Origin of the sequence: Shewanella marisflavi (genome assembly GCF_023283925.1) — a bacterium.
Classification (GTDB): Bacteria; Pseudomonadota; Gammaproteobacteria; order Enterobacterales; family Shewanellaceae; genus Shewanella; species Shewanella marisflavi.
In genome coordinates this window covers 173,015-288,357 of sequence record NZ_JAKIKX010000002.1, presented here as the reverse complement: position 1 = coordinate 288,357, position 115,343 = coordinate 173,015, and the positions used below count along the sequence as shown (strand labels likewise).

At 46.9% G+C, this 115,343-nt stretch carries 105 protein-coding genes and 9 tRNA genes (2 of these 114 running past the window's edge); 51 read left to right on the top strand and 63 right to left on the bottom strand.

The genetic code is table 11. From position 1 onward, the window contains the following. A protein-coding gene (gene uvrB, locus L2712_RS06160; RefSeq protein ID WP_248977214.1) for an excinuclease ABC subunit UvrB crosses the window boundary here: on the top strand, positions 1-1,102 show its 3' portion. 917 nt of this gene lie to the left of the window's left edge; 1,102 of the gene's 2,019 nt are visible here — the last part of the coding sequence; its start codon lies beyond the left edge, outside the window; the stop codon is at positions 1,100-1,102. Positions 1,103-1,244: 142 nt separating this feature from the next. Here uvrB and rrtA read toward each other — a convergent pair whose 3' ends face one another. Both rrtA and queC read right to left on the bottom strand, forming a co-directional pair. Then, on the bottom strand, positions 1,245-1,829 hold the full coding sequence (rrtA, locus tag L2712_RS06155; protein ID WP_248977213.1) for a rhombosortase: 585 nt from the start codon (positions 1,827-1,829) through the stop codon (positions 1,245-1,247). Continuing rightward, positions 1,823-2,506 (bottom strand): 7-cyano-7-deazaguanine synthase QueC, encoded by a 684-nt coding sequence (gene queC / locus L2712_RS06150; RefSeq protein WP_248977212.1) that lies wholly within the window; start codon positions 2,504-2,506, stop codon positions 1,823-1,825. The genes rrtA and queC overlap by 7 nt, the downstream gene beginning before the upstream one ends. Positions 2,507-2,689: 183 nt before the next feature. On the opposite strand from queC, the gene queE reads away from it, so the two are divergent. Next, positions 2,690-3,358, top strand: coding sequence for a 7-carboxy-7-deazaguanine synthase QueE (queE, locus tag L2712_RS06145; protein WP_033538121.1), 669 nt, complete (start codon positions 2,690-2,692; stop codon positions 3,356-3,358). A gap of 84 nt (positions 3,359-3,442) precedes the next feature. Here the strand turns inward: queE and L2712_RS06140 are convergent, their stop codons facing one another. The 4 genes from L2712_RS06140 to L2712_RS06125 all read right to left on the bottom strand — a co-directional run bounded on the left by L2712_RS06140 (position 3,443) and on the right by L2712_RS06125 (position 5,014). Beyond that, positions 3,443-4,504, bottom strand: coding sequence for a PLP-dependent cysteine synthase family protein (locus L2712_RS06140; RefSeq protein WP_248977211.1), 1,062 nt, complete (start codon positions 4,502-4,504; stop codon positions 3,443-3,445). A gap of 184 nt (positions 4,505-4,688) precedes the next feature. After that, positions 4,689-4,773, bottom strand: a tRNA-Tyr gene (locus L2712_RS06135). Between the two features lie 40 nt (positions 4,774-4,813). After that, positions 4,814-4,898 (bottom strand) — tRNA-Tyr (locus L2712_RS06130). Between the two features lie 31 nt (positions 4,899-4,929). Continuing rightward, positions 4,930-5,014, bottom strand: a tRNA-Tyr gene (locus L2712_RS06125). 125 nt (positions 5,015-5,139) lie between these two features. Between L2712_RS06125 and L2712_RS06120 the strand changes: the two genes are divergently transcribed. The 3 genes from L2712_RS06120 (at position 5,140) to L2712_RS06110 (ending at position 8,320) form a co-directional block, all read left to right on the top strand. After that, entirely contained in the window at positions 5,140-5,628 is a 489-nt protein-coding gene (locus L2712_RS06120) for a VC2046/SO_2500 family protein (RefSeq protein ID WP_248977210.1), read from the top strand. A 91-nt stretch (positions 5,629-5,719) separates the two neighbouring features. Continuing rightward, positions 5,720-6,007 (top strand): DUF406 family protein, encoded by a 288-nt coding sequence (locus tag L2712_RS06115; protein WP_088904577.1) that lies wholly within the window; start codon positions 5,720-5,722, stop codon positions 6,005-6,007. Between the two features lie 150 nt (positions 6,008-6,157). Next, positions 6,158-8,320 carry a putative bifunctional diguanylate cyclase/phosphodiesterase gene (locus L2712_RS06110; RefSeq protein WP_248977209.1) on the top strand — a complete coding sequence of 721 codons (2,163 nt, stop codon included), beginning with the start codon at positions 6,158-6,160 and terminating at the stop codon, positions 8,318-8,320. Between the two features lie 24 nt (positions 8,321-8,344). On the opposite strand, the gene L2712_RS06105 is transcribed toward L2712_RS06110, so the two are convergent. Further along, positions 8,345-8,824, bottom strand: coding sequence for a YchJ family protein (locus L2712_RS06105; RefSeq protein WP_248977208.1), 480 nt, complete (start codon positions 8,822-8,824; stop codon positions 8,345-8,347). Further along, the gene (locus L2712_RS06100; protein ID WP_033538126.1) at positions 8,817-9,383 is read right to left on the bottom strand and encodes a YybH family protein; all 567 of its coding nucleotides are present in this window, start codon (positions 9,381-9,383) and stop codon (positions 8,817-8,819) included. The genes L2712_RS06105 and L2712_RS06100 overlap by 8 nt, the downstream gene beginning before the upstream one ends. Before the next feature lie 336 nt (positions 9,384-9,719). Between L2712_RS06100 and smrA the strand changes: the two genes are divergently transcribed. Then, complete coding sequence (gene smrA, locus L2712_RS06095) at positions 9,720-10,310, top strand: DNA endonuclease SmrA (RefSeq protein WP_248977207.1); 591 nt, start codon at positions 9,720-9,722, stop codon at positions 10,308-10,310. Between the two features lie 100 nt (positions 10,311-10,410). Here the strand turns inward: smrA and L2712_RS06090 are convergent, their stop codons facing one another. Further along, positions 10,411-12,282, bottom strand: a complete 1,872-nt coding sequence (locus tag L2712_RS06090; protein ID WP_248977206.1) for a M2 family metallopeptidase — start codon at positions 12,280-12,282, stop codon at positions 10,411-10,413. A 196-nt stretch (positions 12,283-12,478) separates the two neighbouring features. Between L2712_RS06090 and psrA the strand changes: the two genes are divergently transcribed. Beyond that, a complete protein-coding gene (gene psrA, locus L2712_RS06085; protein WP_033538129.1) occupies positions 12,479-13,117 on the top strand; it encodes a TetR family transcriptional repressor PsrA in 639 nt (212 codons plus the stop codon). 8 nt (positions 13,118-13,125) lie between these two features. Beyond that, positions 13,126-15,402 (top strand): acyl-CoA dehydrogenase, encoded by a 2,277-nt coding sequence (locus tag L2712_RS06080; protein ID WP_248977205.1) that lies wholly within the window; start codon positions 13,126-13,128, stop codon positions 15,400-15,402. Positions 15,403-15,467: 65 nt separating this feature from the next. Here L2712_RS06080 and pyk read toward each other — a convergent pair whose 3' ends face one another. Together pyk and L2712_RS06070 are read right to left on the bottom strand one after the other, a co-directional pair. Then, positions 15,468-16,907 carry a pyruvate kinase gene (gene pyk / locus L2712_RS06075; RefSeq protein ID WP_248977204.1) on the bottom strand — a complete coding sequence of 480 codons (1,440 nt, stop codon included), beginning with the start codon at positions 16,905-16,907 and terminating at the stop codon, positions 15,468-15,470. A 182-nt stretch (positions 16,908-17,089) separates the two neighbouring features. Further along, positions 17,090-17,944, bottom strand: coding sequence for a MurR/RpiR family transcriptional regulator (locus L2712_RS06070; RefSeq protein WP_033538132.1), 855 nt, complete (start codon positions 17,942-17,944; stop codon positions 17,090-17,092). 309 nt (positions 17,945-18,253) lie between these two features. On the opposite strand from L2712_RS06070, the gene zwf reads away from it, so the two are divergent. Genes zwf through L2712_RS06050 form a run of 4 tightly spaced genes read left to right on the top strand, consistent with a single transcriptional unit; the run spans position 18,254 to position 22,936 of the window. Next, on the top strand, positions 18,254-19,726 hold the full coding sequence (gene zwf, locus L2712_RS06065) for a glucose-6-phosphate dehydrogenase (RefSeq protein ID WP_033538133.1): 1,473 nt from the start codon (positions 18,254-18,256) through the stop codon (positions 19,724-19,726). A 12-nt stretch (positions 19,727-19,738) separates the two neighbouring features. Further along, positions 19,739-20,437 (top strand): 6-phosphogluconolactonase, encoded by a 699-nt coding sequence (gene pgl, locus L2712_RS06060; RefSeq protein WP_248977203.1) that lies wholly within the window; start codon positions 19,739-19,741, stop codon positions 20,435-20,437. A gap of 9 nt (positions 20,438-20,446) precedes the next feature. After that, the gene (gene edd, locus L2712_RS06055; RefSeq protein ID WP_248977202.1) at positions 20,447-22,273 is read left to right on the top strand and encodes a phosphogluconate dehydratase; all 1,827 of its coding nucleotides are present in this window, start codon (positions 20,447-20,449) and stop codon (positions 22,271-22,273) included. A gap of 21 nt (positions 22,274-22,294) precedes the next feature. Beyond that, positions 22,295-22,936 carry a bifunctional 4-hydroxy-2-oxoglutarate aldolase/2-dehydro-3-deoxy-phosphogluconate aldolase gene (locus tag L2712_RS06050; protein ID WP_033538136.1) on the top strand — a complete coding sequence of 214 codons (642 nt, stop codon included), beginning with the start codon at positions 22,295-22,297 and terminating at the stop codon, positions 22,934-22,936. A gap of 86 nt (positions 22,937-23,022) precedes the next feature. Here L2712_RS06050 and eco read toward each other — a convergent pair whose 3' ends face one another. Continuing rightward, positions 23,023-23,589 (bottom strand): serine protease inhibitor ecotin, encoded by a 567-nt coding sequence (gene eco / locus L2712_RS06045; RefSeq protein ID WP_248977201.1) that lies wholly within the window; start codon positions 23,587-23,589, stop codon positions 23,023-23,025. A gap of 332 nt (positions 23,590-23,921) precedes the next feature. Here eco and L2712_RS06040 point away from each other — a divergent pair, with 332 nt between their 5' ends. The 4 genes from L2712_RS06040 to L2712_RS06025 all read left to right on the top strand — a co-directional run bounded on the left by L2712_RS06040 (position 23,922) and on the right by L2712_RS06025 (position 28,538). Beyond that, positions 23,922-24,971, top strand: a complete 1,050-nt coding sequence (locus L2712_RS06040; protein WP_248977200.1) for a cation diffusion facilitator family transporter — start codon at positions 23,922-23,924, stop codon at positions 24,969-24,971. Positions 24,972-25,009: 38 nt separating this feature from the next. Then, positions 25,010-25,426 carry a MarR family winged helix-turn-helix transcriptional regulator gene (locus L2712_RS06035; protein WP_248977199.1) on the top strand — a complete coding sequence of 139 codons (417 nt, stop codon included), beginning with the start codon at positions 25,010-25,012 and terminating at the stop codon, positions 25,424-25,426. Between the two features lie 310 nt (positions 25,427-25,736). Continuing rightward, on the top strand, positions 25,737-27,365 hold the full coding sequence (locus tag L2712_RS06030; RefSeq protein ID WP_248977198.1) for a phosphoethanolamine transferase: 1,629 nt from the start codon (positions 25,737-25,739) through the stop codon (positions 27,363-27,365). A gap of 144 nt (positions 27,366-27,509) precedes the next feature. Beyond that, positions 27,510-28,538 carry a GGDEF domain-containing protein gene (locus L2712_RS06025; protein WP_248977197.1) on the top strand — a complete coding sequence of 343 codons (1,029 nt, stop codon included), beginning with the start codon at positions 27,510-27,512 and terminating at the stop codon, positions 28,536-28,538. Between the two features lie 6 nt (positions 28,539-28,544). Here L2712_RS06025 and L2712_RS06020 read toward each other — a convergent pair whose 3' ends face one another. After that, the gene (locus L2712_RS06020) at positions 28,545-31,247 is read right to left on the bottom strand and encodes a bifunctional acetate--CoA ligase family protein/GNAT family N-acetyltransferase (protein WP_033538141.1); all 2,703 of its coding nucleotides are present in this window, start codon (positions 31,245-31,247) and stop codon (positions 28,545-28,547) included. 292 nt (positions 31,248-31,539) lie between these two features. Here L2712_RS06020 and L2712_RS06015 point away from each other — a divergent pair, with 292 nt between their 5' ends. Beyond that, positions 31,540-31,923: a DUF3718 domain-containing protein gene (locus L2712_RS06015; RefSeq protein ID WP_248977196.1), complete on the top strand. Its 384-nt coding sequence runs from the start codon at positions 31,540-31,542 to the stop codon at positions 31,921-31,923. Positions 31,924-31,985: 62 nt separating this feature from the next. On the opposite strand, the gene L2712_RS06010 is transcribed toward L2712_RS06015, so the two are convergent. The 3 genes from L2712_RS06010 to L2712_RS06000 all read right to left on the bottom strand — a co-directional run bounded on the left by L2712_RS06010 (position 31,986) and on the right by L2712_RS06000 (position 33,748). Further along, positions 31,986-32,062: transfer RNA gene (locus L2712_RS06010), tRNA-Val, on the bottom strand. Positions 32,063-32,082: 20 nt separating this feature from the next. Next, positions 32,083-32,159: transfer RNA gene (locus tag L2712_RS06005), tRNA-Val, on the bottom strand. Between the two features lie 224 nt (positions 32,160-32,383). Then, positions 32,384-33,748 (bottom strand): MATE family efflux transporter, encoded by a 1,365-nt coding sequence (locus L2712_RS06000; protein ID WP_248977195.1) that lies wholly within the window; start codon positions 33,746-33,748, stop codon positions 32,384-32,386. 27 nt (positions 33,749-33,775) lie between these two features. Between L2712_RS06000 and L2712_RS05995 the strand changes: the two genes are divergently transcribed. After that, complete coding sequence (locus tag L2712_RS05995) at positions 33,776-34,387, top strand: riboflavin synthase subunit alpha (RefSeq protein WP_248977194.1); 612 nt, start codon at positions 33,776-33,778, stop codon at positions 34,385-34,387. 170 nt (positions 34,388-34,557) lie between these two features. On the opposite strand, the gene L2712_RS05990 is transcribed toward L2712_RS05995, so the two are convergent. From L2712_RS05990 to L2712_RS05980, 3 genes are all read right to left on the bottom strand, one after another. Then, entirely contained in the window at positions 34,558-34,758 is a 201-nt protein-coding gene (locus L2712_RS05990) for a CPXCG motif-containing cysteine-rich protein (RefSeq protein WP_033538159.1), read from the bottom strand. Then, a complete protein-coding gene (locus tag L2712_RS05985; protein ID WP_088904593.1) occupies positions 34,755-35,498 on the bottom strand; it encodes an SDR family oxidoreductase in 744 nt (247 codons plus the stop codon). Before L2712_RS05985 ends, L2712_RS05990 begins: the two co-directional genes overlap by 4 nt. 115 nt (positions 35,499-35,613) lie before the next feature. Next, entirely contained in the window at positions 35,614-35,868 is a 255-nt protein-coding gene (locus L2712_RS05980; protein ID WP_088904594.1) for a hypothetical protein, read from the bottom strand. 302 nt (positions 35,869-36,170) lie between these two features. Between L2712_RS05980 and thrS the strand changes: the two genes are divergently transcribed. From thrS to rplT, 4 genes are all read left to right on the top strand, one after another. Beyond that, positions 36,171-38,099: a threonine--tRNA ligase gene (gene thrS, locus L2712_RS05975; RefSeq protein ID WP_088904595.1), complete on the top strand. Its 1,929-nt coding sequence runs from the start codon at positions 36,171-36,173 to the stop codon at positions 38,097-38,099. Between the two features lie 3 nt (positions 38,100-38,102). Beyond that, a complete protein-coding gene (infC, locus tag L2712_RS05970) occupies positions 38,103-38,645 on the top strand; it encodes a translation initiation factor IF-3 (protein ID WP_033538163.1) in 543 nt (180 codons plus the stop codon). Between the two features lie 87 nt (positions 38,646-38,732). Further along, a complete protein-coding gene (rpmI, locus tag L2712_RS05965) occupies positions 38,733-38,927 on the top strand; it encodes a 50S ribosomal protein L35 (protein WP_011865828.1) in 195 nt (64 codons plus the stop codon). Between the two features lie 18 nt (positions 38,928-38,945). Further along, positions 38,946-39,305 carry a 50S ribosomal protein L20 gene (gene rplT / locus L2712_RS05960; protein ID WP_011865827.1) on the top strand — a complete coding sequence of 120 codons (360 nt, stop codon included), beginning with the start codon at positions 38,946-38,948 and terminating at the stop codon, positions 39,303-39,305. Positions 39,306-39,607: 302 nt separating this feature from the next. On the opposite strand, the gene trxB is transcribed toward rplT, so the two are convergent. Beyond that, a complete protein-coding gene (gene trxB / locus L2712_RS05955) occupies positions 39,608-40,558 on the bottom strand; it encodes a thioredoxin-disulfide reductase (protein WP_088904596.1) in 951 nt (316 codons plus the stop codon). Positions 40,559-40,689: 131 nt separating this feature from the next. Beyond that, positions 40,690-41,805: an alanine dehydrogenase gene (gene ald, locus L2712_RS05950; RefSeq protein ID WP_033538165.1), complete on the bottom strand. Its 1,116-nt coding sequence runs from the start codon at positions 41,803-41,805 to the stop codon at positions 40,690-40,692. Positions 41,806-41,984: 179 nt separating this feature from the next. Here ald and lrp point away from each other — a divergent pair, with 179 nt between their 5' ends. The 6 genes from lrp to serS all read left to right on the top strand — a co-directional run bounded on the left by lrp (position 41,985) and on the right by serS (position 48,867). Beyond that, positions 41,985-42,488, top strand: a complete 504-nt coding sequence (gene lrp / locus L2712_RS05945) for a leucine-responsive transcriptional regulator Lrp (protein ID WP_011865823.1) — start codon at positions 41,985-41,987, stop codon at positions 42,486-42,488. Between the two features lie 183 nt (positions 42,489-42,671). Beyond that, entirely contained in the window at positions 42,672-45,182 is a 2,511-nt protein-coding gene (locus L2712_RS05940; protein WP_248977193.1) for a DNA translocase FtsK, read from the top strand. A 45-nt stretch (positions 45,183-45,227) separates the two neighbouring features. Next, on the top strand, positions 45,228-45,854 hold the full coding sequence (lolA, locus tag L2712_RS05935; RefSeq protein WP_052125495.1) for an outer membrane lipoprotein periplasmic chaperone LolA: 627 nt from the start codon (positions 45,228-45,230) through the stop codon (positions 45,852-45,854). 8 nt (positions 45,855-45,862) lie between these two features. After that, positions 45,863-47,194, top strand: a complete 1,332-nt coding sequence (locus L2712_RS05930) for a replication-associated recombination protein A (protein ID WP_248977192.1) — start codon at positions 45,863-45,865, stop codon at positions 47,192-47,194. After that, a complete protein-coding gene (gene crcB / locus L2712_RS05925) occupies positions 47,187-47,561 on the top strand; it encodes a fluoride efflux transporter CrcB (RefSeq protein WP_011865819.1) in 375 nt (124 codons plus the stop codon). Before L2712_RS05930 ends, crcB begins: the two co-directional genes overlap by 8 nt. 19 nt (positions 47,562-47,580) lie before the next feature. Further along, positions 47,581-48,867 carry a serine--tRNA ligase gene (gene serS / locus L2712_RS05920; protein ID WP_248977191.1) on the top strand — a complete coding sequence of 429 codons (1,287 nt, stop codon included), beginning with the start codon at positions 47,581-47,583 and terminating at the stop codon, positions 48,865-48,867. A gap of 216 nt (positions 48,868-49,083) precedes the next feature. Here the strand turns inward: serS and L2712_RS05915 are convergent, their stop codons facing one another. The 6 genes from L2712_RS05915 to punR form a co-directional block, all read right to left on the bottom strand. Then, positions 49,084-49,422, bottom strand: a complete 339-nt coding sequence (locus L2712_RS05915) for a TusE/DsrC/DsvC family sulfur relay protein (protein WP_248977190.1) — start codon at positions 49,420-49,422, stop codon at positions 49,084-49,086. Beyond that, on the bottom strand, positions 49,416-49,697 hold the full coding sequence (gene tusB, locus L2712_RS05910) for a sulfurtransferase complex subunit TusB (RefSeq protein WP_248977189.1): 282 nt from the start codon (positions 49,695-49,697) through the stop codon (positions 49,416-49,418). Before tusB ends, L2712_RS05915 begins: the two co-directional genes overlap by 7 nt. Then, entirely contained in the window at positions 49,697-50,053 is a 357-nt protein-coding gene (gene tusC, locus L2712_RS05905; RefSeq protein WP_248977188.1) for a sulfurtransferase complex subunit TusC, read from the bottom strand. The genes tusB and tusC overlap by 1 nt, the downstream gene beginning before the upstream one ends. An 8-nt stretch (positions 50,054-50,061) precedes the next feature. Further along, positions 50,062-50,451 carry a sulfurtransferase complex subunit TusD gene (gene tusD, locus L2712_RS05900; protein ID WP_248977187.1) on the bottom strand — a complete coding sequence of 130 codons (390 nt, stop codon included), beginning with the start codon at positions 50,449-50,451 and terminating at the stop codon, positions 50,062-50,064. Positions 50,452-50,627: 176 nt separating this feature from the next. Continuing rightward, positions 50,628-51,287, bottom strand: a complete 660-nt coding sequence (locus L2712_RS05895) for a Bax inhibitor-1/YccA family protein (RefSeq protein ID WP_033538173.1) — start codon at positions 51,285-51,287, stop codon at positions 50,628-50,630. A gap of 155 nt (positions 51,288-51,442) precedes the next feature. Continuing rightward, positions 51,443-52,345 carry a DNA-binding transcriptional activator PunR gene (gene punR, locus L2712_RS05890; RefSeq protein WP_248977186.1) on the bottom strand — a complete coding sequence of 301 codons (903 nt, stop codon included), beginning with the start codon at positions 52,343-52,345 and terminating at the stop codon, positions 51,443-51,445. Between the two features lie 120 nt (positions 52,346-52,465). On the opposite strand from punR, the gene punC reads away from it, so the two are divergent. Both punC and L2712_RS05880 read left to right on the top strand, forming a co-directional pair. Continuing rightward, a complete protein-coding gene (punC, locus tag L2712_RS05885) occupies positions 52,466-53,728 on the top strand; it encodes a purine nucleoside transporter PunC (RefSeq protein WP_248977185.1) in 1,263 nt (420 codons plus the stop codon). 80 nt (positions 53,729-53,808) lie between these two features. Then, positions 53,809-53,899, top strand: a tRNA-Ser gene (locus L2712_RS05880). Positions 53,900-54,041: 142 nt separating this feature from the next. Here L2712_RS05880 and L2712_RS05875 read toward each other — a convergent pair. The 3 genes from L2712_RS05875 to L2712_RS05865 form a co-directional block, all read right to left on the bottom strand. After that, entirely contained in the window at positions 54,042-57,224 is a 3,183-nt protein-coding gene (locus L2712_RS05875; protein WP_248977184.1) for an efflux RND transporter permease subunit, read from the bottom strand. Between the two features lie 5 nt (positions 57,225-57,229). After that, on the bottom strand, positions 57,230-58,417 hold the full coding sequence (locus tag L2712_RS05870) for an efflux RND transporter periplasmic adaptor subunit (protein WP_248977183.1): 1,188 nt from the start codon (positions 58,415-58,417) through the stop codon (positions 57,230-57,232). A gap of 475 nt (positions 58,418-58,892) precedes the next feature. Then, complete coding sequence (locus L2712_RS05865; RefSeq protein WP_248977182.1) at positions 58,893-59,912, bottom strand: ecdysteroid 22-kinase family protein; 1,020 nt, start codon at positions 59,910-59,912, stop codon at positions 58,893-58,895. 222 nt (positions 59,913-60,134) lie between these two features. Here L2712_RS05865 and L2712_RS05860 point away from each other — a divergent pair, with 222 nt between their 5' ends. Then, entirely contained in the window at positions 60,135-60,830 is a 696-nt protein-coding gene (locus tag L2712_RS05860) for an SDR family oxidoreductase (protein WP_033538179.1), read from the top strand. A gap of 3 nt (positions 60,831-60,833) precedes the next feature. Here L2712_RS05860 and L2712_RS05855 read toward each other — a convergent pair whose 3' ends face one another. Further along, positions 60,834-61,880 (bottom strand): hypothetical protein, encoded by a 1,047-nt coding sequence (locus tag L2712_RS05855; protein WP_248977181.1) that lies wholly within the window; start codon positions 61,878-61,880, stop codon positions 60,834-60,836. 125 nt (positions 61,881-62,005) lie between these two features. Between L2712_RS05855 and L2712_RS05850 the strand changes: the two genes are divergently transcribed. The 4 genes from L2712_RS05850 (at position 62,006) to L2712_RS05835 (ending at position 64,825) form a co-directional block, all read left to right on the top strand. Continuing rightward, the gene (locus L2712_RS05850) at positions 62,006-62,572 is read left to right on the top strand and encodes a GNAT family N-acetyltransferase (RefSeq protein WP_248977180.1); all 567 of its coding nucleotides are present in this window, start codon (positions 62,006-62,008) and stop codon (positions 62,570-62,572) included. Positions 62,573-62,638: 66 nt separating this feature from the next. After that, complete coding sequence (locus L2712_RS05845) at positions 62,639-63,970, top strand: NAD(P)/FAD-dependent oxidoreductase (RefSeq protein ID WP_248977179.1); 1,332 nt, start codon at positions 62,639-62,641, stop codon at positions 63,968-63,970. A gap of 114 nt (positions 63,971-64,084) precedes the next feature. Next, complete coding sequence (locus tag L2712_RS05840) at positions 64,085-64,360, top strand: hypothetical protein (RefSeq protein ID WP_033538183.1); 276 nt, start codon at positions 64,085-64,087, stop codon at positions 64,358-64,360. A gap of 294 nt (positions 64,361-64,654) precedes the next feature. Further along, positions 64,655-64,825, top strand: coding sequence for a hypothetical protein (locus tag L2712_RS05835; RefSeq protein WP_248977178.1), 171 nt, complete (start codon positions 64,655-64,657; stop codon positions 64,823-64,825). A gap of 56 nt (positions 64,826-64,881) precedes the next feature. Here L2712_RS05835 and gap read toward each other — a convergent pair whose 3' ends face one another. Both gap and L2712_RS05825 read right to left on the bottom strand, forming a co-directional pair. Beyond that, complete coding sequence (gap, locus tag L2712_RS05830) at positions 64,882-65,892, bottom strand: type I glyceraldehyde-3-phosphate dehydrogenase (protein ID WP_248977177.1); 1,011 nt, start codon at positions 65,890-65,892, stop codon at positions 64,882-64,884. A gap of 213 nt (positions 65,893-66,105) precedes the next feature. Further along, positions 66,106-66,945, bottom strand: a complete 840-nt coding sequence (locus tag L2712_RS05825; RefSeq protein ID WP_248977176.1) for a DUF2989 domain-containing protein — start codon at positions 66,943-66,945, stop codon at positions 66,106-66,108. Positions 66,946-67,149: 204 nt separating this feature from the next. Here L2712_RS05825 and L2712_RS05820 point away from each other — a divergent pair, with 204 nt between their 5' ends. The 5 genes from L2712_RS05820 (at position 67,150) to L2712_RS05800 (ending at position 70,660) form a co-directional block, all read left to right on the top strand. Continuing rightward, the gene (locus L2712_RS05820) at positions 67,150-68,586 is read left to right on the top strand and encodes a glyceraldehyde-3-phosphate dehydrogenase (protein WP_248977175.1); all 1,437 of its coding nucleotides are present in this window, start codon (positions 67,150-67,152) and stop codon (positions 68,584-68,586) included. 232 nt (positions 68,587-68,818) lie between these two features. Then, positions 68,819-68,894 (top strand) — tRNA-Gly (locus L2712_RS05815). A gap of 34 nt (positions 68,895-68,928) precedes the next feature. Then, positions 68,929-69,002 (top strand) — tRNA-Cys (locus L2712_RS05810). Positions 69,003-69,041: 39 nt separating this feature from the next. Beyond that, positions 69,042-69,128: transfer RNA gene (locus tag L2712_RS05805), tRNA-Leu, on the top strand. A 338-nt stretch (positions 69,129-69,466) separates the two neighbouring features. Then, positions 69,467-70,660, top strand: a complete 1,194-nt coding sequence (locus L2712_RS05800) for an amino acid aminotransferase (protein WP_248977174.1) — start codon at positions 69,467-69,469, stop codon at positions 70,658-70,660. Positions 70,661-70,760: 100 nt separating this feature from the next. Here L2712_RS05800 and yvcK read toward each other — a convergent pair whose 3' ends face one another. Beyond that, complete coding sequence (gene yvcK, locus L2712_RS05795) at positions 70,761-71,672, bottom strand: uridine diphosphate-N-acetylglucosamine-binding protein YvcK (RefSeq protein WP_248977173.1); 912 nt, start codon at positions 71,670-71,672, stop codon at positions 70,761-70,763. Positions 71,673-71,806: 134 nt separating this feature from the next. Here yvcK and L2712_RS05790 point away from each other — a divergent pair, with 134 nt between their 5' ends. Beyond that, positions 71,807-72,634 (top strand): glucosaminidase domain-containing protein, encoded by an 828-nt coding sequence (locus tag L2712_RS05790; protein ID WP_198387146.1) that lies wholly within the window; start codon positions 71,807-71,809, stop codon positions 72,632-72,634. Beyond that, positions 72,612-73,232 carry a DUF2987 domain-containing protein gene (locus tag L2712_RS05785; RefSeq protein ID WP_248977172.1) on the top strand — a complete coding sequence of 207 codons (621 nt, stop codon included), beginning with the start codon at positions 72,612-72,614 and terminating at the stop codon, positions 73,230-73,232. Before L2712_RS05790 ends, L2712_RS05785 begins: the two co-directional genes overlap by 23 nt. 69 nt (positions 73,233-73,301) lie before the next feature. Here the strand turns inward: L2712_RS05785 and ttcA are convergent, their stop codons facing one another. The 11 genes from ttcA to ccoN all read right to left on the bottom strand — a co-directional run bounded on the left by ttcA (position 73,302) and on the right by ccoN (position 83,239). Next, entirely contained in the window at positions 73,302-74,255 is a 954-nt protein-coding gene (gene ttcA / locus L2712_RS05780) for a tRNA 2-thiocytidine(32) synthetase TtcA (protein ID WP_248977171.1), read from the bottom strand. A gap of 84 nt (positions 74,256-74,339) precedes the next feature. After that, complete coding sequence (gene uspE, locus L2712_RS05775) at positions 74,340-75,272, bottom strand: universal stress protein UspE (protein WP_248977170.1); 933 nt, start codon at positions 75,270-75,272, stop codon at positions 74,340-74,342. A gap of 95 nt (positions 75,273-75,367) precedes the next feature. Further along, positions 75,368-76,117, bottom strand: coding sequence for an electron transport transcriptional regulator EtrA (etrA, locus tag L2712_RS05770; RefSeq protein WP_033538193.1), 750 nt, complete (start codon positions 76,115-76,117; stop codon positions 75,368-75,370). Positions 76,118-76,172: 55 nt separating this feature from the next. Next, positions 76,173-76,865, bottom strand: a complete 693-nt coding sequence (locus tag L2712_RS05765) for a sulfite exporter TauE/SafE family protein (protein WP_248977169.1) — start codon at positions 76,863-76,865, stop codon at positions 76,173-76,175. After that, positions 76,862-77,047 carry a cbb3-type cytochrome oxidase assembly protein CcoS gene (gene ccoS, locus L2712_RS05760; RefSeq protein WP_033538195.1) on the bottom strand — a complete coding sequence of 62 codons (186 nt, stop codon included), beginning with the start codon at positions 77,045-77,047 and terminating at the stop codon, positions 76,862-76,864. The genes L2712_RS05765 and ccoS overlap by 4 nt, the downstream gene beginning before the upstream one ends. Further along, positions 77,044-79,443, bottom strand: a complete 2,400-nt coding sequence (locus L2712_RS05755; RefSeq protein ID WP_248977168.1) for a heavy metal translocating P-type ATPase — start codon at positions 79,441-79,443, stop codon at positions 77,044-77,046. Before L2712_RS05755 ends, ccoS begins: the two co-directional genes overlap by 4 nt. A 6-nt stretch (positions 79,444-79,449) precedes the next feature. Next, complete coding sequence (locus tag L2712_RS05750; protein WP_033538197.1) at positions 79,450-79,929, bottom strand: FixH family protein; 480 nt, start codon at positions 79,927-79,929, stop codon at positions 79,450-79,452. 110 nt (positions 79,930-80,039) lie between these two features. Next, entirely contained in the window at positions 80,040-81,008 is a 969-nt protein-coding gene (gene ccoP / locus L2712_RS05745; RefSeq protein WP_248977395.1) for a cytochrome-c oxidase, cbb3-type subunit III, read from the bottom strand. Positions 81,009-81,010: 2 nt separating this feature from the next. After that, positions 81,011-81,178 carry a CcoQ/FixQ family Cbb3-type cytochrome c oxidase assembly chaperone gene (locus tag L2712_RS05740; protein ID WP_033538198.1) on the bottom strand — a complete coding sequence of 56 codons (168 nt, stop codon included), beginning with the start codon at positions 81,176-81,178 and terminating at the stop codon, positions 81,011-81,013. 15 nt (positions 81,179-81,193) lie between these two features. Further along, positions 81,194-81,799 carry a cytochrome-c oxidase, cbb3-type subunit II gene (gene ccoO / locus L2712_RS05735; RefSeq protein ID WP_248977167.1) on the bottom strand — a complete coding sequence of 202 codons (606 nt, stop codon included), beginning with the start codon at positions 81,797-81,799 and terminating at the stop codon, positions 81,194-81,196. 12 nt (positions 81,800-81,811) lie between these two features. Next, positions 81,812-83,239, bottom strand: coding sequence for a cytochrome-c oxidase, cbb3-type subunit I (gene ccoN / locus L2712_RS05730; protein ID WP_033538200.1), 1,428 nt, complete (start codon positions 83,237-83,239; stop codon positions 81,812-81,814). A gap of 264 nt (positions 83,240-83,503) precedes the next feature. Between ccoN and L2712_RS05725 the strand changes: the two genes are divergently transcribed. Further along, a complete protein-coding gene (locus L2712_RS05725; RefSeq protein ID WP_248977166.1) occupies positions 83,504-83,986 on the top strand; it encodes a hypothetical protein in 483 nt (160 codons plus the stop codon). Positions 83,987-84,040: 54 nt separating this feature from the next. On the opposite strand, the gene L2712_RS05720 is transcribed toward L2712_RS05725, so the two are convergent. Continuing rightward, positions 84,041-85,612 carry a DUF3369 domain-containing protein gene (locus L2712_RS05720; protein WP_088904622.1) on the bottom strand — a complete coding sequence of 524 codons (1,572 nt, stop codon included), beginning with the start codon at positions 85,610-85,612 and terminating at the stop codon, positions 84,041-84,043. Between the two features lie 337 nt (positions 85,613-85,949). Here L2712_RS05720 and L2712_RS05715 point away from each other — a divergent pair, with 337 nt between their 5' ends. Next, the gene (locus tag L2712_RS05715; RefSeq protein WP_283104765.1) at positions 85,950-87,221 is read left to right on the top strand and encodes a tyrosine-type recombinase/integrase; all 1,272 of its coding nucleotides are present in this window, start codon (positions 85,950-85,952) and stop codon (positions 87,219-87,221) included. A 1,027-nt stretch (positions 87,222-88,248) separates the two neighbouring features. On the opposite strand, the gene L2712_RS05710 is transcribed toward L2712_RS05715, so the two are convergent. Further along, complete coding sequence (locus L2712_RS05710; protein ID WP_248977165.1) at positions 88,249-89,184, bottom strand: GGDEF domain-containing protein; 936 nt, start codon at positions 89,182-89,184, stop codon at positions 88,249-88,251. A gap of 327 nt (positions 89,185-89,511) precedes the next feature. On the opposite strand from L2712_RS05710, the gene L2712_RS05705 reads away from it, so the two are divergent. Next, a complete protein-coding gene (locus tag L2712_RS05705) occupies positions 89,512-91,914 on the top strand; it encodes a Lon protease family protein (protein ID WP_248977164.1) in 2,403 nt (800 codons plus the stop codon). A gap of 65 nt (positions 91,915-91,979) precedes the next feature. Here the strand turns inward: L2712_RS05705 and L2712_RS05700 are convergent, their stop codons facing one another. From L2712_RS05700 to L2712_RS05685, 4 genes are all read right to left on the bottom strand, one after another. Beyond that, positions 91,980-92,900 carry a manganese-dependent inorganic pyrophosphatase gene (locus L2712_RS05700; protein WP_033540499.1) on the bottom strand — a complete coding sequence of 307 codons (921 nt, stop codon included), beginning with the start codon at positions 92,898-92,900 and terminating at the stop codon, positions 91,980-91,982. Positions 92,901-93,039: 139 nt separating this feature from the next. Then, on the bottom strand, positions 93,040-93,606 hold the full coding sequence (locus tag L2712_RS05695; RefSeq protein WP_248977163.1) for a GNAT family N-acetyltransferase: 567 nt from the start codon (positions 93,604-93,606) through the stop codon (positions 93,040-93,042). Between the two features lie 164 nt (positions 93,607-93,770). Next, positions 93,771-94,811: a porin gene (locus L2712_RS05690; RefSeq protein ID WP_346347561.1), complete on the bottom strand. Its 1,041-nt coding sequence runs from the start codon at positions 94,809-94,811 to the stop codon at positions 93,771-93,773. 29 nt (positions 94,812-94,840) lie between these two features. Beyond that, positions 94,841-96,193, bottom strand: a complete 1,353-nt coding sequence (locus tag L2712_RS05685; protein ID WP_033540502.1) for an FMN-binding protein — start codon at positions 96,191-96,193, stop codon at positions 94,841-94,843. A 193-nt stretch (positions 96,194-96,386) separates the two neighbouring features. Between L2712_RS05685 and L2712_RS05680 the strand changes: the two genes are divergently transcribed. From L2712_RS05680 to L2712_RS05665, 4 genes are all read left to right on the top strand, one after another. After that, positions 96,387-97,559 carry an FAD:protein FMN transferase gene (locus L2712_RS05680; RefSeq protein ID WP_248977161.1) on the top strand — a complete coding sequence of 391 codons (1,173 nt, stop codon included), beginning with the start codon at positions 96,387-96,389 and terminating at the stop codon, positions 97,557-97,559. A 262-nt stretch (positions 97,560-97,821) separates the two neighbouring features. Then, positions 97,822-99,678: a sensor histidine kinase gene (locus tag L2712_RS05675; RefSeq protein WP_248977160.1), complete on the top strand. Its 1,857-nt coding sequence runs from the start codon at positions 97,822-97,824 to the stop codon at positions 99,676-99,678. Continuing rightward, positions 99,660-100,259 (top strand): response regulator transcription factor, encoded by a 600-nt coding sequence (locus tag L2712_RS05670; RefSeq protein WP_248977159.1) that lies wholly within the window; start codon positions 99,660-99,662, stop codon positions 100,257-100,259. Before L2712_RS05675 ends, L2712_RS05670 begins: the two co-directional genes overlap by 19 nt. A gap of 260 nt (positions 100,260-100,519) precedes the next feature. Continuing rightward, positions 100,520-101,605 carry a serine hydrolase domain-containing protein gene (locus L2712_RS05665; protein ID WP_346347560.1) on the top strand — a complete coding sequence of 362 codons (1,086 nt, stop codon included), beginning with the start codon at positions 100,520-100,522 and terminating at the stop codon, positions 101,603-101,605. A gap of 110 nt (positions 101,606-101,715) precedes the next feature. On the opposite strand, the gene L2712_RS05660 is transcribed toward L2712_RS05665, so the two are convergent. The 4 genes from L2712_RS05660 to L2712_RS05645 all read right to left on the bottom strand — a co-directional run bounded on the left by L2712_RS05660 (position 101,716) and on the right by L2712_RS05645 (position 106,115). Further along, positions 101,716-103,149 (bottom strand): sulfotransferase, encoded by a 1,434-nt coding sequence (locus tag L2712_RS05660; protein ID WP_248977157.1) that lies wholly within the window; start codon positions 103,147-103,149, stop codon positions 101,716-101,718. A gap of 414 nt (positions 103,150-103,563) precedes the next feature. After that, the gene (locus L2712_RS05655) at positions 103,564-104,322 is read right to left on the bottom strand and encodes a tRNA-uridine aminocarboxypropyltransferase (RefSeq protein ID WP_248977156.1); all 759 of its coding nucleotides are present in this window, start codon (positions 104,320-104,322) and stop codon (positions 103,564-103,566) included. 135 nt (positions 104,323-104,457) lie between these two features. Continuing rightward, on the bottom strand, positions 104,458-105,771 hold the full coding sequence (gene pssA / locus L2712_RS05650; protein WP_033540509.1) for a CDP-diacylglycerol--serine O-phosphatidyltransferase: 1,314 nt from the start codon (positions 105,769-105,771) through the stop codon (positions 104,458-104,460). A gap of 11 nt (positions 105,772-105,782) precedes the next feature. Further along, entirely contained in the window at positions 105,783-106,115 is a 333-nt protein-coding gene (locus L2712_RS05645; RefSeq protein WP_033540510.1) for a DUF1904 domain-containing protein, read from the bottom strand. Positions 106,116-106,343: 228 nt separating this feature from the next. Between L2712_RS05645 and L2712_RS05640 the strand changes: the two genes are divergently transcribed. Next, positions 106,344-106,520, top strand: coding sequence for a hypothetical protein (locus L2712_RS05640; protein ID WP_088904636.1), 177 nt, complete (start codon positions 106,344-106,346; stop codon positions 106,518-106,520). 48 nt (positions 106,521-106,568) lie between these two features. Then, the gene (dacB, locus tag L2712_RS05635) at positions 106,569-108,059 is read left to right on the top strand and encodes a D-alanyl-D-alanine carboxypeptidase/D-alanyl-D-alanine endopeptidase (protein ID WP_248977155.1); all 1,491 of its coding nucleotides are present in this window, start codon (positions 106,569-106,571) and stop codon (positions 108,057-108,059) included. Between the two features lie 59 nt (positions 108,060-108,118). On the opposite strand, the gene L2712_RS05630 is transcribed toward dacB, so the two are convergent. The 8 genes from L2712_RS05630 to rpsA all read right to left on the bottom strand — a co-directional run. Then, positions 108,119-109,870 carry an acyl-CoA dehydrogenase gene (locus L2712_RS05630; RefSeq protein WP_033540512.1) on the bottom strand — a complete coding sequence of 584 codons (1,752 nt, stop codon included), beginning with the start codon at positions 109,868-109,870 and terminating at the stop codon, positions 108,119-108,121. A 146-nt stretch (positions 109,871-110,016) separates the two neighbouring features. Then, complete coding sequence (locus tag L2712_RS05625) at positions 110,017-110,559, bottom strand: DUF2058 domain-containing protein (RefSeq protein ID WP_248977154.1); 543 nt, start codon at positions 110,557-110,559, stop codon at positions 110,017-110,019. A 43-nt stretch (positions 110,560-110,602) separates the two neighbouring features. Continuing rightward, positions 110,603-111,412, bottom strand: a complete 810-nt coding sequence (locus L2712_RS05620; RefSeq protein WP_248977153.1) for an SDR family oxidoreductase — start codon at positions 111,410-111,412, stop codon at positions 110,603-110,605. A gap of 65 nt (positions 111,413-111,477) precedes the next feature. Continuing rightward, positions 111,478-112,173: an orotidine-5'-phosphate decarboxylase gene (gene pyrF, locus L2712_RS05615; RefSeq protein ID WP_033540515.1), complete on the bottom strand. Its 696-nt coding sequence runs from the start codon at positions 112,171-112,173 to the stop codon at positions 111,478-111,480. A 35-nt stretch (positions 112,174-112,208) separates the two neighbouring features. Further along, the gene (gene lapB, locus L2712_RS05610; protein WP_248977152.1) at positions 112,209-113,369 is read right to left on the bottom strand and encodes a lipopolysaccharide assembly protein LapB; all 1,161 of its coding nucleotides are present in this window, start codon (positions 113,367-113,369) and stop codon (positions 112,209-112,211) included. A gap of 1 nt (position 113,370) precedes the next feature. Next, complete coding sequence (locus tag L2712_RS05605; protein ID WP_033540517.1) at positions 113,371-113,688, bottom strand: LapA family protein; 318 nt, start codon at positions 113,686-113,688, stop codon at positions 113,371-113,373. Positions 113,689-113,810: 122 nt separating this feature from the next. Next, entirely contained in the window at positions 113,811-114,098 is a 288-nt protein-coding gene (ihfB, locus tag L2712_RS05600; protein ID WP_033540518.1) for an integration host factor subunit beta, read from the bottom strand. A gap of 72 nt (positions 114,099-114,170) precedes the next feature. Next, positions 114,171-115,343, bottom strand: the 3' portion of a protein-coding gene (gene rpsA / locus L2712_RS05595) for a 30S ribosomal protein S1 (protein WP_033540519.1). Its footprint extends 495 nt past the window's final position; 1,173 of the gene's 1,668 nt are visible here — the last part of the coding sequence; the start codon falls outside the window, past its right edge; its stop codon occupies positions 114,171-114,173.

Genomic DNA, 115,343 nt, shown 5'->3' with positions numbered 1-115,343 from the left:
CATCGAAAACTACTCACGTTACCTGTCGGGTCGCCGTCCAGGCGAGGGGCCACCAACCCTGCTTGATTATCTGCCGGCAGATGGTTTGCTGATCCTGGATGAGTCTCATGTGACTGTGCCTCAGATTGGCGCCATGTATAAAGGCGACAGGTCGCGCAAGATGAACCTGGTGGAATATGGTTTTCGTTTACCCTCGGCATTAGACAATCGCCCGCTTAAGTTTGAAGAGTTCGAGTCGTTAATGCCCCAGACTATTTTTGTGTCGGCGACGCCGGCGCAATATGAACTCGATAAGAGTGAAGGGGAGATCGCCGAGCAGGTGGTCCGTCCTACCGGGCTGCTGGATCCAGAGATTGAAGTGAGGCCTGTGGCGATTCAGGTTGACGATCTCTTGTCTGAGGCAAATAAACGTGTGGCCGTTAACGAGAGGGTGTTGGTGACGACTTTGACCAAACGTATGGCCGAGGATCTCACCGAGTACCTGGACGAACATGGGGTTAAGGTACGCTATCTGCATTCAGATATAGATACTGTAGAGCGGGTCGAGATCATTCGCGATCTGCGTCTTGGGGTATTTGATGTGCTTGTGGGGATTAACCTACTCAGGGAAGGTTTGGATATGCCAGAAGTGTCGTTGGTGTGCATATTGGACGCCGACAAAGAGGGCTTCCTGCGCTCTGAACGTTCATTGATTCAGACCATTGGCCGAGCGGCGCGTAACGTTAACGGTAAGGTTATCCTCTACGGTGATAAGGTGACTAAGTCGATGGCCAAGGCGATAGGGGAAACCGAGCGGCGTAGAGAGAAGCAGCATAAATTCAATCAGGCCAATGGTATAACGCCTAAAGGGGTATCGAAAAAGATCGCCGATGTGATGGATCTTGGTGGTCATAACGAGCATACGGCTAAGGTGCTGCCGAAATATCATAGAGTGGCCGAGTCACGCACGACCTATGCTAAGCAAGATGCCGCGAGCCTCAGTCACCAGATCGATGAGCTGGAAAAACGTATGCATCAACACGCCAGAGATCTTGAGTTTGAGCAGGCGGCGGCGCTGCGAGACGAAGTGTTGGCGTTGCGCGAAGCTCTGATTAAGGCTTAAGCGGTTAAGGTTTAGGCCTCCAAGGTTTGAGTCCTTGAGGTTTACGGGCTTAAAGCACGTCGGAGATGAAAAAGGCTAACCTCAGGTTAGCCTTTTTCATCGCCCTTATTGAGGCCATGTCCAGCGAGATCTGTCCGTAGGATTATCGGGCGAAACGCCTTAATTGGCGCAATAGCAGGAATAGTAAGATACCGCTGACCACGCCTACCAGGTGCGCCTCGGTGGCGACCCTAGCGTCGATCAATTTGGTGATCTGATCGGTCGCGCCATAGTACTGTTCATAGGCTACCTTGGCACAGACCCCGGCAAATAATAGATAACCAGAGCGGATCTTCATCTGGATATCTTTCAGTGCGCCATAAGCAAACAGACCGTGCAACATGCCACTTAGCCCGACATAGCCGCTAAGGGTTGGGTAAAACCAATAGAGTCCCAGCCCCTGTAACAGGCAGAGCAGGCAAAATAATAAAGTGAAGTTACCGGCGCGGTAATGATTTTCGTGCAGGAAACTGATCACCCAGAGGCCACCAAGATTCATCAGCAGGTGCCAATGATTGGTGTGTAGCAGGTTGCCCGTTAACAGGCGCCACCACTCGCCATGGGCGATAGCGGCGCGGCGAAAGGCCAGTGTGGCGTCCAGTTGCAGAAAATAGAGCAGGGCACACAGTATGCTTATGGCCAGCACCACACCATAGGGCGTGGCGCGTGACGTCAGGCGAGCTAACATGATGCGTCCAACTGCGCCATGACAGTCTCTTTATCGTCGAGATAATCTTGCAGCCCTTTGGCTCTCAAGAGGCAGGCTGGGCAGGTACCGCAACCGCTGCCCAGAATACCGTTATAGCAGGTCAGCGTTTGGTCGCGCACCAGCTCAAGCTGATGATACTTGTCGGCCAGTGCCCATGTTTGGGCCTTATTGAGCCACATCAAGGGGGTGACCAACTTAAGCTCTCTATCCATGCCCAGTTCAAGCGCCGATTGCATCGCCTTGATAAATTGATCGCGGCAGTCTGGATAACCAGAGAAATCGGTTTCACAAACACCAGTAATGACACTCTCGGCACCAAGCTGATAGGCGTAGATCCCGGCGAGCGTTAGAAACAGGATATTACGACCCGGCACGAAAGTGTTGGGTAAACCATTATCCATCAGCTCATTAGATACCGGAATCGCACCTCGTGTCAGGGCCGAGATAGCCAATTCATTCAGTACAGTGACATCAAGTATCTTGTGACTGGCGACATTAAGCTGCTGCCCCAATTGTTTGGCTGTTTCTATCTCTTGACTGTGCCGCTGGCCATAATCGAAGGTCACGGCATGCACCTCATCATATTGGCTGAGTGCTTGGATTAAACAGGTGGTGGAATCTTGCCCGCCACTAAATACAACAACGGCTTTAGACATTTTATGGGTCCGATAAAAAATTTTCCGATAGTTTAACTGACCCGTAAGGTCATGCAAATCTTCTTGGCTGGTTCGTTGGTATTTAGCGGTAAATTCAGGAATCCTCGATGAATTAATGGGGTTATACTTGCTTGTAGGGGCAAAATCTTCTATAAAAGCCGCCCCAAAGCGATGAGGTTAAAGATGAAGTATCCGGTCAATGAAGTTTTCGAAACCATACAAGGTGAAGGGGTTTACACCGGGGTGCCGGCGATATTTGTGCGCCTGCAAGGTTGCCCTGTGGGGTGCTCCTGGTGTGATACCAAACATACCTGGGAAACCTTGGCTGAAAACCGAGTCTCTTCTGAACAGGTGATTCAGGTAGACGGTACCATAGGCCGCTGGGCCGAACTGGATGCCAGAGAGTTACTGATGCACTTTAAGGTGCAGGGCTTTAGTGCAAAGCATGTGGTGATCACCGGCGGCGAGCCTTGTATCTATGATCTCACCGCTCTCACGCAATCTTTGGCAGATGCGGGGCTGCAATGTCAAATCGAGACCAGTGGTACTTTCGATGTGCTGGTTGATCCCAGAGCCTGGGTGACGGTTTCTCCTAAGGTCAATATGAAAGGGGGCTTCAAGGTCCTTGAGCAGGCGTTAGAGCGTGCCGATGAGATCAAACACCCTGTGGCTAAGGCATCGCATATTGAAGAGCTTGATGAGCTATTAAAGGGGGTCGATACCTTGGGTAAGACTATCTGCCTGCAGCCCATTAGCCAGAAGCCGCGCGCCACTGAGTTGGCGATGAAAGTGTGTATCGAGCGAAATTGGCGTTTATCGATACAGACTCATAAGTATCTCAATATCGATTAACCTCATCAAGATTGACGGTGGTGTGCACCGTCAATCTCTTACCCGCCAACTTTTCTATTCAAATCATTGTCTAGCGACAGCCGATTAATCAAGTCGACCCGTGTGGTTAAACTCGGCGAGCTTGTCCTCATAGTATTTGATATCGCCTATGTGGCTTGAGACCCACTCGCTGTCGTAGTAAGTGTCCAGGTAGCGCTCGCCCGCATCACACAACAGGGTCACTATAGACCCGCTTTGACCTTGGCTATGCATCTCACTGGCAAGTTGCAAGGCGCCATAAAGATTAGTCCCTGTAGAGGGGCCAGCTTTGCGACCAATCAAGCGTTCTAGCCAATAGATGGTGGCGATCGAGGCACTATCATCAATCTTGACCATGTGATCCACCACCCCGGGAATGAACGATGGCTCTGCTCTGGGGCGGCCTATGCCTTCGATACGGCTGGCGTTGGCGCAACTAATGCTGGCGTCGCCGCTATGGAAATAGTCATAGAATACCGAGTTTTCTGGATCGACGACACAGAGCTTAGTGTCGGCGCGCTGATAACGAATGTAGCGGCCTATCGTCGCCGACGTTCCGCCAGTGCCTGGGCTCATCACAATCCAATTGGGTACCGGGTGGGGCTCCCTTTGCATCTGCTCGAAGATAGAGTTTGCAATATTATTGTTGCCGCGCCAATCGGTAGCACGCTCGGCGTAGGTGAATTGGTCCATATAGTGACCAGATAGCTCGTCTGCCAGACGCTGGGATTCGGCATAAATTTGACTGGAATGTCCGACAAAATGACACCGGCCGCCGTAAAACTCGATCTGCTGAATCTTTTTCTTGGCCGTGGAGGCGGGCATAACGGCAATAAATGGCAGTCCCAGCAGGCGAGCAAAATATGCTTCTGAGACAGCAGTGCTTCCCGATGACGACTCTATGATGGGGGTATCTTTGGTGATCCAACCGTTACATAGGGCATAGAGAAACAGAGATCTGGCCAGACGATGCTTTAAGCTGCCTGTCGGGTGGGTACTTTCATCTTTTAGGTAGATGTCGATGCCCGGCAACATAGGCAGATCTAACTTGATGAGATGAGTGTCTGCGCTACGCTGGTAGTCGGCCTCGATTTTAGCGATGGCCTGATTGACCCAATTTTGTTCCATTCTTGCTCCAGAGGTTTTTGAGCGGTTAGTCGTTATAGCTTAACGAAATAAATTATAACGAAAAGGGGAATCGAATAGAAATGCGACCAGGTACATCAGATCTATTATGGCTTACTGTAATCGATGCAATTAGCTTTGGAATTTGATAAAAATTTGATTTTTGAATCAACAGGAAAGGAGAAAATGGTGGAGGGAGAAGGATTCGAACCTTCGAAGGCTGAGCCGTCAGATTTACAGTCTGATCCCTTTGGCCACTCGGGAACCCCTCCACAGATAACGCAGAATCACAATTTAATAAGAAGATAAAGATGGTGGAGGGAGAAGGATTCGAACCTTCGAAGGCTGAGCCGTCAGATTTACAGTCTGATCCCTTTGGCCACTCGGGAACCCCTCCACGAATATCTCTTTATTACATTGTAGGCAAATGGTGGAGGGAGAAGGATTCGAACCTTCGAAGGCTGAGCCGTCAGATTTACAGTCTGATCCCTTTGGCCACTCGGGAACCCCTCCTCAATTGCGGCGGCAATAGTAGTCAGAAACGCCGCCGCTGTAAAGTCCCTATTTGAAATAATTGCTAAAGTTATGTCGCAAGCGGTCGATTAAATAGCAACGAGCTGTTTTATTGATGTTTTTTTATGCGAACTAGTCAGTTGTTAATCAACGAAAATCATTTAGGGTCACGTCTTAATCAGGCGGTGAACGAGCATCGCCGTGGTGAGTTTGGCCTGCTTCTGGCGATGTTGTCGAGCGACGCTAGAGATCTGGCACAGTTTCATCTTGATGGGATGCACTTAGACAGCGAGGCAAAGTTAAAACGTCAATTTGATCTTCCAGAGCCACAAGCGTTAACGAGTGAGTTGCATAAAGGAATTGATTGCGACAATAGCGGCGCATTTCATCAGGCTGGTTTAAGCGGTTTTCATCTGCAACAATATTTGTCTCCTGAACCTTTAGTACACCGTGGTCGTGATCCGCTGGCGATGCAAGAGGTGTTGGCCAATTGTGATCCTATTACGGCTGCGCGTTTTCATGGCGAGCTAACGGTTGATGCGCATCTGCTTGAGTTACCGCATTTTACTGAGCAGATTGTGAAGCAACGTGCGTTAGGTGACATTTTGGCATAGTCTTAAGTGCAGACGACTTGCTTTTGCTATATCGTGCGTTGTCATGTTTAGCATTAAGCATTTTTCCATAATTTAATAGGTAGAAGTCAGCATGAAAAAGATTCAAGAAGGACAATCGGAATTGGTGAACGATACATGTACCGATTGCGGCAGTTACGCCGACATCGGCGCGGTGATCGATGAGTTTGACACTGTACTGACATTAGACCGTCAAGGAGAGAATGCCCAGGCAGAATTACAGAAGCTTGCCGACGCTGCTAAAGCACGTTTTGATGGTGTGGTAAGTGAAATGACGACGCTAGATGATGGTCAGCAACTGACGCTTACGTTTGGCTACAGCGCAGAGAAAATGATTTTTCAGCTAGAACATGGGTTGTAAGAGAATTTGCTGATTTTGGCTTGCTAGTGAGTAACTTGTTCGTGTAATGTTCACAGAATATTCTTATTAAAAATAACAACAATGTTTGTATTTGTGCTGCTCAGGGCAGTTTTTTTACCTCGATAACCTTGTTATCGGCTGTAGGATGTTATGATCAAACGCCAATTTCAGCATTTGCTCGAAATCATAGTCAATTCGACCGAAAAGCAAGAAGGTCAGTTTAAAGAGACGGCCGAGTTAGCTTGTCGTCTCTTAAGTCAATCGCTAGCGGTTGAACGTGTTGGCGTATGTTTATTTGATGTCGATAACGACACCACACAACTCATCGCGCAAGGCGATCAAAGTCTATCTGCCCTACGTCCTGTCCCCAGTCACTGCACTGCCTATCTCAATGAATTAAAGCTGCGTCGCATCATAGATGTCGTCGATGTCAATCGCGACAGCCGCGTCGATGAACTTAACCGCTATTTCTTCGATAATGAATTGGTTTCTCATCTTGATGTGGCTATTCGTATCAATGGCCATTTAGAGGGCGTTCTGTTTCTTGAGTCTAGTACTGCTCACCATTGGCAAGACAGTCAAATCCATGTCGCTTCACAAGTGGCTGATCAACTCGCCTTGACCCTAGCGACTCAAAGAGCCTACGAGACTGATGAACGCCTCAGTCTTTTTGTTAAGGCGATTGAACAGTCTGAACAGATCAGCATGGTGGTTAATCTTGCCACTAATAAAATTGAATATGTTAATGAAGCCTATCAATCTATTTCGGGTGAGCTGAAACAACAGATATTGGGCAAGCCAATATCCTCGCTGGACTTCTTTAAGCAATCACCGACTCAAGCTGAGACGGTATTAGCCCAAGTAAAACAGGGGAAGATCACTAAAGGTAACACTCAGTTGGTTCGTCGTGATGGTGAAAGCTATTGGTTGCGTTATCGGGTACGCCCCTTTACCACGCCCAGAGGCAATCACTATGCCTTGGTAACTGCCGAAGATTGTACAGAAGAGCTACAACAACAAAATGAGCTCGAACGCTTGGCCTGGCGATGTGCTTTAACCGGTCTTTATAATCGTAGTTATTTCAATAGAGCACTGGAAAGAGTCCAACACGGCCATCTGATGCTGATCGATCTTAGGGGATTTAAGCGGTTTAACGATACCTATGGTCACAAAAAAGGCGACAGTTTGCTGATAGAGATCGGTAGACGAATCAAACACTTCGGTAGTGTGAAAAAGGCTGAACTCATGGCAAGGGTAGGCAGCGATGAGTTTGCTTTGGTGGTCGAGGGCATTGAAGACGAGCAGAGTCTTGATTACGCCATCAAGCGCCTTTATCACCAACTTAGCTTACCGGTACAGGTTGGGGTAGAGTCTTTTGAGGCTAAACCTGCGTTGTCCGTGGTTGACATAGATGCCTTAGAGGCGGGTTTCTCGGCGCTTACTTGCGCCGATATTGCCGTACAGTACGCGAAGAAGAAACAGGGCAACGCAGTACAGATCTTTAATCACGCCTTGCTCAACACCTTCAAAGAAGACGCCCAAATTGAGCGAGAACTTCAAGCAGCTCTTAAAAATAGAGAGTTTGAACTTTATTATCAACCTCTTAAAGATCTTGGTCGTCAAGCTTATATAGGTGCAGAGGCCTTGATCCGCTGGCATCATCCCAAGAAAGGGGTGTTGTATCCTGGTGCTTTTATCGATATTGCCGAGCAAACGGGAATGATCGCTGCGATAGGCGAATGGGTGCTCGAAGCCGCCTGCCGTCAACTTAACCTATGGCAGCATCACAACATTAATATTTCAATGCACGTTAATGTTTCCGCTCGACAGTTTTTCAGCACTCAACTCTATGATCAGGTGTGGGAGTTGGTGACACGTTATCGCATTCGACCCAACAGCTTGATCCTGGAGATCACCGAAACAGAATTAATGGACGATGTCGTGTACGCCACTCATCTGTGCAAAGAATTGGCAGAGCTTGGGGTTGGCTTGGCTATCGATGATTTTGGGACGGGTTATAGCTCTATGCGCTACCTTAAACAGTTCCCGATCTCTAAGTTGAAGATAGATAGATCTTTTATTTCAGATTTGAGTGTGAGCCGTGAAAGTCGTGAAATCGTTAGTGCCATCATAGCCATGGCTAAAGCATTAAATATTTCACTCACCGCTGAAGGGGTTGAGACGGCGGAGCAGGAAACCTTCTTGTCGGCGTTAAGTTGTCATCAAGCCCAAGGATTCCTCTACAGTCCGGCGCTAAGAGAAGCTGAGTTCAGTCAATTTTTGAAACGTAACGCTGCGACTGAGTACCACTAGGGCTTAATAGGCGCCAAAGCGTTTTTAACCTCGGCAACACTGCTTAAACTTTTTACCACTATTGCAGATACAAGGGTCATTACGTCCCGGGTATATGGGGGCGAATTGCTTTCCTTGGGTGTACCACCAACGTCCCGACTGTTTGACAAAAGAGGAGCGTTCGTGAATGGCATCTATACCTTCCTCGGTTTGATACCAGGCTTGAAACTCTACTAGACCACTGTCTTGTTCAACACGACTTTTAGCCACGCTCAACCCCAACCATTTTGTATGATTATCCTCATCTAAGATCTGCACACTTAAACCATTAAGGTGATCGGGATGGTGAGTGTCGATCAGGTACTGATGCTGTTTTAACACAAAAGCGCTATAGCGACTGCGCATCAGGCTTTCTGGATCGGGTACTAATTGACCTTGGTGGTATGGCAAACAGCATTCTTGATAGCTTAAAAAGCGTTCAGTCAGTTTCCTGCCGCAAGGACAAGGGAGTGAAGGATCAATCATGTTTGCTGTCTTGCTCGGTTAAAGTCGAAAATTGGCGACCATAGTAGAGGTTTGGCAAAGGCTTGGCACTGTAATAGAAAGAGGGCTCTGAACGATTGTTGGTATCAACGGTAAGATACCATTTGCCATCTTCTTTTTTCTTAGAAACGATCACGAACTTACCGGCAAACTCGCTGACTGGCTCTTCGGTCTCTTTGGGCGGGTAGAAACGGATCAAATAATAGCCGACATCCGTGGCCTGCTCTTGTGCTAACTGCCGTTCGATAACGCGAAAATCCACCTCGATATGAGCGTTCTTATGCTTAATTTTACCGAAGAATCGCTTGTACAGGGCTATGATGTTATCTCGCCCCATGGTGATCTCTTTATTTTGTTGTTCAGGAATATAGCAAGCATTTTCGGCGTAGATATCTTGGATCACCTCGACATCGAGCTGTTCAAAAGCCATGCTGAACTGCTTATAAAAGTGATTTAACGCGTCGTTGTCGTTATTTTGGGCGAGAGTGTTGAAATTGATAACACACAGACCAACGACAAGGACAAATTTGAGGAGTTTCATTTAGCTACACGCTTCTGCTAATACTAGGCTCACTATAATCTAAGCCCTAATGATGCGAAAGTTTTAGTTCTTAACAAATTGTGTATCTACTACTCAATGCTTTTTTTTTCAACATAAAGCGTCAGTTAGCTGCTTTAAATGTGTATTGGTCTTGATGTAAAAGATCTTGTAGCCGCGAGTTTTCGGCATAAACAGAGGCTAAATTTGAAGCATTCAGAATCTGTAAGTGCTGTCTGGCTTGAGTTTTGGAATCAGTATACGGATACTTTCTGATGTAATAGCGTATGTGAGAGTCAACTGGGCACTGGTCACATAGATGAAGTGGGGGAATAGGGTATGAGTGAAGATGATAGCGCACTTTTTCTCGCTTCGATGCAAGGGGTTAAGCCATTAAAGTCGAGCCAAGTAGCGACGCTGCATGGTGCAAATAATCAGCACAGCGATCAACTACGCCATCAGGCGGCACAGCGCCGTTTGGCCTTAGATAAGTTGTCGCTCGATCTGGCTGAGATCACGCCCATCGCGCCGGATGCCGTCGTAAGCGTTAAAAAGGAAGGCGTCCAGGGCCAGGTGTTTAAGTTATTTCGCCAGGGTAAATATGAGGTGCAGGCCGACCTAGACCTTAAAGGGATAGCTCTGCCTAGAGCACGCGAACTCTTGTATGATTTTGTGGTGAATAGCCAACAGGCAGGGTTTCGTAACCTCATAGTGATCCATGGTACTGGTGTGAATAACCAGCCATTTCCGGCGAAACTCAAGTCTTGTGTTACTGCCTGGCTTGAAGAGATCAAAGGGGTGCAGGCTTTTCATTCAGCGCCTAAAATCTGGGGCGGTGCTGGGGCCATGATGGTGATGTTGGCCAAATCTAGTCAAGATAAGCTAGAAACGGCCGAGCAGCATCAAAAAGGTCAACATAGATGGGCTTGATGGCATAAAAAAATCACCTTAAAAAAGGTGATTTTTTTATTGTACAGGGACTAATTAAGCCCCTTGCGGGGCTATTCTTTTTGAGGCTAGCAGGAATGGCTTACCAACCACACTGACGATTCGCCTGTTTATTTTGCTCATCTAGCCAAACTTTCAGTGGCGCAAAGTAGTCCAGCACCGCCGAGGCATCCATCTCCTGTTTGCCGGTGACCACTTCAAGCGCTTCTGGCCAAGGCTTACTTTGACCCATCTCTAACATGGCATTAAGTTTCGCGCCGGCTTCCTTGTTGCCGTAGATGCTGCAACGATGCACTGGCCCCTTATCGCCCGCGATATCACACAGCGCCTTATGGAACTGGAACTGTAGTATGTGAGCCAGGAAGTAGCGAGTATAAGGTACGTTACCGGGAACATGGTATTTGGCGCCGGGATCGAAGTCCGCTTCGCTGCGCACCACTGGCGCTTTCACACCTTGATACTTTTCTCTTAATTGCCACCAGGCCTGGTTATATTGAGCCGGGGTGATCTCACCACTGAACACCTTCCAGCGCCATTGGTCGATCATCAGGCCAAAGGGTAAGAAGGCAACCTTGTCTAGTGCCTGCTTTAGCAATAGACCAATATCTTTAGACGCATCGGGTACCTCATCGAGCAGGCCAATTTGCTTGAGATAATTTGGTGTGATCGACAGCGCGACTGTGTCACCAATGGCTTCATGGAAGCCGTCGTTAGCGCTGTTTTTAAAGATGAAAGGTTGGTCTTTATAAGCACGTTGGTAGAAGTTATGACCCAGCTCATGATGGATCACGGTAAAGTCTTCAGCGGTTTTCTGAATACACATCTTAATGCGGATATCATCCAGGTTATCCAGATCCCACGCCGAGGCATGACAAACAACATCGCGATCTTTAGGTTGTACGAAGAGTGAACGGCTCCAGAAAGTATCTGGTAGCGGCTCGAAACCTAAGGATGTGAAAAAGCCTTCAGCCTGTTTAACCATCTTATGTTCATCATAACCCTGCTTAGCAAGCAGTTCGGTGACATCATAACCAGGATCGGCATTTTCAGGCGCGACAAGATCGTAAATGTTACCCCATTGCTGGGCCCACATATTACCTAAGAGGTGGGCAGGGATTGGACCTTGCTCCGGCGCAACTTCGTCACCATACTGCTCGTTGAGCTCGCCCCTGACATAGCAGTGTAGGGATTCATATAATGGTGATACCTGACCCCAGAGTCGGTCGAGTTCGTCTGAGAAGGCATCTGGCTGCATGTCATACTGGCTGCGCCAAAGTTCAGATAGGTTAGCGTAGCCAAGATCTTTTGCGCCCTCGTTAGCCAGTTCAACTTCACGTTCAAACAGCGGGCGCATAGGTTTGGCGATAGCTCGCCATCCTTGCCATATCGCCTCGAGTTCTTGGGGATTGCGTGAACTGGCCATAATGCCTGAGAGCTCTGGTTGCGTTAGGCAGCGACCGTCTTCTAGGCAATATTTGCCCTTACCGTAAAGGCCATTCAGCTCGGCGCTGATGTTTGCCAGTTCCGCATTCTTTTTCGGGTCTAATGGTGCGGGTAAAACTAACGCGCTACGTAAGATGTTGAGTTTACGTTTATCGGTATCATCGAGTGGCAGTTGAGTGTAGTTAGCCGCTTGAGTGGCTAGTTGTACCGACAGCGCGGTTTGGCGCTCACCCACAGAGGCCGCAAGGGCTGCTGTGTCTTCGGTGATAAAATTACTGTAGATCCACTCGGCGCGATTTTGTTCAATGGAGAGCGCGGCGAGTTCTGACTCGGCTTTAGCGATAAATGTTTTAGCGTCTTCGATGCTGGCCACAGGGTTAGTGGCATTATCTGTGCTGACTTGCTGTGGCTTAGTTTGTTTCGTATTAGCATCACTTTCACAGCCGCTTGCGCCGAGAGTCAACGCAATGACCATGGCAAGTGGGGTCAATTGGGCACGAATGGGGATCATAAGAGCTTCCTTTGTTATTTTTGTGTGGCATAGTTTACTCAATCTCGCCAAAGTTTACAGTCTATTAACTGCTGTCACTTCGTTTTACCCAATTAAGTACCTGGTTTACTTCACCTGCAGGAGAATTACATTTGACAACACCCGTACCAGTGTTTAATTTAAACAAACGTTTAAATCAGAGTTTGTAGGTCACGGAATGGCAAATCGATCCGACACAAAAACAAGAATACTGGATGCAGCAGAAAAGTTATTTGCCGAGCGCGGCTTTTCAGAAACCTCTTTGCGTCTTATCACTAGTAAGGCAGAGGTAAACCTTGCATCGGTTAACTATCATTTTGGTTCTAAAAAAGAGCTGATCCGCGCAGTATTGGCCCGCTATTTAGATAGGTTCATGCCTGACGCGTCAAAAGAGTTAGTGCAATTAAAACAAGACAGAGAGCCTAGCCTTAATGAGATCTTCTCATCTCTTGTTAAGCCACTTCTTGAGCTCAACAAGTTTAAAAGTGATGGTACTCGTACTTTCTTACAACTCTTGGGGCGCGGCTATATTGAAAGCCAGGGGCACCTGAGATGGTTCATCACCACACATTATGGTGAACATCTCAGTGAATTTGTTAAAGCCGTTGCTGAGAGCGCGCCACATATTCCCCCCGCCGAGATGTTTTGGCGATTACACTTTACCTTAGGCACAGTGGTATTCACTATGGCCTCAGCCGATGCGCTGACCGAAATCGCCGAAGCCGATTTTAATGAGCATAATGATATTGAAGCTGTGATCCGTAAGGTGATCCCATATTTGGCTGCCGGTGTGGCAGTGCCTGTAACCACCGACTAGGGGGCTGTATGACACTCTTTATCTTGGCACTATTGGTGATAATAGTGCTTTTCGGCGTTAAAAATATACGCATGCAGTTTATCACTCGGCCTGTGTTTGCTTTCTTTAAGAAGGTGTTGCCTCCTTTGTCTGACACAGAGAAAGAGGCGATGGAAGCTGGCGATGTGTGGTGGGAAGCTGAGCTCTTCAGGGGCAAGCCAAACTGGGATACCTTGCATAGCTACGGTCGTCCTCAATTGACTGAAGAGGAAAAGGCGTTTATCGATGAGCAGGTGATGACTGCCCTGACGATGATCGACGACTTTAACATAGTTCAGGAACGTAAAGATCTACCGCCTGAACTCTGGGACTACTTCAAGAAAGAGGGCTTTTTCGCCCTGATCATTCCTAAAGAATATGGTGGTAAGGCTTTCTCTGCTTACGCCAACTCAACCATTGTCAGTAAGCTGGCCAGTCGTAGCGTTAGCGCTGCGGTGAGCGTCATGGTGCCAAACTCTCTTGGTCCTGGCGAGTTACTGACCCATTACGGCACCAAAGAGCAGCGTGATTATTGGTTGCCACGCTTGGCGAGCGGAGAAGCTGTGCCTTGTTTTGCACTGACAGGTCCTGAGGCGGGCTCTGATGCCGGCGCCATACCTGATGAAGGTATAGTGTGCCGCGAAAAGTTCCAAGGTGAAGAGGTGTTAGGCCTCAAGTTAACCTGGGATAAGCGCTATATTACTCTGGCGCCTGTTGCCACAGTACTGGGGTTAGCTTTTCAGATGCGAGATCCCGAAGGCCTGTTAGGTGACAAGGTCGACCTTGGCATTACCTGCGCGTTAATTCCAACGGATCATCCAGGTGTCGAAATCGGTAGTCGTCATAATCCGCTCAATATGGGCTTTATGAATGGGACGACCCGTGGCCAAGACGTGTTTATTCCGCTCGATTGGATCATTGGTGGCCCTCAATATGCGGGGCGCGGCTGGCGTATGCTGGTTGAGTGCCTGTCTGCCGGTCGTGGGATATCACTGCCAGCACTGGCGACTGCTTCTGGCCATGTGGCGACTAAGACAACCACTGCTTATAGCGCTGTACGTCATCAGTTTGGTTTGGCCATTGGCCAATTTGAAGGGGTGCAAGAAGCGCTTGCACGTATCATTGCGAACACCTACCAATTAGAGGCTGCGCGGAGATTAACAACAACGGGTATCGATCTTAAGGTGAAGCCCTCTGTCGTGACCGCTATTGCCAAATATCATATGACTGAGATGGGCCGTGATGTACTTAACGATGCCATGGATATTCAGTCAGGCAAGGGGATCCAACTGGGGCCTAAGAACTACCTGGGCCATGGATATATGGCTACACCTATCTCGATTACTGTTGAAGGGGCCAATATTCTCACCCGTAGCCTGATGATATTTGGTCAGGGCGCCACCCGCTGTCACCCTTATGTCCTGGCGGAGATGGAAGCGGCGGCGATGGAAGATATGGGTGATGCTTTAGAGCGTTTCGATAACCTGCTGTTGGGTCATATCGGCTACGCCAGTCGAAATGCCTTAAGTTCACTATGGAGCGCCTTAACCGCCAGTCGCTTCAATAGCGCGCCAGTCTCTGGTGAGACTAAACAATACTATAAAGATATGACTCGCCTGTCTGCTGCGCTGGCCTTTGTGACTGACTTGTCTATGTTGGTCATGGGCGGCGATCTCAAACGCAAAGAGATGCTTTCAGCAAGGCTAGGGGATGTGTTGAGTGAGCTTTATCTTGGCTCAGCCACCCTCAAGTTGTTTGAGGATAATGGCCGCCAGCAAGACGATCTGCCGACAGTGCATTATGTGATGCAGTTGAGGTTGCACAGAGCTGCCAAGGCACTCTATGGCGCATTACGTAATTTCCCTAATCGACCGCTGGCCTACATTATGCGCGCCTTGGTGTTCCCTCTGGGTAACCATTTTAATGGGCCAGACGACAAGCTAACGGTAGATGTCTGCCAAAGCATGCTCAGACCCGGCCCTGGTCGTGACAGACTGACTCATCTGTGTCCCGATTTTGAGGGAGACAAGGGCGGAATTGCTGAGGTAGAGCAGGCGTTTATGGCTCAGTACAAGGTTAAGCCTCTGTTGAAGAAACTGCGCTTAGCGCAAAAAGAGGGCAAGCTGGATCGTCAGCTAGTACCTGAACGTCTTTATGCCCAGGCGCTGGAGTCGAAGATCATCTCAAGTGACGAGCATGAGGCTTTACTTAACGCCGATAAACTACGTCAAGTTGCTATCGCCGTAGATGAGTTTGAAAGTCTCTAAGGGTGATCAAATATTTGAGGCATAAAAAAAGGTACGCAATGCGTACCTTTTTTATTTGTCACAAGTTATGCGACGATCAGTATCTTACAGGTATTGGTGCCGCCGATGGTTTCCATTGCATCGCCTTTGGTCATCAGTACCAAATCACCCGATGCTAGATAACCCGCTTCAGTTAGCGATTCTAATGCTTTCTTAGCGAGTTCATCAGCGCCATAAGCAGTAGAGTCAAAATATACAGGTTGAACACCGCGGTACAATGCCATTTTAGCCAGGGTGACTTCATGACGTGACAGCGCCAAGATAGGCAGTGCTGAGCTGATACGAGACATTAGCTGTGGCGTTGCACCAGACTCTGTCAGGGCAACAATTGCCTTAACGCCTTCCATGTGGTTCGCGGCATACATAGTTGATAGCGCGATAGTCTCTTCAACAGAGGTAAAGCGCTCGTCCATACGGTGCTTAGACACCTGCACACTTGGATGAGCCTCGGCGCCTAAACAGACGTTAGCCATCGCCTTAACGGTTTCCTCAGGGAAATCGCCAGCGGCGGTTTCTGCCGATAGCATGACCGCATCTGTGCCATCAAGCACGGCATTGGCGACGTCCATCACCTCTGCACGAGTCGGCATAGGACTAGAGATCATCGACTCCATCATTTGAGTGGCGGTGATCACGCTCTTGTTAAGCTGACGTGAACGGCTGATAAGCTTCTTCTGTACAGCGACGAGTGCCGCATCACCGATCTCTACACCTAAGTCACCACGAGCAACCATGACGGCGTCTGAAGCCAAGATCACATCGTCCATCGCTTCATCGGAGACGACTGCTTCAGCGCGTTCGACTTTAGAAACGATCAATGCATTACTACCAGCCTTTTGAGCCAGTTCTCGTGCATAGTTAAGATCGGCACCGCTACGAGGGAAAGAGACAGCCAAGTAATCCACTTTAATGGCTGCTGCCGTGACGATATCTCGTTTATCTTTTTCAGTCAGTGCCGCCGCAGACAGGCCGCCACCTTTCTTATTGATCCCTTTATTATTAGATAGGGGACCAGCCACAGTCACTGTGGTGTGAACCTTATTACCTTCGACCTTTTCAACTTTAAGCTGAACACGGCCATCATCGAGCATTAGAATGTCGCCAATGCTGACATCTTGTGGTAACTCTTTGTAGTCGATCCCCACTTGGTTTTCGTCACCTTGGCCTTTTTCTAAGTCGGCATCCAGAACAAATGCCTGACCTAAATTCAGTTGCACCTTCTTATTATCTTTGAAGGTAGACACGCGGATTTTAGGGCCTTGTAGATCACCAAGAATCGCGACATGAACACCCAGTTCTTTAGCGATATTGCGCACATCGGTCGCGCGCTTGAGGTGATCTTCTGGTGAACCATGTGAGAAGTTTAGACGAACAACATTTGCACCAGCTTTGATGATACGACGTAGATTGTCGTCACGATCGGTTGCTGGACCCAGAGTCGTTACAATTTTGGTTCTGCGGAACATGAGATACTCCGTTAAGTTTTAAATAATCTTACTCTATATTAACAGACAAAATGGAGTTTTGTAGGAAAATTACAGACAAAATGATCTATCTCAAATTATTAATTTTGTGAACTGCTCCGATTAAAAGTGAAAAAAAGGCGGCCCTTGTGTTATTGGCCGCCTAATATCCTTTCAAAACTGGACTATAGTGTCGATTCTTTATCGATACGAGACTCTTTTAGCACCTCTTTGACTCGCTTCAAACTCTCTCTGAATCGAGGGCCGCGGCGTAGGGTAAAGCCTGTCGCCAATACGTCTACAATAACCAATTGCGCCAAACGTGAAGCCATAGGCAGATACATGTCGGTATCTTCAGGCACTTCCATGGTCACAGGCAGGGTAACCTCGCTGCTCAGGGGAGAGTTACGCGAGGTGATAGCAATAACGGCAGCGCCGTTCTCACGGGCCAATCGGGCGATATCGATAAGCGATTTGGTTCGGCCGGTATGGCTTATTAAGACGACTACATCACCCTCACTGCTGTTGATACAACTCATGCGCTGCATTAAGACATCATCGAAACAGATAACTGGCACATTGAAACGGAAAAACTTGTTTTGAGCATCATGGGCTACCGATGCTGATGCGCCAAGACCGAAGAAGGAGATTTTTTTCGCTTGTGTCAGGATATCAACCGCTTTATTGATGGCCGCTGTGTCCATGCTTTGTCGAGCGGTATCCAGCGCCGCCATTGAAGATTCAAAGATCTTGGTGGTATAGGAATCTGGGCTGTCATCTTCTTCTACGTGACGGCTAACATAAGGTGTACCGTTAGCGAGGCTCTGTGCTAGGTGCAGCTTGAAATCGGGAAAACCTTTAGTATCTAGCCGGCGACAGAAACGGTTAACGGTTGGTTCACTCACGTCGGCCATTTTTGCCAAGGTTGCGATACTGGAATGAATTGCGGTTTGTGGCGACGCCAAGATCACCTCAGCCACTTTACGTTCTGACTTACTGAAATGGGTTAGGTTTTTCTGAACCTTTTCTAGGGTATTCATATGCGTACATCCACTGGATTGTAATGTAATTATATTTATTCTTTTATGTCATTATAGAAACAAACAAAAAGTGCTAAAGTTTGGATTATGTGACGAATTATGATCTAACTACAGAGCAAACTTTCTACTATATATAGTAATTTAATCACGAAAAGCATATCAGATTTTGATGTCTTGTTGCTAGTTTACTGATAGGTCATTTTTTGCAAAATTTAGATGCAATTAACAAATTCTGTTGTTATATTACAACAAACATGTGAGCTTCTCATCGAAACGATGGGACACAGTGACATAGGAGATTTTTAAGCTATGGGCATGACATCACCGGAAGCCAAAGCTTGTGATTTTGTATTGTTCGGCACTAAAGGCGACCTTGCCAGACGTAAGCTACTGCCTTCGCTCTACCAATTGGATAAAGCCGGTCTGCTTAATGAAGAGACTAAGATAGTTGGGGTAGCTAAAGATGCATTCTCTCATGAAGAGTATCAAGAGCTAGTCATTACAGCATTAAAAAGCTTTGTTAAAGAAGCCTTGTGTGACGAGACCCTGACGCGATTTCTCAGCCGCTGTGTCTATATAGGTACCAACTTCACAGAAACTGAGGGTTATAGCGCTTTCCATGAGGTACTGGATCCTAAGAAGCGCGTCATGGTGAACTATTTTGCCACACCGCCAGCCATCTTCGGTGACATCTGTCGTTGCCTTCACGAACAAAATCTTATTTTTCCTGATACACGTGTCGTTCTCGAGAAGCCAATCGGCTCAGATCTCGCCTCCTCAAAAGTTATCAACGATCAAGTCAGTGCCTACTTCAACGAAAATCAAGTTTATCGTATCGACCATTACTTAGGTAAAGAGACTGTACAAAACCTGATCGCGCTGCGTTTCGCCAATTCGCTGTTTGCCTCTAAGTGGGATAACCGCACCATAGACCATGTGCAGATCACTGTCGCTGAAGAGGTGGGTATTGAAGGGCGTTGGGGCTATTTCGATAAAGCCGGTCAGATGCGTGACATGATTCAAAACCACCTATTGCAGGTACTGACGCTGGTCGCCATGGATCCACCGGTTAACCTAGATGCTGATAGCATTCGTGATGAAAAGGTTAAGGTGCTTAAGTCACTGCGTAAGATAGACGCCGATAATATTTATGAAAACACTGTGCGCGGACAGTATTCTGCCGGCTTCTTAAAAGGAGCGCCAGTACCGGGCTACCTTGAAGAAGAGGGCGCTAATACTCAGTCACACGCCGAAACTTTTGTGGCATTACGTGTCGATATCGATAACTGGCGTTGGGCCGGTGTGCCTTTCTACTTACGTAGTGGCAAACGTATGCCGACTAAGAGTTCTGAGATCGTGGTCTATTTCAAGAACCCACCTCACAACTTGTACCGCTCAAGCTACCGCAACTTGCCACCTAATAAACTGACTATTCGTCTGCAGCCTCACGAAGGCGTTGAGATCCAGATGATGAACAAGGTGCCTGGACTGGAGCAGAAGCAGCGTCTGCAAACCACTAAGCTGGATTTGAGCTTCTCTGACACCTTTAAGAATGACCGTATTGCCGATGCCTATGAGCGTCTGTTGTTAGAGGCCATGTTGGGTAATCAGGCGCTTTTCGTACGCCGTGATGAAGTCGAGCAAGCGTGGACCTGGGTCGACGGTATCATTCAAGCTTGGGAAGAGAGCAACGAGAAGCCGAAACCTTACCCTGCGGGTAGTTGGGGCCCAGTGGCTTCAGTTGCATTGATAGCCAAAGACGGCCGCTCTTGGGACGAATAAGGACTGATTAAGATGATTAAAGAATCCGTATTCAAATCTTTTGATAGCAAAGCCAGCCTTGAAGCGCAGTTGGCATCTCGTATCGCCGATCAATTGCAGGCAGCAATCGATGCGCGGGGCAAGGCGAGCTTGGTGGTGTCTGGTGGTTCGACGCCGCTAGCACTGTTTAAATTGCTCAGCCAAAAGGCGATCGAATGGAACGATGTCTACATTACCCTGGCCGATGAGCGCTGGGTTGATACCGAACATAGCGATTCTAATGAGCGCTTGGTTCGTCAACATCTGCTGCAAAACCGCGCCGCTGGCGCAAAGTTTCGTGGTTTAAAAAATATGTTTGCCACCGCCGAAACAGGTGTGGATATGGCCATTGAGCAATTGGCTAACTTTCCTAAACCGTTCGACGTAGTGGTATTAGGCATGGGCAACGACGGCCACACCTGTTCATGGTTTCCCTGTTCAAAAGAGATAGAACAGGCGCTGACCACAGAGGCGCTTTGCCTGGCCGTGAATCCTGGCGAGGCGCCACACGGACGCATGACCATCTCCAAGCAGGGGATTTTAGCCTCACGTCAGATCTATTTACACATTGTTGGTGAACAGAAGCTCGCCGTTTACCGACAAGCGCTCGAAAATGAAGACGCCAAAGCGATGCCGATACGTGCAGTGTTGGCGCAGCACAAGACCCCGGTCGATGTTTATTGGAGCGCTTAAGGAGCGATTATGCATTCAGTAGTACAGTCAGTAACCGACAGAATTATTGCCAGAAGCCAAGCTACAAGAGCAAAGTATCTTGAGGCGCTCAATGAAGCGAAAGCCAATGGCGTTCACCGTAGCAGTCTTAGCTGCGGTAACCTGGCGCACGGTTTTGCGGCGTGTAGTCCGGCCGATAAAAATGCCATCAAGGCATTTAATAAAGCCAATATCGGTATTGTGACCGCTTTTAACGATATGTTATCGGCGCATCAGCCTTACGAAAATTACCCCGAGTTACTTAAAGCCGCTTGTCATGAGGTCGGTAGTGTTGCTCAGGTTGCGGCAGGCGTGCCAGCCATGTGCGATGGCGTCACCCAAGGTCAACCCGGCATGGAGCTCAGTTTGCTTAGCCGTGAGGTGATCGCTATGTCAACGGCGGTGGGCTTGTCTCACAACATGTTTGACGGCGCATTACTGCTGGGGATCTGTGACAAGATTGTTCCGGGTTTGTTGATCGGAGCCTTGAGCTTTGGGCATCTGCCGATGTTGTTTGTGCCGGCAGGTCCGATGAAATCGGGGATCCCTAATAAGGAGAAGGCGCGCGTACGTCAGAAGTTTGCTCAAGGTCAGGTTGATCGCGCGGCGCTGCTGGATGCCGAGTCCAAGTCTTATCACAGTGCTGGTACTTGTACTTTCTATGGTACGGCAAACAGTAACCAGTTGATGCTGGAAGTGATGGGATTACAGCTGCCAGGTTCCTCTTTTGTGAATCCGGACGACCCTCTGCGCGAAGCGCTAAATAAGATGGCTGCCAAACAAGTTTGTCGTCTGACAGAGATGGGCACTCAATACACGCCAATCGGTGAAGTCGTTAACGAGAAGTCTATAGTGAACGGCATAGTCGCTTTGTTAGCGACAGGTGGTTCAACCAACCTCACCATGCATATCGTCGCGGCAGCGCGAGCGGCCGGTATTATCGTCAACTGGGATGATTTCTCAGAGCTTTCTGATGCTGTGCCCTTACTAGCTCGCGTCTATCCAAACGGCCATGCCGATATCAACCACTTCCATGCCGCTGGCGGAATGGCTTATTTGGTCAAAGAACTACTCGATGCCGGTTTGCTCCATGAAAATGTGATGACAGTGGCGGGCTTTGGTCTGCGCCGTTACACCCAGGAGCCGCGTCTTATCGATAATGAGCTCGTGTGGGTAGATGGGCCAACCGAATCACTCGATAAAGAGGTGTTGACGGCGGTGAATACACCGTTCCAGGCTAATGGTGGTCTTAAGCTGCTGAAAGGTAATCTGGGACGCGCCGTTATTAAAGTGTCAGCGGTTGCCGAGCAGCATAGAGTTGTCGAAGCGCCAGCTGTGGTGATCGACGATCAGAATAAACTTGAAGCCATGTTTAAGGCTGGTGAGTTGGATAGAGACTGCGTCGTCGTGGTCAAAGGGCAGGGACCGAAGGCGATAGGCATGCCTGAACTGCATAAGTTAACGCCTATCTTAGGTTCGCTGCAGGATAAAGGCTTTAAGGTCGCGCTGCTGACAGACGGTCGTATGTCGGGTGCCTCAGGAAAAGTGCCTGCAGCTATTCATCTCACACCTGAGGCATTAGATGGTGGTCTGATCGCCAAGGTCGCAAATGGTGACCTTATTCGTGTCGACGCAAATAGCGGCGAAGTGAGCTTACTGGTGGATGAAGCCGTGTTAGCTTCGCGGGTTGCCGAGAAGGTCGACCTGCGCAGTACGAGTTATGGTATGGGACGTGAGTTGTTCTCTGCGTTACGCTCAAATTTAAGTAGTCCGGAAACGGGTGCACGTTGCACTACGACCATAGACGAAAACTATTAATCACTGAGGAAGGCTTTAGCAATGGCTGAGAATAACTGGTCAATTCAACCACAAGATATTTTTAAACGTAGCCCGATCGTTCCCGTCATGGTGATTAATAAGATTGAGGATGCTGTACCACTCGCCAGGGCGCTGGTTGAAGGGGGCATCAGTGTATTAGAGGTCACCCTACGTACACCTTGCGCCTTGGAGGCTATTACTAAAATCGCCAAAGAGGTACCCGAGGCACTGGTGGGTGCTGGGACCATTCTTAATGAAGAGCAGTTGCAACAGGCCGTTGATGCAGGCGCTCAGTTTGTGATCACCCCTGGTGCGACCCCTGAGCTACTAAAGGCCGCGATGAAGGGCACTGTCCCACTGATCCCTGGCGTGGCAAGTATCTCTGAGGTGATGACAGGTATGGCCCTTGGTTATACCAATTTTAAGTTCTTTCCTGCAGAAGCCTCTGGTGGCGTTAATGCGCTTAAAGCCTTCTCTGGCCCCTTGGCTAACATACGTTTTTGCCCAACGGGAGGCATTACGCCAAGCAGTTACAAAGATTATTTGGCACTTAAAAATGTCGACTGTATTGGCGGTAGCTGGATAGCCCCAACAGATGCGATGGAGCAGGGGGATTGGGCGCGGATCACACAGCTGTGCAAAGATGCCATTAACGGGCTTTAGTCCTGTGTAAATTTAAAAACCTCTGCCATGGCAGAGGTTTTTTTATGGCTTGCATTTAGCGGAGGGATTCGCTTTCACTGAGTATTTTACTTGGCTTCACTATATTGATAGTCACCTATGGCTTGCCATACCCGGTATCTTAGCTGGGCGCCTGCAGGGAGATAGAAAACCTTAGGCAGACGGCTGTCGTACTCAAGGTTAAGCTTTTGCGGCAGCGTCAGAAAGGCAGTTTTCTTTGCCTTGTCAAAACAAGCCATCATGGTGCTTGGTCCCTGAACAATAGTGTCTACTTGGTAGTAGTTATAGCCCCAGCCCTGAACTGTATGTTGTGAGATCTTACCCTTAAGGCTGTGTTTATTACAGTCGACTTGCTCACTACGGCCAATGGCGATTTCGATACGATAGTCCGTCTCATTTTCCAATTTGGGTAGCGTCAAAATATGTTGTACCAGCCCATTGTCAGGCGCTGGAAACATCTTGCTGGTTTCATGCACCTGATAATCGGCTGCTGTGTAGCTTACTGCCTGAGGGCTTGCAAGGTGTGCTGGTTTTACCGGACTGGTGGCTTGGGCTGATATTGTAGTAAAGGCCAGTCCCAGTCCAATTAAAAGTGTGCGTGCTGCCTGTGGGTAGCGGTTTAGACTCAGATTCATGAAAGCTCCTAGCGTTAAAGTAAATTCAGATATCCGGTATAAACGCTAGCATAAGGGAAAAGGGTTAAAAGCAAATAAATATTTTTAATGTATTGTTTTAAGTCGATTTTAAGGATCTATGTGACGAGGTCGATAGATTTAGATTTCGGGTACGTCATATCAGTTTACTTTGAAAATCAAACTAGTTAAGCTTTTGAAAGTTTGAAAATCAAAATAAATGACGAAGGCAGCCTATAACACTAAGGGCCGAGTCGCTAGTTGATCGAAAAGACAAATTTAGTTTTTTCGATCATGAATAACGATCACTTATTTACAATAATAGAGAACTACTTATGTCCGATGTTAAGGATCATCTTGCCCCTTGGCAGCACTCACATCAATTCGCTAACTTAAACACTGATGGCGAGCGTAATACCCGTTACGTGTTGTTGCTAACGCTGTTTACCATGATAGCCGAGATAGCTGCCGGCACCTTATATGGTTCTATGGCCTTGCTGGCTGATGGTTGGCATATGGGTACTCATGCTGCAGCCTTCCTAATTACCCTGTTTGCTTACCATTACGCTAAAAAGCACGCTAATAATCCAAAATTTGCGTTTGGTACCGGTAAAGTCAGCGTGCTTGGGGGATTTACCAGTGCTGTTGCCCTGGGATTAGTGGCTTTGCTCATGGTCGTTGAGTCGGTAAATCGCTTGTTTAACCCCGAGCAGATCCATTTTAACGAAGCTATTTTTGTGGCTGTTATCGGTTTAACGGTTAACGTCATATCGGTATTTTTGCTTAAAGATCATCATAGCCATGACCACCATCATGGGCACCATCATCACGGACACGGACATCATCACGGGCATACACACAGTCATAAACACGATAAACACGATAAACACCATGAGCATGGCCATCACCACGACCACCAGCATGAAGAAAAGGGTCACCATGATCATAATTTGCGTGCAGCCTATTTTCACGTTATGGCCGATGCGTTGACCTCTTTGTTAGCGATTGGGGCGCTGCTGTTTGGTAAGTACTTGGGGCTGACCTGGCTTGACCCTGTTATGGGGGTAGTTGGCGCCGTGATCATAACCAGCTGGGCATGGGGATTGATGAAACAGACGGGGCCTATCTTGTTGGATGCCAGTATAGAAAAGCAGTATGTGAATGAGATGGTCGAGTTTATCGAAGATGAAGCGGATCATCAGGTTAGCGATATTCATGTCTGGCCTGTGAGTGCCGATCATTATGCGGCTATGGTGTCTATTGTTAGCCATGACCCAAAAGATCTGGACTATTTCAAGCACAAATTGGCTAAATTTGAACGTATCGATCATTTAACCGTCGAACTCATCACCTGTCGTCAAACTGAGTGCCAACAAGCAAACTAAGGATAGTTGCAGGGCACTAAATGGAGAATTTACCTTAGATGCAAAATAACGATCAATTGAGCCACGCCATCGTTGAGTTTTACGAGAAGCTTTCCTCGTGGGAGATGGCGGTGGTTAAGGATGCAGGCCACTCATTACCACAGATCCATGCGGTAGAAATTTTAGGTGCTAGCGGCGATCTTCGCATGAAGGAGTTAGCGGAAAAGATGGGGATCACAACAGGCACTCTCACTGTACAGATAGACAAGATGGAACAGGCTGGCCTGGTGGCGCGTAAGGCTCATCAGCAGGACAGACGTTCTATTCTGGTTGGCTTAACTGAGCAGGGGCAGGCCGTTTATCGAGAACACGACCAATTACACCATGGCTTGTCTGATCAATTAACCGCTAAGTTCTCTGACAGTGAACGAGAACAGTTATTGTGTTTTTTTGAACGGATGAATCAGGAGTTTTAGCCCCGCATTTGCTCCCGCCTTTCTTACACTTTTTTTTCACCTCCACTGTGTAAATATCTTACCCTTAGCACAAGTTGCTTAACGCAAGTTAAGCAACCTAAATGCTGCTTTATTTGTGGTGCAGTATGTTGGTTAGCTAAATTGGCTGTCTCCTTCTGCGCCCCAGTTACTTGGACAATGACTTGCCCCAAGGTCTAGTGAATTACGACGAAGTCATGGCGTTAATAAATTGGTCCAAATCCGGTTTTATTCAATTTTCTAGTTGGCTGTTATCGGTCTGTCTTCGTTACTTTTAAAGAGAGAACACTCAGTGCTGTCGAGAGTTAACAATCTATCGGCGAACCAGTTTACGCTGATCATCGCACTATTTTATGTTTGTGTGTTTAATATGCCGCTGTTTGGCATAGTGAAACAGGGTATTGAAACGCAAGCAGAGGTGAACTATCTCTTTGTCGCGACGATTCCGCTGTTTTTGCTCTTAGCGTTAAGTTTTATCTTTTCCCTATTTTCAGTTAAATACTTGCTAAAGCCCTTTTTTATTGGTTTGACCTTAATTTCATCCGGTGTGTTTTTTGCCGCGTTGCAATATGGTGTGGTGTTTGACTATGGGATGATAGAAAACATGGTGCAGACAAATAGCGCCGAGGCCTTAACCTATTTCAACTGGTCCTCGGGTTTGAATTTTGCGCTGACGGGCATAGTACCTGCGTTATTGATCTACAAGACCAGGATTGTGTACAAGCCGTTGGTCAAAGAAGTCATGCATAAGCTGGTTTTTATGGCCGCCATGTTGGCAGGAATTACTGTGATTGGTTTCTTCTATTATCAAAACTATGTTGCCTTTGGCCGTAATCATGATCAGATGAAGCGTTACATAGTGCCGACCTATGCCATCGGGTCGATGGTAAAGTATGTCAAAGTTAATTATTTTCAAGAGCCATTGGTCTACAAGGAGCAGGGGCTCGATGCCAAGAATATGACTCATGATGGCAATAATAAGCCTAACCTAGTGGCGGTTGTGGTGGGCGAAACCGCCAGAGCACGTAACTATGAGTACTATGGTTATGATAAACCCACCAATGCCTATACTAAGGCCTATGACATGATTGCCTTTCAAGACACCTCGTCGTGCGGTACCGCCACAGCAGTCTCCTTGCCTTGTATGTTCTCTAGCATGGACAGAAATGATTACGATGCACGGCGCGCTCAGACACAAGATACTGTCATCGATGTGCTTAATCATGGGGGCATAGCGCTGGAGTGGTTAGACAATGATAGCGGCTGTAAAGGGGTGTGCGATCGCGTGACCCATATCAATATCGATTTTAACAGTGACCCCGAGCTTTGTGATGGCCATAACTGCTACGATCAGGTGCTATTAAATGCGCTGGATAAGGAGTTAGCTAAAGGGATAACCCAAGACACTATGATAGTCCTGCATATCATAGGTTCTCACGGCCCGACCTACTATTTGCGTTATCCTGAAACGCATCGCAAATTTGTGCCCGATTGTCAGCGCAGCGATATTCAAAATTGCAGCGACGAAGAGTTGAAGAATACCTATGATAATACCATTTTGTATGGTGACTATATTATCGCTCAGGTGATTGCTCGCCTTGAAGCCCACAATGACCAGGCGGATACGGCGCTACTTTATGTGTCTGATCACGGCGAGTCGCTGGGAGAGAGCGGTATTTATCTACACGGTACCCCATATACTTTTGCACCTGACGAGCAGATAAAGGTTCCTTTGCTTGCGTGGATCTCGCCAGATTTTGCGGTAGACAACCATTTGGATAAGCAGTGCCTGAGTGATTACGCAACAAAGGGAGGCTTCTCACACGACAACTTATTCTCCAGCTTGCTTGGTGTGATGAATGTGTCTAGTGCGGTTTATCGCAAAGAGATGGATATTTTTGCACAGTGCCGCAAGGGTTAAGTGTACAAAATTATTAACAAAAAGCTGGTAAGCTTGGCATTTTTCGTTATTGTAGAGAAAGCGTCTTCTCTTATTGAGTTGAGAGAGTATGGCGTGCCCTAATGCGCTAGTGTTTCTCGAATAATATAAACGGCGAAAATCTTTATGAATTTGGCTAAACAACTTACCGAAACTGAACTTTCAGCTAAAATTTTGCGACATGCCGTGCCGCGTATGTCTGAACTCAATATTCCCGTTACCCCAGATAATTATGCCGTATGGTATGAGTATTTTCGCGGGGTAAATCTGGATCTTAAGCGTGCCATCGATGCTTTAGTTGCCAGCCGCGCTCATTTCACTACTGAGGTTAATGCGGGTCTCTACAATGACTTTATTAGGGAAAAATCACCTGAGGTTATTGAGAGTGTGCAGGTCGAAACGCAGATCTTGATCAATAACTTTATGACCCGGCTATCAGAAGTCACTGCAGGCACGGCGCAGTTTAATCTTAGTCTGAATGAGTTTCAGCATAACATTAGCCAAGACCCCGATCCTCAAACCCTGGAGCGTCTTATCGATACCCTTGCCGAAGAGGTGGCTCAGGTTGTTACCAGTAATCGAGAGATGGAGAGCAGCCTTAAGGTGATGAATGATGAGGTCGCTGCGCTAAAGTCAGAGATGGAAAATCTCAATGTGGCGGTGATGACAGATCAGCTTACTTCGCTGCGTAATCGCCGCGCCTTCGACGAAGAGGTGCTCTCTCACATTCAACAATTTAGGCGCGCGCAACGCAATAGCAGCCTGCTTCTCGTCGATATTGATAACTTTAAGCAGTTTAATGATACCCATGGCCACCTCGTTGGTGACAAAGTACTGGCCTATGTCGCTTTGGCGTTAAAGCAAGGGGTAAGAGGAGATGATTTCGTCGCTCGTTATGGTGGTGAGGAGTTTGTTATTCTATTACCTGATACCGATCACTCGGGCGCCATGGTGGTCGCCGAGCAACTTAGATCCCGTATTGCCGAGCGACACCTGAGTATTGGCAAAGATAAGAAACTCTCCCTAGGGGCAATAACCGTGTCCATTGGCGTCGCCTGTTTGTGTCATGATGATGATCGTGAGTCCTATCTTACACGAGCCGATGAAGCGCTTTATCGTGCCAAGTCGGCCGGGCGTAACTGCATAAAAGGCTAATAGATATTAGCCTTGAGGTGGTTTCAGCGGCATGTCCATCTTGATCAGGCGCTCATCCATATCGAAGGTTACTGTAAAGCCTAGCTTTTTCGCTAGGCTTGCCATATTGCGGTTTTCAAACATGGTAAAGCCAGTTAATAGCTCGGTGTCGTTAGCTTTGTAGTAAGCGATTAGTTTTTCGAGTAACAGTTTTCCTAACCCTATGCCTTGGTGATCGCTGCGAACCGCCATGGCAAATTCGGCCTCAGTATTGTCGGGATCGATAGAGGCTCTGACTGCGCCTAAAGTGATATCGTCACCATCGGGCCCCTTAGCCGTGGCAATAAAGGCCATTTCTCTGGCGTAATCTATTTGAGTAAGCACCGCCATCTCTTCGTGAGTCATCTTTGAACGTACGCCAAAATAGCGCTTATACCTGTCTTCATCAGACAGTGAATTGTCAAAGGCCAGGTGCTTAGGTTCATCTTCAGGCAAGATAGGTCTTAGCATGATCTCAAGCCCATTTTTAAGCACGGCGTGCTCTTCCATCTCCTTAGGGTAGGGACAGATGGCCAGACGGTTGGGCGTATCTTGGGCATTAGGATTAAGCTGAATATTCACATCGAGCAGAGTGATCTGCTCGCCGGCGCAAAGCACAGGATTTAAGTCTAATCCAGCTATTTCGGGACAATCTATGATCAGGTGAGAGATTTGAGTCAGCATGACGCATAATGCATTCATGTCTAGGCCAAGTGGCAGATGCCTATCTTTGAGTTTGTGAGTCTTAAGGGCCTGAATAACCATATAACGGGCAAGCGTCATGTTGAGGGGGGGAAGTGCCACCGCCGCGTCTGTGTTAGGTTGCCACTCTGAACCGCCTTCGCCAAGCAAGATGGCCGGGCCAAAGACTGGATCGTTAGTGACGGCGACACGTATCTCTTGGGTGCCAGCGGTGAGTGCCATCTTTTGCACGATAAGCCCTTGGATATCGGCATCTTGATTCAGAGAATGGACGCGGCCAATCATGGCGTCGGCCGCTTGTAGCACCTCCTGCTTTGAGGTGAGGTTAAGCATCACGCCGTGCACATCAGACTTATGATGAATGTCCGGTGATTGCACCTTTAAAGCGACCGGGTAACCTATCTGCTCGGCAATCTCGGCGGCGGCCTCCCCACTGGCTGCAAAATGTGTCTCTATGGTATTGAGTCCATACGCCTTTAGGATAGCACTGGCCTCGTGTGTCTCTATAACCTGTTTGTTTTCGCTAATCGCTTGATTCAGCAAGCGACGTGCTAACTGTGCATCTGTTGGAATGTTATCTGGAATTGATTGTGGTACTTCTTGCAGTAATTTCTGGTTACGTCTGTATTCCACCATGTGCATAAATGCGCCAACGGCACCTTCGGGGGTGCGATAGGTGGGGACACCCGCGCGGTTGAAGTGTTTACGAGCTTGATAGGCTGAGTCTTCGCCGCTCCAGTTGGTCAGGACATTGACCTTATGACGCCTTGGGTGTTTAGCGATAAGGTCTATGATGCTGTCGGCGATCTCTATGCCATCGCCAAGGGCCGAAGGGGAGTGCAGTACCAAGATGGCATCGGCAATATCGGCATTCATCAGAATATCGAGACTTTGAGTGTAGCGTTTAGCATCCGCATCACCGCCAATATCGACTGGGTTTTGTCCTGACCAGGTATCGGGTAGAAAAGCGTTCAGTTTATCGAAGGTTTCATCGTCCAGTGTAGCCGGTTTACCCCCACCAAGAATAAGCTGATCTAGCCCTAATACGCCGGGGCCGCCGCCGTTACTTAAGATAGCCAGTCGCTCGCCCTGAAGTGGTGCTGAATGGGCGAGGGTTTCCACCGCGGCGAATAGCTCTACCAGATCGTTGACCCTGAGCATACCGGCGCGTCTAAATGCTGCCTCATATACGGCGTCATTACCGACTTCACCGCCGGTGTGCAGTTTGGCGGCGTTGGTGCCTTCTAAACTGCGTCCCGATTTAATGACGAGTATGGGTTTATTGCGCGCAGCAGCGCGAGCAGCAGAGAGAAAGTGACGTTTTTCGTTAACCGAGTCGATATAGAGCATGATGGCGGTCGTACGCGAATCCCGGCCGAGATAATCGAGTAGCTCATCAAAATCGATATCCGTGGCATCTCCCAGAGAAATAAAGGAGGAAAAGCCGATCCCCTTATTGTTAGCCCAGTCCAGCACTGTGGTGGCGATAGCCGCCGATTGCGACACGAAGGCGATTTTACCTGGCAGGGCACTGGTGTGCGCTAGGCTAGCGTTGAGTCCCAAATTAGGCAGCATCATGCCGAGGCTGTTAGGGCCAAGTATGCGCATGCCATAGCGCTTGGCGTGAGCTCGGGTAAGGGTTAGTAGGTTCTGCCCCTCTTCATCTAACTGGTTTGCCATTCCGGAGGCGTTAATGATCGCCACTTTACAACCAAATTGCGCTAAGCGCTCAACGATAGCCGGAACGCGACTTGCTGCGGTACAGATAATGGCAAGATCGGGCTTGAGTGGTAAGGCTTCGATATTAGGGTAGGCTAGCACGCCTAAGACGGCTTCATACTTTGGCGTTACAGGCATGATAGGGCCAGAGAAACCACTGGACAACAGGTTGCGCATTACGACATTGCCAGCACGCTTGGCACCGTTAGACGCGCCAATAATGGCGACCGATTTGGGTTTAAAAAGGGTGTGTAATGTACGCTGGCTCATTGCCGACTCCTATTGTGCCTCGCCAACAGACAGTGTAACTCAGTTGCACTTTTTTTCTCTAGGATTTTAGTAGGATAAGCGTGTGTTAGTGGGGTCAGTTGATGGACAACATACCTTGCAACACTTTTACATCAAGGGTTAACAACTTCGAAGGACAAACTGAGCTTAACTTGGAACTGTATAACGTAGATATCATAGGGTGTCCGTTCAAACATCAAGGTTCAAATGACAGTTCAAATGAAATAGTGGCGTTTATGTATATGAGTGTCCTGTCCGAACCAAGGAGTTCATCATGAAAGCAAGGGGTTTACTTTTTGTTGCACTGACTTTTAGCGCATCGTTTGCCTACGGGGCTAATTATCAATTTGTGGCTGAGGATAATAGTCTGGAGACCAAAATTTGTATCGCAGCGGGTAGCGATAACCAAGCATCGCTTAAGCGTAAGTTAGTCAATTATGAACATAACATGCGCTATGGTGTAAATACCATCTCCTGCAATGGTATGAGTCTGGCGCAATTCTCTCATCGATATGAGGCCTTAGAAACTTACGCTTTTCTCTCTCGTCATTCATCCTTGGCCAATAAGGTTAAAACTCGGGTAAGTATTACCGATCTGGCTCGGTATCAAGTGCCGGAGGAAGGCGTGCCAGTCATGGTGATGGTGAGTGCGAAATAGGCACTGCTGGGCAACAGGCACAAAAAAACCAGCTTTCGCTGGTTACTGTGCATTTTACAAGATGGTACAACCGAGTGGATTCGAACCACCGACCCCCACCATGTCAAGGTGGTGCTCTAACCAACTGAGCTACGGTTGTATCGTTATCACTTGTAAAATTGGTACAACCGAGTGGATTCGAACCACCGACCCCCACCATGTCAAGGTGGTGCTCTAACCAACTGAGCTACGGTTGTACTGATTTATTGTTGATGACCTGTCGGCCATCGAACGAGCGCTATATTACGAGGGATGTAAGGTCAGTTGCAAGCAAAAAATCGTAATTTTTCAATCAAGCGGCGATTTGCTGTGCAAGTTGAACTTTTTAACACCAAAGCGGCGGCATAACCATCAATCTTATGTAGCAAGACGATGATTCCAAGGTGAAACATCGTCTTGTTTTTATGTTGTTTACTTTTAGCTACTGCGCGTCCATTTGCAGTTGGGTTGGACGCTGTTGAATATATTTAAGCCGCAGGGCAAACAAAAGCGCTGCGCTGGTGAGACCGGCGATTAGCCCTATCCAATAGCCATGAGCGCCAAGCGCTGGCACTAACAGGTTGGTTTCGGCCAGCAGGTAACCTAGCACCATACCAATAGCCCAATAAGAAACGAGGGTGATATAAAAAGCGCTGCGTGTATCGTGATAGCCTCGCAATGCGCCTGCAGTGACGACTTGAACTGAGTCCGAGAGCTGGTAAAGCGCTGCCAAAAACATCAAGCTACTCGCTAAAGCAACTACTTCGGGGTTTTGGTTGTACAAGAGGGCAATCTGAGTCCGAAATACAACGGTAATAATAGCGGTGAATAGTGCAAGGCTAAAAGCGATAGCCAGACCTACCTTAGTCACTAATTTGGCCGTGAGCGGATTGTCCTGACCAAGATAATAGCCAACACGAATTGATACGGCGATACCGATAGAAAGAGGTAACATAAATACGATGGAGGAGAAGTTTAACGCTATCTGATGGCCTGCCACGACATTGGCGCCGATGGGGGCGAGCAGAAGTGCGATAATGGCAAATAGGCTTACCTCGAAAAACAGCGCCATGGCAATGGGCATACCGTGTTTAGTCATCTTTATCATGGTCGCAAGGTTGGGCAGGTGAAAAGCGCTAAATGGTGCAAGGGCGGCAAATCTTTGGTTTACCTGCATATAGATAGCCATGGCAATAAACATGGCCCAGAAAACCAGTGCTGTCGCGATACCACAGCCAGCACCGCCAAGCGCGGGCGCGCCGAAATGACCATAGATGAAGATATAGTTCGCAGGAATATTGACCGCCAAGCCGACAAAGCCAATCAACATAGTGGGTAGCGTATAAGAGATCCCCTCACTGCAGCCTCTAAGCACCTGATAGAGTACGAAAGCGGGTACTCCCCATGCAAATCCAAACAGATATTGATTGCTGAGCTCGGCAAGCTCGGTCGAGAGCCCCATTATTTTAAAGATCTGCGGCGCAAAACTGAGGAAGGCTATCACTAATACGCTGCCAATTATGGCAATATAGGCAGCCTGATATGCCATGGGACGAATTGCCGCTTGGTTATTGGCACCATGATGGGCAGCAAAAACAGGGGTAAAGGCAACAAGTAACCCCTGAACAAAAAGTAGTGCAGGAAGCCAAAGACTGCCGCCTATGGCAACAGCAGCCATATCGATAGCACTGACTCGGCCAGCCATAACGGTATCGATAAAGCCCATCATGGTCTGAGTAACTTGGGCGATAAGAACTGGCAACGCAAGATGGACGAGCTTTTTGGCTTGAAAGCCGAATTGATTCATAAAACGCCTTAATGCAGAGAGTAAAATATGTTTACAGGTATTGTTCAGGCCACATGTGAAGTGGTGGCCATTTATAAAAAAGATGGTCTTAATACAATCGAAATTGCGATGCCGCCACACCTGAAGGAAAACTTGCAGCGAGGAGCAAGTGTTGCCAATAACGGGGTATGTCTGACCGTTACCGAGATTGCAGATGATAGGGTGTTTTTCGATGTAATGGAAGAGACATTAAGGCTTACCAATCTTGCTTCGCTTAATCCTGGATGCAAGGTCAATATCGAGCGTTCCTTAACCTATGGCAGTGAGATCGGTGGGCACGTGTTATCTGGCCATGTACATACACAGGCCAAGGTTGCAGCAGTGAGCCACACCGCCTCCCATTATAATATTCGCTTGGAAGTCGCTCCTAAGTGGATGAATTACATTCTCTATAAAGGTTTTGTAGGGGTAAATGGATGCAGTTTGACTGTAGGTGAGGTGGATGAGAGCGGTTTTATGTTACACCTTATCCCGGAAACTTTAGCCATTACCAACTTAGATGAGGCTCAGGTGGGAACCATGCTCAATATCGAAATCGACAGTCAGACACAGGCTATCGTGGATACGGTAGAGCGGGTACTGGCAAAGCGTTTTAGCTAAACTTATGTTCAATCTGCCTAATTCTAGTAATGGTCATAGTGATAGGCTGGCCCATAGTTGAGATAACGTTTTACACCTTAGTTCTTGAAGCAAATAGGTGAGGGCTGTTACAACAGCCCTATGGTGCGCCGCTTTCATTTTGTCTTGTTTTACTTGCGACAAAAGAATGGCTAGTAAAACTGCTCATCGTCTGAGTCGATATAGACTTCGACCTTTTGCCGGGCTGCATCAATATGCGTCCTGAAATGGATTGGATTGCAGCAGACGCGGCAATCGTCGTAGTAGTCCTGATCGCCACAGCTGATATCTAAGTTGATATGTTGGTGGTGCCCACAGTGGGGGCAGCAAATGATCTTATCAAAAATTTTCATCCGTCGGCTCCTGTATATCCCGTCGCGCTACGACCACCATCGATGGCAATGATCTGGCCGTTCAGGTAAGGGCTATTGAGGATAAAGTCTACCGTGTAGGCGATATCCTCTGGAGTGCCCGGGCGTTTCATCGGGATCTCATTAATCACCTTAGTGACCGTATCTGTCTCACTGCCGCTTGGCCATAAGATTGCACCCGGTGAAATGCCATTGACTCGCACCGCTGGGGACAGTTCTTGCGCTAATGCGCGGGTGGCCATATTTAAGCCAGCCTTAGATATTGAGTATAGCCCATGTCCTTTTAGAGGACGGTCACCATGAATATCCACGAGATTGATAATGCAGCCGCTCTGGCTTGCCAAGTTAGGCGCTAACCCTTGGGCAAGTAGATAGGGGGCGATTAGATTAGTCGTCAGCAGGTGTTGGCTGTCTTGCCAGTTTGCAATTTCAGGATCTGGGTGAAATACAGAGGCATTATTGATAAGCACCGATAGCGTTAGCTCACAATTGACCGCCTCGACTAGAGTCTTGATTTCTTGCTCTGAGGCCAGATTGGCCTGAAAGAGCCTACATGAGCCGGTTCTTTGCTGATTTAACTGCGCAGCCAGTGTTTGGGCATCTCGCTGAGCGCTATTGTAATGTAGGGCAATATTATAGCCCGATTGATGCAGGCTAATGGCAATTGCCTTGCCGATGCGTTTGGCGCCCCCAGTGATCAAAGCCCACTTAGTCATAGTCATCTTGCTTATCCCTTAACGGTGAGAGGAATATTCGATGATTTTGTTGCCAGATACAATGAGTTTGTGAAACCAAACCCTTTATAAAGATGGCAATAATAAACTGGCTAAGTAAGGTTTAACGTATTTGGTTTACCAAAAGTTGTTGTTCACCCGATTGCTGTGGCAACTCGGCGTGCATCGCTTTGAGCTGTCTGTCCAGCTCATTGGCGATCTCGGCGCTTAACTGGTCAACGTCGTCAAGGGGCTTTGCGGTTACCTTTACACTATTAGTCGATTCGAGTGTTATCTGCGCAAAGCTGACATTTGGCGAGCCATCATAGTGATATAAAGGCTGATAACTGAGGGCAGTGAGTAAAATAAACTTCATCATGGTCGCTCTCCTGATTAGATTTTTAATTAACGATATGGCCGCAAGAGTAGGCTTGGTGGATGACTATCTGATGACATCTTGATGGAGATCTCATGACATGGGCGAAATTAAAGCGTTGCTGGTCACTTTTGTATCATCTCAGGCCTTAACCCTTGCGATTTGGCTATTGCCGCCCTAGAATGGCAGGCCTGCACTGAAGTAGGCTAAAACTCCGGTAATGTTTTGCGCTTCAGTTGCTTAAATTTTTCTTCTCAATGACCAAGTGGCCCTACGTAGGGGTCACCACTGGATAAGGATTTTACATGCCTGTTATTACACTTCCCGATGGCAGCAAACGCGAGTTTGCCAACCCAGTTTCAACACTTGATGTCGCCGCCGACATTGGCCCAGGTCTGGCTAAGGCCTGTATTGCTGGTCGCGTAAACGGTGAGCTTAAAGATGCCTGCGATCTGATCGAGACAGACGCTGACCTGGCTATCATCACCGCAAAAGATGATGAAGGTGTTGAGATTTTGCGTCACTCTTGTGCTCACCTTTTAGGTCATGCGATTAAGCAGATGTGGCCAGAGACCAAGATGGCGATTGGACCTGTGATCGATAATGGTTTCTACTATGACGTGGATCTCGATCATAAGTTGACCGAGGAAGATGTAGCCGAGCTTGAAAAACGCATGCTGGCGCTGGCAAAGACTAACTATGATGTAGTCAAGAAAGTGGTTAGCTGGCAAGAAGCCCGCGATACATTTGAAGCGCGCGGTGAAAGTTATAAGATGGCGATCTTGGATGAAAACATTAGCCAAGATGATAAGCCAGCTCTGTACCATCACGAAGAATACACTGACATGTGTCGTGGCCCCCATGTGCCTAACATGAAGTTCTGTCATAATTTCAAGTTGATGAGTGTTGCTGGTGCCTACTGGCGTGGTAACTCAGACAACAAGATGCTGCAGCGTATCTATGGTACCGCTTGGGCAGACAAGAAGGCCCTTAAGGCACATCTGACTCGCCTAGAAGAAGCGGCTAAGCGTGACCATCGTAAGATAGGTAAGCAGCTTGATCTTTACCATATGCAGGAAGAAGCACCTGGCATGGTGTTCTGGCACAACGATGGTTGGAGCCTGTTCCTCGAGCTGGAAAGATTCATTCGTCAGAAACTGGGTCAGTACACCTATCAAGAGGTGAAAGGTCCCTTAATGATGGACCGTGTTTTGTGGGAGCGCAGTGGCCACTGGGATAAATATTCCGAAGCCATGTTCACCACTCATTCAGAAAACCGTGAATATGCGGTGAAGCCGATGAACTGCCCGGGTCACGTACAGATCTTTAACCAAGGTCTTAAGTCTTACCGTGACCTGCCATTGCGTATGGCAGAGTTTGGCTGCTGTCACCGCAACGAACCATCGGGTTCATTACATGGTTTGATGCGTGTTCGCGGCTTTACCCAAGACGACGCGCATATCTTCTGTACTGAAGAGCAAGTGCAGCAGGAAGTCAGCGGCTGTATCAAGATGGTTTATGATACCTACGCAACTTTTGGCTTCAAAGACATCGTAGTTAAGCTATCGACTCGCCCAGAAAAACGCATCGGGGACGACGCCATGTGGGATCGTGCCGAGCAAGCCTTGATGGATGCGCTGAAAGCTAATGACATCGAGTATGAGATCCTGCCGGGTGAAGGTGCCTTTTACGGTCCTAAGATAGAATTTACTTTGCATGACTGTCTAGACCGTGCATGGCAATGTGGTACTGTGCAGCTTGATTACGCTTTACCAGGGCGTCTTGGTGCGACTTATGTCGCCGAAGACAATAGCCGTCAGACGCCAGTCATGATCCACCGTGCCATTTTAGGTTCGCTTGAGCGCTTCATCGGTATTCTTATCGAAGAGTATGCGGGCAAGTTCCCAACTTGGTTGGCACCGGTTCAGGCCGTCGTGATGAATATTACCGATAAACAGTCGGAATATGTTGACGAAGTGGTCAAATTATTTAAAGATCAGGGAATTCGTGCCTCGAAAGACTTGAGGAATGAAAAGATAGGCTTTAAAATACGCGAACACACCCTAAGGCGTGTTCCCTATCTATTGGTCGTTGGTGATCAAGAGATGGAAAATAGGGAAGTCGCGGTGCGAACCAGAGATGGTGTTGATCTTGGTAAGATTCAAATCGATGAATTTGCCGCCAAGATGAAAGATCAAATTTCGCTCCGTAGTCTAAATTTGTTGGAGGAATAGGTCATAAAGATCAAGAAAACAGACGTGCGTAAAGCAGCGGCGAATAGAATTAACGAACTCATTGTAGGTGTATCAGAAGTACGTCTTAATGGGCTAGACGGTGAAACTATCGGCATTGTAAGTTTGCGTGAAGCACAAGAACTTGCAGATGAAGCAGGCGTAGATCTTGTAGAGATCAGCCCTAATGCTGAGCCGCCTGTATGTCGCATAATGGACTACGGAAAGTTTCTTTTTGATAAGGCTAAGGCCCAAAAAGAGCAAAAGAAGAAGCAGAAACAGATACAGGTGAAGGAAATTAAATTCCGTCCCGGTACTGATGAAAACGACTATCAGGTAAAACTACGCAACCTGAAGCGTTTTCTTGAAGACGGCGACAAAGCGAAAGTAACGCTGCGTTTCCGTGGTCGTGAGATGGCTCACCAGAGTCTTGGTATGAATCTTTTGAATCGTATTAAAGATGACTTGGCTGAGATAGCAGTTGTGGAGGCTTTTCCAAAAATGGAAGGTCGTCAGGCTGTGATGGTTCTTGCACCGAAAAAGAAATAGTAGGGCAAATTTAAAAGTAGCAGGGACCTCTCTGAGGGCCTCTGCTCGCCTTGCGTTTTATTAATGTCCCAATGCGGAGTTTTAGCAATGCCTAAAATGAAAACAGACAAGGGTGTACAAAAGCGTTTTAAGAAAACCGCTAACGGTTTTAAGCGCAAACAAGCCCATTTACGTCATATTTTGACAAAGAAGAGCACTAAGCGTAAACGTCACTTACGTGCTAAATGTTTAGTTGCGAAGTCTGATGTGCCAGCAATTGCACGTCAACTACCATACGCTTAATTAGAGGAGTAGAGAACAATGCCTAGAGTTAAGCGTGGTGTAACCGCTCGTGCTCGTCACAAGAAAGTACTTAAACTAGCCAAAGGTTATTACGGAGCTCGCTCACGTACTTACCGTGTTGCTAAGCAAGCAGTAACTAAAGCTGGTCAATATGCTTACCGTGACCGTCGCCAGAAGAAACGTCAATTCCGTCAACTGTGGATTGCACGTATCAATGCTGCTTCTCGTCAAAATGGTCTGTCTTACAGCCGTTTCATCAACGGTCTGAAAAAGGCGTCTATCGAAATCGATCGTAAGATTTTGGCAGACATCGCTGTATTCGACAAAGTGGTTTTCGCCACTCTAGTTGAAAAGGCAAAAGAAGCTCTAGCTAAGTAATTAGTGAGCTTTGCTTTGAAAGGGACCCTAGGGTCCCTTTTTTTGTGCCCGATCATCTCAAATTCATTTGGCTGCTCTTTAATTGCAAGCCTAGTTAATAGATCATCATCCTAGCTTGTTAAACGTCCGATTGCAGCGTTAGTATTTTACACATCGAATCAATATGTTTTGAAACATTAGGCCAAGTTTAAATGTTTTTCTCAGGCCACTTCTGTCTACTTGCTGTGATTGCGATAAGACACAAAAAAAGCAGGCACTAGGCCTGCTTTTTTAAGAAAAGTAATGCTAATCGAGTAACATTATTATTGCGCGTCTAGGAAACGCTCAGCGTCGAGCGCTGCCATACAACCGGTACCCGCCGAGGTGATTGCCTGGCGGTAGTGTTGGTCCATTACATCACCTGCAGCGAATACGCCAGGAATACTGGTCTGGGTCGCATTGCCATTTAGTCCGCTTTGAACCTTGATGTAGCCGTTGTTCATCTCTAGCTGGCCTTCAAACATCTGAGTGTTTGGTTTGTGGCCGATGGCAACAAATACGCCCATCACGTCAAACTCAGTGATGGCGCCATCTTTAGTACTCTTGATCTTTACTCCGGTAACACCCATGTTGTCGCCAACCACTTCTTCTAAGGTGTTGTCCAGATGCAGGACTATGTTTCCGTTCGCCACCTTGTCCATTAATCGCTTGGTCAGGATCTTCTCAGAGCGGAAGCTGTCGCGGCGGTGAATGAGGTGCACCTCTGAGGCAATGTTGCTCAGATAGAGCGCTTCTTCAACGGCTGTGTTACCACCACCGATCACGGCAACTTTCTGGTTACGGTAGAAGAAGCCATCACAGGTTGCACAGGCCGATACGCCTTTACCTTTAAAGGCCTCTTCTGATTCTAAGCCAAGATACATTGCCGAGGCGCCGGTCGAGATGATCAAAGCATCACAAGTGTACTCGCCGCTATCGCCTTTTAGTTGGAAAGGGCGCTGCTGCAGATTCACTTCATTAATGTGATCGAAGATAATTTCGGTTTCGAACTTTTCAGCATGCTTTTGCATACGTTCCATTAGTGCCGGGCCGGTCAGATCATCGGCATCGCCTGGCCAGTTTTCCACTTCTGTGGTGGTGGTCAATTGGCCACCTTGCTGCATACCTGTGATCAGCACAGGTTTTAAGTTTGCTCTGGCAGCATAAACAGCGGCTGTGTATCCAGCTGGGCCCGAACCCAAGATTAATAAGTTACAGTGTCTAGCTTGGCTCATCTTTTTCTCCGTGCCTTTAGCGAATTGCAGCGATTGTAGGGAATTTCCCCTGAGGGGTAAAGGCAATCTTTTAGATTGTCCTAATCGAAAAAGGGAGCCTATGGCTCCCTTTGTTTACACTTTTTATGTGATTAGGCGAGTAATACGCTTGGGTCAACAAACTCGAAGTTTAGTGCTTCGGCAACCTCTTTACAGGTGACTTTGCCATGCATCACGTTCAAGCCGTTTAACAGATGCTTGTCTTGGCGCAGTGCTTCGCGGTAGCCAAGATCCGCTAACTTGATGATGTAAGGTAGTGTCGCATTGTTTAGTGCAAAGGTTGAAGTACGAGCAACCGCGCCTGGCATGTTAGCCACACAGTAGTGTACCACTTCATCAACGATGTAAGTTGGATCTTGGTGAGTGGTTGCGTGAGACGTCTCAACACAGCCACCTTGGTCGATAGCTACGTCAACGATAGCACTACCAGGCTTCATACGCTTGATATGGTCTTTGGTCACTAGCTTAGGCGCTGCGGCGCCAGGAACCAGTACGCCACCAATTACCAGGTCGGCTTCCAGTACATGCTTTTCAATCGCATCAGCGGTAGAGTAAATAGCCTTCACACGGTTGTCGAACTGAGCGTTAAGGCGACGCAGGGCATCGATGCTACGATCTAGGATCACTACGTCAGCACCCAGACCTACAGCCATTTGCGCTGCGTTAGTGCCTACCATGCCGCCGCCGATAATAACGACTTTAGCTGGCTCAACACCAGGGACGCCGCCAAGCAACATACCGCGACCGCCTTTAGATTTCTCTAGCGCCATGGCACCCGCCTGGATAGACATACGGCCAGCAACTTCTGACATAGGGGCTAGCAGTGGCAGACCACCACGGGCATCGGTAACAGTTTCATAAGCGATACACACGGCACCACTCTTAATGAGATCTTCAGTTTGTGGCAAATCTGGAGCAAGATGAAGATAAGTGAACAGCAACTGATCTTCACGCAACATGGCACGCTCGACCGCCTGAGGTTCTTTTACCTTAACAATCATTTCTGCTTTCGCAAAAACTTCAGCTGCAGTGTCTAAGATTGATGCGCCAACATCGACATAGTCTTGGTCGTTAAAACCGATCCCAACACCAGCATTTTTTTCTACAAATACTTCATGACCTTTTAGGGTCAATTCGCGGACACTTGACGGCACCATACCAACACGATATTCGTGGTTTTTGATTTCTTTAGGTACACCAATTATCATCTTCGAGCCTCAAATTGAATAAAAACCCATTTATTATGGGTTGAATTGTTATTTTATAGGTCCTGAACGTGATTGTTTCAGGGAAATCTAGTATAGTATCACTTCGGCAGTTAATGCTGCTGAACTTTTGACATACGTAGCAGTAAATGTTGTTTTAGTGATAAAGCAAGGTTAAAAATATGGTTAATAATAAAAAGAGTCCTATAAAAGACTTAGATCGGATCGATCGTAACATCCTTAACGAGTTGCAAATCGATGGCCGCATTTCCAATGTTGAGCTGTCAAAGCGTGTAGGGCTGAGCCCCACTCCCTGTTTAGAGAGAGTTAAAAGACTCGAAAAGCAAGGTTACATCAATGGATATACTGCGCTAGTAAATCCCCATTATCTTGGGGCTTCATTACTTGTGTTTGTAGAAATCACGCTAAATCGCGATACTGCAGAGGTATTTGATAAGTTTAATCGTGCTGTTCAATTGCTCGATGATATTCAAGAATGTCATTTAGTGTCTGGCGATTTCGATTATTTATTGAAGACCCGTGTTTCTGACATGTCTGCCTATCGTCGCTTGTTAGGCGAAACTCTACTTAAGTTGCCCGCTGTTTCTGATACTCGTACCTACGTCGTGATGGAAGAAGTTAAGCAGACCAACAGAGTTGCAATTAATGTAACGCTTGAGTCTTAAAAACGATTTATGTCGTCAAAAAGGAGCCTTAATGGCTCCTTTTTTTTCACCCTGGGTAGTTTTTCATCAAAGATTGCTTTTTAGTGAGCTATTGTGCTGTATAGACAGGTAAAACGCTGCATAGCGCAAATTATTTTGATATCTTAGGCTCACCTTTTTCGTTTTCGCATTGTGGGTTGTCTTTTGTCTCAGGGAAATAGCGTCAAAACACTTAGCGGTTTGCAGCGTCTGCTTGAGGGCGGACTGATCATCTGCTGCATGATTGCCACCTATATATTGCTCGCGCTCAGTAGTTTTCATTCGTCTGATCCAGGATGGAGTCAGTCAAATTTCGAAGGTGAGATCAAAAATGTCACGGGAGCCGTCGGGGCATGGCTTGCCGATGTGCTGTTTTATTTTTTTGGCTATACCGCATATTTAATTCCAGTGATCGTCGCACTAACCGGCTGGTTGCTGTTTAAACGCATTCATCGTCTACTTGAGATAGATTATTTTTCTGTTGGTCTGAGACTGATAGGCTTTTTGTTGATCACCTTCAGCTTGGCATCTCTTGCCAGCATGAATGCCAATGACATTTATGAATTCTCAGCAGGTGGTGTTTCTGGTGATGTCATTGCCGATGCCATGCTGCCTTATTTCAATCAGTTAGGTACCACCTTACTCTTGCTTTGTTTTGTTGGCGCCGGCTTTACTTTGTTGACAGGTATCAGTTGGTTAACTGTGGTCGAGGCCGTGGGTTTTGCAACTATCTGGTGTCTTAAGCAGCTTAAACAGATCCCTGAAAAATTCTCTAGTGCTCCCGAAACGGAAGATACCAAAGGCTTTATGTCTGTGTTTGATCGTTTTAAGGAATCTCGACAGCAAAAAGCGTTAGCCCATGACGATGAGTTCGACGATGAAGATTATGATGTCGAACAGAAGGTAACTGGTGATAGCGACCAAGTTGCCAATGAAGCTAGGCGCAAAGTGAAGGAGCCAAGCTTTAGCTTGCCTAAAGTGTCACTGGATAAAGAGGTAGAAGAGGATGAGGCATCGCTGAGCTTTAGCGCCCAAGATGACGATGAAAGCATAGATTTTGATGCTAAACACTCAAGCGGCGCCGTTATACCAGCCAAGCGCGCACAAGAAAAGGCAAAGATTGTCGATGGTATTGTGGTGCTGCCAGGTGGTGAAGAGGCGCAGCCTAAGAAACCGGTCACGCCGTTGCCAGATATCTCTCTGCTCGATGTGCCCAATCGCAAGGCCAATCCCATTAGCCAGGAAGAGTTGGACCAAGTTGCGCGACTCGTCGAGCTGAAACTGGCAGACTTTAATATTGTGGCCAATGTTGTCGGTGTTTTTCCCGGCCCCGTGGTAACCCGCTTTGAGCTTGAGTTAGCGCCGGGAGTCAAGGCCTCTAAGATCACCAACTTGTCGAAAGATTTAGCCCGCTCACTGTTGGCTGAAAGTGTTCGAGTGGTCGAAGTGATCCCAGGTAAGGCCTATGTTGGCCTCGAATTGCCGAATAAGTTCCGCGAAACCGTGTTTATGCGCGATGTGTTAGGTAGTGAAGCATTTGAACACAGCCCGTCACATCTTAGTATGGTATTGGGCCAAGATATCTCGGGTGAGCCTGTTGTAGTGGATCTAGGCAAGATGCCACACCTACTGGTAGCAGGGACTACAGGCTCTGGTAAATCGGTTGGGGTTAACGTGATGATCACCAGCCTACTGTATAAGTCGGGTCCTGACGACGTTCGTTTCATTATGATCGACCCCAAGATGCTTGAATTGTCAGTCTATGAAGGGATACCTCACCTTCTTTGTGAGGTGGTGACCGACATGAAAGAGGCGGCTAACGCACTGCGTTGGTGTGTTGGCGAGATGGAGCGTCGTTATAAGCTGATGTCGGCTTTGGGAGTGCGTAATCTAAAAGGTTATAACGCCAAGATCAAAGAAGCTAAGGCTCGCGGTGAGGTGATAACTGATCCACTATGGCGCTCACAAGACAGCATGGAAGAGCAGGCGCCAGAGCTCGATAAGTTGCCATCTATCGTGGTGATTGTCGATGAATTTGCCGACATGATGATGATTGTTGGTAAGAAGGTGGAAGAGTTAATTGCCCGTATCGCCCAGAAGGCGCGCGCTGCCGGTATTCATCTCATCCTGGCGACTCAGCGTCCTTCTGTTGATGTGATCACCGGCCTAATTAAGGCAAACATTCCAACGCGTATGGCATTTCAGGTGTCATCACGCATCGATTCGCGCACCATCTTAGATCAGCAAGGGGCCGAAACCCTGCTGGGGATGGGTGATATGCTCTATTTACCACCTGGCACAAGTGTGCCAATACGTGTCCATGGCGCCTTTATCGATGACCATGAGGTACACGCTGTCGTCGCTGATTGGCATAGTCGCGGCAAGCCACAGTATATAGATGAAATTTTACAAGGTTCTGCCGAGGGTGAGCAGGTACTGCTGCCGGGTGAAGCTGCAGAAAATGATGAAGAGGTGGACGCGCTATATGATGAAGCTGTGGCTTTTGTCACTGAGACTCGCCGCGGCTCAATTTCCAGTGTTCAACGCAAGTTTAAGATAGGTTATAACCGCGCTGCACGTATCATAGAGCAGATGGAGATGCAGGGCGTGGTAAGTTCACAGGGGCATAATGGCAACCGCGAAGTATTGGCCCCGCCACCACCTAAAGATTATTAAGCCGTTTGCTTAGCGCAGGTGGCGTTTGAATTTAAAGGATTTGCAATGCTTAAATCGTTATCCACTTTAGTTTTTACTCTGCCATTAGTGGTGGCAACGTCTGTGTATGCAGATGATTCAGCATCATTGAAACAAAAGTTGGCGAATCTGGATAATCTGAAAGCCGACTTTAGCCAGGAAGTTACCGATGTCAACGACAAAGTGATTCAGCAAGGGGCGGGCACTTTTGCCTTGGCGGTACCTAATCAATTTTATTGGCACCTGACTCAGCCGGATGAATCTTTAATCGTGGCCGACGGTCAGGATGTATGGATCTATAACCCCTTTGCTGAAGAGGTGTCAGTTGTCGATTTTAACCAGGCCATCGACGCCTCGCCAATTGCGCTGTTAGTGCATCGAGACGATGCGACCTGGCAAGCTTATCAGGTGAGCCAGAAGGATGAGTGTTATCAAATAACCCCCAAAGCGATCGACGCTAGCGTCACCCAAGTCGATATTTGCTTTACCCAAGACACACTTGAGGTGATGAAGCTTAAAGATCAACAGGGTAACTTGAGTGTCTTTTCTTTGACCAATCAGACATCTCTTGATGATGACGATGATAAGCTGTTCCAGTTTACCGTTCCCGAAGGCGTCGACATAGACGATCAACGCCTAAAGGCTCTCGACTAAGGTAGCCTGTGTCTAGTTTAACTTTCGACTTCGCGCCTGATTTTAGGCCGCTCGCAGCCAGGATGCGTCCTGAGACCCTTGAGCAATATATAGGGCAAGATCACCTATTGGGCGAAGGTAAGCCTCTGCGTCAGGCACTCGAGGCGGGTAGGGCCCACTCTATGATGTTTTGGGGGCCACCAGGCACAGGCAAAACCACCTTGGCCGAGTTGGTTGCCCATTACGCCAATGCCCATGTCGAGCGCATTTCAGCCGTCACCTCAGGGGTCAAAGAGATCCGCGCCGCCATCGAACATGCAAAAAATGTCGCCCAGTCTCGGGGGCAGAGAACCCTGCTATTTGTCGATGAAGTGCATAGATTTAATAAGAGTCAGCAAGATGCCTTCTTGCCCTTTATCGAAGATGGTACCGTCATTTTTATTGGCGCCACCACCGAAAACCCCTCGTTTGAGATCAATAACGCCTTACTTTCTCGCGCCAGAGTCTATCTGATCAAGCGCTTGCAAGATGATGAGATTATAAAGATTGTTCGCCAAGCGCTTGCTGATGAGGTGCGCGGCTTGGGTAAGCGCCAGCTGAAGATACCTGACGAGGTTGCTAAGAAGCTTGCCAGTCTGTGTGATGGAGATGCCCGTAAGGCACTTAATCTCATAGAGTTGATGAGTGACACGCTTGCCGATGGCGGCGATTTTAGTGAGCAGATGCTCATTGAGGTCGCGGGACAGCAGCTAGCCGGATTCGATAAGAATGGCGATCAGTATTACGATCTTATCTCTGCGGTGCACAAGTCGATTCGTGGCTCGGCGCCAGATGCTGCGCTTTATTGGTATTGCCGCATGCTAGAAGGGGGCTGTGACCCACTTTATGTAGCAAGACGCTTACTGGCTATTGCGTCTGAAGATATCGGCAACGCTGATCCCGTGGCCATGTCGGTCGCGGTAAACGCCTGGGAATGCTTTCACCGGGTGGGACCGGCCGAAGGAGAGCGTGCCATTGCTCAGGCAGTGGTGTATCTCGCCAGTGCCCCTAAGAGCAACGCCGTATATACCGCATTTAAGGCGGCGCGCCAATTAGCAAGAGAGACGGGCAGTCACGCGGTGCCTAATCACCTGCGCAACGCGCCCACTCAGTTAATGGCCGATATCGGTTTGGGTGAAGGGTATCGCTATGCACATGATGAGCCCAATGGGTATGCCAGCGGTGAGTGTTATTTCCCTGAGGCACTCGCGAATACGCGCTTTTATTATCCAAGCGAACATGGGTTTGAGAAGCGAATCAAAACCAAGCTGGAAACATTAGCAGAAATGGATCGTTTAAGTGAGGTTAAGCGCTATGAATAATCTCATTTTTGTGGCCTTGGGCGGGTCCATTGGAGCGGTATTTCGTTATCTTATTTCAATATTCATGATTCAGGTATTTGGCTCTTCTTTTCCTTTTGGTACACTGATGGTCAATGTGATTGGCTCCTTTTTGATGGGGGTGATCTACGCCCTTGGAGAAGCGAGTCAAGTCAGTCCTGAAATAAAAGCTTTGGTAGGTGTTGGGTTATTAGGGGCACTTACAACGTTTTCAACTTTTTCCAATGAAACTCTGTTACTGATGCAGCAGGGGGCCTGGTTGAAAGCATTTACAAATATCGCTCTGAACCTATGTCTGTGTTTATTCATGGTTTACTTAGGACAGCAGTTGGTTTTTTCTCGCATTTAACTATTAAGAAACTAAAAACATGTTAGATCCCAAATTTTTACGTACCGAATTAGAAGCGACCGCTGAGCGCCTCGCCACCCGTGGTTTTATCCTGGATGTGGATCGTCTCAGCAAATTAGAGGAAAAGCGTAAGTCACTGCAAGTGGCGACAGAAGAGCTGCAAGCGTCCCGTAATGCGATCTCCAAATCAATAGGTCAGGCTAAGGCCAAAGGTGAAGACGTTGCGCCGATCATGGCTAAGGTCGGGGATTTAGGCGCCGAGCTAAGCAGCAAGGAAGCCGAATTAAAGCAGCTGCTTGAAGAACTTAACGCCATTGCCATGAGCGTACCTAACTTGCCTGACGAATCTGTGCCTATTGGCGCCGATGAGGCTGAAAACGTTGAGATCCGCCGTTGGGGCGAGCCTAAGCAATATGACTTTGAAGTCAAAGATCACGTTGATCTGGGCGAACTGCACGCTGGTTTAGATTTCAAGAATGCAGTGAAGATCACAGGCTCACGTTTTATCGTCATGAAGGGCCAGATCGCGCGTATGCACAGAGCCCTGGCGCAATTCATGTTAGATCTGCACACCACAGAGCATGGTTATACCGAAGCCTATGTGCCGCTTCTTGTTAATGAGTACAGCCTGTTAGGTACAGGTCAGCTGCCTAAGTTTGGTGAAGATCTTTTCCACACCAAGCCAGCGACAGAAGAAGGTCAGGGCCTTAGCTTGATCCCAACTGCCGAAGTACCACTGACCAACCTAGCACGCGATACTATTATCGATGAAGATGAGCTTCCGGTTAAGCTGACAGCGCACACGGCTTGTTTCCGCAGTGAGGCGGGTTCTTATGGCCGAGACACTCGTGGCCTGATTCGCCAGCACCAATTCGACAAAGTTGAGTTGGTTCAGCTCGTGAAGCCAGAAGACTCTATGGCGGCACTCGAAAGTCTGACTCAACACGCCGAGACCGTACTACAAAAGCTAGGCCTGCCATATCGCACCGTGGTGCTTTGTACCGGTGATATGGGCTTTGGTGCGGCGAAGACTTTCGATATCGAAGTCTGGCTACCGGCGCAAAACACTTATCGCGAGATCTCCTCTTGCAGTAACATGCAGGACTTCCAGGCTCGTCGCATGCAAGCACGTTATAAGGCTAAATCAGCTAAGAAGCCTGCACTGCTGCATACCTTAAATGGTTCTGGCTTGGCGGTAGGTCGCACCTTAGTGGCAGTATTAGAAAACTACCAAAATGCCGATGGCTCGATCACTGTGCCAGAAGTGCTTCGCCCATATATGGGCGGTTTGACCCAAATAGGTTAAGCATATAGCGAGATAGTGTGAAACATGGATAACGGTGGGCGCTATTTTCAGTGGCTGACCTATGTCGTCATTATCTGTATCTTTTTCGCAGTAATGTTTACAACATTTGGGAAAGCGATTTTGTTAGTGATGCAAAATCTCTAACGACAAAAAAAACCTTCGCCAAGGCGAAGGTTTTTTATTATGTGCTGATGTACCTTATGCTAACTATAAGGGTTAGATACACTTAGCGGGCTTAGGCAGCCCGGCGATCTTAGTGGCCTGTTTTGCGGGGCCAACCGGAAAGAGGGTATAGAGGTATTTAGAGTTACCTTTTTCTGGGCCCATACGCTGACCTATTGCTTTAACCAGGACACGTATCGCGGGGCTCGTCTTAAACTCCATATAGAAATCTCTCACGAAATGTACGACTTCCCAATGGGCGGGGGTTAATGTGATCCCCTCTTCAGCGGCAATGAGCTCCGCTAGTGACTCATCCCAATCCGTGACATTTTTAAGGTAGCCCTGGGGATCTGTGGCGATTTGAGCATCGCCATATTGAATATAATTTACCAAGTGATCACCTTAGCATGAGTTAGTGTAAGTTCGACAAATTCAGCTTGGCTGAGTTGGCGGTAGTCACTCAGGCGCTGTTGCAACCCTCTTGCAATGACATCTTGCTCAAGTAGACATAGATTAAGCTTAGCCAACTCGTTGCGCCATTTAGCCAGTAAAAGACTATTTACCCCATCACCAATAAGCATCACTGTATCCTGGGTTTGCAGATAGCGTAGACAGGTCGCAAGAGCGTTTTCCTGGGCGGCGGAGTGTTGTACGATATGCAATATCATCAGTAAACAAAGACCTCGTCAGCTTGGGCTAATAGCGTAGCGATCTTCTCAGGCGTCTTTGTTTCGACCGGGAACGCAGCATCTTCTTCTGTTAGCGAGTAATCCTGTAAACTTTGCTGACAGGCATATACCTGCTCTATATCGTACAGAGGGAGTGCCTTAAAGGCGGCAACAAAATCTTTAGCGCCAATCACTTCCGGCGTTTGGCCGGGGAGCAAATTGAGCACGCCTTCATCAGCAAAGATAATGCTGACCTCTTGCTCGAAACTGGCGCTGAGCAGGGCAAAGTCTAATCCTTCTCGAGCCTTGGCACTGCCATGGGGCGCATGTCTAAAAATAAGCGTGATCTTTTTCATTGTGTTTCCTAGAAGCAGATCACGCGATCGGCTTGTTCAATACCCGCCACGAGTTCACCCAAACCGCCCATTTGATAGGGGGGCTCTAGGTTCCAGTGCTGAAGCTGATTTTCGGCTGATTCGCTAGCCGATAACACACCGCGTCGTAAGGCGGCAGACACGCAGTTGACCAGCGGGACATTATGGGTTTGCGCCAATTCACGCCAAGCTTGATACAGGTTGAATTCATCAGAGGCTGGACTCTGTAGATGGTTAGTCGACAGTACGCCATCTTGATAAAAGAAGACCTTGAGGATCTCATGGCCTGCTTTTAGGGCCGCGTTGGCAAACATTAATGCTTGGTAGCTGCTGCCTTGGCCATATCCTGGCTGATTAACTTGAATAACGAGTTTGCTCATTAACCTTCACTTACATCTGTCGCGCAAACGCGCTGAACTTGGGCGCTATTCTATCTTCTTTTTGTAACGATCCCAAATGCCTGAATAACCGTCTGCGGCCTAGTCGAATAAAATTTATGCCGCACATAAAAAAGCCCACCGATAAAGGCGGGCTCTTTAAGTATGACTAGACTAGATTAATCGTCGTTGCCTACACCTAATAAGTGCAAAATAGCGATAAATAGGTTTAGGAAGTCCAGATATAGCGAGACGGTGGCACGAATGTAATTGGTCTCGCCGCCATTAACGATACGGCTGGTATCGAAAAGGATAAAGCCTGTCATTAACAGCGCGATACCTGCGTTAAGGGCCATAAACACCACGCCACTACCGATAAAGATGTTTGCGATACCGGCAACAATGGCGATCACCAAGCCTGCCAATAGGAAGCCACGCATAAAAGAAAAGTCTTTCTTAGTGGTGATGGCGTAGCCACTAAGGGTGACAAATACCACGGCCGTTAATCCTAAAGCCTGCATGATCAGCTGAGGACCATTTGCCATTCCCGCATAGTGATTGAGCATATAGCCAAGGGACGCACCTTCCATACCTGTAAAGGCAAATACCCAGAACAGGCCTGCAGCCGTATCAGCCTTTCTCAAAGTGACGAACAGTAGAACGAGTCCACCAACTGAAAGCCCGATCGACATGAGAGGACTAATTTGTAACGCCATTGCCAGTCCCGCACAGACCGCTGAGAAGGCAAGCGTCATCGAGAGCAATAAATAGGTATTTTTAAGCAGCTTATTCACTTCTTGTGTCGAAGCATGGCTGGCATATAGTGTTTCTTGTGTCATCTTTATCTCCAGTGACAGTCACTAACTTGATGGTTTATTTGAGTCAAATAAGGCGCAGGAGTTCCTTTTCATTAACCTGATTTAACCTTTTTAAAAATCTAAATTTATCATACCTGACCCAAGGGTAAGGTGAAAGCTTTGCACTTTCGATAGTCTTAATTAAACCAATCTCTTTGCAGTTTTTCACTATCGCCTAAGTAGTCGAGTACCCAAGCCATAGCAGGCGACTGATTGGCATCGTTCCAGGCAAGGCAACATGGGCTAGGGGCTTTAGGTCTGTCGAGCTGCTTTTCTATCAGCGCCCCCGCTTGAACAAAAGGGGTGGCAAAATGCGTTGGCATGTAACCAATGCCTAACCCTTCGCGAAAGCAGTTTATCGCTCGGATCCAGTCAGGGACGACGAGTCGGCGCTGATTGTCCAGCAGCCAAGTCAGACGCTTTGGGATCTCACGAGATGTATCTTCAAGGCAAATAGACGGGTAGATGCGTAGTTCGTCGTCGAGCAGGGGCCTGTCTATTGCCGCTAAAGGATGATGTTTACTGACGAGAAAGGTCCATTCGATGTCGCCCATATCTTTAAAGTGGTAGTCACCACCGACCGGGATCGCCGTGGTGGCGCCAATAGCGATATCACTGCGCCCGGTTGCGATAGCTTCCCAGACGCCGTTAAAGACCTCAATGCGAATAATAAGTTCGACATTATCAAAATGGCGGTAAAAGTCGGCGATTAAGTTGCTAATTTTATCGGCGCGCACGATATTATCTAGCGCGATAGAAAGTGTGGGTTGCCAACCATTTGCCACACGCTTGGTGTCATCTTTTAATGAAGCTAAGTTAGCCAGTACTGAACGCACCTGCTTAACAAAGTGCTCTCCAGCAGGGGTTAAGCTAACGCTCCTATGATGACGTTCGAATAATATGACCCCTAGCTCTTCCTCGACTTGTTTAACGGCGTAGCTCACGGCGGAAGGGACCTTGTGAAGCTTATTGGCTGCGGCGGTAAAACTACCGACACGGGCCACCATATCTATCAATTGCATCGACTGTTCAGAAAGCATGATAACGGGTCCCTTTTTTGCTGTGAGATTATTTGAAGGCTGTAAGCAAAAATAAACGTTTCACAAGCAAATGGCAAGTCACTAGACTCACCGACTTTCTTGGTTATTACGTGTGTGACTATGACTTTTAACAGTAAAAGCGCAAATTTTCTATTCTTTATCTACCTTGCATTATTAAGCATGCTAGGTTTTATTGCCACAGATATGTATCTTCCAGCTTTCAAAGCTATTGAAACAAGTTTTGATGCAAGTGCGACTCAGGTGGCAAGTTCGCTAACATTCTTCCTGGCTGGATTAGCCATTGGCCAATTGTTATATGGCCCGTTAGTTCAGGCTATTGGTAAGCGCATGAGTCTGGTGATAGGACTCAGCCTATTTGGTGGCGCCAGTTTAGCCATTGCTTATAGCGATAACATTGTCATCTTCAATGGGGCCAGATTTTTTCAAGCTCTGGGTGCTTGTAGCGCCTCAGTGATCTGGCAGGCGATAGTGATTGACAGATATCGCGCCAGCGAAGCACAGCAGGTGTTTAGTAACATTATGCCACTTGTGGCCCTGTCACCCGCTCTGGCTCCAATCCTTGGTGCCTACATGTTGGAGTGGCATCAATGGCCGAGCATTTTTGTGACGCTGGGTATACTGAGTTTAGTACTCATCATCGCAACCCTTATTTGGGTTAAGCATGATACTACGACCACTGATGCCTCAAGCTCGCAAGAGACTAAGGTGGGTTACTTAACCATGCTTGCGAATCCAAAATATCTAGGTAATGTGCTGATCTTCGGCGCCTGTTCGGCGGCATTTTTTTCCTATCTGACGCTTTGGCCTATCGTGATGGAGCAACATGGTTATGAAGCAAAGGCAATTGGTCTAAGTTTCATTCCCCAGACCATCATGTTTATCCTTGGTGGCTATTTAAGTAAGACCCTGATCCGCAAAGTTGGGTCTGAAGTTAGTCTTACTTGGATTTTACTATTGTTCGCCGTGTGTGTCGGCGGTATCGCTTTGGTGACACTTTTATGGCCAGCGCAGAGTATCTATCCGCTGCTAGCTATCTTCTCGGTAATGGCTGCTGCCAATGGCGCTTGTTATCCGATAGTGGTGAACTGTGCACTTCAGGTGTTTAAGCAGGTGTCGGCTAAGGCAGCTGGGTTACAAAACTTTTTGCAGATCAGTATCGCTTTTGGCGCCTCATCACTTGTTGCCTTGTGGGCAAGCAGTGGCGAAAAGGCAATAGGTGTCGGCATTGTGCTCAGCGCTGTAGGAGTGCTGATTGGCTATCAAGTGCGACGCTATGACAACTGGCGCGCTGTTTTTGGCGCGATTTCGACGCCAGACCCAGCTAAAATTGCGCTGCATCAGGAAAATGACAGTACAAAATGAGTGTTAGTTAGCCAAATAAACCGCGTTTGAATATTTTCGCTTTACAAGTGAAATAGGCCACTATATTATTCGCGGCGTTCGGAGAGATGGCAGAGTGGTCGAATGCACCGGTCTTGAAAACCGGCACGGGTTTATAGCCCGTCTAGGGTTCAAATCCCTATCTCTCCGCCACATTAAGAAAAAAGGCTTCCAGTAATGGAAGCCTTTTTTCGTTTACGTCATCGCCTTTGGAAAGATACTGCATCCAAGTGAACTATTGCGGTAAAAAAGCCCGCTGGTTCGCGGGCTTTTATCTGGGAGTCAAACTGCCTACTTAATTTGTTTGTGGTAGCTTTTCACTTTGCTTGTCGTTGAAAAACCGGCCCATAAAAATACTCAGCAGGCGCTTCATGTCTTCAATCGCGACGTAGAGGCAAGGGATCAGCACCAAGGTCACAACCGTTGCGAACAGAACCCCGAAAGCCAGTGATACGGCCATAGGGATCACCATCTGCGCCTGCATGCTGGTTTCACTCATGATGGGCACTAAGCCGATAAAAGTGGTCAGTGAGGTGAGCAGAATGGCTCTGAATCGCCGACAACCAGCCTCGATCACTGCCTGCCTCATGGATACGCCAGCCAGACGGGCTCGGTTGATGTAATCCACCATCACCAGTGAGTCGTTTACCACCACCCCTGCGGCGGCAATAATCCCAAAGAGGGAGAGGGCGCTTAGATCGATACCCAAGAGCATATGGCCAAGTACTGATCCAATTATGCCAAAAGGGATCACTGACATGATCATCATCGGCTGCACATAGGATTTAAGCGGCACCGCCAAAAGGCTGTATATAACCAGCAGCGAAATAACAAAGTTACGCATCTGGGTATTGGCACTTTCTATCTGCTCTTGAATGTTGCCCGACACTTCACTCTTCACCCTAGGGTACTTACGCAGTAGGTCAGGGATAAAGTTATCGCGAATATCCTCAGCTAGTTTAAAAGGCTCGGCTTGAGCGGCATCTACAGAGGCCCAAACATTGATGGTGCGATTACCATTTTCGCGTCTGATCCCACTGACGCCTTGAGTCACCTGGATTTCTGCGACCTCTGATAGCGGTATTTCGGCGCCCTGTGGCGTCAGTATCATCACCTCGGTAACATGGGCGATAGAGTTACGCTGATCTTCTGGATAGCGTAGCATCACCTTAATCTCCTCACCGTTACGCAATATACGCTGTGCCTCGAGGCCGTAGAAACTGGCGCTGACTTGGGAGGCGATGTCTGCCAGGGTGAGCCCTAGGCTGTTAGCCAAAGGTTTTAAGCTAAACTGCACCTCTTTTGCGCTGGACTGCCTGCTGTCATTGACGTCACCCACCCCTTGTAGGGTGTTGAGTTTTGCCTTGAGCTCCTTTGCGGCAGCGATGAGCTGCTGATCATCCTTACCTTCGAGGCGGAAGCTGATATCACCATCATCGCGACCACCTCCAAAGAGGTTATCTTGAATGGTAAAGGACTTAACCCCTGGGATCTGCGGCATCGCCAGGCGCCAACGTTCTGCCAGTGCAAAGGTGTCAATTGGGCGAAGCTCGGGCGTAACCAACTTAGTCATGATCTGGGCACGGGTGCGGCTCTGAAGGTCGACCTGCATATCGGCGATCATGCGCTGGCCAAACTCTTGTTCCAGCTGTTCGTCGACACCATAGAGGGCCTTTTCGATTGCGAGCGCCGCGGCCAGAGTGGCTTTTTCTGAGGCGTCCACATTCATCTCGACACTGATACGAGGGAAGTCGTGAGGAATTTTAGGCTGACCGACATACCGCAAAATCCCCCCCTGATAGAGACCAGCACAGACAAGAATAAAGCTGATAAATAGGGTAATAATCATGTATCGATATTTGACCGCTAAGGTCAAAGAGGGGTGATACAGGCTATTAATCACAAACTGTAGTGCAGCATCTACCCGGCTCTGAAGATAATTCACGCCGCGCCTTAACAGGTTGATGGGGGTGCGTGAGCCTGCCGGTACTTGAGTTTTCTGTTTCATTCTGGCCAAGTGAGCAGGCAGAATCAGCTTAGATTCAACCAGTGAAAAGAGCAGGCAGAGGATCACCACATACCCAATTGATTGACCAAATGCCGACGAGGGGCCATCGTCTAAGGTAATAGGCAAGAAGGCCGCTATGGTGGTGAGCACGCCGAAAGTCGCCGGCATGGCAACCTTTTTCACTCCTCTTATCACATTGTCTAAGCTTTGGCCTTTTTCTTCACATTCAGTATGGGCACTTTCGCCCATGACGATGGCGTCGTCGACCACTATCCCCAACACCAAAATGAAGGCAAATAAACTAATGACATTGATAGTCACGTCTATCATGGCCATGGGCATGAAGAGCAGGGTACCTAAGAAGCACACTGGGAGGCCCATCATTACCCAGAAGGCCAATCTAACCCGTAAGAAGAGCGCTAACATGATAAACACCAAGACAGCGCCACTCTTCATACTGTCCAGCATCAAGTTAAGACGTCCCTCCAGGTAATAGGTCATGTCGACCCAGGTCTCTAGGCTAAGCCCTTGAGGCAGGTTGGCTTGTTTATTTTCAACGTACTTGTTCACCACCTTGGCGACATCGGTCATGCTCTGATCATTCGATGCGCCCACAAAAAAGGTGACCGAATTTTTACCGTTAAACTTGGAGTATTGGATCCCTTCTTCAAAACCGTCGACGACATTGGCGACATCGCCGAGCAGTAACTTAGTGCCATCTTCTAGGGTGATAAGGGGAAGGTTTTCAAACTCATAGCCAACATATGCCTGGTTTTGTACCCTGAGGCTAATATATCCGTTTTCCGCTTTAATTTGTCCTGCCGACATATTACGTGAATAGCCTCTGACAGCCTGGGCAACATCGTTAAATGTCAGGTTGTATTCCCGCAGCTTATCTTTGCTCACTTCGATGGCGACTTCATAGTTTAATCCGCCGTAAAATTCGGTGATATTCACCAAAGGCAGCTGCATCAGCTCATCATGTATCTTCTCGCCAAACTCCTTAAGTTGCTTAGGCGGGAGATCGCCATAGAGACTAATATAGAACACCTCTTGCCTGAGCTTGATGCGTTCCACTCTAGGGCGCTCCATACCGTCTGGAAAGCTGGAGATAGAATCGATTTCAGATTTAATCTCATCGAGAACGACTTGAGGCTCGTAGGAGTCTTCAATACGAAAATAGCCTGATGCAGAATTTCGATTAGAGTAGGTAATGACGCGTTTAAGTCCTTGTACTCGCTCCAATGCCTCTTCGACTTTAATTGTTATCCCTTCTTCAACCTCTTGGGGGGCTGCACCTGGATAAAAGGCGCTGAACTCAACCCAATTGATCTCTACCTGAGGGAAGAACTGTTTTCTGATGGTATTTGCCGTTAACAGACCACCGAGTATGATGATGATCATTAGCAGGTTTGCCGCGACGCTGTTACGAGCAAACCAGGCAATAATGCCCTTATTGGTATCTGGCATTTGCCTTACTCCTTGTCGTCCATGGCAATCTGACTGGCGCTTTCATCTTCAACAGGCTGCGTTTGCTTGTCTTGGGCAAGGGCAAGCTTCATCCCTTCGATGGGATAATCTAGCGCAGAGGTGATCAAACGCATACCGTCATCCAGACCCTCGCCAATGACCACCTGAGTGCCTTGCTGACGCACAATATCGACGGTTTTAAAGGCGAGGGTATTGTCTGGGGTTAATACTGCCACTTGATCATTAACCACTAAGTGTCTGGCAATGGTCGTCACATCTTGTGATTGTGAACCGTGGATCTGCGCCGTAATATAGCTGCCATACCGTAGTGGCTGTTTGTTATCTTTTAGGCCATAAGGGTCAACCACTTCTGCAACCAAATAGGTCATACGGCTATGGTTATCGATAACGCCTTCACTGCGAACAATCTTCCCGTTCCATTGCTGCTCTTTCCCGGCAAAATTGCCGTGCAGGGCGACTTGTGCTCCTAAGCCTTTATTGTCGAGATAACGGATCTCCTTGTCAGGAAGAGGCAGGCGGATCTCGGCTTTTTCTGTGCTAAGCACTTTACCTAAAGGGGTGCCAGCAGAGACGTAAGAGCCGAGTCCGACCTTACGGCTCTCAATCAGTGCATCATAAGGCGCCTTGATCACTGTGCGCTCCAGATTTCGTGTCGCGCGCTTTAAACCTGCTTCAGACGAATTGAGTTTGGCGACTTCTTGGGCCAGTTGCGGTTTACGCAGACTTAATTCGGTAGGGGAACCATTTTCGATCCGTTTCCACTCCTCCGCGGCCACTTTGCCGAACGCTTTTTCCTGTACTAGCGTCGCTTTCGCACTGGCAACCGTTGCTTTGGCATCGATAAGGGCGGCTTCATAGTCACTCGGATCAATTTTAGCCAGTACCTGACCTTTCTTAACAAATCCTCCCCTGACAAACGCATCTGCCAGATAGACGATTTCCCCGGTCACTTGCGAGACTAACTCTGTCTCGTATTTGGCATTGACGATACCGTATGAATTGACATTAAAGGTCATGGGTTGCTTGTCTATTATCTCAACAGCAACAACTGGGGTGTTGTCCACCGCGGGCTTCTCTTGCGGAGGTTTTTTCATCGATGCCAGTACGGCATAAGTGCCGCCGCCAAGGGTCAAAACGACGACGGGCAGAATAATCTGTTTTAGGGTAGCCACAAACACTTCCTCTTGTTGGAGCTAAGGCTTTAAATTAATTATTAAAAAGTCTATTTCAATTCGGCGAAAGAAAAACTCAAGCTAAATGTTATCGAAATGAGCGTTTTGTTAAAGCGCTTAAATGTAAACAGGTATGTAAAGGCGAGGGGGAAATTGATAATTCAAGGTCATATTACGCAGGAGAAGGTGTAAATACTGATGGCCAGACTCAAGATAAGAGACGGCCCATAACGTTAGTTTGGTTCAAAAGAAAGAGAGTGTGATGCCGCGTTATTGGCTAAATTACTTAGCACATTTGGGTACTCACCCGTTTGCGTATATCGAGCACTCTCTTAATAAGATTGTAGCTTGATTTAGGCTCAATTGCGCCGCTTTGAAACCGCTAAATGATACACGAGTTAAGAATTCAGCTTGAGACTAATGATCACATTAATGCTAGCGAGATTCTTACCAGGATCGATTCAGTTAGGCTAGGTTATAACCCGTGTAGGGCTTTTTGTGTCATCGACTCGCTAAAACCATGACGTTTACTGTGCTCAGGCTGCCATCCTGCGAGAAAACGCTCAAAATCGGCCCACGCTAATGGCAGCAACTCTTGCCATTCCTTAGTCAGTGCCGCAACCTCCTGTGCCGCCAGGCGACGACTTAATTGTCTGCTTAGACAGCTAAAATAGTGAGTGACGGCTGCTTGATATTGTAAGCTAAGTTGTTGTTCATCTAAGCAGCTACCCAATAGGTAGATAAGATCTTTTACACCAACTCCACCACCCACGTACTGAAAGTCTAATGCTGCAACCCCAATAACGCCTATTTCATCAAGGTTTGGGTGAAAGCAAAAGTTAGCGACTTTAGCATCGCCATGTACCAATGTTTGATAGCTCGCACCATTGAGCCTGGCGTCGATCACCCCGGCTGCTTCCTTCAGGGCACAATTTTCCATGGCTTCAAGCTCTTCTGGGCGAGTCGCAAGATGCCAATAGGTACCGGTTGGCCATAAGCCCTTGGTATATTCTGTCTTAGTGTTGCTGTTTTTGGGCATCCTATGGGCAAACAGCCCATGAAAGATAGCAAGCCACTCAATAGTGGCAAACAAACCAGTTTTATCAAGATGATGGCGGCGCTCTGTAAAGCCCTGGACATCCAGATCGCTTAGAACCAGCAATATTTCTTGCGACGCATCGTCTTGATGAGCCGCTAACAGGCGAGGTAGATTCAATTCGGGCAAGCAACGCTGTGCCCATTGTTGATACCAGTTAAGTTCAACTTGGTATGAGGTCATCTTGCGCTGATGTGAAAGTTTGCTGTTCCAATGATAGGGATGCTTACCAGATAAAGGCGGCGAGATATGCTTAACGATTACGCTCTGGGGGCCTTGCTGCGTTTGCATTAGGTAGCGGGCGATTTCGCCATAACCACTCCATAACGTCTGCAGATGGGCACTTTTTTCAACACTAACGAGATCGAACTCTTCACATAGAAATTGATCGATATTCAAAAATCTTTGTCCTTTGGTGCGAGAGCAGATAGTGAAATCACTGTCATTAAGATGTCGTTATTGTCGCAGACAATAGGAGAAGGTAAAAGCTGATAAAGCAATGGCATTTCTCTTTTTATTTGCAAGCTAGGGTTGATGAATCAGTTGGGCAGAGTCGTGCGCCTTAGGTTATGATCTATTTAGTGAATCTTTGAGCATCAATTGAGCGGTTTAGGAGGCGTTATGACAAAGCATGTAGTGATCACCGGCGCGAATAGAGGGATCGGGCTTGGCTTCGTGCGCCACTATTTATCACAAGGGGATAAGGTTAGCGCCTGTTGTCGTCAGCCATCTCAGGCCTCGGCGTTGATCCAGCTGGCAGAGATCTATGGCAACTTAAATATCTTGCAACTCGATGTGACCGATGACGCTTCGGTGAAGGCATTACCTCAACACCTTAACGACCATACCATAGATATCTTAATCAACAACGCTGGCTACTATGGTCCGAAGGGAGAGGGGTTTGGCCAGTTACACAGCGCCGAATGGCAAAAGGTGTTAGCGATTAATACTATTGCGCCTCTCATGGTAACGCAGATCTGTTATCCAATGATTCAAAAGGCGACAGATGCCAAGGTGGTATTTATCTCTTCTAAGATGGGAAGCATGGGGGATAATCAAAGTGGTGGAAGTTACCTCTATCGTTCCTCTAAGGCGGGCTTGAATGCCGCAGTGAAAAGTTTAGCGATCGATCTGAGTTCAGAAGATATCTACTGCGCCATTTTTCATCCAGGTTGGGTACAAACCGAGATGGGGGGGCCAAATGCGTTACTGACTGTCACTGAGGCTGTTGAGCAGATGACCCAGTGTATCGAAAAGCTCGACAGTGAGTCGTCTGGCAAATTCCTCAACTATGATGGCCAGGTTATCCCCTGGTAACTTTTATTTGAGAGGAAAGGCGGCAGAGATACATTCTCTTACCGTAAAGCGATATCGGTACTTAGCCTTTTCGTCAGGGACAACTTCAAGGATCTCGTAATCATTTAGCTCGACGACGTTGGCCTCGTCCCGCTTTTCGCATCGGGAGCGACCATCTGCTTCCAGATGATAAGCAAATTGTGCAATAAGCTGACGTATCTCCTGCTGATAGGCGAGTCGCACCTTGGCATACTCTTGTGCCAGTGACTCTGGCTCATCCTCTTCTTTCTTTACAGCATTACTTTGCTGTTCGAGATTCGTTTCCATAAATGGGGATGCCGTTGACGGAGTGGGCGTATCAGCCTTTTCTTCTTTTGGGCGTTCTGGTTGTTGGGAAAGCGTTTTTGATGTGCCCATGGTAACGGTATTTTCGATTTTCTTTATGTCGCTAAACGCGGTTTCCACTTGTTCCTCGACATTTCCGATAAGCAAGATCAAGTGATATAACAAGACAAAAGAGAGGACAAATCTAACTAATAGGGTGGTAAATTTATAGTGACTGTTCGCCGTAAGGGAAAACAGCTTAATACCTATAGGTCTAAGGAGGAGCGCAATAAAGAGATATAAAGGCATAATGATCTGCGCAAACAACAGGCCTACGGCGCTGATCCCCAGCACCCATGCGGGGAGTAACAATAAGATAGCGAAGTTATGGGTATAGTTAAAATGGGTTGCGGGCACCCCCACCACCTCATTAACAATCGCGCCAGCCATGGCCAGAGCATAATTGGCCACTATGGCGTAAAACAACAGTAAAATTGCCTTACCCGCTAATGAGTGCCATACCCTTTCAAAAACAGGCCAAAACTCTAAGGTAAGGGCTATGGTAGTAATAATGGCGACTAAACCCAAACTGTCACTCGCCAGCAGCAGGGCGGCGAGTAGATAGAGGCGTTGAGGAAGCGTTAAGCGTTGCCATGTCGCTTTAATGCTAAGTACAAAAGATTTAGGCATCATGACGAGTCTGGTTATTTTGTTTTCCAGGCCCGGTTTAAAATTTTCTAGGTTCACCCAGTGACTCCATGATTGTCTGGGACTGCTTAATAAATATGCGCTTAATCCCTTCCTTACTCCATATAGACGTTTTTATGTTACCTTGAGGTTAAATCTAGGTAAACAAAAGAGTGTGTAAGTGGATGAATAACCAAGTAGAAATAAGGCCGTTGCAACTTGAAGATTTTACCAGTGTGATTGCACTAGGTAACTTGGTACATGGCGATGGGTATCTAGATGAAGAGTTACTTGGCGAGATCCAACAAAAAGGTTGTAAGGCGGGGCTTAATGCTAACTTTGTCGCCTATCTGGATGGTGCTTTAGTTGGGTTTCGGCTGACCTATGCCGCGGGCAACTGGCAAATTGATCCATGGTGTACACCAGGTCTATGGGGTATTCCTGTGGAACGCTGTTGTTATTTTAAATGCAATACGGTAGCGGAGCAGGCCAGGGGATTGGGTATAGGTAAAGCGCTATTAGAAAGATCCATTCAAGCCTGTAAGGCGCAAGGGGCATTAGCCGGAGTCAGTCATCTGTGGCAACAAAGCCCGGATAACTCTGCCGTGGGGTATTTTTCTAGCGCAGGAGGGCAATTAATTAAGGAACACCCTGACCGCTGGAATAACAACCCCGATCATCCCGACTATGTTTGTGTTTTGTGCGGCAAGGACTGCCATTGTGTCGCCTGCGAAATGTTACTCACCTTTTAAGTCTAGCGTGTAACGTTTGAACCCTGTTATCTTGCTTAGGGCAAGTTGCCCAGATGAATAAAATCTATGTCATACGATCCATTGCTTTCCCAATATCCCGATGCCCAGCCTTGGCCAGATACCTACTGGGCTTCTAGAGTAAGTAAACCCAAGTTGCTTTCACCTCTTGCCCGCCGAGAACACACAGATGTGGCCATTATCGGTGGTGGCTATACCGGGCTATTAACTGCTTATTATCTCGCTACAGAATTTAATATTCACGCTACTGTGCTTGAAGCTAATCAGATAGGTTTTGGTGCCAGTGGCCGTAATGCCGGTTTCGTTCTTAAAGGCTCCGGGCGTATGGGGTATGGGGAGATGGCCAGAAAATGGGGGCTCGAAACCACTAAAGGGATCTATCGAGAATTTTCCCAAGCTGTCGAGCGGGTAGAGCAGCTTATTGAAAGTCACAAAATAGCCTGCGATCGTCAGCCCAAAGGTTATCTTAAAATTGCCCATAACGGCGCCGCTTATAAGACGTTAAAAGGTGCTGCAGATTTTATTGCCGAGCATCTAGGTGATGACGCGCAGTTTCTTAGTGCAGAGGAACTCAAACGTGATTATATGGACAATCATCAAGCGTTTGGCGCATTACGACTACAAGATGGCTTTGGGGTGAATCCGTTAAAGCTCTGTCTCGGTTATAAGCAGGCGCTTCAATCGCTAGGAGTCTCCCTGTATGAGTCGAGTTGTGTCAAACTTTGGCTTCAAGAGGGGAATCATCATAGGTTGGTAACAGATAAGGGAGAGTTGATTGCTAAACAAGTGATTAGTGCGGGTAATGCCTATACGCCGAAAACCTTTAATTCAGCCATCGATAATCGTTACCTACCCATTCTAAGCAATATCATAGTGACAGCACCTTTGAGTGAATCTCAATTGCTGCAAACAGGTCTAAAGACACATCAAGTCACTATGGATACCCGTCGTCTCAAGTACTACTACCGTCTGCTTGATGATAATCGATTGTTGTTTGGCGGCAGAGGAGCGATAAGCGGTAAAGATGCTAGCGACCCGCGTTACGGCGAAAGGTTAAAGCGTGCCATGTGTGATTGCTTTCCCTCACTGGCAGATATCGACATCTCCCATAACTGGACGGGTTGGATTGCTGCCGCAATGGATGATATGCCTCATGTATTTAGTGCTAAAGGGTATGGCTATAGCCTGGGATATTGTGGCGCCGGTGTCGCGTTTTCGGCTCAAGCAGCATTTCGACTTGCACAGCGCATTGCGGGACAAGCTTTACCTGAGCTACCACTTTATCAAACACCCTTGCCAACCTTTCCCTTTGCACGCCTAAGGCGCTTAGGGCAAAGAGGTTATTATCAATATGCCTGGTTAAGAGACAGGTACTTTTAGCGGAGCAAATTTGGTAAGATAGCGAGTTCACACGCAAAGCCGATGAGATGTTCTATAATTTTCTACTGTTGTTTTTTTCATCAGGCTAAGGCTCATCGTTAAAGGTTATCCGTTATGAAACATGTTGTAGATAAGATGCTCGATAAACATCAGAACTTGGTGCATTCAGAGGGCGTAAAAATTTTATCCCATACCCAAAGAGAAATAGATGAATGGGTACAACATACGGTAACCATAGAAGGCTGTGACGCACCTTTTAAATTTAAGCGTACAAAGAAATATCGTAGCTTACAGGGACAGAAGGTTAATATGACCTATTATCCCGAGACAGAAACGGTAGCTGGGTTTGATTTCGAAATCATGAAAGTGGTTCGTATTAAACGTTTTTAAGCTGATTTTACCGCTTAGCTACACAGTTCTGCTTGATAGTACTGACTTTGGCTGTTTGCGTAAGGCGTTGTTCAGTTTACCCTCCATATAATAGTGATATCCAATTAGCTTACAGGCTCAATGAGGTTCACTATGCAATCCAATGCTACAAATAGATGCGACCCTGCGCCGCGTCAAATTCAACCTGTACAGGCAGATCGTCTATACGCAGCTCATAGCCGCGCCTTTTTTATTAAGCGTTTAATTAAGAGTGATTGCCAGCGCGTCACGTCGTGCTTAGCTGAGCACTATTTAATGCCCGTTGCCGTTAATACTAAGCATTTACTAGCTTATAAGCACAGGTTACTTGAGCTCTACCGCTACGTGCTTTCTTCTGAACTCACTGACGTCGAGCGTCAGATCTTGCTGGGCTATCTTACCCATTCGGTCGACAGCCTAGATGATGCTATGGCACGTACCGTTTGATAATGCGGTAAGATCAAAAAAGGAGCCCTTAGGCTCCTTTTTTAGTTGGTCGCTTTTTACTTAGCTGTCATCAATGCCACGGCATTGTCTAGCATACGATTACTGAAGCCCCATTCGTTATCGTACCACGCCATGACTTTAACCAGACGGCCATTTACACGAGTCTGTGTAGCGTCAAAGTTAGAAGAGAATGGATTGTGGTTAAAGTCGATAGAAACCAGAGGTTCTTTGTTTACTGCAAGCACTTCGCTCATTGGCGCTACGCTTGCAGCCTTCTCGATAATGGCGTTGATCTCTTCTACGCTGGTGTCGCGAGCGGCGATGAAGGATAAATCCACTAATGATACGTTAACCGTTGGTACACGAACCGCCATACCGTCAAACTTACCGGCCAACTCAGGTACAACTAATCCTACTGCGGCGGCAGCGCCTGTCTTAGTTGGGATCATAGACATAGCAGCGGCACGAGCACGGCGTAGATCGGTATGATAAACGTCTGACAAACGTTGGTCATTGGTATAAGCATGGATAGTGGTCATCAGACCTGACTCGATACCAATTGCATCATTTAACGGCTTAGCGAAAGGGGCCAAACAGTTAGTGGTACATGAGGCGTTAGAGATCACAGTCATATCAGAGGTGATCACTTCGTTGTTAACACCGTAAACCACAGTCGCATCAACGTTTTTACCTGGAGCTGAGATAATCACTTTTTTAGCGCCAGCATTTAGGTGAGGTTGAACCGCTTCTTTAGAAGTGAATATACCAGTACATTCAAACACCACATCTACATTTAGCTCAGCCCAAGGCAGTTTTGCCGGGTCGCGCTCAGAGAAGGTTTGAATTTTGTCTTCGTTGACATAGATAGCTTCATCATCATGTTCAACTTTAGCGTTGAAACGACCATGAACTGAATCGTACTTGGTTAGGTGTGCATTAATAGAAGCGTCACCCAAGTCGTTGATGGCAACGATTTGAATTGGGTATTGCTTGTCGCTTTCATAAAGCGCGCGAAGTACGTTTCTACCGATACGGCCATAACCGTTAATTGCTACGCGGATAGTCATCTCATATCCCTCAGGTAAATGTATAAAAATATCTGGTAGTAAAATTACCAAATTGACAGCTATCGTCAAGCAATATCGGGATTTATCGGTAAGTTAGCTTAACAATTTTGCTGTTTTCTTTACAAAGATCAGGTTTTCTACAAAAAAAGGGGCCATTTCTGTAAAAAAAATACTAGTGGCAAACATTTTGCCGGGGCGGAAACCGCTGCCTTATTAAGACGAGCTGTTCAACTGTGCCCGAATATCACTAGAAGCGTAGTCACCCTTTTGCAGATGTTCCACTAGGTTTTCCGCTTGTTGGTCTAAAAAGATGGCCACTTGTTGATCGCCATTAATTAATGCATTCATTTTGGCATCAGACGCCGTATTGCGCGTCATCAATACGTTGGCTTTTGAAAAGAGATAGGTTTTCTCGAAGTCATTTTGCTGGTGGTAGATGCTGGCTAGCCCTAACAGCCAGTCAGGATTAAAACCTTCTGGTGTTGTGCGATCTAATAGTTGAAGATAGAGCGCCTTAGCTTTATTGAGATCGGACTTTTGATAGTAGGAAGCAAGACTGGCCAGAATGTCTAAATCATCAATAGCTCTGGCTTGTTGCGCTTTAATGACTCTCGATAGCGCGGCCTGATCGTTTAAACGTAGCCAGTGGTAATAGGAGAGATAGATATCGGGATCGTCTTTAGTGCTTTCTCGCAGCTGCGCCAAGTTTTGGGCGCTAATACCAAAGGCTCGCACCCTGTCGTTGGTGCGTTCGGGATGCAAGATATGTTGAACACCGGCTGCCAACTCTATGCACTTATTGTAGTTCTCAAGATTAATTAGGTGCTGGTATATTTGCTTACCAGTGGGGGAAGGGGTGTTTTTCAGGGCGTAGCGCTTCTGAATTAAGTCGGCTTTCTCGTATCGGCACCAGCTATCACGATGCAGGTCATCACAAAGCTCAGGATTATTTTTACAAATCGTGGCGGTATTAACACCATTATCGCAGCCAAATAGGCCAAAAATCGCTAAAATCGACAATAATGGTGTAATGATTACAAAATTTTTCCTCAAACGCACATCCTCACAGGATTTTATCTAATAATATTACATAGTTAGAGAAAATATCTTACTAGATCGTAAGCCGACTTTTCATTACAATGGCGCCGACCAATAACGGGATTGACGCCCGATAATAATAGAGTATTGGTCTTTTCTTTTTGTTACTCAAACATTTCTACAATAAATCTAGTAGAAAGTGAGATAAAGGATCTGTAAATGACCGCTGATAAACACCTACAAAGTTGGCAAGAACGTTTTGAAATGGCTGAGGCAATGCAGCCTCTACTGGGTAAGTTATACCGTAACCAAGGTGTAGAAGTCGTTCTATACGGTAAGCCACTTCTTAATGCTTCCACTATCGAGATCATTAAGTCACACCGTTTAGTACGTCGTCATGTGGGTGACAAACTCAGATTACGTGAAAGTTTTCCTTTCGTTGAAGCGCTTAGCAAGCTTGCGGTGAAGCAATGTAAAGTGGATATCGGTAAATTAGCGGTTAATTACTGGCGTGAGCACAAAGATGCTAGCCAAATCGAAGCTTACATGAGCCACGAGCTAGCGTCTGCAATTGACCATGAAGACAACCAAGAAGCTCGCGATGTCGTACTATACGGTTTTGGTCGTATCGGCCGTCTACTCGCGCGCCTGCTGATCGAAAGAACAGGTGTTAGCAACAAACTGCGTCTACGCGCTATCGTGTTGCGCGGTGGTCGTAAGGGCGATCTTGAAAAGCGTGCCAGCCTGCTGCGTCGTGATTCAGTACATGGTCCATTTAATGGTTCAGTTGAGGTTGACGAAGAGAACAACGCAATCATCGCAAACGGCACCTATATTCAGGTCATCTATGCTAACTCGCCAGATGAAGTCGACTATACCCGTTATGGTATTAATGATGCGTTGGTGGTTGATAACACTGGTATCTGGAAAGATGAAGATGGCCTAGGTTTACACCTGAAATCTAAGGGTGCGACTAAGGTACTGCTAACTGCTCCGGCTAAAGGTGCGATTAAGAATATCGTTTACGGTGTTAACGAAAACGATATTTTGGATGAAGATACTATCGTTTCGGCCGCAAGCTGCACGACTAACGCGATCACTCCAGTGCTTAAGGCGATTAACGATAAATACGGAATCGTCAATGGTCACGTAGAAACCATCCACTCTTACACCAACGATCAGAACCTGATTGATAACTATCATAAGGCTGACCGTCGTGGTCGTAGCGCACCGCTCAACATGGTGATCACAGAAACTGGTGCCGCTAAAGCTGTGGCTAAAGCGCTTCCTGTATTGGCGGGTAAGTTAACCGGTAATGCGATTCGCGTACCGACGCCAAACGTTTCTATGGCGATCATTAGCCTTAACCTTAATGGCGAAACCAGCAAAGACGATATCAACGAATACCTACGCAATGTCGCGTTAAGCTCTGAACTTCAAAACCAAGTTGATTTTACCGAGTCGACTGAAATTGTTTCTTCAGACCTTGTTGGCTCTCGTTATGCGGGTGTCGTTGATTCTCAAGCGACTATTGCTGATGGTAATCGCGCTATTCTTTATGTTTGGTATGACAACGAATTTGGCTATAGCTGCCAGGTCGTTGGCGTAATGCAGAAGATGTTAGGACTTAACTATCAGTCTCTGCCAGCCGCTTAAATTTAAGTGCTTATAGAAATACCCTGGCTTAGCCCAGGGTATTTTTTTATCAATAACATAATGAATCTGCTTAACAAAAAAACACTCAGGTGATTATTGCAGCAAACGATGCGACAAAGGCCATTAATCTCTTAAATTTGCGTTGACTCTTTTTGTTAAATCGGTAGAATTCCTTTCCGCAGTCAGGGGAAAGTACACTAGTAATCACTTGATTGCCTAAAGCGTTTCAGTTGCGACATTAGCTCAGTTGGTAGAGCGATACCTTGCCAAGGTATAGGTCATCGGTTCGAACCCGATATGTCGCTCCAAATTTGCGGACTTGCCGCAAATCGCTTCAAATAAGGCGCGATGGCAGAATGGCTATGCTGCGGATTGCAAATCCGTCGATCTCGGTTCGACTCCGGGTCGCGCCTCCACCTTTAGTTTTAACGTTAACTTACGGTAAAACAAACTATGCCCGAGTGGTGGAATCGGTAGACACAAGGGATTTAAAATCCCTCGCTGGTAACAGCGTGCCAGTTCAAGTCTGGCCTCGGGTACCATCAATTGATGACAAAAAAGCCTCACCTAGTGGGGCTTTTTTGTATCCAAAGTATGTTCGATTCTTAATGTTTCACTCACCGCACCTTATAGATCTCTCCTTATTAATTCGCGAACTTCCCTTGTGCTGTGACGCCGATCTCATATTGTCGATTGTATTGTAAATCGGTAAATATTCTAATAATTCACTAAACTAATAGGACATTTAGCTATAAATATTATGTTAATCCATAGGCGTTAAGAAAAATGTTGATATTGAAAAATATCCGCTATGAAGGGGCTTAAGACAATGGTATAACTAGCCGGAACCCTTCATATGATTACGTTTAGGAACACCATCATGATTTTTAACCAGGTAGTACTGGCTCCCGCAGATCCCATTCTTGGTCTTACAGATGCTTTTAAGGCCGATCCTCGCGCAGATAAGGTTAATTTAGGTGTTGGTATTTATAAAGATGAATCAGGCCAAACCCCGATATTAAAATCCGTAAAATTAGCGGAGCAGAAGCTACTCGAAACAGAAACCAGTAAAAGTTATCTTGGTATCGATGGTGTTGGCGCCTATAACCAGGCTGTACAGGGGCTCTTATTTGGTAGTGATCATCAAGTCTTGCTTCAAAAAAGAGCGGTTACTGCCCAGGCGCCCGGCGGAACAGGTTCGCTGCGTGTCGCCGCCGAGTTTGTGGTTAGAAACACCTCAGCTCGTACCATCTGGGTCAGTAATCCGACTTGGGCAAACCACAACAATATTTTCCAATCTGCAGGGCTCACGGTAAAGCAATATGGCTACTATGATGCCGAGCGTCATGACATTGATTTTGATGCCATGCTCACTAGCCTTGAGCAGGCCAGTAGCGGTGATTTGCTGTTATTGCATGGATGCTGTCATAACCCAACAGGGATTGACCTAAATATCAGTCAATGGGAAGTTATCGCCCAGCTATGTGTTGATAAGGGGTTAGTGCCTTTATTTGATTTTGCCTATCAAGGATTTGGTGCAGGGGTGGAAGAGGACGCTCAGGGCCTGCGACTTGTCGCCAGTAAGGTACCTGAACTCTTGGTTGCTAACTCATTTTCGAAAAACTTTGGTCTCTATAACGAGCGTATAGGCGCAGTAACCTTGGTTGGCCAAGATGAAGAGATGGCTAAGCGCGCCTTCAGCCAGATTAAGAGTACGATACGCAGTAGCTATTCAAACCCACCTGCCCATGGTGCCTTGATTGTCGCTACAATTCTTGGCGATGCGCAGTTACGCCAGTTATGGGAGGAAGAGCTAACCCAAATGCGCGAACGTATTGCCGAGATGCGTGTGCTTTTCGTTGAAACCTTGGCTAAACAAGGTGTTCAGCAAGACTTTAGCTTCATCTCGTCGCAAAACGGCATGTTTAGCTTCTCTGGCCTAAACAAAGATCAGGTTGCACGTCTTAAAGAGGAGTTTGGTGTTTATATCGTTGGTTCTGGCCGCATAAGTGTTGCAGGTATGACAAGGACCAATATGGATACCATTTGCAGTGCGATAGCTAAAGTGCTCTAGTTTAAACAACTGTATTAATAGAAAAGCCACAACATAAGATTGTGGCTTTTTTTATGCCTAAGTACTGCTATTCCTATACCTTGGCATTTAGGGCGGTATTTTATGCCAGTGCGCCGAGTCGCTCTGGTTCGACTATCAGTGATAGGGCATCAGCCAGAGCCTGCCTGTCATGGAGTGCCTGATGGTGGCGACTGCGCAGCGGGTAATAGGTAGTAATGCCCTTGCTGAGGTACTTATCGCCGTGACAAAGCACATGGTTCACTGATTTATTGCCTAACACTTGCTTAAACCAAGTAAGGCGCTGCTCTAAGCTAAAGTTTGCTGCAGCAGACGGTTCTTGGGTGAGATTGTCGATAAGAATAACTTTGGCGTTTGAGGCATGCAGAGCCCGGCTCAGTCTAGGAAGTAGTAGAGGTGGCATTATACTGGTGAGAAAACTGCCTGGTCCCAGGATGATCAGATCGGCTTGTTTGACTGCTTCGCAGGCTTCCGGAGTCGCATCTACCATAGGTTCGAGTGAAAGTGCTATGGGCGCTTCACCGCTTTGGTCGACTTCAACTTCACCGAATATCCGTGTTCCAGAAGACTGAATTGCCACTAGGTGTGTGGGTTGCTCTGACATTGGAATAACCTTGGTCTCGATATTGAGTAGGCCACGGATAAGATTAACGGCATCTAAGGGACGCACACAGAGATCGTCAAGTGCCATTAGCACCAGATTTCCCAAGTTATGATTGGCCAGTTCACTACTGCCACCAAAGCGGTATTCAAACAGTTGTGAGCCCAGTGACGGACGGCTAGCAAGTTGTGACAGGCAATTACGCAGATCGCCCCAAGCTATACATTCTTGTTGTTCACGTAAACGTCCCGTTGAACCACCATTATCTGTAGTCGCTACTATGCCGGTGAGTTTAGGGCCAAGAAAAGAGAGTGATGATAAAACTCGGCCCAATCCATGGCCGCCACCTATGGCGACTACATTATGAAATTGGATGATAGCACTATCGCGCATTTGGGTTGTTCCTTCCTGAATCCCCATTCTATCTCTCAGCATTATAACCCAATCCCTCCACGGGTATAGCGGTTTTGTTCATGCCGTAGATAACATATAATGCCGACCAAGAGTATTTGTCGAGAGAGAAGAATTTGAGAACAGGTCACATCAATAAGTTGATATTATCTCTAGGTATTGTGGCACTCGCTGTATTGGCTGTGAAGTTGTTTCTGATTGAGGGAAAACAGGATGACTCTCAGGAACCAGGCACAATACAGAAGAATCGGAGTCAGTATAGTGCTATACCCGATTTTCAGGCGATCAGCGATGTGTCGCAAAAAAAACAGGCCTTTTTCGATTTTCTACGACCCGCCATTCGTCATCATAATGCGGTCATTAGTGACGAACGCAAATTTTTACTGCAATCCAGACAGCACCTACAGAACAGTCAGCCACTGTCTGAGGCGGAAGATTATCGTATTCTTCAGTTGGCTAGTAAGTATCAATATTCGATGCGCAGCGCCACTCTCAACACCCTGGATGAGCTGTTAAAGCGTGTCGATACCCTTCCCGAAGATCTGGTGTTGATCCAGGCGGCTAACGAGACAGGATGGGGGAGTAGTCGCTTTGCTAGAGAGGGAATGAACTTTTTCGGTCAGTGGTGCTTTAAGAAGGGCTGTGGATTGGTGCCACAATCGCGTAGTGAAGGGCTTCGTCATGAAGTAGCGGTGTTTAAGAGTGTCGAAGATTCTGTTGGATCGTATATGCGTAATCTTAATTCCAACGCGGCTTATTCGTTATTAAGATCCATTCGAGCCGATCTACGCGCTCAAAATCAACCCGTTAGCGCAGAGAAGTTGGTTTATGGGTTAATGAACTATTCTGAGCGTCAGGAAGCCTATATCGAAGAGCTGCTTGACATGTTACGTCATAATAATCAATTTTTGGTGGAAAATCATGAAGAAAGGCCTGCTGTTTAGTTGCTTGGTATTGGCAACCAGTGTTGTTCAGGCAACGCCCATTTCGTTAGAGTACCAGGGCTTCTATCAAAGAATGAAGCAGATGAATAAGGGGAATTATTCGCTAATTGATATCGCATTTTCGGTGCCTAAAGCGAACGGTTGCTTGATAGAGCAGGGGTCGATCACCACCGAGAAGCGTCATTATCCTTTGACCATCTCGGCAGATCAACGCCTCTATATTCCCTTTGATGAGACATTAAAGTCAGAGCGTGCCTTGATCAATCTACAGATGAAAAATGACGTTACCCGATGTGGCGTAGCGATGCAGATAAGGGCTAAATCGCCTAGCGAACACTATTCACAACCCGCGTTGAATGAGTTGGCTACCCAGATGAATGAGCTGCTTAAGCAGATGCAGGGATTTCCAATGAAATATTTCGCCAATGATATTGCAGGGCTAAGTATTGAATTTGCTGGCGAAGCCAAGGTGACACTCGATGATAAGGTAGAGACGGTAAACGGAAATTATCGTTTATCCAGCGATGCAATAGCCTCACTTGAGAGCCTCTCGTTTAGCGAAGTGCCTAAGGTGATCAGCCCTTGGGTCACTGAGTAATCCCTGTGTTTGAATAGTCAGTGTATGTAAAAAGCCCTCATAACGAGGGCTTTTTACATTTAGCAACTGCTAGGGAACATAGGTGCTGACTACGTCAATTTTTAATGCGTCGCTACTGCGTTTTGCTGCATCCAAATCGATATGACCGCTGTTGGCCAGATCTAGGAAGTCAAACGCTGGGAGATCAGATTCTGCTACATCACCTTTCATCGGCGCGTTGGGATCTTGCTTTAGAGAGACAAAATCGAACTGCTCTCTATCCACACCTTGGGATGGGCTGGTGTTTTGCATGGCAGTAAAGATAGTCTCGATACGGCCGGGGAACTGTTTGTCCCAACTCTTAAGCATCTCTTTGACGGCAGCGCGCTTAAGGTTTTCCTGCGAACCGCACAGGTTACAGGGAATGATAGGAAATGCCTTTAGCTCGGCATATTCGGCAATATCCTTTTCACGGCTGTAGGCGAGGGGACGGATCACCACATTGGCACCATCGTCTGACAGTAGCTTAGGCGGCATCGCCTTTAGCTTTCCTGCATAAAACATGTTGAGGAACATGGTTTCAATAATATCGTCCCTATGATGACCAAGTGCTATCTTAGTGGCGCCTATTTTCTGTGCGAAACCATAGAGGGTACCGCGGCGCAAACGACTGCATAGTGAACAGGTAGTCTTACCCTCTGGGATCTTATCCTTGACGATAGAATAGGTATCCTTTTCCAGAATATGATAAGGCACTTTCAGGCTGTCTAGGTAGGCCGGTAAAATATCTTCGGGAAAGCCGGGTTGCTTTTGATCCAGGTTGACTGCCACGAGATTAAACTTGATTGGCGCTCTAAGCTGAAGATTTATCAAGATATCCAGCATGGCGTAGCTGTCCTTTCCGCCGGAAAGACAGCACATGACGGTATCTCCCTCCTCAATCATGTTGTAATCGGCAATGGCACTGCCGACTTCGCGGCGCAAGCGCTTTTGAAGTTTGTTGAGCCGAGTTAACTGCTTTTTCGAGAGGGTTTCTTCAGACATAATAAAAAACGCGCCTAGTATCGTAAAATTCTGGGCGCGTAGTATAGCGTAAACATCAGGGCTAAAGAAAGATAGCCCGGAGGATCAATCCTCTTCGAGTGGCGACTTATAACCGTCTGGTTTGATGGCTAACAGATCGCAGTTGATGCTGTCTATCACATGCTCTGCGGTATTGCCGATAAGGGCAGCTGAAAAACCGGTACGACCGACAGTACCCAAAATGACCAATTCAGCGTCAAGTTGCTCGGCAAGTTCAGGGATCACATCTTCAGGCAAGCCCTCTTTGATATGACAAAAATCGCTGGAGATACCGTAATTGTTGGCGAGATAGCAAACACGTTGCTCGTGCTGCATGCGAATAGTTTCGCTATAGGTATGGGCGTCAAAATCCGGAAGTTCAATTGCTAGGTTTACAGGTGTACCAGGATAACCGTTGACCAGGTGAACTTGAGCGTCAAACTTCTTCGCCAGATCTACCGCATGTTCGATAATCTTGCCATTTAGGGTTTGGTGATCGTCATCTTCAGATGCCACGTTGATCGCGCATAAAATTTTACCCGCGACTGGCCAGTCATGTTCTTTTACCAAGAGGACTGGGACAGGGGCTTTACGCATTAAATGCCAGTCTGTTGGCGTAAAGATCACCGACTTGAGTTTATCATGTTCATGAGTGCCCTTAACGATGAGGTCATAACCGCCTGCAATAGCGTGTAAGATGATGCTTTCAAAGGGGCGGTTATGCCAGATCACTTCGCTGTCTATCGTCACACCGCTTTCTTTGTAATTGACGAGAATATCATCTAGCCAAGCACGGCGCTGCGCAATGACACCTTGACGCATCGCTTCACGTTCATGACCCGAAAGAATCGAAGTCATTTCGTAGGAAAAATCAAAAATGGAGAGAAATACGGTAATAGACGCTTGGTTTTTTGAGGCGAGTTCGACAGCTCTGGCGAGGGCAGATTGCTTTTCGCTTGTTGGATCCACTACAACAAGGATTTTATGATAGTCCTTCATAGATTTTTCCTTTATCTGATGTGGTACTTAAATAATGGTCGATATAGGGCAAATTGCTTTGTTTTAGATCAAATTTGCCCTCAAAATCGACTAAATCAGCGGCCTATCTTATTGTTGCCAGCTAACTTATTGAGTGAGTCAAAATCGACTATGGTAATGTACTTCCCTTTTACCTCAATCAATTCTGCTTTTTGAAAACGACCTAATAGGCGGCTGATGGTCTCTACGGTTAAACCAAGGTAATTACCTATGTCTCCACGCGTCATGGTGAGACGGAACTCTTTAGGAGAGAAGCCCCTGCTACCAAAACGATTAGCAAGGTTGCTGATGAAAGCGGCTAATCGCTCTTCGGCATTTTTCTTACTCAGTAATAAGATCATCTCTTGATCGCTTTGGATCTCATTACTCATCAGACGCATAATTTGCTGTCTGAGTTTTGGCATGGTACCTGAGAGCTCATCTAAGGTATCGAAAGGAATTTCACATACCATTGAAGTTTCTAATGCCTGGGCAAAACTTTGGTGGGTCTGTGAATGGATACCGTCAAAACCTATCACGTCACCGGCCAGATGGAAGCCCGTGATCTGCTCGTCACCTTGCTCTGTGATGGTATAACTTTTTATGGTGCCAGAACGGATCGCATAGAGAGATTTCAGTGAGTCTCCAGACTTAAAAATCTGCTCGCCTTTTTGTATTGGCTTCTTACGTTCTATGATCTCATCAAGTTGATCTAGCTCGTTATTATTCAACGTGAAAGGGATACATAAAGTGCCCATGCTGCAGTCATGACAATGAATGGCGCATCCGGGACTAGCCGAACGACGACTTTTAATATTATCTGTCATAATCTCTCTCGAATTTCACAATTAGGCTTATGTTAAACTAATTTAATAGTCACAGCTAGCCTAGCTGTGCAAATGCAATATACAAAGTTTGTATGCCAAAGCTTACTAGAATAAGCCCACTAAATATGCGGACTTTTCGTTGTTGAACCAACTGGGCGAAGTAGCGCGCCGCGACCCCTGCACTGACCAAGGCGGGTAGGGTACCTAGACCAAATGCGGCCATAATGAGGGCACCTTGCTGTGCAGAATTCGCCGCTACGGCCCAGGTTAACGTGCTGTAAACCAGGCCACACGGAAGCCATCCCCACAATAATCCTGCTGCGAAGGCATGTCTTAAATCAGTAATAGGTAGCAATTTGTTCGCAACCGGGCTTATCAAGCGCCACAGCCACTTGCCTACTCGTTCAATCTGCACCACGCCAGCCCATATTTGCGCAATATAGAGTCCGGTAATGATCATCATTACACCGGCAAATATGCGCATGCTGACTAAATAGGCGTCTAGGCTAAACAGAGTTGAAAGTAAACTTGCTGAGCCACCCACTAAGGCACCGGCTAAGGTGTAGCTAATGATGCGGCCAAGGTTATAGCTGAGGATAAATTTAAGCTGACCAAGCAGAATATTATCCGAGGCTCGTCTGGGAAGTTGTTGAGAGAAGGCGCCCACTAAACCACCACACATACCGATGCAGTGGCCAGCCCCCATTAGCCCCACTAAAAAGGCGCCGGTTATGGTGAAGTCAATCAATGCGGTTGCTGCTCGTCTTGCTGGCTATTTGTCTTGGGTTTGATGTCATCATCAAACAAGATAGAGACGCTTTGACGGTCAAGATCGTCAAACTGTTCAGATTTTACGGCCCAGAAAAAGATCCCTACGGCAACCAGCACAAACAGCATGGCAATGGGGATCAGTACATAGATAATACTCATAAACGAACCTTTAGTAGTCTTAGGCTATTGGCAACCACAATTAATGAGCTGGCCGACATGCCAATCGCAGCAATATAGGGTAACACGTGTCCGGTTACCGCTAAAGGAATGATAAGCAGGTTGTATCCTAGTGCCCACAACAGATTCTGCCTGATGATTTGCTCTGTCATTTTGGCGATGCGTACCGCTTGTGGAAAACGAGACAGCTGATCTCCGAGCAAAATTAGATCGGCACTGTTTTTGGCGATATCAGTGCCGCTACCCATGGCAATCGAGAGATTGGCGCCAGCTAACACTGGTGCATCGTTAACACCATCGCCAAACATAGCCACTCGCTTACCTTGATCTTTTAGCTGGTTAATCAGCGTCAGTTTATCCTGGGGCTTAAGACCTTTATGGAGCGCAGTAATGCCAACTTCGTGAGCGACCTGCTCAACGTGCTCGCTTGTATCGCCACTGGCTATACAGGTGGCAATTCCCATCGTTTTTAGCGTGTCTACGGTTTCCTTCGCATCGTCTCTTACGGTATCACTAAGCGTAAAGCCAGCGATGAGGTGATCTTGAGTCGCCAGATAGACATTTGCTAGGTTGTCGGCAGCTTGAATTTGGGTTTGCTCAAGAATAAATGCGGCGCTACCTAAGTAATATTGCTGCTGATTAACCTTTGCCAGAACACCTGAGCCGGCAATATATCGGTTCTCCTTCACCTGACAATCTTGGCGATAAAAAGGGGCAAATGCCTTAGCGATGGGATGGATAGATTGTGATTCCATGGCAGCGCTAATGGCTAGAGCCTCTGCTTGGCTCATGGTATGAAAAAGGTGAGTCTGGTTTAAGGTCAGACTGCCGCAAGTTAATGTGCCTGTCTTATCAAATACCACCTGGTCGACTTTAGGCAGTTTTTCGAACACGCCACCACGACGGGCGACAACCCCCAAGCGCGTGAAGAGCCCGGTTGCGCAGGTGACCGCCGTGGGCGTGGCCAGTGCCAAGGCACAAGGGCAGGTAGCGACAAGTACAGAAAGCGTTACCCAAAAGGCATCTTCAGGCCAATAGTGTTTCCACACCAGATAGGTGAGGGCGGCGATCACTAAAATGGTCCAGGTGAAATAGTTAGAAATGGTATCGACATAGAGGGCCACTCTAGGTTTGTTATTCGACGCTGCTTCTTGCAATCGAATGATTTCGGCTACTAATTGGTCCTGACCAGTCGCCGTAACCACAACCTTTATAGGGTGGTCGACATTGATGGTGCCAGCATACACCTGGCTGGTTAAATGCTTAGTCACAGGCATCTGCTCGCCGGTCAGCATGGCCTCGTTGACACAGCTTGAACCTTCGATAATTTCACCATCGGCTGCTATCACTTCCCCTGGTTTTACCATGATGATATCGCCAGTCTTAAGGCGTTTTGCCGGGACTTCAGATTGTTCACCTCGTTCATCGAGCAAATTGGCCGTCAGAGGAATGAGTTTATGCAGGTTGTTGGAACTGATGGAAGCCTTTTGGCGAGCATTTTGTTCGAAATAGCGCCCAAGTAATAGAAAAAAGGTAAACATGCTGACGGATTCGAAATAAACTTCGCCGTCGCCGGAAACGGTTGCTATGCAGCTGGCAATATAGGCTCCACAGATCGCTATAGAAACCGATACATCCATATTGAGACGCCCCGACAACATAGAGCGAAGCGCGCTGAAATAAAAAGGCTGTGCGGAGTAAAACACCACAGGCGCGGCGAAAATCATGCTCACCCAGCGGAAATAGTCTCTGAACTCCACATCAAGGTCGGTGAAGTAATCGGAATAGAGTGCCAACGCAAACATCATCACCTGCATGGTGGCAAATCCAGCTAGCCCCAGTCTTAACAGAAACTTGCGGCTATTTTTCTTACTTTGGATCTCTTGGTCATCGACCTGATATGGGGCGGCCTGATAACCGATTTGGCTTATTTGTAGTAGGATCTCGCTCAGTTTTATTACCTTAGGATCCCAGCTCACTTGAGCACGTTCTGTTGTGGTATTAACTGAGATCTTGTTGATCCCTTTTATGTGTTGCAGTTTGTGCTCGATAAGCCAGGCGCAAGCGGCGCAGGTAATACCATCTATGGTCAATGAAGTGCTGGCACTTTCGTTGCCCTGATGGACGAAATCTTGCTGAACTTCTGCGAGATCAAATGCCGAGAAGCTACTGAGTTCTTCGGGCACCAGGGCGGTCTGCTTGCTACCAGGCTCGGTGCGATATTTGTAATAGTTAGTTAATCCAGCGTCTATGATAGCGGCTGACACGGCTTGGCAGCCAGGACAACACATAGGCTGCAATACGCCATCGATAAGGGTTTCGAATTGGCGACCCGTGGTCACGGGTTCGCCACAGTGAAAACAGTTTAACGAGTCCATGAATGGCTAGTTTAACCAATATTGATTGTTATCTTTTAGCTCTAGACGTTTTTGGATGCGCCAGGACCGATCAAAACCTTCTAATCTGACTTCCCAGCTGCCTGTAATAGGCTTAGCTAGCTTAATGCGATAGACCTGAGCACCATCAGCGGTTGCAACTTGGGCGAAATCTTTCTTTTGTAGGGTAGGATGATAAAACTCGACATTAAGCGCTGCCGCATAAGGCTCGCCGCCGTGCTGGGTGAGGGTGATCTCGTCGTCACTAAGTTGTAATTCAAACTGAAGTCCCAATTGCTTGGCATGTTTGATCTTACGTAAATCCATATTAATGGCTTTGCCGTCTTTGTAATAATCTTCTGACACTAAAGAGTCTTTATTTTCGATCGCGAGAAGCATGAGGTTAACACTGGCAAACACGGCGCAAAGCGGCAAAATAATCAGAAACCAAGGCCAAAACTGTTTATACCAAGCTTGTGGTTTTTTCATGGGTACTACCTGTTATTTTTGTTGGCCATATCTTACCGTTAAATGATGTTTATGGCACTTAAAAAAAAGGCCTCGATCTGTCTCGAGGCCTTGGTGTTACTTAAATGTAATTACTTGTTTGACAAGCTATAAACATATGCTGTGATGACGTGAACTTTCTCTTCGCCCAAGACATCTTTCCAGGCTGGCATCACACCAGAACGCCCATTTTTGATGCTTTCTTGGATCACGCCACGGCTGCCACCGTATAACCAAATGTTATTCGTCAGGTTAGGGGCACCCATAAACTTGTTACCTGTGCCGTCCATGCCATGACAGGCAAAACAACCTTTCATGAATGACGCCTGACCTTGGGCCGCTAGCGCTTCGTCATGCTCCTGACCGGCAAGTTTCACTACGTATTCAGCAAGACCTTTAAGCTCGCTGTCTTCGATAGGTAAACCGCCTTTTGGAGGCATCATGCCGTGACGACCGTTCATGATAGTGGTTTTGATGGTAGCCAATTCACCGCCATATAACCAATCACCGTCAGTCAGGTTAGGGAAGCCCTTGCTACCGCGCGCGTCACTACCGTGGCACTGTGCACAGTTTTGCAGGTACAAACGACCACCTACTTTCAGAGCTTCTTCGTTTTTCACTAGCTCTTCAAGGGGCGTAGCCAAATAAGCTTCAAAAATTGGGCTGTACTTAGCGTTAGCTTTCTCAACTTCTTTATCGTATTGAACCCAACGATTCTCTTGCTTAGCCAGTTCAGTGGCAGCGGCAGAGTCAGCCTTGATACCTTGTTCGGTACCAATACTTTGGTTTGAGCTCGACCAGCCAAGGAAACCTTTAAAGTTACCTAGACCTGGATATAGCGCCAAGTAAACCACACCAAAGACGATAGTGATGTAGAACATATAACTCCACCATTTAGGCAGTGGGTTATTGATCTCTTCAATACCGTCAAAGCTGTGACCCATTGATTTGCCTTCTTCAACACCGGTAGTGTTTTTAGAGACAACAAACAGTAGGATGAAACATCCCGCGATTACCACAATTGTGAGTACGGTAATCCAAATACTCCAGAAGCTACTCATCATCACTTATGTTCTCCTGAGTCCTTGCTTTTCTCTTCATCAGAGAAAACAAGGTTAGCGGCTTCGTCAAATTGAGCCTTACGACGACCGCTATAAGCCCATGCAAAAATACCGACAAACGTCACCATGACAACAATGGTAATAATCCCTTGTACTGTGCCGTAATCCATATTCATGCCTCCAATTTATTTCAGTGCGTGACCTAGCGACTGCAGGTATGCAATTATTGCTTCCATCTCAGTTTTACCTTCAACAGCCTTCTTGGCATTGTCGATCTCTTCCTGAGTGTAAGGCACACCGAAACCGCGGAACACTTCCATCTTCTTAGCTGTGAGCGCGCCGTCGAGGACGTTGTCAGCTAGCCAAGGGAAGGCAGGCATGTTTGATTGTGGTACTACTGCACGTGGATCCAACAGGTGAACTTCATGCCACTTGTCGCTGTAGCGACCACCAACACGAGCCAAATCTGGACCGGTACGCTTAGAGCCCCATAGGAATGGGTGATCCCAAACGGATTCACCGGCAACAGAGTAGTGGCCATAACGTTCAGTTTCTGCACGCAGAGGACGGATCATCTGGCTGTGACAGCCAACACATCCTTCACGGATATAGATGTCGCGACCTTCTAGCTCCAGTGCAGTATAAGGACGTAGTCCATCAACTGGCTCTGTTGTGTCTTTTTGGAAAAGCAGGGGAGTGATCTGTACCAAACCGCCAATACTGATGGCAATCACGGTAAAGATACCCAGCAGACCGATGTTTTTCTCGACTATCTCATGATTAAATTTCATCAAATCTACTCCTTATGCTTCAGCTAGTGCTGGCAACGATTCTTTTGGTGCTTTTACTGTCTTAAACACGTTGTATGCCATTAGTAGCATACCTGTGACGAAGAACAGGCCACCTAAGAAACGGACAAAGTAGAATGGGTATGACGCTTCCAAAGCTTCAACGAAGCTGTAGGTTAAGGTTCCGTCAGAGTTTACTGCACGCCACATTAGACCTTGCATAACACCCGAAATCCACATTGAAACGATGTAGAGTACGGTACCGATTGTCGCTAACCAGAAGTGAACGTTAATCAGCTGAGTGCTGTACATACGGCCATGACCGTAAACCGCAGGAATAAGGTGGTAAAGCGAACCGATTGAAACCATAGCTACCCAGCCTAGCGCGCCTGAGTGAACGTGACCAACAGTCCAGTCGGTGTAGTGAGATAACGCGTTCACTGTCTTAATCGCCATCATTGGACCTTCAAAGGTCGACATGCCGTAGAAAGAGAGAGAAACGATAAGGAAACGCAGTACAGGGTCAGTTCTAAGCTTATGCCATGCACCAGATAGCGTCATAATACCGTTGATCATACCACCCCAAGAAGGTGCAAATAGGATCAGCGACATCACCATACCCAGTGATTGTGTCCAGTCTGGTAGCGCAGTGTAATGTAGGTGGTGCGGACCCGCCCAGATATACAGTGCAATCAATGCCCAGAAGTGAACGATAGATAGACGATAAGAATAAACAGGACGACCAGCTTGCTTAGGCACGAAATAGTACATCATACCAAGGAAACCAGCTGTCAACAGGAAGCCAACGGCGTTGTGGCCATACCACCATTGCACCATGGCATCGACGGCGCCAGAGTATAATGAGTATGACTTGAACAGGCTGACAGGTACTGCCATAGAGTTAACGATATGCAGTACAGCTACCGTGATGATAAAGGCACCAAAGAACCAGTTTGCCACATAGATGTGCGACGTGGTTCGCTTAACGATTGTGCCAAAGAACACAACGGCATAGGCAACCCATACTATGGTAATAGCGATATCGATAGGCCATTCCAATTCGGCGTATTCTTTACTGCTGGTTAAACCAAGCGGCAGAGTAATAACGGCTGAAAGAATAATGGCTTGCCATCCCCAGAATGTAAATGCAGCTAGCTTAGGTGCAAATAGGCGGGTTTGGCAGGTACGCTGGACGATATAATAGGATGTTGCAAATAACGCTGAAGTACCAAACGCGAAAATCACGGCATTGGTGTGCAGAGGTCTTAGACGACTGTACGTGAGCCAGGGAGTTTCGAAGTTAAGTTGTGGCCAGATTAACTGGGCCGCGATCAATACACCTACCGTCATACCAATAATGCCCCACAATACTGTGGTAAGGGCAAATTGGCGGACAACAGTGTAATTGTAATCAGCGCCTTGAGGCTGGGAATGGTTCATCATATTGCTTCCACTGCTTATTACTTATACTTATTGTTTGAGTAAAGTGGCACTTTACCCGGTAAAATGACATCAAAGGCTTGTTTCCCTACGAAACAAACATGACTGTGTCAATGTGTTACACAACATTAACGCAAATTAATGCCGAGTAACGCAATGATACTTGAGCAATATCAAAAAAGATAGGAATTATGCGGCATCCATTATTGATCCAGATCAAACTACCTGGATAGAATGTAAACACTATGATTCAAAAGGTTAATAATTGTGCTATCAAAATGGCGTTCCCCTGATTTATGGCGTTTAGCCGGACTTATTGTTACTTTGCTGCTTTGTGGTTGCGAACCATCAGAAAAACAATTACCAAAGCTTGACCAAAACGCTACCCAAACTCCCTTTGAAATTGACCAGACACTATGCGACTTTAATCAAAAGACCTGCGACAGAGAGCTAAGCGGACAGCGGATCTCATTGGCTATTTCGCCAGAAAACACTCCTAGTGAAAAGCCCTTGCAGGTGACCTTAACCAGCAGTGTCGCTTTAGAAGAGTTATCGGTAAGGGTAGAAGGAAGAGACATGTTTATGGGGGTTATCCCTGTTAAGTTAAGCCAAACAGGTAAAAACACCTATCAAGGTCCGCTAATATACGGTTCATGCAGCAGTGATTATATGGTGTGGCGACTTATCGCTAGCTTTAAAATCCAAGGTGAAGCCAAGGTGGTTATGTTTGATTTTTTAGCCGATAGCTAAGTAGAGGCCACTGACACCCGCTTTTAACGCAGTCTATCAGTGGCCAAGGTATACTTAGTTTTTATCACTCAGTGCCAGCCTAACCTTATTAAATATTTCAATATTATCGATAAAGAGATGCGCTAACTTGGGGTCAAAATGACTGCCAGCGTTGCGAGCGATCTCTTCAATCACCTCTTCGATTGGCCAAGCAGGCTTATAACAGCGCTCATGAGACAGGGCATCGAAAACATCGGCAATGGCCACGATTCGTGCAAAGATATGAATTTCTTCTCCTTTTAAGCCTGAAGGATAGCCACTTCCGTCGTATTTTTCATGATGCTGTAATGCAATTATCGCTGCGGCATTTAGGATTGGACGTTCTGACTTACCGAGAATTTGGTGTCCAATAGCTGGGTGTTGGCGCATGATCTCCCACTCTTCAGGCGTTAGTTTTCCAGGCTTTAGTAGCACTGAGTCTGGCGTGGCAATTTTACCTATGTCATGCATAGGGGAGGCGTGCTTTAGCAGCCCCGCCTGCTGCTCGTCCAGTCCTGCCAGCTTTGCCAGTTGATAGCAATATTCGGCCATCCGCTTGACATGGTTTGCGGCTTCCTTTGAACGGCTCTCAACGACATCACCCAGCCTAAAAATAAGCTCAGATTGGGTGTCTTCCAACTCCTTATTGAGTAACAGGTTCTCAAACGCAACCCCCACATTAATGGCAAAGATATCGATAAGCTTTTTATCAAGGTCGCCAATGGCGTGAATATTGTCCATGTAGAGCAAGTTGATCCAGCCGCTTTTTGCAGGAAAATAGCCCACGAAAAGATTATCTTCATATAAGCAGGTTTGCTCTTTTAACGCACGCTTTAACAGCTTTTCAATGGGTTCTGGAATCACTTGTTCATGGTGTGCGGCAAACTGTCCAGTGCCCGCCAGTATGTGCAATTTGTCAGGGCTAAGATCCTGGCTCATGGCGTCGATAGCATTACAGGTCAGCAGTAAGGTTTCGTTGTTAAGGTTGAGTAGGTTGGCGACTTGCGTTAATAGCCCATCGGCAAAGTGATGTAAGGTGCGCAGCTCAAACAGGCCGGAGGTTGCTTTAAGTACACGCTCAAGTCCTTCCCGGTAGCGGATTTGAGCCATCTTCGCAGCTTCAATCTCCATGATATCCCGATAACTTCTCAGTGCGGAATAGACGCTGGTAATAAGCTTGCGCGAATCAAGTTCTGCCTTTGCTTTATAGTCATTGATATCGTAATTAACGATCACATCTTCTTCTGGAGCTTGACCGGGCTGCCCTGTGCGAAGGATAAGCCGGATGTTCTTGTTTTTATTTTCTTCCCTAATCCATTTAACCAACTCGAGGCCGGCGTGATCGCTTTCCATGACGACATCAATGAAAGCCATGGCGACGTCCTGCTCTTCTAGTAGAATGCGTTTTGCTTCTTCACCGCTATAGGCGTTGATGAATTCGATGCCACGGTGATCGAGTTTAAATCGTGACAAAGCGAGTTTAGTGACGGTATGAACATCGGGCTCGTCATCGACTATCAGTATGCGCCAGGCCGGTCCAGATTCTGCTTCGATTGATTTCTTTTTACCAGAAAACAGTGGACTCTTTTTTGCCATATCAATCAGCATCCGTTTCCCTCATTGGTTAACTCACTTGATCTTAGTTATTAGTGTAGTAACTGGTGCTACATTTGGCTGGGAAACTAGATAAAATTACAGAACAATTTAGGTATTTAGTAATTTTTTACTCACTTGGAGGTATTTCATTATCATAAGTGGTTATAGCGTCCATTAGACGCTTCAATAGGAGAGAAAATGGTCTTTGATGCTAGATTAGATATTGGCTTATAGCTTGCGCCAGTCATAGAGCACAAATATATCATCCGCTTTTTTCTTTATAATTGTTATAGTTAGACCTGACTAACTTTTCTTACATCGCTTTGTCGTTTCACAGGAGTATATCCGATTGCAGACTTTGCCTCTTTTTGAGTCCAGTGAGTATATCGATGCTGGCAACCCCATTATCAATCAGCATATTACGGCGTTAGCCATGGGTGGTATAGAAGATGCGGCCTTAGTCTACGAATTAGCGAGTGATCTGCTTTTTGCTCAGCGAGATAATGAAAACAGTTACAAGAGTTTTCGAAGTGAAATAACCAGCTTTTTGCATTGGTGCTTCGACGTGTGCCAGGTTTCACCCGCGAACGTGACTCGTCGAGATATGGATAGGTTTGTGGCCTACTGCCAATCACCGCCAACGGCATTGATAGGTTACTTTAATGTCGCTCAGTTCAAATTTGATAAGTTAACTCAGACCCGAATCCCTAACCCCAATTGGCGACCCTTTGTCGGTAAGAAAAACCAACCTTATCAATTAAGTGACAATGCTTTAAAAACCAAGATGGCTATATTGTCATCCTTTTACGGCTTTCTTATGGCTGAAGATTATTGCGAACGTAATCCTGCGCAAGCCTGGATGAATCACTCCAAGTTTGCGCACAAACACAAATTTCAACTGAGCGAAGAGGAGGGCGGTGGACTCGCGTTTTCTGAGTTGCAGTGGTCCTACGTTATCTCTACGGTTGAAAAACTGGCTAAGCAAAACCCAGAAATGCACCAACGGAGTTTATTCCTTATTAAGCTTATTTACGGATGCTACTTAAGGGTTTCCGATGTCAGTGCGCGAGCGGGTTACAGTCCCATCATGGGGCAGTTTAAGCAGCATCAGCAGACGGGGATTTGGCATTTCCATATACCAAAGAGTAAAGGGGGCAAGGCGCGTCAAATACCCTTGTCAAATGAGCTATTGGCTGCGTTAAAAGCGTATCGAGCTTATTTAGGGTTGACTCAGTTGCCGACTTATCAAGAACAAACCCCTGTCTTTATAAGACACAGGGCAGCCGGTCGTGGCCGAGACGCTGGTTTGGTCACTGCAAACCTGGGGATCCGACAGGTGAGAGAAGAGGTTCAGCATCTCATTGAACAGGCCGCCAATAGCGCAGAAAATGATGGATTAATCCAAGATGCTGAATCCATGCGCCAATTGACCGTTCACAATATCCGCCATACGGGGATAACTCATGATATCAATCTGAATCGAAGGCCTTTATCTCATGTTCAGGCTGATGCGGGGCACGAGAGTATTGACACAACGTCACAATATTTACATACCTCGCAAGCCGAAAGGCATCAAAGTGCTGCGAATAAACCTATGGACAGATTGGCTGGGATTGATTGACCAAAATAATGAAAAGAAGTAACGGCACAAAATAACGATGACCGGGTGTCATTATTTTAAATCAAGTAATGCCGATAAGTCTCATTATCGGCATTTCAATAAAATCCGAGTTTATGTGCATCTAGCACTAATCTATTAGCATTGCTTTACCTGCTGGTTCAACGTGATCAAGGTTAGGTGCCCAAGGTTACGTGCCAGATTTGAATCATGCAGTCCGCCATTTTATGTATCGCCAGTAATAGTGCTCGCAACAAATCGCTTATGAGGGTGGTTACTTTTATCTGTTCGAGCGCGCTTAACCTTGCCACTGAGTTTACCTATGCATTGCGTTTACCTTTGATAAATCTTGGCATTACCGCTAAGGATTGGCGCGCAAAATTCAATGCTTTCCGATATTCATTGCTCTCAGGATTTGCACAAAATTCTTGTTTTACAGCGGTTCGCACTAAAACAGTGTTAATCATGAAATGTTGTTTGGCTCCAACATAAAGGCCATGCTAAGCGTTAGATAAAACGGTTTTTACTGGCATCTAAAATAATCCTTCATATATAGCGCGTCGCTACGTGCATGAAATTATATCTCTAGGGGGATTACCACTCAGATTTTACGTAGCAACGCGTGTCAGAATCACAAAATGTTCAAATAAGTTCGTGGCTTAGGTTGGCTGGTTAACGATATTCAATGAAATGATAGTTCGCTATAGGGATTAATAGCGGTTCGTTGTCATGGGCCTTATCAACAAAAGCGTCGAGAAATAAGATTAAATGAGCTACTCAACAAAAAATGGTAAATAGCTGTAGACGATCTCTAGTGAGACCGATACTCGATATTGAAGATAGTCGCTGTATGCCGTTACTATTTTTGCAGCTGCCAAACGATAAGCATTAAAAGTTTGTGTACTCACTGATAAGGTATGATTTACCCGATAGAGGCTGTTACAGCTTCTATTGTATCTATTTAGGAATCTCCTCACACAGTAATGCGCACAATGTATATTATGTTAAATGCGATATGTGGGAGCAATTACTACCAACTGACATTGTCACGCCCCGCGTCTTTGGCTCTATATAAGGCAGTGTCTGCGTCATGTAACATCTGGTTTAGGTGCTTGCCTGGCGTGAAGATACTTAGCCCACAGCTAAAAGTAATTTCCAGCACATCATCGCCTACCTGAAAACGATTTTGTCTTATGGCATCACAATAAGCCTGCGCATGGTTATAGAGATAAGTCTCAAAGGATTGCTCTGCACCACAAGGTCGATTAACCAGAACGACAAACTCCTCACCACCCCAGCGCATCAATACATCCTGCGGATCTTGCTGCTGTTTCAAAATGGTGGCGATGTGACGCAGTGCTTCGTCGCCCGTCATATGACCATAGGTATCGTTAATCTGCTTAAAGAAATCGATATCGATAAGAATGATCCCCAGTTCTCCCTGTTGTTGGCTACAGGCATGATGCAGGCGCTCGCCTATGGCAATGCCTTCACGGCGGTTATAAAACTGGGTTAAATCATCATAAATGGCATGGTGTGTTAACTGGGCTTCGAGTGCCTTCTGCTCAGTAATATCGAAAATAACGCCGATCAGCCCGGCAACTTTGCCCTGATTGTCGTTAAAACTTGTCTTATGAAAACGAACATAAACCGCATCGCCTTCTCGAGTTTTAATCTCTTTCTCATAGATTTGTACACCAGGCTTATCAAATAATGCCTGATCGGCCCGCTGGTAAACGTCAGCTAAATCGGCATCAAAGAGTTCATAGACGCTCTTACCGATCAGTTCTTCTCTCGTGAGCTTGATAAATGATTCAAATGCACTGTTACAACCCAGATAAACCCCCTCTATATCTTTATAAAAGATGGGCACAGGCAAGGTGTCCAGTGTAAGTTGAAGTAGGTAACTATCATTAGCCAACCACTGGAGTAGATCAGGATTTAGATTAGGAACGTCATGGGGCATATATCAGGATCTCTTATTATTTAAACTTCACGGTCCCTGTGTATAACAAAGAGTATAGTTGGCTTAGCAACATGCGCTATCTTATCAACTTATTGGCGATGTGCGAGTCAAAAGAATCTACTTGAGCCTTAACCTTACATGCAAATTTGTCATATTGAATGAAACGGATTTGAAAAATGAATCGCTGGAACGGCTGCATTGGTTACATATTGAGCGAACAACTCATTAGATGCGCTAAATCTTTCATTCAACATAAAAAATGATTGTAAATTAAAAAATGAGCTGCCTACACTGAGCTTAATATTTGTCATATGAGGGCTCTCGCCTATGTCTATCTCTCCTCTTGCCAGTGACAAGCTATACCGATTTTCGACACTTGCTCTACTCGATCCCAATATTAAATCTACCAAACAGTTAACACCACTTAACGAAATCGTAGGCCAAGAGCGCGCGCAGCAAGCCGTTGAGTTCGCCATGTCGATGAAAGATAAAGGCTATAACATTTATGCCATAGGTCGTAATGGCTTAGGTAAACGAACTATGGTGATGCGTTATCTTGATAGATACGATCCCAATGGCCATCATCAGCTCTTCGATTGGTGCTATGTGGTTAATTTCGATGATGCCCGGACCCCAAAGGTGCTGAAGTTGCCTCGAGGTAAGGCACAAGGTTTTAAAGCCGATATCGAGCAGCTTATGAAGCGGTTGGTAAAGGCCCTCCCCCTAGCTTTCGACAATGAGCTTTACTATTCCCGCGCTGAAAAACTAAAAGCGCAGCTGGCTGACAAACAAGAATCAGCACTGACGCAAATCACCAAAGAAGCCGCCTCGAAGCAAATTAGTCTGTCCATTAATGCTCAAGGCAGCTATGAGTTGGTCGCGATGAATGGTGAAGAACCTCACACTGAAGAGAGTTTTGCCGCCCTTAGCGAAAAAGAGCAAGCTAAGCTCGAGAAGAATATAGGTAGTCTCGAATCCAAGCTACGCGAAGTGGTACGCAAGTTTACTGCTTGGGAGGAAAGCTATTCAGACAAACAACAAAAGCATGACGAAGAAGTTGCCCAGGAGGTATTACAACATCTGCTTGAGCCCTTAAAGGAGCGCTACACAGATATAGTAGAGGTTAAGAGCCATCTCAATGATATGCATAAAGATATTATTGATAATTTGGATATTTTTCTAGAGCAGAATGATGAGCAGATCGCCCTCTCCTACGCCTCACTAGAAAAGAAGATGCCGCGGCGTTACCAAGTCAATGTGTTGGTTAATCATGGCGATATCCCGATGCCGATCGTCATTGAAGAGAGCCCAAACTACCATAACATCTTCGGATATATTGAAAACGCGACCTATAAAGGTACTATCTTCTCTGATTTCTCTCTCATTCGTCCCGGCAGCCTACATAAGGCCAATGGTGGTGTCTTGATGATAGATGCCATTAAAGTGTTAGAACAGCCCTATGTTTGGGATGGCTTGAAACGCGCTCTGCGCTCAAGAAAGCTCAGCCTCAGTTCGCTAGAACGTGAAGTCACCCTTTCAGGTACCATTTCGCTTGACCCCGAAGCGATCCCCTTGGACGTTAAGATTATTCTGTTTGGTGACTATCAAACCTATCAACTGCTTCAACATTATGACTCCGAATTTAAAGAGCTATTTAGAGTCACCGCAGACTTTGAAGATGAAATGCCGCGCACTGATGCGTCCGAAGTTCAGTATGCAAAATTTATTTCGAGCATAGTTCAGGGCAATAATATGTTGCACTGTGACCGCACCGCTATTAAACGCATCATAGAGTTCAGTGCACGTCAGGCCGATGCACAAAACAAATTGTCACTGCACTCAGCCGACATTGCTAATTTGCTGCGAGAGTCAAATTATGTGGCGAAATCCAGTAATGCCAATATGATCCGGGCCAGCCATGTTGACCAGGCACTGCATAACCATGAATTGAGAGTGTGCAGGCTAAGGGATCATGTGATGCAAAGTTTTATCAACGGTACGACACTTATCGACACCCAACACAGTGTTATTGGCCAGATAAACGCCTTGTCTGTGGTTGCCACATCGGATCACCAGTTTGGCGCGCCAAGCCGGATCACGGCAAGCGTTTCTTTGGGTGAAGGTGCCGTATTTGATATAGAACGTAAGGTAGAGCTCGGCGGACAGATCCACTCTAAAGGGGTGATGATTTTAACCGCATATCTAGCGTCTATTTTTGGACAAACAGATAAAATCCCACTGACGACCCACCTCACCTTCGAGCAAAACTATTCAGGCGTTGATGGCGACAGTGCCTCTATGGCTGAGCTATGCGCCATTGTGTCTGCTTTTGCCAAGGTGCCACTGCGCCAAGATGTGGCAATCACTGGCTCCATGAACCAATTTGGTCAGGCGCAGCCTATTGGTGGCGTAAATGAAAAAATCGAAGGCTTCTTCGATGTGTGTAAAATAAAGGGCCGCCATAAAGGACAAGGGGTCATCATTCCCCACACCAACGTGCAAAACTTGATGCTGCGTGCGGATATTGTTGACGCGGTTACTAAGGGTGAGTTTTCTATCTGGGCTATCGAGCATGTCGATCAGGCTGTAGAGATCTTAACGGGTCTGCCGGCTGGCGAGCGAGACTTTGAGTTTGAGGATTACCCGAAAGATACCTTATACGCCAAAGCTGATGATAGGTTACAAAAGCTGAGAGACCATATTAGGCTACGTGATAAAAAGCCGGGTTAATATTAAGCGCGGAAATCGTACGTAAGGGATAAAAAAGCCGGTGAATCACCGGCTTTTTTATAGCATTAAGCGAAAGCGTCTTGCAGTGGTGGCACCACCTGCTTCTTACGACTTAACACTCCATCTAGCCAAACGCGGCCATTCTCACTGGCTTTACCGTAAGCACGCTCAGTAAGATCGGCATCGTCTGAAACCACAAGTACTTCAGAGCCTTCTTTCATGATATCTGTCAGCAGCAATAGAACGCTGTGACGATTACCTTCTGCCTTAAGCGCGGCGATATCGGCTTCAAGTTCTGCCTTGACGCTGTCAAAAACAGACAGGTCAATCACCTCAAGCTGACCGATGCCAACAAGGTTTCCGTTCATGTTGAAGTCTTTAAAGTCGCGCATCACAAGATCACGTGCAGGCGTGCCTTCAACGGCCGACTTAACCTTGAACATCTCCATTCCCAGCGCTTTGTAATCTTCGATTCCGGCAATTTCTGCTAAGGCTTCGACACACTTGATATCGGCTGTGGTGCAAGTAGGAGACTTAAAGATAACCGTATCACTTAAGATGGCGCACATCATGATACCGGCGATATCTTTCGGGATCTCGACGTTATAGAAATCGTACATCATCTTGATAACTGTGTTACTGCAACCTACTGGACGGATCCAACACTCAAGAGGTGTAGAGGTGGTTAAATCGCCCAGCTTGTGGTGATCGACGATACCGACAATAGTGGCTTGTGCAATATCATCTGGTGCCTGAGTCAGCTCAGAGTGGTCAACGATATAAACCTGCTCTCCGGCGTAGTGCTCTTTATATAGCGGTGCTTCGAAACCAAAGCGATCCAGGATAAAGGCGGTTTCAGGTGAAGGCTCACCAAGTCTTGCGGCAATTGCTTCTTCACCGATCTGGTTTTTTAGATAAGCCAGCGCAATCGCACCACAAATTGAATCTGAATCAGGGATCTTATGTCCCACAACGTACATTGGCATAGTTAACTCTCACATTAAATTTTGCGGCATTTTACCAAAATGAAAATCAATTTACATTACTCCCCTGCCTTTAATTAATTAGACGCTCGTCTAATACGGCGGTTCATACTATTTCTCATCCCATTTAAGGCACAGTTTTTTAGGCTGGCATACGATATAGGACCACCTCAACCTCACCGTCAGGCGTCTCGACCCTATCGTTTTTAATATATTCCATACCAAGCTTGGTCATGATGTTTATCGAACCGCTGTTAGCAGGATCGGCGATAGCGCTAAAATGGCTGATAGGCTGACCGATGACCGAGGCTTGTTCAACCAGTGCCTGACACACGGCTTTCGCTGCCTCGGTTGCATACCCCTTGCCCCAGGCAGACTGCATAAAGCGCCAACCGATCTCAAGATCGTTTGTTTTGGGACTGTCGCTATAAAAATCCATGGGTCTTACTAAAATCCAACCAATAAAGCAGTCGTTAGGCGCTAATTGGCCATCAAGGGTAAAGACTTTCCATAGCCCCCAACCAGTGTCGTTATTTGTGAAGCCATGGATTCGGGGCATAAAATAATCTTGAATTTCTGCCATGGTCGATGGCTTGCCGCCGCTAATATAACGCATCACCTCAGGGTCTCGGTTAAGATCAAACAGTAACTGTGCATCTTCTTGCGTGACTAGCTCAAAGCGCAAACGCTTGCTGTTTTCAATGTGCATAGGACTCCTTGTTATTATTAGTGCTTTTCATTTTAGTCAGCGGGTTATGATAGCCACTTTTGATAAACACCAGCAAGGACACTGAGCAATGAAGGTACAACAAACGAGAGGGAGCGATAATGGCGCTTCCATGCGCCGGGGGAGAATTTTAGATGGTGGTAAAACTAGAAGTCGTAACGTAAACCTAAGCTCACAACCGTGTCATCAAAGTCTTCGTATTGCTTCACATCAAATTGACCTATCTCTGTATGGATACGAGCAGAGGCAGATAAACGGTACTCAGCACCAACTGCCCATTGAGACACTTCAGGTACGACAGCTGTTGACTCACCCAGTGCACTATATACGCGACCCGCAATTTTACCTGTACCCGAATCATCGCTACCATATTGAGCCTTCAACAATAGTTGTTCAATCTGATAGGTTGCGCTTACGATATAACCGACGCCATCACGCTCTTGATAATGTGTTTTAGTTGGATTAACAAGTTCAGTTTGTTGAATAATGGTGCCTAGCTTTAATTTATTGAGCTTAACATGACCCACTAAACGGGTTGCTTTAATGTCTTCGATACCGTCTGAATAGGCGACGCCCAAGTAAAAGTTACTGGTTTTAAAGAACTTATCTGCATAGGTCACCGCAATTTGATAGTTACCGTTATCTTTACGCAGATCAGAGTCGTTAAAGTAATTGTCTTCCATCAGGTAGCTAACACCTAATTGCAGCTTGTTCCACTTAGGACTCTTGTATTCTAACGAGTCACCGTGGCGCTTATCACCAGGCATTAGCCGATCATGCTTTAGACTATAGTTGTCAAACGCATCGGCAAAACCTTTACTCATTTTAAACACAGGATCGATGCGACCAATTGCTAACTGCCCCGCCTTAGGATGTTTAAAGCCAATAAAAGTCGGACGGGCAGAAAAAGGGTTGTTACCTTTATCTTGGGATGCACCATTCACCCCAACTTCAACTTTGTAAAATAGTGACCAGTCTGCGACCAGCGCAGTCTGTCCTTTAATCCCTATACGGCTGAAGTTATTTTCAAGAATAGTACCGTTTTTACCGGTATGAGTCGCACTACCACTATCGGAATGAGTCACCGAGTAATCGAGTCGGCCATAAAAATCGACAAGTTCTGCGGCTATGACCTGAGGGGCGACAAACAGGCTAGTGGCTAACAATGTTAATGTGAAAGTTTTCATGATCATCATCTCTTTTGGACTAAGTGTTGTTATTTAGATGCAGGATGCTTATGCTCGGCTATCACACCATCTAGACGCATCTTGTTATAAAGTTTTTCCGCTTGATCTAGATAGAGATCCCAAGAGCTAGAACGTTTAGTAAAACCGGTGGCGGCGTAGTTACCTGTATCACCGGTTGCTGGCAAGTCATTGATATCGAACAGTGAGCCGCCAGCCTGCAGATGCGTGTTAAGGGCATCGATCATCACGTTGAAACCTATGCGCGCCGGCTCTGAATAGTTAATTGAGTCATACTTGGATTGGCGATAGAATTTTTTCAGCGAAGCATCCTGTATCTGAGCCTTTTCATCGGCAAAGATCTCGTCAAAATGCGCTTTAACAATCTGCTTGGAAGCTGGATCTACCACTAGGCGTAACATGGCTGTGACGCCAGTCCACTGCCCCTTTTCATCAAGCACTTTCTCGGCCAACTGATAAAACTTAAGAGTGCTGCCTTCACCTTGAATACGATGATGGATCTTTGCCGTTAGCGGGATCATAGATTGTTGAATACTGTTAGAAGCACCAGCAACAATATCTATGCCTAAGTATCTGAGTCGATTAGGTTCCTTTAACTTATTGGCCAACTTGGGATCATGATTAGGGTTTGGCTCAAAGGTCAATTTATTCTGCTCAACCATGAGTTTTTCCATGGTTAATGCAGACTGTACCCATGCCGTTCCCTTCTTCTTGCCCATGGTGAAGTTATACTCAGACATGCGTTTAGGTACGTCTTGATACAGGCGGGTATAGTAATTTGGACGACCGCTTTCATTAAATTCAGCCAAGATCACATCATCTTTATCCTGGCTATTGGTCACTATGGTCATACTGCCCATGTGGCCCTGTCTGAATCGTGCCTCCTCGTAATAATAGTCACCAACGAGCAAGCCCAATTTGGGTTGTATCGACCACTTTAGTTTAAAGTCGTCGCCGCCTTGCTCCTCTTTTGAACCCACAGTAACGTACTTAGGTTGAATGCCACTGCTGCGCGGTAAGTCGTTAACAGCTCTTAAGATACCGTTAGAAGAATAGGTTGCGCCGGACACGGCATCTATACCTTCATGACCATTGTTTTTAACGATCTTAGGAAGCAGGCGTTCAGCATTAAGATAAAGTGACTCGGTTTCTTTGTGGGACTTAGTTTTGATATCGACTATCTCACCGTGTTCCACTTTTACCTCTAAAACAATCTGGCTTTTCTTTCCTTTTGCCTGTACCTGATGAACACCATCAACATACTTCCCCTGAGTGGCTTGTGAGGCGCACCCTAGGGCTGATAGTGTTGCCAAACCAATAGTTGAAACAATAAGACTTTTTTTAAACTTCTTGGACATTGCCATTTTATTATTACCTGTACTGCTTAAAGTTATTTATCAGGGTAAGCCTTAAATAATTGGCGGCAACTGCGGAAAACCGCAGTTTAAGACAGCAAAGTTAATAACTTTGAACCAGGTAACAAAATAACGCAGTTGTTTTTTAATAAAACTCACCTCATGCTAATAATCAGTCATCGCACACTCATTATTTTGACGAATGAAAAATATAATTTTGTTAATTAATTTCGTTATAACCATACTTTGCTCAGCAATGGGTTATACAGCTGAAATAGACGGAACTGCCGTTGTTTTAGCCAAAGAAAAATATTCGCCACAGGTATTGGAAAAGTTTTATCAATGCCATGGTAATGCACTCATTGATATGGAAGAAGATCGCGCCACACTAACGACGTTGAACTATTTTGGTACCTCCATCAGTGTTACCCTCTACCAAGCCGCCACAGAGCTTACCAAGGCCACACTGTGCAACGCCTTATCCGTCATACAGGACTATCACTATTTGGCATCCAATTATGCTACCTACCCCCATGTAACCAACATAAAGACTATAAATGAATCTCCTACGGCCACCCACCACATTGACGCTCAACTCGTTGATTTAATAGCGACCTCCATTGAGTGGCATCGCAAGAGTCAGGGCTATTTTAATGTCGCTCTATCGCCCGTTATCGATCTTTGGCGAGAGAAACGTTTTAAGTGCCTGAAAAGCCCTGATGCGTGCGAACTGCCGAGCGAGAAGTCTTTGAAAAATGCTGCGCAATTTATCGATATCAATAACATCACCTTAGACAAGCAGGCCAACACTGTTACGCTGGCAGCGGGGATGAGCATAGATCTTGGTGGTATTGCCAAAGGTTGGATGGTAGAAAAACTCTTTGATCAGCTGAGGCGTGACGGCGCGACTCGATTCGTGATCAATGCAGGTGGCAACATTCGACACTACGGACAACATCCCAGCGGTCGCGACTTTATCACGGCCATCGAAGACCCTGTATGCAAACAGAGTGAATTTACCCTACAAAAATGCCAAACCCAGCAAGGGCGCTACCATGAAATAATCAGTGGCCAGAATCTCACCGTGGTAAGTAGCGGTAACTATTTGAGATATTTCGAGGTTAATGGTAAGCAGTATCATCACATTATTGATCCCAATACCCTTTATCCAGAAAAAGAAGGTGTTGCGGTGACTGTCATACTATCGAGCGAACATATATATGCCGATGTTATTTCTACCATGTTGTTTCTAATGCCGATTGAGCAAGGTTTAAAATATGTCAATAGCCAACCCTGGATTGAGGCAGTTTGGTATTTAAATAAAGAAGGCGACAAAATAACCTCATCTGACTTTAATAAATATAAACTTGAATAAGATCAAAATAAAAAGCAAGGTTTATATTATTAAATAGCTATAGTGGTTTTCCGCAAACTTATAGCTGTTGTGAACAAGATCACCATAGAAGCTCAATAGATTAAAACATTGCAAAATAATCAGTCATAATTAGCCTATTGTTTCGCATCTAGATAAGCCTATGAAATACCCGTGGTCATATAGCAGCATTTTCAACGATACTCAAAGTCGCCATGGGTGTCGATTCGGACAAATCCTAGCCATCAAGCACCTGAATGCTAGATTGCGTAACATTGGAGGCGTCGCTTTACTGCTCTTCTTGCTGGCCAGCCAGGTTAATGTCGTTATGGCTAATGGCATCACACCTACAGATGCTAGCAACAAGGGGCAAACATATACCGTAGGGGCACTTGCTTTTGCCGATCCTGATATCGTTTATCAGCGATGGGCCCCCTCTTTAGCCAGAGTGTCAGCGCAAACCGGTATCGACCTGATATTGATCCCCCTTAGACCTGATCAGCTGGTTGAAAGAGTGTCAAATAATGCCCTTGATTTCATCATAGGTAACGCACTTATCACAGTGGCTTTAAAAAAAGACTATGGTGTCAGTCATCTACTAACGCTTGTGCCCCTCAAACATGCTAATCCTGAGCAAGCCGTAGGTACTGCATTGATTGCTAAGCGCTCACTTAATATCGATACGTTACAGGATCTCAAGCGGCTGAAGCTTGTATCTTCGGATCCCAATGCATTTGGTGGCTTTCAAATCTTTGCCGGTGAACTGATCGATCAAGGCATCAACCCTTATAAGGATCTTAAAAACCTCAAATTTGTCGGATTTCCTCAAGAGAAATTAGTCAATTATTTGCAAGACGGCAGTGCCGATGTGGCCATTTTGCCCAGTTGCGTGCTCGAATCGTTAGTCTCTCAGAAAAAGGTTCGAGAGGAAGAGTTTCATGTGCTGTTGCCGCAATTTCACCAAGGATTTAACTGCCAAACTTCGGGCTCCCTCTACCCGGGTTATGCCTTCTCAAAGTTAGGTAATACCGAACATCAAATTGCACGCCAAATAGTACGTGCACTACTCGATATCAATCAAGACGATCAAGAGGCTAAGATCGGGCGTTATCTTAACTGGTCTGTTCCCGTTGAGGATAGTCAGGTATTTAGCCTTTTAAAACGCCTAGAGCGTTGGCCATTCGTCACAAACTGGCAGCGACTGGTAGAAAAGGCGATTCCGTGGGTCCTGGTGGTCGCTATCATCTTGCTGCTTGGTTACTTTCATCACCTTAGGGTAAAAAGATTGGTAATAAAACGAACTCAGGCACTTAGTGATGAAATGACCCAACATGAAAACACCCAAAAGGCCCTCTTTGAACAACAAAAACAGTTTTACAGAGCTCAACGCATTCTATTAACCGGTGAAATGGCCTCAGGGATTGCTCATGAGCTCAATCAACCTCTGGCAGGCATTCGCTATTTGGCCCAAGGAAGTATCTACCGATTGACCGATACGCAGACCGACCTAAAGCATGCGCTGAGCAAGATGTTACAACAGGTAGACCGAGCGCAAAATACCATAAAGCGATTTCGGCAGTTTTGCCAGCAACCGAGTGTTTACCAAGATAATGATCTTAAAGAGCTTATCGAAGATACACTCAATTTAATGCAACCTGACTTTAACCGGATAAGCCTTAAACCTCAGCTTTTCTTATGGCCACTGACGGTTAATGTCGATGCCAGTCTAATGCAGCAGGTCTTTGTCAATTTGCTACGTAACTCATTAGATGCCATGGAAGAGTGTCCCGAGCCACAACTTGCCATCGCGATTACCAATGATGCTGACAATGCCATCATTACCGTCAGTGACGCAGGCACAGGCCTAAGTGACGCGGCATTAAAGCGCTTGTTTTTTCCCTTTGAAACATCTAAGGCTAATGGCCTGGGTTTGGGAATGGTAGTCTGCAAGCGCATCATAGAGGAGCATGGCGGTAAGATCCGTGCCTTTAATAACCACACCGCAGTAAACAAAGAACCGCTAGTGCAAGATTTTGGAAAGCAATTTCCTCATTTCGACACTGGCCTAACCATAGTCGTCACTCTGCCCCTTAAGGAGACTCGATGTGTAAGCTCTATTTAGTCGATGATGATCAAGACGTTTTGGACTCCCTACATTGGATGCTTGAGGGGATGGGCTATAGCCCTGAGACCTTTTTAAACGCAGATAGTTTCCTCGCAAAGGTCGACCTGCAACAACCGGGTGTTGCCATCTTGGATATTCAGATGCCCGGTATGGATGGTATCGAACTGCTACAACATATTCGCCAGCAAGGCAGCCCACTGAGCGTGATCATGTTAACGGGTCACGGTACGATTTCGATGGCGGTTCAGGCGATACAACAAGGCGCGTTAGATTTTTTAGAAAAACCAGCTGACGGAGATAAATTACTCGATTTATTGATAAAGGCTAAGCAAGCGACCCAGCACGCTTTTGAACGTCAGGCGCTGAAACTCAGTATCGCTCAACGTCTTGCACTGTTAAGCCCGCGGGAGCAGCAAGTCATGAACTATGTGTTAGCTGGCAAGCTTAATAAAGTCATTGCCGCAGAACTGAATGTGGCCCAGCGAACCGTCGAGCTTCACCGTCAAAAAGTGATGCAAAAAATGCAAGTGAGTAACGTTGCTGAGTTGGCCTATTTAACGGCGCTGCACAAGAGTTAATCGATTGATTGCCGAGTGCATAAAAGTATGCCTATGATTATTAAAAGGTTACTCTAAATTTAGTCGTTATGAGCATCAAAACTACAAGCGAAACCTTACATCTTTAGAGAGACGCAGTTACTATGATGGCAGCGAGCCTTCATTTTCAAAGCTTGAGCAAAACCGCAATTATAATAACGGATATTTAAATTTTCATGTTTCCTAAGCCGCTCTTAACAAGTCTAGTATTTGCCAGTTCTCTCTTTTTTATTCAAACATCTTTGGCCCAATCGCTCTCTGCCAACACCTTGGGTGAGCGTTTCGCGAAACAGTTCAAACAGAGCCTAAAGCAAGAAAAGGTGCCTGGTGGCGCCTTTGTGATCGTTCAAGGTACCAACATTGTCAAACTTGGCACCTATGGTAAACGTCAGCAAGGCAGAAATAAGAAAATTGATGCCGATACTGTATTTCGACTTGCGTCTGTATCAAAAACCTTTGCGGGCACATTGGCGAGTCAGTTGGTGCATGAACATCAACTCAGTTGGCAGCAACCGATTAATCAGTATCTACCAGAGTTTTCTTTAGCGGAGCCTGCTCAGAGTAAGGCGATCACCCTGGGGCACATCATAGGCCAAAGTACGGGGCTGATGCCAAATAGCTACGACAACTTGGTCAACGCAAATGTGGCGCTAGATAAGATCATCCCCAAATTTAGCGAACTCTCCCCCATCTGCGCCCCTGGTATCTGTTATAGCTATCAAAACGTAGCCTTTTCGTTTATTGAACAAGCAATCGAACGCGAAAGCGGCAAAAGTTACGAATCCTTGCTTAAAAATAGACTGTTTACACCGCTAGCCATGGATACGGCATCAATTGGATATGACGCTTTTACTCAGACGCCTAATCGCGCCGAGCCTCATATCAAAACGCGATATGGTTTTAAACAGGTTAAGGTCAAACCTAATTACTACCAACTGGCTCCTGCCGCTGGCGTGAATGCCAGTATCAAGGATATTGCAAAATGGTTGGTCGCCAACATGGGCCACAAACCAGAGGTGATCTCACCGCGCGTACTTGAAGATGTCACCACACCGGGTGTGCGAACCAGCAAAGAGCTACGCCGGCGTGACTGGACTCCTTACCTTGACGATGCCCATTACGGTAAAGGTTGGCGAATTTATCAATTTAACGGTCATAAGCTGATTTATCATGCTGGCTGGGTGGCGGGATATGTTGCTGAAGTGGCATATTCACCTGAACTTGATTTAGGTATGGCAATGCTACTTAACGGCGAGTCGCGAGTGATCAGTGAGCTCGGTGCAAAGTTCTGGAAAGAGGTTTTTGCACAGCAAAAGCGTGACAGTTAAATGCCTACCTTTTTCCGGCGTGCGCCTAAGGGACCAAAGGCATTTTCCCCAATGAAAGAAGGCGTCATAGATAAAGGATAACTTTTGATGAGGGCGTCATATTCCTGCCCTCATCCCTCTTTGCTCTTGTTACAAAATTCGAAAAGCAGATCCTGACTTTCCTTAGGCGACAAAGCGAGGTCCTCGACGTTCAGTGTTAAAAAAGTGCTAGGCATCAGCGCCTTCCAACAACCGACAAGCTCAAGGTATTCGTCCCGAAAGGCGGCAAACTCTTTAGCGTCACACAGATAAGCTGGACTGTTTTCGAAATAGTGCTGCATCACCTCTTGGGTATGAGGAGCTAACTCTCGATTAAGATGTATTACCCTGGCTTGAGGAAATAACTTCATCAATAGCGGTAAGACTTGCACGTCGGCTGCGCTAAGTTTAATAAAAGGTCCTACCGACTCTCCATCTCCCATATTATCTAGGGCTAACCTACCTTCACTATTTTGCATCTGTGAGAGCTTTACCAGATAGCGCTCGGCAAGCTCATTCAATTGAACTTGATTAAGATCTAGGACGCAGCGCGGATAATGTTTAGCCGTCAATCTATAGGCCTCGTCTAACACTGTTTGTGTTGCGGATGACGCCTCTTGATAAACATGACAATTACCCATGGATAACAATGTTTTTCTGAGTATTTGAAAGCCACCTAATGGCAAAGCGATGACAAATATTGGACTAAATTGATTAGCATTTGCTTGCAGCACTAAGCTGTCTGGCGAGATAAACCTCCTCACCGATTGGCTGACAAGGATCTGCTCTTCTGTGCTACGAGGCGTGAGGCTGTGCTGAAGTTTATTGGCTGACTCAAAGTAAGGTGTCGCATCTTCCTGGTTATATATGCTTTGCAACTGCGCTTCGGCGTAGGCAAGCTTCACTTTCATAGACAATGAACAAGCGTCGGTTAGAGTATTCGCGCGTTTTAGGTAAGTCAGCAGGCCTATTAGTTCATCGCGTCTATCAGTGACCAGGTGACCAAGGCGCGCCAATGCCAGCAGGCAATCTACGCCGAGAGCAACTACTTCAGTCTCCATTATGACCACAGGGGATTGGGTAGCCGTCTCGTTCGAGCCTTGTTTAGCCACATCTGTGAGCAGGTCGTTTAAGGCTAATAGAAAATGACTCTTGGCCTGCATGGGCTCCCCCATCAGTACCTGTTGCACACCAAGTTGATACCTAAGTTCGGCAGAGTCTGGCGCTATCTGATTAGCATAATTGAGCACCATTAGCGCATCTTCGTGGTCGCCAAGCAGATTGTAGGCTCTAGCCAGTAGTTCAAGTGGTATGGTTTCGCCTGACAAGTAGCCACAGGCTTTATTGATCAGCTGCTCGGCGTCTCTAGCATCGCCTTGGAGCAAGGCCAGCTCACCGAGTCCAAGGTAGGTCAAGCCCTTCTCGTGCTCGGTAAGCGGTTGTTTGAGCGCCTCATTAAAGAGTCTGCTCGCGGCCAGATATTCGCCTTTAGCAAGATAATTCTGGGCTTGTGATAAAGAAGACAAGGGCAACCTTTATAACGACAGTTTTTAAGCAGTATCTCCATTAAGCCATGTTAAGCGATTGTTGTATATGATTTTATACATATGACTATCTGCAGATGGCGCCTAGCAAAGAGTTATCAGGCGAGCCTGGTCACCGCTAAATCGCCCCAGCTTTGACAAAATGCCCATCGATTTTGTTTACAAAAGTAGATTGCCTGATACCGGTTATAGCTGAGTTCTGCGGGCTCTAACTCGATGACATGAGCATAACGGAGATCAAGGTTTGAGGGGGTGAGCAGTAGCGCTAATAAGCTGCATACGAGTAAAAGTCGAAACATAGCAACTCCTTAGTCTGAGAGAGGTAACGCCCCTCATCTAAAGAGGCTATCTGTTAACTATAAGAAACTATTGCTGCCTGCGCAAAACCTGCGCCGACTATTTCATTGTCGCTAAAGAGTCTCGAAAAGCTTGTTTTAGAGTGTCGAGCGGCGTTAAGTCTTGGGTACTCTTGCGGCTGCGGCTGTAAAGAGAGGACTCGATAAAGAGCGAGAACCAAGCCGATAGACTATTGGCATTACGCTCCTCTCCTGCGGCGCTTAATACCAAGCTGGCGACTTCCGCTGTGCCTAGTTGAAAATCTCGACTGCCCTTACGCAGTCCATAGCGAGCGGCTGCATCGGGTGCGAAGGATAATATCGGCAGATGATGCAGGTAAGTGCTCTTATTGAACATCTTAATCGCCTCACGCCAACTTCCGTCCAGCAGCACGAACAGAGGCCGTTTTTGATGTTGCTGTATGTGTTGTGGCAGATGAGTATCACTTACCACGCTTTGTCCGGGCATGGCATATTCACTTGGAAACACCAGATAAGGCTGATATTCATCGGTTTCCAGCAGCTTTAACATTTTATTGTTGGTTAGAGTCCGATTCCAAATAAAGGCATGGGTATCTGGGATCATATCGGCGATCAACCTGCCTGAATTGCTCGGCTTTAATACCTCATCATCATACATGATCAGCAAAAAGCTTAAGTTTGAGTCGAGCATTTGCCTTTCATCGCAGGTGCAGTAGGTTTTTGCGAGTAAACAAGCTTCACATCGGTCGAGATTTTTACCTCGTGCATTATAGGGCCGAGTCGAAATCGCTTTTCGATATTGATAACGCTGATGTACTGCGTGGGGCAAGAACGCCATGTGTTCACCTGGAAAATTTATAAAATCACTAACAACTAAGTTAATCGACGATAGGTAATTGTAGACCGCCGGGGAGTCAGACAGAAAGCGAAAAGGCGAACCTTGTTGTTCGCCTTTTTTACCCGAGTCACACCATTACAGAATGCGACGTAACAGAAAGTCGGCTCTAAGGCGCCTAATACGGTTCATGATTTTGCGAACCGGCTTAGGATAGCTGTGTAAGGTATCTATCTGACTGTAATGGTATAAACGCTCTGTATGCTCGAGTATGTGTGCCTGCTCTTGCTTAAACTGCTCTGTCCAAGCGTTGGTTTCATCTTGAAGCAACAAGCCGTTTTCAAGATCTAACGCCCAGGCTCGCGGATTCAAGTTCGAGCCGGTGATCAGGTGGCACTGATCATCTGCGCTAATCCCCTTCAGGTGATAGCTATTTCGCCCATGTTTCCACAGGTGAATGTTCAGCAGGCCCTCGTCGATGGCCCACTGCTGGCGCTTGGCAAACTTGCGCAGCGACTGTTCATACATATAGGGCAACGCCCCTATGGTTGAAAATTTCTCTTCCGGTGGAATATAAAAATCATTTGCGGTTTTATCGCCAACCACAATATCTATCCGCTTTCCTTTACGTAGATGTTTGGCTAAGGCCCTGGAAAGAATATACGGCGGGTTAAAGTAAGGTGTGCAGATAAATAGCGAACGTTGAGATTGAGATACCAGATCGATAACCAATTTGTTCAGCTTATTTTTCTTACGCCCAAGGCCAACAACAGGTGTGATGCGATTACCGGTCTTGGTCGAATGATAGCGATACTTAGCTTTTGCCAATCGCTGCTTTAGACTGCGGACATCATTTTTCTCTGGCAACTGTTCGTTTGCTCTGTCCTGAGTAAGCGAAGTGACCGCTTTATCTTTAACGATATACTCAAAGACCATCTCTCGCATTGAACTGGCTAACTCAGCCGACTCAATCACGTGGTAACGATCGAAACGATAACGATCACCCTGATGCAGGTAGATGTTATTCAAACTCGCGCCGCTATAGATCACGGTATCGTCAATGATAAATCCTTTGAGATGGAGAACCCCCATAAACTCTCTCGACTTTACCGGTACCCCCAAAATACTAATGGGATGCTCAGCACTGTTCACCACCTCTTGATACATGAGGTAATTACCGCTATCGCCTTTATGGCCGATCAGCCCGCGTCGCGCTCGGTGAAAATCCACCAATACCGTGATATCGAGTTCAGGGCGCGCTGCTTTTGCGGCCATAAGCGCGCCTAACACCTCTCTGCCTGCCTCATCATCTTCTAGATAAAGCGCAGCAATAGTGATGGCTTTCTTAGCCTTAGCGATCTGTGAGAGTAATTCGGCTTTTAGCGCCGAAGGCGTCAGCAACCAACGAATTGCATCGGTCGGTAACGCTATGCCACCTAGCTTATCCAGCAAGGTATCCTCCTTTAAAAATGGTGACCATCACGGTAGTAGCAGTCAGGCGTTAATGCCTGAAACATGATTGAGATATGTTTAACAGGCGAATGTACAGCGAATATGGCCTGACGAATGTTCTGCTCTACTGTATGACGTGTATTGGGATCTTTGGCGAACCAAAGCACTTCGACCTGCACAAAATGATTGTCTTGTGCGCCGCCTCGATAACTAATGCTAGGTACCCAATCTAAGGTAAAGCTCTCAGGCTTTAGCTGACATGTTTCGGCGAGTGTATCGAGTAAAGTATTACTCATAGTGCATACCGCTTCTTGCGGTAAACCGCGCATACGAATGTGTGGCATACTGGCCCCGTCCCAAATCTTAAGGGGTAGAAATTACCGATTTAAGTGGTTTGGAGCAAGGCTTTTCTGTTTCAGGCTAATGTCTAAGCCCAAAAGCGCGTTAAAATTAAACAGAATGATGATAAATGGGTGCTTGTTAGGCGCCTAAAGCTTAATTCTTATTTAAGTCACGTCGATGCATCGCAAAACACGATATAATGCCAGGCTCAGAAAATATAAGGTCTCAACATGAATAAAAAGATTTTATTAACCTTGGCCGTGACGCTACTAGCCGCGTGGGGGATATTTCACTTTAAAGCGCAACTTGGTTTTTTCGTCCTGCCACTGTTTATCATTCTGGTGCTCTATGTCACCTTGCGTCTCTATCGACTCATGGAAAAAGATGAGCCTCAGCAAGATGACTAGCCGCGACAACTTAGCCTCGACAACTATACAAGGACGTTAATGACATCGATGTTTAAGAAAATCGGGATATCTGGTGCTGTTTTAGGCGCACTACTCTTTATGCCTTCGCTCAGTGCTGCCCCAAGTGAAGGCGATGGCTATTACGATAATCTCATGTCAGTGATTGCGCCACCTCATTCCCAAGTTGCCGTAATAGCCAAAGATCTTGCTAGCGATACACTTATCTATCAACATAACGCAGACACGCTACTCTTACCTGCCAGCACTCAGAAGTTGCTTACCGCACTTGCGGCCAAAGCCCAATTAGGTGATGAATTTCGTTTTACGACGCGTTTTCAATCCAAGGCAAAAGTAAATCAGGGCACTCTCAAAGGCAATCTCTATCTTCTCTTTAGCGGCGATCCCACTTTAACCACAGAAAACCTGAGAGACTTGCTCAAGGCGCTTGCCGATAAAGGAGTACGCCAAATTGAAGGCAATCTATTACTTGTCGGTGAATCGGATGAACAGACACGTGCACCAGGATGGGTCTGGGACGACCTGGGGATCTGTTACGCAGCGCCCGTCTCTAGCTTCGTCATTAATCAAAATTGCGTCCTAGGTCAACTTAAACCAAAACTGGCGAGTAACGATAGCATACTCAAGTTTCCTCGTTACCAGCCCATCAAGGTATCAACCACGGCTAAATTTGATAAAACCCAGCAAGAGCCGTTTTGCGAACTTCGACTGGCACGCTTACCTGATAACCATTTCCACCTGAGTGGCTGCTACCCCGGCGATAAGGCGCTTAACCTTGCCATTGCAGTTGATGACCCAGCCCTCTTTGCTAAGCAGACAATGGCGCAGCTATTAAAGACAGCGAACATCAAACTCAAAGGTGAGTTGGCTGTGGCCAGTCACCTGCCCGCCGGGCTGTCGACATTAGCCAGCCATGATTCTAACCCTTTGCCAGCGCTTTTAGAGGTAATGCTACAAGACTCGGACAATCTCATTGCCGACAGCCTGTTTAAAGCCATTGGCGCGAGCTACTATCGTCAGGCAGGTAATTTTGTTGTCGGCGCGAAAGCTGTTAAGGCTATTTTGGGGGCTTTAGGCATAGACCTGAGCCACGCACAGATCATCGATGGTTCCGGTTTATCCAGATATAACCTGCTTTCAGCCCAGCAACTGGCGCAGGTATTGACTGTGGTCGCTAAAGATGAGCGATTTGACGAACTGATTGACCTCCTTCCCGTCGCTGGCGTAAGTGGCACCTTGACCTACAAACGAGGTTATCGGCAGGCGCCTCTAAAAACGAGAGTCGCCGCGAAGACGGGTTCGATGCAAGGCGTCGACAACTTAGCGGGTTTCCTCAATACCTATGATAAACAGCAACTCCTATTTGTCGTACTGGAAAACGGCCAGAGCAGCAAAAGCAAAAAGGAGAGTCTAGCCCCCTTCAGCGCGCTATTTTTACAGAGTCTTTTTGATACCAAGCAGCAAGTAGGCAGTAAAGCGACTAACCTCGAAGAAAGCGCTGCGGTTGATGGCTCAAAATAGAAAACGCCCGAGATGATGCGTCACCTCAGGCGTTTTTATTAGCTAAAGCGGGTTAGCCTTTAAAACTGCTCAGCTTCCATCGCCATGATACTGGTGTCTCCAGCGTTCACCTGAGCAAGGTGATAATCAACCTTTGGCAGTAGTTTCGCAAGATAGAAGTTCGCCAGTTGCTGTTTCGTTTGGGCAAATTGTACATCATGGTGATCCGCAGCTTTATCGGCCATTAACAACCAGAAATAACCATAGATCAGGTGACCAAAGGCATCGAGGAAATCAACAGCGCTGGCGTTGATCAATGCTGGACTTGTCAACTTGTGCTCATTAATGAAATGCGCCGTGGCTAACAAAGCGTCGAAACGGCTTGATACCAACGCTTTATCATCGGCTGATACATGAGTCAGATCTGATAAGGCGTTATTGGCTTCCTGTATGAATTCTTTCAGGGTACGCAGATCGTCTCCGGTCGTTTTTCTGCCCAAAAAGTCAATGGCCTGAATACCATTGGTCCCTTCATAGATCTGGGCGATACGGGTATCACGCACCAGCTGCTCTATGCCAGTTTCGCGAATATAGCCGTGACCACCAAAGACCTGCTGCGCCATCACTGCGGCATCTAAACCACGATCGCTTAGGAATGCCTTAGCCACTGGGGTTAACAGGCCAACATAGCGCGCCGCCTTTTGTTGCGCCTCACCTTCCCCAAACTTAGCAATATCCAACTGCTGTCCCGTAAAGACGGACAAGGCTCGGCCAGCTTCTGTGTAGCAACGGATATTTAACAGCATACGGCGTACATCACCGTGTACTAATATCGGGTCGCTAATCGCATCAGAGCCGCCTGCGGCTTGCCCCTGCAAACGCTCTTTGGCATATTCACTGGCCATCTGATATGCAGCCTGTGAGGTGCCCAGCCCTTGTATGCCGATCGCTAGACGCTCATAGTTCATCATGGTAAACATACAAACTAAACCGCGATTTGCCTTACCGATGAGATATCCCTGCGCTTCATCGTAATTCATCACACAAGTGGCAGAGCCTTTGAGGCCCATTTTGTGTTCGATTGAACCTACGCTAACGCCATTGGCTTCACCTAAATTACCATCGTCATCCACTTTAATCTTAGGCACCAAAAAGAGTGAGATGCCGTTACTATCCGGCAGTTTAGCCAGCACTAGGTGAATGACGTTCTCGGTAAGGTCGTGGTCACCACCGGTAATGAAGATTTTACTGCCTGAAATCAGATAACTGCCATCCTCTTGAGGCACAGCCTTAGTGCGGATATTACGCAGATCAGAGCCAGCCTGAGGCTCAGTCATGTCCATCGCACCAGCCCATTGCCCCGAATAGAGATTAGGTAGATATTTTTCTTTTAAGTCTTCGCTGCCATGTGCATTAATACACAGCGCGGCGCCAGCGGTCAACGAGCCGTAAAGCGTAAAGGCGTTACAGCCGCCGTAGGCCATCTCATCAACTAATACCCCAAGCATCTTAGGCATGCCCATGCCGCCAAATTCAGGGTCGCCGCATAGGCCTACCCATCCCCCCTCGGCATACTGGTCATATACCGCCTTATAGCCATCGGGTGTGATCACTTTGGCATCTTCGAAGCGAACACCTTGCTCATCACCAGGACGATTAATAGGATGGATAAGATCTCGTGCGATCTTGTCTGCCTCATCTAGGATAGCCAGAGCCGTATCCATATCGACTACCTCAGCAACCGACGGTAACTCGGCCCAAGTTTGCGGCGCATCAAATACGCGCTCTAACAAAAATTTCATGTCGGCTAACGGTGCCTGGTATGGATTCATTTTGACTCTCTCAAACGAAGGATTTAAACAGTTGTTTTAATCTATCTTACTTATCTTCGAGAATAAAGCCTTTTACATGAAAATTGTCTTATCGCAGGCAATAAAAAACCCCGCATTTTGTGCGAGGCTTTTTAAGGCATCATCCGTTACCACATCAGATCATCTGGGATGACATAATCGGCGTAAGGGTCGTCTTCCTCGACCTGCTGGGTATTATCATCTTGTTGCCAGAGATAACCACACCACTCAGGTACCAGTAAATTAACCCGTTCGGCAAGTTTATGGGGCACCAAATAACTCACCTCTTCGTGGCGCACGATACCCAGCTGACCATTTAACAGTTGTCCCTGAAGCTTTTCGTTGACGTATACCGAATAGATCTTAGTGCCTAAAGTATAGTTAAATTTAAGTTCACCATCTTTTGGCAAATCGATGGCACAGCGCTTAAATTCAGTGATAAGGCCTCTCACCTGCCCCTTTTCCATCGCCTGGGCAAAACGCTGCTCGTTAAGCGCCTTATCTTTGTCGATCTGCGCCTGCTTCTTAGCGGCGATCTCCTGTTTTAATGCTTCGGAACCATCATCGACCTTAGCCTTTCTGTCCCGGCGTTTCTGTGTCTTGGCATCTCGTACTTTTTGTTTACTAACGAGACCAGCTTTTAATAATTGCTCTTGAAATGGATTTGCCATTAATCTTCTCACTCATATGACAGCACATTTGGCACTGTCGATTTCACTCTTTACGTTGGGCTAACTTACCCAATTCGCTCATGGCCATACTGGCGCCGCCAAGTGACCAGCCGCCATCAACCGGCAGTATAGTGCCTGTGATATAACTCGCCAGCGGCGATGCAATAAACAGCGCGGCATTGGCAACATCTTGGCATTGTCCATTACGTTGCAATGGGACACTATGGGCTACGGCCTGTTGTAGGGCGTCACTTGGCGCTAATCGGTTAAACCCTTCTGTATCGGCAATGGGACCAGGGACTAATGAATTGACCCGAATCCCCTCTCTGCCCCATTCCAGCGCCAGACTCTTAGTCAACATATCAACGCCCGCCTTAGCGGCGCTAACATGTGACTGCATTGGCATGGCAATGTACGCCTGAGGCGCAGAGATCTGCACTATTGCGCCGCCAGGTCTGCACATCAAGGGGTAAGCCTGCTTCAATACATGAAAGCTGCCAAGCAGATCGATGTCCATAACGGATTTAAAGCCATTTTCAGATAGATCTGCCGCAGCAGCGGGAAAGTTTCCGGCTGCGCCGCTCACCAAGACATCCAGTGTTTCATATTGCTCGGCGATATGCTTAAAACCAGCCTTTAATGCATCGAGATCTCGCACATCAAAACTCACACCGAGCATCTTACCCTTGGGGTTAATTGCTTGCAGAGATTTTACTGCGGCGTCCACCTTTTCTTGACGACGACTGGCGACTGCCACATTGGCCCCTGCGCTGGCGAAGGCTTTAGCAATGCCTAAATTGATGCCGCTGGTTCCACCGACAACAAAGACATTTTTTCCTTGATAATCAAACATAGTCACTCCATCCTGATATGCGCTTGTAAGGGGCTAAGTTAGGAGCCTGTCACCTTAAGGTCAAGCTATTTCAGTGACGCGTGAATCGCCGTCAGGGCCGCAAGTGGGTCAGCCGCTTTAGTAATAGGTCTGCCGATCACCAGGTAGTCAGAACCCGCTGCCAGCGCCTCGGTTGGCGTCATCACTCGGTGCTGATCGCCCTTGTCGCTACCAGCCGGGCGTATACCTGGCGTTACTAGCTTGAACTCTGGACCAAACTCTGCCTTTAGCATACTGGCTTCTTGCGCCGAGCACACAATACCGTGAAGGCCGGCTTGCTTTGTCAACGAAGCTAAGCGTTTAACCTGTTCAGCGGCTGGAACATTAATCCCAAGCAGTGCCAGCTCGTCATCGCTCATCGAGGTCAATACGGTGACCGCGATCAGCAGCGGTGCTTGAGCGCCATAAGGTTCCAGTGCCTTTTGCGCGGCTTGCATCATAGCCAATCCACCGCTGGCATGGACATTCGTCATCCAAACGCCCAGTTCTGCAGCCGCCGTCACCGCTTTAGCCACTGTGTTGGGGATGTCATGGAATTTAAGATCCAGGAACAGGTCAAAATCACGACTATGGATCTCTTTTACCAGATCGGGGCCGAAGAGAGTAAACATCTCCTTGCCAACCTTAAGACGACACATATTGGGATCTAACTGGTCTATGAGCTGCAAAGCTTCGGATTTATTATCGTAATCTAACGCGACTATAATAGGTTTGTTGCTCATTATGCTCTCCTGTTGCTTTGCATATTATTCTTTCATTACTCCCCGTCGAGTCCACGGATCCGCTTGATGGTGCCCCAGCTCTTGCAAGAGGGGCAATGCCAATAGAGAGTATGTGACGGGAATCCACACTCGATACAGCGGTAACTAGGACGGAATTTTATCTGTTGCTCAACCAGCTCGGCTAACATGTTCAGGCTCTGTTTTGCTTGACCATCTTCGGCGTGCTGGATCTGCATTTTCATCAGATGTTGGAAACTTTTCATGGTCGGATGACGATAGAGACCATCAAGTATCAGCTTTTCAGCATCTTGCTGCTCACCTTGGGTAATCATCTGCTGTGCGAGGGTGATCGCAACGCTAGCACCTGCCCCTTGCTCTAACGCTTCACGCAGTAGCTCGCGGTAGGCACTGAGATCGTCCGTTGATTGATAGACCTCTTTAGCGATGGCGAGTGCTTCGGGGAAGATCTCGATATCGGCTTCTTTCAATCGGTTTAGCATCTCTTTGCTGCGACCATAATCTTGCTGATTCAGATAGAGCTTGGCAGCGTTTAGCATAGCGCGCCCACATTTGGGGTCCTGTTTGATGGCCTGCATCAAGTGCTTTAGTTTTAACTCGCTGTCGGAGGCTTCATCAGCCAATTCACAATAGAGGTGTGCTTGTAGGTGTTTTAGAGATTGCTGGCGTTTACGCTTCAAACTCTTGATGATATCGATTGCTTTTTGCCAATCTTTGGTCACCTGATAGATGGCAATAAGTTGATCTTCAGCTTCTTCGCTGTGATCCTCTTGGCGGACCAAATTGAGGAAAATTTCTTCGGCTCTGTCGTAGAAACCGGCAGCCAAATAATCTTTACCTAGCTCCATCATAGCAATATCGCGCTGTTCATTGGTCAGCGTCGGACGGGCGATTAGGTTTTGGTGAATTCGGATGGAGCGGTCAACCTCCCCCCTTTTACGAAACAGGGAACCAAGAGATAGGTGGGTATCAATAGTGTCATCATCCACATCCAACATGGAGATAAAGAGATCGACAGCCTTATCTGACTCGTTCGACAGAAGAAAGTTTAGGCCGGTAAAATAATCACGGCTTAACTGTTTACGCTTACTATTCTGCTTATGCCTGATACTACGGCGACCCATATACCAACCATAACCGGCGGCAATAGGTAACAACAGAAACAGAATCTCTAACATATTAAGCGTTTACTTCCTTCGCTTGATGTTCAATTTGAGAAGATGGTGGTAGCGCTTCAGCGGGAAGTTTAGCTTCTAACTGATCAATTTTCTTATTGGCGCGACGCAGTTGTAATCTGACTTTGGTGATATGGTAGATGGCAAATAACCAACTGACTAAGAAGCCTGCTAAAAACACCACACCAAGCACGACAGGTAAACGATATTCGCCCTGAGCCACAAAATAACTGATGGTCACCAGTTGCTCGTTGCGTGCACCAAACAATAAAGCCAAGACGAAAAATAGGGCGACAAGTACAGTCGCGATAAATGACTTCACGTTACTCTCCATAAACCCGTGGTGATGGATTGATTATCCAAGAATTTTAACGAACTAGCTAGCCATACCTGGAGTTTAGACATAAAAAAACCTCCTTTCGGAGGCTTTTAAAACAATGTCATTTACGAGTTGATAGCATCAACGCGCTCACGCAGTTCTTTGCCAGGCTTAAAGTGCGGTACATACTTGCCTTCCAGTTCAACTGAAGTCCCAGTCTTAGGATTACGACCTGTACGTGGTGCACGATAATGAAGGGAAAAACTACCAAAGCCACGGATCTCGATACGGTCCCCGCCTTCTAATGTTGTTGCCATCTGCTCCAACATCTCTTTAATAGCGCTTTCTACTTCTTTTGCCGACAGCTGCGACTGCCTACTGGCAAGTTTTTCGATCAGTTCGGATTTAGTCATCCTGTACCCTCTATAATCAAGCCAAACACAGTCACCTAGCGGGGATGTTGCCATCCCCGAACTTCAGGCGAATTATTTGCGAGCCGCTTTGAACGCTTCAGCCATGGCATTGCTCATAGCAACGTCATCTTGCTTGTTCAAGTTAGCCATCGCTTCCTTCTCATCAGCTTCGTCTTTCGCTTTGATAGACAGGCTGATTGAACGGTTCTTGCGATCAACACCCATGAACTTAGATTCAACAGTGTCACCTACTGAGTATACAGTAGATGCATCTTCGATGCGCTCACGAGAGATGTCAGAAACACGTAGGTAACCTTCTACGGTGTCAGCCAACTCGATAGTTACACCTTTCGCGTCTACTGCTGTAACAGTACCAGTTACGATAGCACCTTTCTTCTTATCTGCAAGATATGCATTGAAAGGATCGTCTTCAGTCTGCTTAACACCTAGGCTGATACGCTCACGCTCTGGGTCAACTGACAGTACAACTGCACTGATTTCGTCGCCCTTCTTGTAGTCAGATACAGCTTCTTCGCCAGTACCGTTCCAAGAGATATCAGATAGGTGAACTAGACCGTCGATGCCACCGTCAAGACCGATGAAGATACCGAAGTCAGTGATTGACTTGATCTTACCAGTAACTTTGTCGCCTTTAGCATAACGCTCTGCGAAGTCATCCCATGGGTTAGTCTTACACTGCTTAAGACCTAGAGAAATACGACGACGCTCTTCATCGATGTCTAACACTAGAACTTCAACTTCGTCACCTAGGTTAACAACCTTAGATGGGTGGATGTTCTTGTTAGTCCAATCCATTTCAGAAACGTGTACTAGACCTTCAACGCCTTCTTCGATTTCAACGAAGCAGCCGTAGTCAGTTAGGTTAGTGACGCGACCAGTTAACTTAGTGTTTTCTGGGTAGCGCTTGCTGATTTCTAACCATGGATCTTCGCCAAGTTGCTTAAGACCTAGTGAAACGCGAGTGCGCTCACGATCGTACTTAAGTACTTTAACGTTGATTTCGTCACCAACGTTGACGATTTCAGATGGGTGCTTAACGCGCTTCCAAGCCATATCTGTGATATGTAGAAGACCGTCTACGCCACCTAGGTCAACGAATGCACCGTAGTCAGTCAGGTTCTTAACGATACCCTTAACGGCTTGACCTTCTTGTAGGTTTTCAAGTAGCGCATCACGCTCTGCACTGCTTTCTGATTCGATAACAGCACGACGAGAAACAACAAC

Excerpts from the sequence above, each read along its gene's own strand:
- rrtA (WP_248977213.1), bottom strand. The coding sequence starts at position 1,829 with ATGTTAGCTCGCCTGACGTCACGCGCCACGCCCTATGGTGTGGTGCTG.
- queC (WP_248977212.1), bottom strand. The coding sequence starts at position 2,506 with ATGTCTAAAGCCGTTGTTGTATTTAGTGGCGGGCAAGATTCCACCACC.
- queE (WP_033538121.1), top strand. The coding sequence starts at position 2,690 with ATGAAGTATCCGGTCAATGAAGTTTTCGAAACCATACAAGGTGAAGGG.
- L2712_RS06140 (WP_248977211.1), bottom strand. The coding sequence starts at position 4,504 with ATGGAACAAAATTGGGTCAATCAGGCCATCGCTAAAATCGAGGCCGAC.
- L2712_RS06120 (WP_248977210.1), top strand. The coding sequence starts at position 5,140 with ATGCGAACTAGTCAGTTGTTAATCAACGAAAATCATTTAGGGTCACGT.
- L2712_RS06115 (WP_088904577.1), top strand. The coding sequence starts at position 5,720 with ATGAAAAAGATTCAAGAAGGACAATCGGAATTGGTGAACGATACATGT.
- L2712_RS06110 (WP_248977209.1), top strand. The coding sequence starts at position 6,158 with ATGATCAAACGCCAATTTCAGCATTTGCTCGAAATCATAGTCAATTCG.
- L2712_RS06105 (WP_248977208.1), bottom strand. The coding sequence starts at position 8,824 with ATGATTGATCCTTCACTCCCTTGTCCTTGCGGCAGGAAACTGACTGAA.
- L2712_RS06100 (WP_033538126.1), bottom strand. The coding sequence starts at position 9,383 with ATGAAACTCCTCAAATTTGTCCTTGTCGTTGGTCTGTGTGTTATCAAT.
- smrA (WP_248977207.1), top strand. The coding sequence starts at position 9,720 with ATGAGTGAAGATGATAGCGCACTTTTTCTCGCTTCGATGCAAGGGGTT.
- L2712_RS06090 (WP_248977206.1), bottom strand. The coding sequence starts at position 12,282 with ATGATCCCCATTCGTGCCCAATTGACCCCACTTGCCATGGTCATTGCG.
- psrA (WP_033538129.1), top strand. The coding sequence starts at position 12,479 with ATGGCAAATCGATCCGACACAAAAACAAGAATACTGGATGCAGCAGAA.
- L2712_RS06080 (WP_248977205.1), top strand. The coding sequence starts at position 13,126 with ATGACACTCTTTATCTTGGCACTATTGGTGATAATAGTGCTTTTCGGC.
- pyk (WP_248977204.1), bottom strand. The coding sequence starts at position 16,907 with ATGTTCCGCAGAACCAAAATTGTAACGACTCTGGGTCCAGCAACCGAT.
- L2712_RS06070 (WP_033538132.1), bottom strand. The coding sequence starts at position 17,944 with ATGAATACCCTAGAAAAGGTTCAGAAAAACCTAACCCATTTCAGTAAG.
- zwf (WP_033538133.1), top strand. The coding sequence starts at position 18,254 with ATGGGCATGACATCACCGGAAGCCAAAGCTTGTGATTTTGTATTGTTC.
- pgl (WP_248977203.1), top strand. The coding sequence starts at position 19,739 with ATGATTAAAGAATCCGTATTCAAATCTTTTGATAGCAAAGCCAGCCTT.
- edd (WP_248977202.1), top strand. The coding sequence starts at position 20,447 with ATGCATTCAGTAGTACAGTCAGTAACCGACAGAATTATTGCCAGAAGC.
- L2712_RS06050 (WP_033538136.1), top strand. The coding sequence starts at position 22,295 with ATGGCTGAGAATAACTGGTCAATTCAACCACAAGATATTTTTAAACGT.
- eco (WP_248977201.1), bottom strand. The coding sequence starts at position 23,589 with ATGAATCTGAGTCTAAACCGCTACCCACAGGCAGCACGCACACTTTTA.
- L2712_RS06040 (WP_248977200.1), top strand. The coding sequence starts at position 23,922 with ATGTCCGATGTTAAGGATCATCTTGCCCCTTGGCAGCACTCACATCAA.
- L2712_RS06035 (WP_248977199.1), top strand. The coding sequence starts at position 25,010 with ATGCAAAATAACGATCAATTGAGCCACGCCATCGTTGAGTTTTACGAG.
- L2712_RS06025 (WP_248977197.1), top strand. The coding sequence starts at position 27,510 with ATGAATTTGGCTAAACAACTTACCGAAACTGAACTTTCAGCTAAAATT.
- L2712_RS06020 (WP_033538141.1), bottom strand. The coding sequence starts at position 31,247 with ATGAGCCAGCGTACATTACACACCCTTTTTAAACCCAAATCGGTCGCC.
- L2712_RS06015 (WP_248977196.1), top strand. The coding sequence starts at position 31,540 with ATGAAAGCAAGGGGTTTACTTTTTGTTGCACTGACTTTTAGCGCATCG.
- L2712_RS06000 (WP_248977195.1), bottom strand. The coding sequence starts at position 33,748 with ATGAATCAATTCGGCTTTCAAGCCAAAAAGCTCGTCCATCTTGCGTTG.
- L2712_RS05995 (WP_248977194.1), top strand. The coding sequence starts at position 33,776 with ATGTTTACAGGTATTGTTCAGGCCACATGTGAAGTGGTGGCCATTTAT.
- L2712_RS05990 (WP_033538159.1), bottom strand. The coding sequence starts at position 34,758 with ATGAAAATTTTTGATAAGATCATTTGCTGCCCCCACTGTGGGCACCAC.
- L2712_RS05985 (WP_088904593.1), bottom strand. The coding sequence starts at position 35,498 with ATGACTATGACTAAGTGGGCTTTGATCACTGGGGGCGCCAAACGCATC.
- L2712_RS05980 (WP_088904594.1), bottom strand. The coding sequence starts at position 35,868 with ATGATGAAGTTTATTTTACTCACTGCCCTCAGTTATCAGCCTTTATAT.
- thrS (WP_088904595.1), top strand. The coding sequence starts at position 36,171 with ATGCCTGTTATTACACTTCCCGATGGCAGCAAACGCGAGTTTGCCAAC.
- rpmI (WP_011865828.1), top strand. The coding sequence starts at position 38,733 with ATGCCTAAAATGAAAACAGACAAGGGTGTACAAAAGCGTTTTAAGAAA.
- rplT (WP_011865827.1), top strand. The coding sequence starts at position 38,946 with ATGCCTAGAGTTAAGCGTGGTGTAACCGCTCGTGCTCGTCACAAGAAA.
- trxB (WP_088904596.1), bottom strand. The coding sequence starts at position 40,558 with ATGAGCCAAGCTAGACACTGTAACTTATTAATCTTGGGTTCGGGCCCA.
- ald (WP_033538165.1), bottom strand. The coding sequence starts at position 41,805 with ATGATAATTGGTGTACCTAAAGAAATCAAAAACCACGAATATCGTGTT.
- lrp (WP_011865823.1), top strand. The coding sequence starts at position 41,985 with ATGGTTAATAATAAAAAGAGTCCTATAAAAGACTTAGATCGGATCGAT.
- lolA (WP_052125495.1), top strand. The coding sequence starts at position 45,228 with ATGCTTAAATCGTTATCCACTTTAGTTTTTACTCTGCCATTAGTGGTG.
- crcB (WP_011865819.1), top strand. The coding sequence starts at position 47,187 with ATGAATAATCTCATTTTTGTGGCCTTGGGCGGGTCCATTGGAGCGGTA.
- serS (WP_248977191.1), top strand. The coding sequence starts at position 47,581 with ATGTTAGATCCCAAATTTTTACGTACCGAATTAGAAGCGACCGCTGAG.
- tusB (WP_248977189.1), bottom strand. The coding sequence starts at position 49,697 with ATGATATTGCATATCGTACAACACTCCGCCGCCCAGGAAAACGCTCTT.
- tusC (WP_248977188.1), bottom strand. The coding sequence starts at position 50,053 with ATGAAAAAGATCACGCTTATTTTTAGACATGCGCCCCATGGCAGTGCC.
- tusD (WP_248977187.1), bottom strand. The coding sequence starts at position 50,451 with ATGAGCAAACTCGTTATTCAAGTTAATCAGCCAGGATATGGCCAAGGC.
- L2712_RS05895 (WP_033538173.1), bottom strand. The coding sequence starts at position 51,287 with ATGACACAAGAAACACTATATGCCAGCCATGCTTCGACACAAGAAGTG.
- punR (WP_248977186.1), bottom strand. The coding sequence starts at position 52,345 with ATGCTTTCTGAACAGTCGATGCAATTGATAGATATGGTGGCCCGTGTC.
- punC (WP_248977185.1), top strand. The coding sequence starts at position 52,466 with ATGACTTTTAACAGTAAAAGCGCAAATTTTCTATTCTTTATCTACCTT.
- L2712_RS05875 (WP_248977184.1), bottom strand. The coding sequence starts at position 57,224 with ATGCCAGATACCAATAAGGGCATTATTGCCTGGTTTGCTCGTAACAGC.
- L2712_RS05860 (WP_033538179.1), top strand. The coding sequence starts at position 60,135 with ATGACAAAGCATGTAGTGATCACCGGCGCGAATAGAGGGATCGGGCTT.
- L2712_RS05850 (WP_248977180.1), top strand. The coding sequence starts at position 62,006 with ATGAATAACCAAGTAGAAATAAGGCCGTTGCAACTTGAAGATTTTACC.
- L2712_RS05845 (WP_248977179.1), top strand. The coding sequence starts at position 62,639 with ATGTCATACGATCCATTGCTTTCCCAATATCCCGATGCCCAGCCTTGG.
- L2712_RS05840 (WP_033538183.1), top strand. The coding sequence starts at position 64,085 with ATGAAACATGTTGTAGATAAGATGCTCGATAAACATCAGAACTTGGTG.
- L2712_RS05835 (WP_248977178.1), top strand. The coding sequence starts at position 64,655 with ATGCCCGTTGCCGTTAATACTAAGCATTTACTAGCTTATAAGCACAGG.
- gap (WP_248977177.1), bottom strand. The coding sequence starts at position 65,892 with ATGACTATCCGCGTAGCAATTAACGGTTATGGCCGTATCGGTAGAAAC.
- L2712_RS05820 (WP_248977175.1), top strand. The coding sequence starts at position 67,150 with ATGACCGCTGATAAACACCTACAAAGTTGGCAAGAACGTTTTGAAATG.
- L2712_RS05800 (WP_248977174.1), top strand. The coding sequence starts at position 69,467 with ATGATTTTTAACCAGGTAGTACTGGCTCCCGCAGATCCCATTCTTGGT.
- yvcK (WP_248977173.1), bottom strand. The coding sequence starts at position 71,672 with ATGCGCGATAGTGCTATCATCCAATTTCATAATGTAGTCGCCATAGGT.
- L2712_RS05785 (WP_248977172.1), top strand. The coding sequence starts at position 72,612 with ATGAAGAAAGGCCTGCTGTTTAGTTGCTTGGTATTGGCAACCAGTGTT.
- ttcA (WP_248977171.1), bottom strand. The coding sequence starts at position 74,255 with ATGTCTGAAGAAACCCTCTCGAAAAAGCAGTTAACTCGGCTCAACAAA.
- uspE (WP_248977170.1), bottom strand. The coding sequence starts at position 75,272 with ATGAAGGACTATCATAAAATCCTTGTTGTAGTGGATCCAACAAGCGAA.
- etrA (WP_033538193.1), bottom strand. The coding sequence starts at position 76,117 with ATGACAGATAATATTAAAAGTCGTCGTTCGGCTAGTCCCGGATGCGCC.
- ccoS (WP_033538195.1), bottom strand. The coding sequence starts at position 77,047 with ATGAGTATTATCTATGTACTGATCCCCATTGCCATGCTGTTTGTGCTG.
- L2712_RS05755 (WP_248977168.1), bottom strand. The coding sequence starts at position 79,443 with ATGGACTCGTTAAACTGTTTTCACTGTGGCGAACCCGTGACCACGGGT.
- L2712_RS05750 (WP_033538197.1), bottom strand. The coding sequence starts at position 79,929 with ATGAAAAAACCACAAGCTTGGTATAAACAGTTTTGGCCTTGGTTTCTG.
- ccoP (WP_248977395.1), bottom strand. The coding sequence starts at position 81,008 with ATGAGTAGCTTCTGGAGTATTTGGATTACCGTACTCACAATTGTGGTA.
- L2712_RS05740 (WP_033538198.1), bottom strand. The coding sequence starts at position 81,178 with ATGGATTACGGCACAGTACAAGGGATTATTACCATTGTTGTCATGGTG.
- ccoO (WP_248977167.1), bottom strand. The coding sequence starts at position 81,799 with ATGAAATTTAATCATGAGATAGTCGAGAAAAACATCGGTCTGCTGGGT.
- ccoN (WP_033538200.1), bottom strand. The coding sequence starts at position 83,239 with ATGATGAACCATTCCCAGCCTCAAGGCGCTGATTACAATTACACTGTT.
- L2712_RS05720 (WP_088904622.1), bottom strand. The coding sequence starts at position 85,612 with ATGCTGATTGATATGGCAAAAAAGAGTCCACTGTTTTCTGGTAAAAAG.
- L2712_RS05710 (WP_248977165.1), bottom strand. The coding sequence starts at position 89,184 with ATGCCCCATGACGTTCCTAATCTAAATCCTGATCTACTCCAGTGGTTG.
- L2712_RS05705 (WP_248977164.1), top strand. The coding sequence starts at position 89,512 with ATGTCTATCTCTCCTCTTGCCAGTGACAAGCTATACCGATTTTCGACA.
- L2712_RS05700 (WP_033540499.1), bottom strand. The coding sequence starts at position 92,900 with ATGCCAATGTACGTTGTGGGACATAAGATCCCTGATTCAGATTCAATT.
- L2712_RS05695 (WP_248977163.1), bottom strand. The coding sequence starts at position 93,606 with ATGCACATTGAAAACAGCAAGCGTTTGCGCTTTGAGCTAGTCACGCAA.
- L2712_RS05690 (WP_346347561.1), bottom strand. The coding sequence starts at position 94,811 with ATGAAAACTTTCACATTAACATTGTTAGCCACTAGCCTGTTTGTCGCC.
- L2712_RS05685 (WP_033540502.1), bottom strand. The coding sequence starts at position 96,193 with ATGGCAATGTCCAAGAAGTTTAAAAAAAGTCTTATTGTTTCAACTATT.
- L2712_RS05680 (WP_248977161.1), top strand. The coding sequence starts at position 96,387 with ATGAAAAATATAATTTTGTTAATTAATTTCGTTATAACCATACTTTGC.
- L2712_RS05670 (WP_248977159.1), top strand. The coding sequence starts at position 99,660 with ATGTGTAAGCTCTATTTAGTCGATGATGATCAAGACGTTTTGGACTCC.
- L2712_RS05655 (WP_248977156.1), bottom strand. The coding sequence starts at position 104,322 with ATGGCGTTCTTGCCCCACGCAGTACATCAGCGTTATCAATATCGAAAA.
- L2712_RS05645 (WP_033540510.1), bottom strand. The coding sequence starts at position 106,115 with ATGCCACACATTCGTATGCGCGGTTTACCGCAAGAAGCGGTATGCACT.
- L2712_RS05640 (WP_088904636.1), top strand. The coding sequence starts at position 106,344 with ATGAATAAAAAGATTTTATTAACCTTGGCCGTGACGCTACTAGCCGCG.
- dacB (WP_248977155.1), top strand. The coding sequence starts at position 106,569 with ATGTTTAAGAAAATCGGGATATCTGGTGCTGTTTTAGGCGCACTACTC.
- L2712_RS05630 (WP_033540512.1), bottom strand. The coding sequence starts at position 109,870 with ATGAATCCATACCAGGCACCGTTAGCCGACATGAAATTTTTGTTAGAG.
- L2712_RS05625 (WP_248977154.1), bottom strand. The coding sequence starts at position 110,559 with ATGGCAAATCCATTTCAAGAGCAATTATTAAAAGCTGGTCTCGTTAGT.
- L2712_RS05620 (WP_248977153.1), bottom strand. The coding sequence starts at position 111,412 with ATGTTTGATTATCAAGGAAAAAATGTCTTTGTTGTCGGTGGAACCAGC.
- pyrF (WP_033540515.1), bottom strand. The coding sequence starts at position 112,173 with ATGAGCAACAAACCTATTATAGTCGCGTTAGATTACGATAATAAATCC.
- lapB (WP_248977152.1), bottom strand. The coding sequence starts at position 113,369 with ATGTTAGAGATTCTGTTTCTGTTGTTACCTATTGCCGCCGGTTATGGT.
- ihfB (WP_033540518.1), bottom strand. The coding sequence starts at position 114,098 with ATGACTAAATCCGAACTGATCGAAAAACTTGCCAGTAGGCAGTCGCAG.